This is a genomic window from Enterobacter sp. RHBSTW-00901, from assembly GCF_014103115.1.
Lineage (GTDB): Bacteria > Pseudomonadota > Gammaproteobacteria > Enterobacterales > Enterobacteriaceae > Enterobacter > Enterobacter cloacae_P.
Genome location: NZ_JABXPB010000001.1, coordinates 455,812 through 571,154, shown reverse-complemented (window position 1 = coordinate 571,154; position 115,343 = coordinate 455,812). Strand labels below are relative to the sequence as shown.

Here is a 115,343-nt window from a genome sequence, read left to right as displayed (position 1 = left end):
TAAAAGCGGGCAAGATTGGCGATTTCTTCAGCCGTCCGGAGTTGCGCCTGTTCGCCACCTGGATGGACTGGAGCAGCAAACTGGATAACTACGCCAGCAGTGATGCCTTTGGCAGCAGCGGTTTCAACGCTGGCGGGGAATGGAACTTTGGGGTTCAGATGGAAACCTGGTTTTAACCCTTCACGCTCCCGCACTGCGGGAGCGTTTCATACATCATAAAAATGAAGTCAGGCAGAGGTATCTATGGATTTTGACAATATCGCCCGTGAGCTTATTCCGCTGCTCGGCGGCAAAGAGAACATCGCCAGTGCGGCGCACTGCGCTACGCGTCTGCGTCTGGTGCTGGTCGACGATGCACTTGCCGATCAGCAGGCTATCGGTAAGGTTGAAGGGGTTAAGGGTTGTTTTCGTAACGCCGGTCAGATGCAGGTCATATTTGGCACCGGGGTGGTCAACAAGGTTTACGCGGCCTTTATTCAGGCGGCAGGGATCGGCGAGTCCAGCAAGTCCGAAGCGGCAGATTTGGCCGCGCGTAAGCTGAATCCGTTCCAGCGCGTTGCGCGTTTGCTCTCTAACATCTTTGTGCCGATCATTCCTGCGATTGTGGCGTCCGGTTTGCTGATGGGCCTGCTCGGGATGGTGAAAACCTACGGCTGGGTCAATGCGGATAACGCGATCTACATCATGCTGGATATGTGTAGCTCTGCGGCGTTTATCATTCTGCCAATCCTGATTGGTTTTACCGCCGCGCGTGAATTTGGGGGTAACCCCTATTTAGGAGCCACGCTGGGCGGTATTTTGACCCACCCGGCGCTGACGAATGCCTGGGGTGTGGCGTCTGGCTTCCATACCATGAACTTCTTCGGCCTTGAGATCGCCATGATTGGCTACCAGGGCACGGTATTCCCGGTGCTGCTGGCCGTCTGGTTTATGAGTATTGTTGAGAAACAGCTGCGCCGCGTGATCCCGGATGCATTAGACCTGATCCTGACGCCGTTCCTCACCGTCATTATCTCCGGCTTTATTGCCTTGCTGATTATCGGCCCGGCAGGGCGTGCGTTGGGTGACGGGATCTCCTTTATCCTGAGTACCTTAATTTCCCATGCGGGCTGGCTGGCAGGGTTGTTATTTGGTGGGCTCTACTCAGTGATTGTGATCACCGGTATTCACCACAGCTTCCACGCCATCGAAGCCGGTTTGCTGGGTAATCCGTCAATTGGTGTCAACTTCCTGCTGCCAATCTGGGCAATGGCGAACGTGGCGCAGGGCGGTGCGTGCCTGGCGGTGTGGTTCAAAACCAAAGATGCAAAAATCAAAGCCATTACCTTACCGTCGGCGTTCTCTGCCATGCTGGGGATTACTGAAGCAGCCATATTCGGTATCAACCTGCGTTTTGTGAAGCCGTTTATTGCGGCGTTGATTGGCGGTGCAGTGGGCGGTGCCTGGGTGGTATCGGTGCATGTTTATATGACGGCCGTTGGGTTGACCGCGATCCCGGGAATGGCGATAGTGCAGGCAAGCTCGCTGCTTAACTATATCATCGGCATGGTTATTGCCTTTGGCGTAGCGTTTACCGTCTCCCTGCTGCTGAAATATAAAACGGACTCTGAATAATGACGTTACCTTCTCGCTGGCCTGCCGTGCTGCAGGCCGTCATGAAAGGCCTGCCGCGCGCACTGGCTGACCGCCATTATCCCCAGTGGCACCCGGCACCCGTGACAGGGTTGATGAACGATCCGAACGGTTTTATCTGGTTTGCCGGGCGTTATCACCTGTTTTACCAGTGGAACCCGCTGAATTGCGATCACCGCTATAAATGCTGGGGACACTGGAGTTCTGAGGATCTGGTGCGCTGGCAGCATGAGCCGATGGCGCTAATGCCCGATGAAGAATATGACCGCAACGGGTGTTACTCCGGCAGCGCCGTGGATAACAACGGTGTGCTGACGCTGTGCTATACCGGCAACGTCAAATTTGATGACGGAAGCCGCACCGCCTGGCAGTGTCTGGCTGAACCAAATGAAGACGGAAGTTTTACCAAACGAGGCCCGGTGCTGCCGTTGCCGGAAGGCTATACCGGACACGTACGCGACCCGAAAGTCTGGCAACATGACGGGCAGTGGTACATGGTGCTCGGCGCACAGGATCTGGAAAAACGCGGCAAAGTGTTGCTGTTTACCTCTGCCGATTTGCACAACTGGCAGCCCTGCGGAGAGATCGCCGGTCATGGCATCAACGGTCTCGCTGATGCCGGATACATGTGGGAATGCCCGGATCTGTTTGCCCTCGACGGGACTCACGTTCTGATCTGCTGCCCGCAAGGGCTGACTCGTGAATCGCATCGCTATCTCAACACCTATCCGGCAACCTGGATGAGCGGGGCGTTTGACTATGAACGCGCCGCGTTTGAGCACGGTGACTTACACGAGCTGGATGCCGGTTTTGAGTTTTATGCCCCACAAACGACGCTTGCCGCAGACGGACGGCGGGTGCTGATTGGCTGGATGGGCGTACCGGACGGCGAAGAGATGTTGCAACCAACGCGCGCCCACGGCTGGATCCACCAGATGACCTGTCCACGTGAGCTGCGCTACCAGGATGGCAAACTGTGGCAAACCCCGGTTCGCGAACTGGAACAACTGCGTGAGGATGAGCATCACTGGCAGGGTGTTGCCAGCAATGCGCCGGTACTGGATGCAACACGTCTTGAATTCTGGCTAACCGCGTCATGCGTTGATGTGGATTTTGCCGGGGCGTTGCGGCTTAGGGTTGATGACAACGGGTTACGCCTGGAACGTACCAGCCTGCAAAACGGTGAAATATTGACCCGCTACTGGCGGGGTGAGGTTCGCCATTTGCGCGTTCTGTGCGATCGCTCCAGCGTCGAAATTTTCATCAATCACGGTGAAGGCGTGATGAGCAGCCGCTATTTTCCTGACCATCCGGCGCAGGTGCGCTTCGAAGGTGCGTCCGACATCACATTACGGTACTGGTCGCTGCGCAGCTGCATGATAGAATAGTGGTTTTGGCAGCCGGATCTAAGTCGTTGTGAGAAAAACAAAACGTGTCACCATAAAAGACATCGCGGAGCTGGCGGGGGTATCAAAAGCCACCGCCAGTCTGGTACTGAATGGTCGCAGCAAAGAGCTTCGCGTGGCTGAAGAGACGCGTGAACGCGTGCTGGCGATTGCAAAAGAGCATCACTATCAGCCCAGCATTCACGCCCGTTCGCTGCGTGATAACCGCAGTCATACCATTGGTCTGGTGGTTCCGGAGATCACCAACTACGGTTTTGCCGTGTTTTCTCACGAACTGGAGACGCTGTGCCGCGAGGCTGGCGTCCAGTTGCTGATCTCCTGTAGTGATGAAAACCCAGGGCAGGAGACGGTGGTGGTCAATAACATGGTGGCACGCCAGGTCGACGGGTTGATTGTCGCCTCCAGCATGCTCAGTGATGCGGACTACCAGAAACTGAGCGAGCAGTTACCCGTCGTTCTCTTTGACCGCCATATGAACGACAGTTCGCTACCGCTGGTGATCACCGATTCCATTCCCCCAACGGCCGAACTGGTGGCCGACCTTGCGCGGCAGCATCCTGATGAGATCTATTTCCTCGGTGGGCAGCCACGGCTTTCCCCCACGCGCGACCGTCTTGAAGGGTTTAAGCAAGGGCTGCGTGATGCCAACGTCGAGCTTCGCCCGGAGTGGATCATTCACGGTAATTACCACCCCAGTTCCGGCTACGAAATGTTCGCCGAACTGTGCGCGCGCTTGGGTCGTCCGCCAAAAGCGCTGTTCACTGCCGCCTGTGGTTTGCTTGAAGGTGTGCTTCGCTACATGGGCCAGCACAACCTGCTGCAAAGTGATATGCGGCTGGCCAGCTTTGACGATCACTATCTCTATGATTCCCTCACCATTCCTATCGACACTGTCCGTCAGGACAACCGTCAACTGGCCTGGCACTGCTTTGATTTGATTGGCAAACTGATCGAAGGAGAAACGCCGGAACCACTGCAGCGGAAGTTGAGCGCGACGCTACAGCGACGTTACAAAACGACAGCGTAAAAGATCACCGGCTGGCTGGATACTTCAATAACTTTAATTAATTAAAGCTCTGGATCAGCCGATAACCATAGGGAATATATTCCCTGAGGTACTGTCTATGTCGTTGAAAAAATCTTCCCTGATTATTTTGTTCTCCTTACTGTTCTTCTTTGTTGCGAGCACCATCACCAGCGTTGGGCTCATCATTAAAAGTAATAATTCACTGGATAATGTGAATAAAGAAATTCAGGTTGTCCTGTCTATTATTGACCCCATCAACCATAGCCGTACGCTGCGCGTCCGGGTGATGGAGTATGTGAAGATGGTGGAGGCGGGGGATTCAACGGATCAGCCCGCGAAACTGGCGGCGGTTAAAGAGGCACTGACAAAAGCGGATCACGCCTTTGCCGCCTTTATGGCCGCACCGCGCCTGGCGGATGAAGCACCGCTGGTAAGTGCCTATGAAGAGGCCTGGAAAACGTATCGCAATCAGGGTCTGGAGCCGTTAATCAACGCGGCGCAAGCCCATGATGTGGCGCAATTCAATACGCTCATTTCACAGGTTTCTCAGCTGGATCGGAAGTATGAAATTGTGCTCGACCAGGTGCTGACCGTTCATCAGAAATATGCCAAGAGCCTGAATGAAGATGCGAGCAGCAACTTCGTTTCGGGTCTGGCTATTATCGCGGGCTTTGCCTTCCTGTTTGTGGTGGTGATCATCGCGGTCAGCCTGCTGATGAAGCGCTTTGTTTTTGCCCCGGTGAACCTGGCACGCGAGCACTGTAGCCAGATAGCGGCGGGTAAACTGAACATTGCTGTACCCGTGAAGGGGAATTCCGGTAATGAAATTGATCACCTGATGGGGTCAATGGAGCAGATGCGCCTGGCACTGCTTTCTACCATTGCGCAGGTGCGTGACGCGAGCCACACGGTGACGCATGCCGCACAAGAGATTGCCTCCGGGAATATCGACCTGGCTTCACGTACGGAACAGCAGGCTTCTGCGTTAACCCAGACGGCGGCCAGTATGGAAGAGCTGAGCGCGACCGTTGCCAATAACACCGACAACGTACACCAGGCTGGAAAACTGGTTCAGGACGCGGTGAAAAATGCGCACACCGGAGAAGCCGTGACCCGCGAAGTCATTGAAACGATGAATACCATCGCGGGGAACTCGAAGCGCATTGAGGATATCACCAGCGTCATTAACAGCATTGCTTTCCAGACTAACATTCTGGCACTGAACGCCGCGGTTGAAGCGGCTCGCGCAGGTACGCAAGGGCGCGGATTTGCGGTCGTCGCCAGTGAAGTCCGTACGCTGGCACAGAAAAGTGCCGTTGCAGCGAAGGATATCGAAAATCTTATTGCCCAGTCGGTTGTCAGCGTGAAAAGCGGCACTGAGCTGGTCAATCGCTCCGGAGAGGTGATTGACGCGATTATTGCTTCAGTGAATAAAGTGAATACGCTGATGGAGCAAATTTCAGTGGCATCTGAAGAACAAAGCCGCGGGATTGGCCAGGTCGGACAGGCCGTCACGGAGATGGACGGGGTAACGCAACAGAACGCCGCACTGGTGCAGGAGTCTGCTGCGGCGGCGGCTTCGCTTGAGGAACAGGCTCAGCATCTGACGCAGAGTATTTCGAGCTTTAGCTTGCCTGCGCACGCGTGATCGGAGGGGGGGAGCGATCCCCCCATTTTTCCCACTCTTCATTATATTTTCATTTCCTCAGCAATATTTTCCCTGCTCATTCGTCTACCTCATCACAAGCCATAATCAGTTACTGTAAATGAGGAAAGACAATGAGAGATTTCGACATGCGTGGAAGAGGTCACGGACGGGGATTTGGCCGTCATCATATGGGCAAGGGCTTAGTGATTGGCGCGGTGATATTTGTGGCGCTGGGTTTGCTGGTCATGACCCTGTGGAACGCATTACTCCCGGCCATTCTGGGTGTGAAGGCCATTGGTTTCTGGCAGGCGCTGGGGATTCTGGTGCTGAGCCGAATTCTGTTCGGCGGTCTGGGTTTCCGCCCGGGGATGTTCGGTGCGCATCGCCGGATGCACGAACGCTGGATGAACATGACACCCGAACAGCGTGAAGCGTTTATCCAGCAACGCCGGGAAGGGTTTGGTCGCCACGGGCATTGCGGCTGGCGTGGCCACTGTGATGATAAACGGGATGAGCACGCCCCGAAAACGCCGGAAGCAGAGTGAGCGAGATGAAAGCCGGGGTGGCGGGTGAATCTTTGCTGATGTCGGCGCTTAATGCCTGCCGCTCCCGGCTGAAAGCCTTTATTCGCGGACGAACTTCCGTGCGCGATGATGCCGACGATATTCTGCAGGAAGTGACATATCAGCTCATGAAGGTGGAACAGCCGGTAGAGAACGTTGCTGCCTGGCTGTTTCGCGCGGCCCGTAATGAAATGACTGACCGGGCGCGGAAAAAGCATGAGGTCTCGCTCTCCGGCTACTTCACCGCGGATGGCGAAGCGGGAGCCCCGGAAGATGAGTTAGCGGAAACCCTGTTCGGTGTTCCGCAAACCCCGGAAGAGGAATACCTGAAAACGCTGCTATGGGAAGAGCTGGGGCAAGCACTGTCTGAGCTTCCAGCGCTTCAGCGTGAGGTCTTTGAGAAAACGGAACTTCAGGGCTACAGCATAAAAATGCTGGCAGACGAGACGGGGGCCAGCGAACAGGCACTGTTGTCACGTAAGCACAAGGCCGTGCTTTATCTCCGTGCCCGATTACGGGATGTCTATGAAGCATTGACCGGTGATTGATGCCAGACAATAAGCGGGCAGACAAAACCTTACAATGTCGAGCCTTGTAGATTCATTTCTATCGTTTATGATCGGGGCATCTCATTATTTTGGAATGTTATGCGCAACCGTCAGCTTCTGGGTAAATGGCTTTTGATAATCACGTGCCTGGCGATGGCAATCTGCCTGGTTCAGCGTGCGGTTTATCTTAACCACTTTTTACAGGGGCTGAACCCGCAGACGGTTCTGGTTGTCGATGCTCCGGCTCAAAGCGCTGATGCTGAGCAGTCAGGTCCATCCCCCTGCCAGTTAGGTGCGCATTCCCTTCTTTGTGCCCAGCCACTGTTCTTCGATGGCGCACTACCGGCCATCATTCTCTTCTTCGCATTGCTGCAACTGTTTTCCCAGGTGCGGGCATTTGTTGACAGAGCCCAGCCTGTTCAGGCTCCTCCACCACGAATACACCTCAAAAACTGCGTTTTCCGTGAATGAAAAACATCGTCATCACACGATAATTTTCACTATTCACGGAGTAAAACATGTTTAACATCTTCAGGGGATTTATCCTCCTGTTGCTGTCCTGCACTGGCATGGCCAACGCAGCAGACACAGGCTGGCTGACCTCCCCACAAAACGATCACGCCCGGATCCGCTTCCAGGCAGAAAAGGGCCAGGATCGTATCTTAGGCTTGCTCACCGTAGAGCTGCAGTCCGGCTGGAAAACCTACTGGCGCTCGCCGGGCGAGGGTGGCGTCGCCCCACAAATCCACTGGCCAAAAGAGGTGCGGGATACGTGGCACTGGCCTGTCCCTTCACGCTTTGATATCTCTGGTCTCACTACCCAGGGTTATCACGACAAGGTGATTATCCCGATGGTCATCACCGGGACAGATGCCGATACGCTGAATGGCACTCTCACGCTCTCAACGTGTAGTAATGTCTGCCTGTTAACGGACTACACGCTGCGTCTGGATTTCAACACCCCAGTAGATGAGGCTTTTCAACACGCTTTCGACAGTGCAATGCGCGCCATCCCGGGGGATTCGGGAATATCCTCAAACCTGTCTGCCTGGCTGTCTGACGGTAATCTGGTGATAACGGGAACCACGGACGGGGAGTGGAAAAAACCAGCGATCTACTTCGACCCGCTGGAGGGCGATATTCTTCCTGGCGATCCGGCTATCAGGCACGACGGTAATCAACTGCACGTGACGGTGCCGGTGACCGATGAATGGGGTGATAAGCCCGCCACGCTTAAGGGGAAAGCGCTCTCTTTTGTACTGACCAATGGCGATAACGCGCAACAAACCGTGATTACCGTCGGGGACGAGCCTCCGGGCCAGACGACAGCGGTTGGGATGAGTAAAATGCTGGCCTTCGCGCTGCTCGGCGGGCTGATACTAAACCTGATGCCCTGCGTACTACCGGTGATGGGCATGAAGCTCAGCAGTGTACTGAATGCCGGTTCGGATAAGCGGAAAATCAGATTACGCTTCCTGGCAACCAGTGCCGGTATCCTGACCTCCTTTGTGCTGCTGGCCGTGATGGTTTCCGCCCTTAAATTAACCGGAGCCTCGCTGGGATGGGGCATTCAGTTCCAGAGCCCGTGGTTTATCGGCCTGATGGTGGCGGTGACATTCCTTTTTGCGCTCAATCTGTTCGGGGTCTTTGAAATGTTGCTGCCTTCTGCGGCGATGGGGCGGCTGGCCACAACGGGGGGCGCGGGGCTTACCGGCAGTTTCTGTGAAGGTATGTTTGCCACTCTGCTCGCGACACCGTGTTCTGCACCGTTTCTCGGTACGGCAGTGGCGTTTGCGCTGGGCGCACCGTTACAGGAACTGTGGCTTATTTTTCTGACGCTCGGCCTGGGAATGAGTTTACCGTGGCTGTTTGTTGCGTTGATCCCTGAAACGGCCATGCTGCTTCCCAAACCGGGACGCTGGATGAATACGCTGAAGATCGTTCTCGGTCTTATGATGCTGGTATCCAGTCTCTGGCTGGTGACGCTACTCAATCTGCATCTGGGAGAAGCGCTCAGCCACATCATTATGTTGATACTGATTGTCATCGCGATCGTAGCGTACGCCATAGCAGGGCAAAGAACCTCGCCACTGTTCTGGTTCGTGGTGATCGCGTTGTCTGTTTTAGGGGGTTATCAGTTGCGCGGGTTGCTGACCACACCGGTACCCGGCACGCAAACTGAGGTTCAGGCGATCCCGTGGCAACCGTTAAGCGAGGAGGCTATCCAGAATGCTGTTGCGCAGGGGAAACGCGTCTTCGTGGATATCTCTGCCGACTGGTGTGTCACCTGTAAGGTCAATGAGCATCGGGTATTGAATCAGCCTGAAGTCATCGCGGCACTCAGCCAGCCGGATGTGGTTGCGCTACGTGGAGACTGGAGTAAGCCATCGACGGCGATCGCGGATTTCCTCGGAAAACGCAATCGCTACGCCATTCCGTTTAATGAGGTCTATGGCCCCGGCCTGGCTGATGGAGAAATTTTCTCTCCATTGCTTGATAAAAACACCGTTCTGACGACCCTGGACAACGCTAAAGGTTAAATGTGCTATGAAGAAAATCATGATTACGCTGATGTTACTCTTTGTGTCTACTCAGATGGTGGCCGCAGAGGTACAGACACCGGAACAGGAACAACGCGCTCAGAAGATCGTTTACGATTTCCTGTTTAACGATCCCAATTCACCGCGTATTGGGGCTAAAAATCCAAAGTTAACGCTGGTGGTGTTCACGGACTACAACTGCCCGTACTGTAAAAAATTCGATCCTTATCTTGAGAGGATCGTCGAGAAATATCCGGATGTGGCGGTGGTCTTTAAGTTTCTGCCTTACCGGTCAGAAAGTTCGGTGACCTCTGCACGTGACGCCCTGACCGTCTGGCGTTCACATCCTGAACAATTTATGAAATTTAACGATATCCTGATGGCAAAAAAGGGATACCACGATGATGCCAGTATTCAGGAGGCCAAAAAGCGGGCGGGGGTCAGTGTGACAACGCCTGATGCCGAGAGCCTGATGACGATCAAACGCAGCCTGCTCATTGCCGAAAAACTGGGTATTCAGGGAACGCCGGCAACGCTGATTGGCGAGGGGCTGCTTCCCGGCTGGGTTCCTTTTGAACAGTTCGATGAAATGGTCAGTGACGCGCTGAAAAAAAGTTGAATTGAGGGGGCGGCTAGCCCCCGATTATCCCGGAGAGGACAATGAAAAAATTACTGTTAATTTCGCTGCTGGTGACGTCAGGGCTGGCTCAAGCCGCTGAGGCCATTCCTGATGTTGTGAAGACGTTCAGTGAACAGCAAAACATTAAGATCATTAAGAAAATCGATGCGCCAGGTGGAGCGCCCGCCTGGCTTGGGCAATATCAGGACATGGGCGTTACGCTCTTTTTAACACCGGATGGAAAGCATGTGATTTCAGGCTATCTGTATGATGAAAAAGGTAAAAACCTTAGCGATGCGTATTTCCAGAAAGAGATCTACGCGCCGCTGGGGCGGGAAATGTGGAAACAGCTCAATGCAGCGCATCCGCTGAAAGAGGGGGCGGATACAGCACCGCGTAAAGTGTTCGTCTTTGCCGATCCATTCTGTCCGTATTGCAAGGCCTTTTGGGCCGAGGCGCAGCCGTGGGTGAAGGCGGGCAAGGTTCAGTTAAATACGCTGCTGGTGGCGTTTCTTAATCCCAACAGTGGCCGTAACGCCTCCGCGATCCTGAATACAAAAGATCCAGTTTCTGCCTGGAGAGAGTACGAGCTTTCTGGCGGGAAAACATTGCCTAAACCTGCGGGCGGAGCCTCACGTGAGAACGTGGCTGTGTTACAGCAGCACCAACAGTTAATGGACAGTCTGGGCGCAAATGCCACCCCGGCAATTTATTATCTGAATGCACAAAACGAGCTTCAGCAGGTGGTGGGCATGCCAGATGAGAAGCAACTCGAGGAAATGTTTGGGCCTAAACCATAATAAAATCAGGCAGAAGCAGGGCGCTTCTGCCTGATTTTTAATGCGTTAACTTCCCCAGCGATCTCTGAGATAGCTAACCGCGTCCTGAGTCTGGGGCTGGTTAAGATAATCTTCCCGGAACAGGATAGTACCGTTTACGCCGGGCAGGGAGTCATTCAGATCGAGCTGTTTTTTCAACTCCGGCACACCGCCATTCACCATCCAGTCCGGCTCATTTTTGGACGGTTCACCCACTTTATAGAACGCAATGCCGATATAAAGACGGGTATGGGTTGGTTTTACCACATCAGCCCACCATCTGGTCAGCACGTCATAACGCGCGGCGCTGCGGGAGAAAGGCCAGTAAATTTGTGGCGCAATGTAATCCAGCAGTCCCTGTTGTACCCACTGACGTGTATCGGCATAGGATTCATCATACGCAGCGGCTCCTCGCGTATCTGAGCCTGCCGGGTCAAAAGAGCGGTTACGCCATACGCCAGCCGGGCTGACACCAAACTCAACATCAGGCTTCAGCTGTTTGATAGCACTGGAAACCTGCACAATCAGCTGTTGTGTATTGTGCCGACGCCAGTCCGCTTTAGAGGCGAATCCCTGGCCATAGTGTTTAAACGTTTGAGTATCGTTCAGGGTTGAACCAGGCGTTTCGGAATAGAAATAGTCGTCAAACTGCACGCCGTCTATCGGGTATTGCTTAACAACCTCGCTGACAATCTGGGTTATCCAGTCACGCACTTCCGGAATGCCCGGGTCGAGGACAAAACGATCGCCAGAAATACGCACCCACTCCGGGTGCTGCACATAGACACTGGAAGGGTGCAATGACGATGTCCGGTTCAGCTCCGCAATGGTTGACGGCCGGGTGTTGGTCGATACCCGGTAGGGATTAAACCAGGCGTGCACTTTCATGCCGCGCTTGTGCGCTTCATCCAGCATAAACTGCAGTGGATCGTAACCCGGATATTCGCCGATGTTACCCGTCAGCATATCTGACCAGGGCAAAATTTTTGACGACCAGAGCGCTGTACTGTCAGGTTTCACCTGGAAAAACACGGTGTTGATACCGAGGCTTTTCAGTTTATCGAGTTTGTCTTTCAGCGCCTGTTTTTGCTGGCTGATACGGAGTTCAGCACTGCTGGCATTCACTGATGTGACCGGCGGCCAGTCAAGACGGGAGACGGTTGCCAGCCAGATCCCACGCATCGGTTCATTTGTCTGCCGGGAAGGTTGATTCACCGACGGGGGCGGAGTGACGAGAGACTTTGGTGGTTTTGAGGTGCAACTAGCAAGTAAAAGTGCGCAGCCAACAAACGCACCTATCCGTTTTACGTGTAGCGACATTTACGTATTAGCTCTTTGTGATTCGACTATGAGTCCAGGGATTAAAGTCGGGAACATCCGGTTCTTCGGTGGTGTTATCACTGAGAGAATCAAGATACAGCGCTTCAACTTCCGCACGCGCCCAGGGCGTTCGGCGCAGAAATTTTAAACTCGATTTAACGCTGGGATCGTTTCTGAAACAGTTAATTTTGATACGGTTGCCCAACTCGCTCCAGCCATATCGTGCAACCAGGGCATTTACCTGCATTTCCAGCGTTACGCCATGCAAAGGATCTTTAGAAATATGTGCAGTCATAGGCGTCCGGTTGTCTCATTTTTCGTGGGGTTAGGTTGAACGATGAAAGGGTACAAGAAAGGTGGAAAAGGGGCAATCATTGTCCTGACTGGCGGGTAATTGCCGCACAGTGACTCAGCTCCGTTTGTGAGTGATATTGCAGAAGTAAAAGGCTGGTCTATTCTAAATAACAGAACTTCGCTTATCTCGTGATCGTTGAAAAGTCACAATAATTTTGCGTTTCAGGCGGTGGAAATGAACAAAATCCAGCTCGCTTTATTGTCGTGTTTGCTGTCAGTATTATCATTTATCACGGTTGCCGCAGAACCACGTCTGGAGCCGACTGAACAGGAGCGGGCCCGAACGGTTTATATCTTCCACCAACCTGTTGTTATGCTTCAGGCGAAATTTGGCCTCACAACGCCAGAAGAACGCGTATTACGCATTCGCAATACGCTGCGACATTTCACTGAGCAGGATGTACGCGAACCGCTGAAAATTATACCGGTCACTCGTTACAACCAGCCGGGTCGCTTGATTGTCATGAACGGCAAGCCTGTTATGTTGCTTACACAAGCAGACCTTGATGAAGGTGACGATCTTACGCTTGATCAGGCCGCCCAGCGTGTGTTGACGCGTCTGGAGGCTCAACGAACGGCACTTCACGAGCAATATAATAGCGGCTGGATTGCGTTATCCGCCGTGAAAACTATCGCGGGTTTTCTGGCACTGGTTCTTTTCTGGTACGGTGCCTGGCGTTCCTGGCGCTGGGTGCGACGTTTTTACCGTCACCGCATTCTGGAAAGCCGCAGCATAATTCCTCAACGTTGGCGTAAGTTTGTTGGCGCGATTGAGACCCGGTTGTATGCCCTGTTAATGTTTTTGTCCGGTGCCCTGGGGTTATATCTCTGGTTGCGCTGGGCATTCAGTTTGTTCCCCTGGACGCGCGTCTGGGGGACATCATTGGGCGACTGGGCAGTGCGCGTTTTACGAGATATTGCGTTTTCTATTGCCTCTGCGCTGCCGGGGCTCATGATTGTTTTGATTATTTTCCTTATTACCGCGTTTATACTTAAACTCCTTAAAATCTTGTTAAATCAAGTAGAAGTAGGGGGATTGCAGCTTCCAGGTATCCATCCCGAAACCGTAGGTGCCACTCGCAAGCTGATTTCTGTCGGCGTGTGGTTGTTTGCCTTATCTGCGGCATATCCGTTTTTGCCGGGTGCAAATTCACTGGCTTTTAAAGGTATCAGCGTATTCTTTGGCCTGATGCTGACGTTGGGGTCAGCAGGGGTGATGAACCATGCCATGAGCGGGCTGGTGTTAATCTACTCCCGCGCGTTACGAAAAGGGGATGTAATACGGGTCGCGGATAATGAAGGTCTGGTCACGGAGATTGGCATGCTTGCGACCAAAATTCTCACACGGGAAAACTATATTGTTACGGTACCCAATGCTGTCGTCGTCAGCGGCAAAATAACCAACCTTAGCGCACAGGAACCTGATGCGGGGATCAATCTGACAGTTGGTGTGACTATTGGCTATGACACGCCCTGGCGGCAAGTTCACGCGATGCTGGAAATGGCCGCCAGACGGGCAAAATGCATCGACCATTCCCAACCACCTCTGGTGCGGCAGCTGGAGTTGATGGACTGGTACATCGCTTATGAACTTCAGGTTAAGCTGATACCCGGGCAAGCGCTCGCCGAGGCTCGTAATGAATTGCACGGCCTTATTCAGGACGTCTTTAACGAGTTTAATGTGCAAATTATGTCACCAAACTTTGTGATGCAGCCTGAAGGGACGGTAATCGTGGCTGAAGAAAACTGGTACGCAGCACCGGCTGAACAACCAGAACAGAAGTGATATCCGTTGCGTCCAAAAAATCAGGACAACTGACCTAACTTAGGTTGTATTAAAATTGAGTTTACTAATCAGATTGATATTATCCATCTGTTTTGAATAAATTTTCTTAGTCTAAATATAATATATCTCCCAGAGCACTTTATGAACCAGCAATGGAAGCGTGAGCCTATCCAATATCCTTTTTTCATTTAATACATCGACTTACAGGTGTGACCAGAGTGTATTGCAATTGGAAGTTGCTATAAAATTAGCAAACAACGTATTGAATATGCTGAATTTATTTAACTCGCTGTCAAAATATTGAACTATTGATAAGCACCATCTACACTGTAATTTCAGTTGCCGCCCTACAGTATGAACTATTGCCTAATTGCGGAATATACCATTTCGCGATCAGGTGATGACGTGGTGACCGATATGCTAATTATTAAAATTTTTATGATTACATCAGTGATATTTATCCTCATGAAACCTGAACACCTTTCCAGGAATATTGTCATATGGATAACAATGTTGCAGATAAAAACAGCGATGCTGGCAATCAAATAAACACGGCAAGTCTCTCGCTCCCGAAAGGGGGCGGCGCAATAAAAGGATTGGGTGAAACCTTTCAGGCAAATGCATTTACCGGTAGCGGCAGTTACGCCATTCCACTGCCGTTGACGCCTGCCCGTGGTTTTGAACCCGCGTTGAGTCTTAACTACCAGTCCGGCGCGGGTAACGATGCTTTTGGGCCAGGTTTTTCTGTAACCCTTTCCAGCATCTCACGGAAAACCAGTAACGGCATTCCGCAATATAATTCTGATGACATATTTATTACGAGTGATGATGGTGAGTTAATTCCGTCCATGACAGAGCAGGGCGGTCACTGGCAACCGGTGGTCACGACCAGAATTCTGGATGATATTAACTGGCGGGTGCAGGCATTCCAGCCAATTAAAGAGAGTGGTTTCTCTTTGATTGAGCAATGGATTGATCCATTATCCTCCAGTTGCTGGTGGAAAATAACCGATAAAAATAACACTGTTTTTAATTATGGGCGTAGCGATAACAGCCGGATCACCGATCCAAAAGATGCCTGTAGAATATATCAATGGTTAATTGATGAAGCGATTGATAGCAAAGGCAATCGGATTGTATACACCTACAAGGCTGAAGATGGCGAAAATGTCGATGATAAAATCAATGAAATAAATCGATCATTATCAGCAAGAAAATATATTCACAGCGTGCAATACGGTAATTATTTTACTGTAGCCAGCACCGGGATGGAAGCGTTCGCATTCGAGGTTGTTTTTGATTATGGCGAGTATGACTTAACCCAACTGTCGCAGGCCGGAAGCACCCCTTACCATCCGGTGCGCAGCTGGCCAGTACGCAGCGATCCGTTTTCCCGTTACCTCAGTGGTTTTGAGATCCGCACACTCAGGCTATGTCACGGGATTATGCTGTTCCATAAGTTTGCGCAACTCGGTGACAAACCTTGCCTTGTGAAGGCGCTGCAGCTGGCGTACGACGAAACCGCGGATTTCTCTTTTTTGCAGGCCATAACCCAGCGCGGATACCGCATCAACGCCGACGGTAGCTATGATCAGCAGGCTCTGCCCCCCCTGACGTTGAGCTGGTCACGCTTCGCGCCACCGCCGGTACCGCAGTTCAGGATCTTAACCGTCAATGACCAGTTGGCGTTTCCTGGCATGCTCGATAATGCAGCTTTTCAGCCGGTTGATCTGCAAGGTGAAGGCCTTCCTGGCATGCTACTCAGTGATGCAAACACCACGCTTTACTATGCCCCATTGGGCAACGGCCGCTACCAGCCACCCGTGTCGCCGCGTGCATTCCCTGACACCCGTAATTTCAGCGATCCTTCACTCAGTTTGCAGAGTCTGAATGCCAACGGACAACTGGATCTGGTGGTCAGTACCGCGCAGGGGACGGGCTATTTCAGTCAGCAGAATGAGGGGGGCTGGTCACCGTTTTACCGTTTTTCCTCGCAGCCGACCGATCTCGCCAACCCAGAGCGGGAGACCGCCGATCTGGTTGGCGATGGCAAACCCGATCTGCTGCTCTTTCATCCGTGCGATCTGCTGTTTTATGCCTCAATGGGGCGATCCGGTTATTCGACTGCCGATAGCGTACGCCTGCCGGTGGGGTTTCCCACGACGGTGAACAACGGTGAAACGGAACTTGTCACTTTTGCCGATATGTTTGGCGACGGGCTTTCACACCGGGTCAGGATCCGCAGTGGCTCGGTAGAAGTCTGGCCCTGTCTGGGGTATGGCCGTTTCGGCGAGAAAGTGTATTTCGCTAATGCGCCACGTTTTGATGCGACGCTCAGCGCATCGCGTATTTTTCTTGCGGACATCGATGGTTCCGGTACTGCCGATCTGGTGTTTGCATTTCCCTGTCGCGTGGAAATCTATCGCAACCAATCCGGAAATGCATTCGCATCAACACCCGTGGTCATCGCCTTGCCCGCACCATTCACGGCTCTCAGTCAGTTGCGTTTTATTGACCTGCTAGGCGAAGGAACCTCGGCGCTGGTGTTTACCAGCGCAGGCCCGCAGATGACGCATTACTATTTCAATTTTTGCGGTGAACGCGAGGCAGGCACACCCGCGCTGAAGCCCTATTTATTGACCCGGATTGACAACAATCTTGGTGCCACCACCGAGATTTTCTACACCAGCTCCACCCAGTTTTACCTGGAAGACAAACTCCGTGGCACACCATGGGCTACGCGTCTGCCTTTTCCGGTGCAGGTTGTTGCTAAAACCATTGTCACCGACGCGATAACGGCTTCGCAGATGACGCAGATCTATCGCTACCATGAGGGGTATTTTGATGCAGATGCCCGCGAGTTTAACGGCTTTGGCTTTGTTGAAAGCTGGGACAGTGAACAGCTTGCGGTTAATCGCGAAGGGGAGAGTCGCGATCGTGATGTTCCCCCGGTCTATACCCGCAGCTGGTATCACACTGGATCCTGTCTCGAAAATGCCGCCATTACTCGCCAGTATCAACAGGCGTATTTCAAGGGAGATGCAGCTGCTTATGATTTTCCCGATAGCCTGTTTGATCCTGCCGTCTATCGAGGCGGCAGCGAGACAGTATTGCAGGCCTATGCGGCGCTGAAAGGTTCACTGCTGCGCACGGAAGTCTATGGGCAGGATGGCAGCGCCCTACAGGATGTACCCTATACGGTAAACGAGTCGAACTTTACCGTCACACTGCGACAACCCGCCATTGCCGGGATCAATGCCGCTTTTCTGGTCAGCCCGCGTGAAAGCATCGTTTACCATTATGAGCGCAATGCCAGCGATCCCCGTGTTCAGCAGAATTTTACGCTGGAAGTGGATCCACTCAGTGGCGAAATCAGCAAATCATGCACCCTCTTTTTACCCCGTCGTCAGGCCAGCACTCCACCGGTTGCGGGGCAGCAGCAGTTAAAGGCCACCGCGTCTAATCGGCACTTTATCAACACGTCGGAGAGTACCGGTTATCACTACCGTGGTGTGCTGTATGACAGCCAGTTGTGTGAGATCTATAACCTTACTTTAAACGGTGGCGACTACTGTACCTTTGCTGATTTACAGCAACTTCCGGCGGCGCTGGCGACCCCTTTGCCTTACCAGGTTGCGCCAGTGACCGACACACTCCAGGCAGGGCTGTTGATGTGGGACCGCCGTCTCTTCTGGAATGATGATCAAAGCGCGGCGCTGCCGCCGGGCGAAGTGGCCCGCGTGGCGTTATTGCATCATAGCGCCAGTGCCGTATTCACTGCGCAGTTTGCCACTGCGGCGTTCGGCACCGTGCTGAGCGACGAAACGCTGCAAACTGCCGGGGGCTATGTTTATGAAGCAGACAATGGCTACTGGTGGAACCGGGGACTGGTGCAGTTTTATAGCCAGCCGCCGTGTTACTACCAGCCGGACAGAGCAGAAAATGCCTTTGTTGATGCGCAATCGTCGCTTTTTGTGAAGAGCACCGTCAGTTATGACCAACCTTATTGCCTCACCGTAACCAGTACGACCCAGTATCTCGATGAACAAAATGTGGATCCTGATCAGCGTGCCAACACGCAGACGGCGGTGATCGATTATATGACCCTGCAACCCTGCCAGTTGATTGACAGCAATGGCAATGTCGCACAGGTCATTTTTGATCCGCTGGGGCAGGTGGTGGTGACCACCCTGTTTGGCTGGCAGGACGGTACGCCGGTGGGAGGGATGCGGTTATACGCCGTTGACGGGCAACCAGCGGAGTATCAGTTGCCACCTGCGGCGTCGTTTGCGGACATCACCCAGGATCCGTCCCGCTATCTACAGGGCGCGACAAGTTATTTTTATTACGACCTGACAGCATGGCAACGGAGCCAGCAACCACCGTGTTCCGTGGTGCTGCTGCGCGATGATTACTATCGGACCTGCACTGGCGTATCGCCGTTTTCCTGCAAGCTGGCGGTGAACTATAGCGATGGTTTTGCGCGTGAACTGGAAAGCAAAACCAAAGATAACGATCGCTGGATCGTCGGCGGTCGAACGGTTTACAACAACAAAGGCAAGGTGTGCGAGAAGTATTTCCCCTGGCTGAGTGATACCCCGCGCTATGAATCACAGCAAACCTTGATTGACGCCGGGATAATGCCACCGCCGACGGTGACCCACTATGATCCGCTGTTGCGGGTGATCCGTATTGATACTCCGAAAGGGTTCTTCTCGCGGGTGCAATTTACGCCCTGGGACGAGTCACACTACGACGAAGACGATACAGTACTGGAGGCACCGTATTATCTGGCTTTTATGGCCAATTACCCGGCGGAGCCGACGCAGCAACAAAAAGACGAGAAAGATGCGCTGCTTAAAGCCGCGCGGTTCTATAACACACCAGCCATTAAGGTGATAGACAGTGTGGGGAACACCTGTCTTGAGATCCAGACCGATGCCGACCAGCGTCAACTCGTCTCCTTCATGCAGACGGACATCCAGAACCGCGTGCTGCTTTCGATTGATCCGCGCCTTTATCAGACCAATCAAACCCAGGGCACCAATTACTATAATTTCCGCTACCGCTATGCGATGGGGCAACAAAAACCTGCCTGCGTCGACAGTGCAGATGCCGGCCTGCAACGCCATCTGGACGATATCTTTGATAACCAAATGTGGTCACTGAGCGCCCGCAACTACTGCCAGTTCATTTCCTACGACCGGTTAAAAAGACGCGCGGCTTTGCGCATCTGTAAATTGGTCGACGATCAGCCCATCACGTCGTATGCCGATTTTAATCTGGTGGAAATTTTCACCTACGGCGAAACCCAGCCGCGGCTTCCACAACGCAATTTACGCGGCCAGCTGTACCAGCTCTGCGATCTGTCGGGCATCGTCGTTAATCATCAGTATGATTTGCAGGGAGAAGTACTGCAAAACTCCCGCCAGATGGTCACGGATTACAAAACCCCGGCTAACTGGAACACGACGCCAGTGCTGGAGAGTGAGATCTATACCAGTGGCTATCGCTACAATGCGCTGCAACTGTTACTGAGTGAAAGCACACCCGATGGCAGCACCGTCACCCATCGCTATAACGACAGCGGATTACTGGAACAGACGGAGCTGACGCTGAGTGACGGCTCATCGCAGCCAGTTGTGCAACAGATCGACTACGATGCCAATGGTCAGCGTACCCGCGTCGCCTTCGGTAATGGCGTGGTCACGGATTACACCTACGAGACCACCACCTTGCGCTTAGTCGGGTTGTACAGCACCCGCCCGGGCACGCAGGTACAGACCCTCCAGGATGTAAATTACAGCTATGATCCGGTGGGTAACATTACCCGCAGTCGCAACAACACCTGCGCCACGATTTTCAATAATAACCAGCAGGTGGATCCGCTGGCGGACTACACCTATGACGCGATCTACCGGCTGATCTCGGCAAACGGCAGGCAACATCCTGCTATTACGGGTAATACCTGGAAAAACAACAGTAGCGCCGGGGATTTCAAGCAGTCCCGTTTCAGCCAGCTACCCGCGGTAAACGATGCCGACAAGCTGGAAAATTACCAGGTGACCTATCAGTACGATGATGCCGGCAACCTGATCGGCAAACAGCATGTTGCAGCTTCTGCGACGTGGCATCGGGAGATGCCGGTGGAAGATAACAGCAATCGGCTGAAAAATGTCGTGGTCGATGCGGCAGGTAACCTGCGTGAACTGGCGATCAATAACACCGTCACGCTGGACTGGAACTGCTGTAACAACCTGGTTAGCGCCTGCATTATTGAACGTCCGGATGAGCTGAATGACTGCGATTACTATCTCTATGACAGCCATGAACAGCGCACAAGAAAGGTGAGCGAGCGGATGGCCGCAGGGGGCGCAGTCACGCTGATCGAAGAGAGTGTTTACCTGGGTAATTATCAGATCAGGCGTAATATCAGCGTCGATGCACAGGGTAAGCAAACCATCACGCAGGCCCGGCAAATGCTGCGCGTTATGGATGGTGCGGTTTGCGTGCTGATTATGCAGTATTGCGCGATCGGCGCAGAAGCGGGCACACGGCTGATGCGTTTTCAGATGACAGACAATCTGAGCTCCGTGGCCTGCGAATATGATCAAGCGGCCCGGCTTATCAGCTACGAAGAGTATTTTCCCTATGGCGGTACGGCAATTATTGCCGGAGCGAATCAGGCTGAGGTGCAGCGTAAGGTGTACCGCTACTGCGGCAAGGAGCGTGATGACAGTTCCGGTCTCTACTACTACGGTGCCCGCTACTACGCGCCCTGGCTAGGGCGCTGGCTGAATCCCGATCCGGCAGGTACCGTCGATGGCCTGAACCTGTATGCCTTTGTTCTCGGCAATCCGGTTACCCATATGGACGCCGATGGCAGGGTGATGACGCGCGCGCAAAAAGCCAAAAGCGCGAAGGTCGTGGTCGTCAGTAACGCTTTCGAGTGGGATGTGAAACATATCGCCAGCTATTCAACGACCGATACAGACTTAGCCAGTATCCTCGATCACTTCGGGGAGCCCACGACCAGTGTGGTGAAAACCTATACCGACCTTGCCGATCGCATCGCCTATGACGTGAAGGGAGGCAGTAGCAGTAAGCTCAGTGCCAGCACTATCACGGATATCCATCTGGCGCTGGAGGCGAGCAAACCGCTGCATTTTCAGTTCAACGATCTGCTGGGTGAGCAGTGGCGCGAAAACATGGATGAATACACCGGGGGAAAACGGCAGATCCCGTTGTACTCGGTGATGCGCAGTAAGACGACATCGTTCTTTCAGGAGCTTGATGTCGATACAGTGTCCAGCCTGAATGACCATTTAAAAGCCATCAGCGGCCGCCCCGCTGAAGTCCATCACATTCTGTATAAAGCCGTCCGGCCGCAATACGCCAACCAGACCCCTAACCTGATGTTGACCCAACGTAGCGCCAAAGAAAGCGTCTATGGACCGGGTCAGCATGAATTGATGCATATGCTGGCGTCGGGCAATGACAGCGACAAGTTCCGGGTGCTGTTACCCCAGTTCGAGGCCGAATATCTCAAGTGGTACAACGGCAAAATGATCGTCTCGTCTATCCAATAATTACCATTGATGCAATGGGTTAATTGAATGTTTCCCCGAATCACATAACGGGAGTGTTACATGACACACACAACAATCCGGATTCAGGACCACGCACTTAAGGCCCTGTATGAAACGAACCCAGAGTTTGATGTCCGGCAGGTGAAATTCCACCATCCGGATGATATGTCGGCGCTGCGGGAGCAACTGGCTGCCACGGGGCTTGATGACGACGGGATTGCCACGAAAGTCACCGAGCTGAAAACCTGGCAACGTTTACTCAACCTGCATCCGGATGTCAATGTTGCACAGGGGCTGATAAGTCGTGGCATAGTCTGTGCAAACCAGCTGGCACGCATACCGCTGCAGACATTTGTGCAGACGCATGCGCAATCACTGGGCATGAGCGCCGCAGAGGCCACGGATATGCACCAGCGCGCGGTGGGTGTACGTAACAGCGCCATGCACTTATGGGCCTCGGTGAGCGGCACGGTGGCTTCCCCGTTTTACCGTTATTCCGCGATGGACACCGTGAGCCCCGAGCTGAAGGAAACCTTCCAGAATCTGCCCAGCTACCAGGATATATTCGGCTCACTTGACTATTGCAACTGTCCGGAGTGTCGCTCGATCTTTGGCCCGGCGGCGTATCTGGTCGATCTGCTGCGTATCATCGACCAGTACGTTACCACGCCGAACCGCGCCACGATTGATGACGCTTTTCTCTTTACAGCGCGTCGCCCGGATATCTGGACTATCCCGCTCGACTGTGGCGCGGCCAATGATGCCGTACCTTATCTGCAAATCGTTAACGAGCGCCTGACCGCCCGCGCCGAATTGGTCACTGGTCAGGGTGTGCTGGAACAACTGGCCACCACACTGGTGTACCCACAGGCGCTGCCTTTTAACGCCCCACTGGATCAGATCCGGGTGTTGCTCGATAAACTGGGTTGCAGTTACGGTCAGGTCTTGTCGGCATGGAGTGCGGCAGCCAGCACCGTTGCCGCTCAAACGCTGGGGTTGTCTGCCGATCAGCAGCGCATTGTGACGACCGCGCTGACGGTAGCCGCCGAGATCGCGCCTTACTACAATGTCAGTGATATCAGCACGCTCAGCGTGGCCGACACGTTTATGGCCAGCTCCTGGATGAACTATGCGCAGATGCTGACACTGTTGGAGCAGGACTTATCCGCGACGGAACAGCAGGCGGGCTTGCAGGTTAACTTTTTCCTTAACCAGGGGCTGGGCGGCAAATGGGTCGCGCTGAGTCAGCCAGCGGGTAAGCCCGCGCAGCTGGATAATCTGACGGCCACGGCGCTGGATAGCATCAACCGTTTGCAGCATCTGGCAACGCAACTGGGTAACCCAGCAGCCGAGGTCGACTGGGCGCTACGTTGTGTGCAGGGCGGTAATATGCCTGTCATCAGCGATGATAGCCTGATCGCGCTGCAACAACTGTTGGCGATCGCCGATCGGTTAGGGCTGGATCTGCCCACGGCCTGTTCACTGGCCGGGCCGATTAAAACCTACGGGCAGGGCGCTGACGAGGCGGGCCCGCAGTTCGACCGGTTGTTCAACTCCCCGGCGATCCTCGCCAGCAACGCGCCGTATCATCCCTCCGGCAACCCACTGAATACAGGGTATACCGATACGCCACTGACCTGGACGCCGGGTTCATCCGCGGCAGAAGATATCCATGCCATCAACCGTGTCCTGCCGGGGCTGGGAATTAGCCTGAGTGATGCCAATGCGCTGGGTCTTGCACTGATGGGTGAGAACGCGCAACAAACACTGACCGTACAAACGCTGTCGGACTTATATCGCCATGCGCTACTCAGCCGTACGCTGCAACTGCCCATGAGTCGTTATCTGCTATTGCTGAAACTGGCTGGCGTGGCAACACCTGCCACGCCGGGCGTGCAGGAGATTGCCGCGCTGGTCGGGAAAGTCCAGTGGCTGAACCTGGCCGGTTTGTCGGTGTACCAGCTTGATTACTTTATTAATGGTGTTGCCAGTGTGTACGTCAATCCGCTGTATCAGCCGGATAACACCACGGTGTGGCAGCAGGGGCTGTGGGTAACGGTACCGGCAGGTACGGCTTCAACCGGCAGCGATATCACTGCGCAGGTGGCGGTGCTGTTTGGTGTCAACAATCCTCTGGCCACTACCGCGATGTCGATGGCGGTGGCGGCGGTGGCGTTGCCTGCGGGGGCCACCGACTGGGAAACGGCATTTCTGGCGGCACAGAGTGATGGCAAAACGCCGGAATATGCCAGCTATGTGCAGACGGTGCTGAAATGGGTTTCACGCTGGCTGGTACTGGCGCAGAGCCTGAATCTTGCCGATACGACGCTGGCGAATGTGGCGGTTTGCCCGGCGGCTTATCAATTACCGACAAATTTCGCGGTACTGAGCTGGGAGGCCATCAGCAATATCTGGCAGGTGCAGCAGATGATGCAAAGTCACGGGGACTTGCAGCAAAACCTGTTGCTGTATATCCAGTTGGTGTCGACGGGGGCAGCCAGTGACACGAGTTTACTGGTGCTGCAAAAAGCGACCGGATGGGATCCCGTCGTGGTGGCGGCGCTGTTGAGCGGGCCGCTGCAGGCGGTGACGGTGGTCACGTTGCAACTGAACCGCCTACAAACCAGCATCGATGTGATGAGCCGTCTTGGCGCGAATCCCGGATTTATGCAGTCGATGGTGGATGTGGCGGCATTACCGGCGAAGGGGAACTGGGCGACGTGGAGCCAGAGTGCCGCCGCCGTGCTGGCCAAAACCGCCAGTATCTATGGTACCCAGTGGGAGAGCGTCTGGACGCCGCTGTCCGGTGATTTGGCGGTGCATCTGCGTGATGCCCTGCTGTCGTTGGTGCTGTCGCAGCTTAATAGCGATGATCCGACCATCAAAACCGCCCGCAATGTCTATGAGTTCTTGCTGACCGATGTCGAAATGGGGGCGGCCACCACCATTTCCTACATTGTGGAAGCGTTGAATGCCGCCCAACTCTATTTGCAGCGTTGCCGTTTACAGCTGGAACCGGGGGTGCTGGATCTGACACAGATCCAGGATCCGTGGTGGGAATGGATGATGAACTACCGTGTCTGGCAGGCGAACCGTGAGATTTTTGTCTATCCGGAAAATTATCTGATCCCCAGCTTGCGCAAAAACACGACGCCACAGTTCACGGCGCTGGTGCAAAGCCTGCAACAGTCGGATGTTAACAAGGCGTATGTGGGCGCGGCGTTCACCACCTATATCAACAGTTTTTCCGAGGTGGCCGAGTTAAAACCGGTCGATGCCTACCGAACCAAAATTAATGACAGCAACAGGATCTATCTGTTGTCACGCAGCAAAACTGCGCCTTACACCTTCTATTACTGCCAGCAAACGGAAAATATGCCGTGGACGCCGTGGGAGAAAATCGATCTGACGATCAATTCGGCGAACTGTACGCTGGTATATGCCTTCAGCCGTCCTTTCCTGTTCTGGAATGAGATCAAGAAAAACAATACCTCTTCGGTTTCCGGTTCACCCAGCGAAGTCACCACCACCAACAGCGTTACCTATACCGCGTCGGTGATGTATTCCTTTCTGAATCAGGAGGGAAAATGGGTACAACCGCAGACGCTGGTTGATCAGGATGTGGTGCTGTTCCGTTCGGATGATACCCGCAATATTGCGCTGATGAATAACGCCATGTTTGATGGCCTGTTTGATATGGCGGCGACCTGCTGGAACAAGGTCTTTGCCTTTAATGTGGATGCGACAAACTACGTGGAACCGCCTCCGTTTAAGGCCGAGGCCGAGCGGCTGGTGGTGATGTATGGCCCCAATGTGCTGGATACAGGGGATATTTGGGTGACGAAAAACCCCTCGTCACCGACCAGCGATCCCAGTGCGAGCAGTTTCTGGCTCAACCTGCGCGACCGCGCAGAAGATCACAATCGAATGGTCATGGGGCAACTGTCCGGCAATATGAATCTGCGCCCGGTTGCCGTGCTGAACCTCAGTCTGGAAGGTGATGTGCTGGTCCAGCGCCAGGAGTTGCTGCTGGCCGATCCCTATATCGCTAAAACGCCATTATCGCTGATTCATGCCGAGATTCAGAGCTCAGGCGATGTGCTGCAGGTCACCCATCGCAGCCAACCCATTACCGACAATCGCAATGTACCAGGTACCGTTGGCCTGACCGTTGGCAGTAAGGCCAGCGCAGTCAATGGTAATTCGTTTATTGGCAGCGGAATTTCTGCCACGCAGAGCCTGCAAATATACCAGGCGTTACAGGCGGCGAAGGTGATTGATGCGACCGGCAATGTGTTACCACAGGCGATGGCGACGCTGGATCTGTATAGCGTACTGTCGGGGATCACGGCGTATGGCGTGTTCAGCCCACTGCAATTTTCGGCGGTGCAGCAGGTGTTGTTCGACCATCTGGAAGGGAGCGAACTGTTCGGAACCATTGCCGGAAACTGCACGAAAGTCGTGCCAGTAGGTACCCAACCCGGTTGGTTCCTGTTCTTTGTGCAGGATGAGATCTTCCTGCTATCACCGGAAAACGGCGACAAGGGGCAGCCAGCATTTTCCAGCTTTGCCGAAGGGCTGACGGTGGGGGATCCGCTGATTGAGCCGACGTTTGCGATTATGACCTATCAGGGCACTTCGCCCGGTAGCATCAACGCGGTCTTATCACGGCAAATTTACACCATTCTGACGCAGTACAACCTGGTGAAAGACGGTCGGCTGGCTGCCGGTGTGACGGTGGCTTATCTACAGGCCATATTACTCAACATGGGGCTGACGGATGCCCAGTATCAATACATTCTGAATGCGCTACGAAACTATCCGGTGATTTTCGACGATGCGTTTATCAGCGATAAAATCACTTACGCAGTATCGCAACAAATTTATGTCGCGCTGCAAACCATGCCGCCACTGATTGACCCTAACGGGCGCATCGATATGGAGCATTTGACCGGTGCCAACGTGCAGCTTTGTCTGGGTAACTTGCTGCTGTCGGGAACGATTACTCAGAGCCAGATTGCCGGTATTTACCGGACCCTTGCGCAGGCACCGAAAGCGATTGTGCTGACTTACCAGAATCACGGTGCAGCCGTGGGCTACACCACTACCGGTGACTTCCATTTTAACGTGACCCGATTGTCGACCAGTGCGATCAGCAAAATCAGCCGCGCGCTGTTTGTGGGCGGCGTGGATAGCTTGCTGAATTTAAAAATTCAGCAGATCCCGGTGCTACCGGTGCTGCCGTTTGAACGATTTACCCCGTCGACGACCGGCCTGAACTGGCCCAGTGCGCTGGATGCCACACAGGTCGATTTTGACGGCCTGTATGGCCAGTATTTCTGGGAAATTTTTTACCATATCCCCATGCTGGTGGCCGCCGGTCTGAATACTAACCAGCAATTCCAGGAAGCGCAGACGTGGCTACAATATGTCTTCAACCCGACAGAGGCGGAACAGTTTGTGACCGCCGCCACGATCGTGGACGAGACGGAGCAGGCGATTGCGTTACCGCAAGCCGACACCATTATTACGCAACTCAAACAAAACCCACGCCCACCCGCGTCGCCAATCCTCAATGCTTCAGGGGAAGTCAATCCGACATTTACGGCCACCACCAGTCTGAGTTTCCTGCAAAGTGCCGATCCCACATTGACGACAGACCAGTTACTGATGGTGCGCAATATCCTGCTCAATTACCAGCTGAGTGCCCCGGCCAGCCATTTCTGGAACTTCCGCCCGTTCCGTAACCATACCCTGCAAAGCCTGCAGGAGATGCTGTCGGACAGTAATCCGGCGGTCAAAGTGTATAACGACGATCCCTTTGATCCGTTTGCCATTGCGCGCTTACGCATCGGTGCCTTTGAAAAATCGACCCTGATGCAGTACATCGACAACCTGCTGGCGTGGGGCGACCAGTTGTTTATCCAGGATTCGTGGGAATCGATCACCGGTGCCTATATGTTGTATGTCTATGCCTACGATCTGCTGGGCCCCCGCCCACAGCTGGTGGGCGAGTGTGCGGGTGATGGCATCGTGTTGAATTTCGAAGAAATAAAAGCGAAATATCCTGATGGTATCCCGCAGTTTTTGATCGACCTGGAGAACTTCATTCCAGGCGGTTCCGGTTCGACGACGCCGATGCTGGGACACGCCTTTAACGACCTGTATGTCTACTTCTGTGTCCCGGAAAACAGTGACCTGATGCAACGCTGGGATACCGCAGAAGACCGGATGTACAAGATCAACCACTCGCTGAACATTGATGGTGTTTACCGCTCACTGGCGCTGTTCCAGCCACCGCTCAATCCGCTGGATCTGGTACGAGCGGCAGCGGCGGGGAACAACGTGATGACGGGGGCGTCATCCAGTGTGCAGTTGACACCGTATCGCTTTACTTCAGCGATTGGCGCGGCACAGAACCTGTGCAATATCCTGATTGAACTGGGTAGTGCGTTGTTATCCGTACTGGAAAAAAATGATGCCGAAGCACTGGCAGCGCTGCGTAATAACCAGGAAGGCCAAATTCTGGAGATGAATATCAGCATTAAAACGGAACGCATCAGTGAGATTCAGGCGAACATCCTGTCGCTGACGGCGTCGCAAACGGGCGCGGCCAGTCGTCTGACGTACTATACCGATATGCTCAACAACGGGTTAAGTGGCTATGAGCAGACCAGCCTGGATGCCACCGCCGCCGCACTGGCGGCCAACATCCTGGGCAGCATTAGCAAGACGGCGGCGACCATCGCCTATGCCGTGCCGCAAGTCGGCTCGCCGTTTGCCATGACCTATGGCGGCGTGCAACTGGGTTCGGCGGTGAACGCCTCGTCGGGAGTGTTCGAGATCGGCGCGGAGATCAGTAGCTTTATTTCGCAGCGGGCTGCCACGATGGGCGGGTACGAACGCCGCAGCCAGGAGTGGAGTTTGCAGAAACAAATCGCGCAGGCGGACAGTGACAGCATTGCCCAGCAACTTGTTGCCGCGAATCTGCAACTACAGTCGGCGCAGCAAGATCTGGCGGTGCAGCAGAAAAGCATTGCGCAGAACCAGGTTATTGAGCGCTATTTGCAGGATAAATTCTCTAACCAGGATCTCTACCAGTGGATGGCAGGCCGCCTGAGCGCGGTCTACTTCCAGACCTGGGCACTGGGTCTGCAAGCGGCGCAGCAGGCACAGGCCTCGTATCAGTTTGAAACGGACAGCAACCAGAGTTTCCTGTCGTTTGATTACTGGGACAGTTTGCACAAAGGGTTGACGGCGGGCGAAGGCTTACGGCTGGCACTTAATCGCATGGAAGCCGCCTGGCGTACCGGCGATAAGCGCAGCCTGGAAATTGAGAAAACCATCTCGCTGGCGATGATTGCGCCGGAGCAATTACTGAAGCTCAAGAGCGATGGGGCGTGCTCTTTCTCGCTGAGCGAAGCGCTGTTTGATTATGATTATCCGGGCCATTACTCGCGAAAAATCACCACGATTTCGCTGTCGATCCCGGCGGTAATTGGGCCGTATCAGAATATCAAAGCGGTTTTGACGCAGACGAAAAACAGTATTGCGACCACCGCCAACATTGATGAAGTGAAGTATTTGCTGTCGCCCGTTGGCGAAGTGCCGCAGGGCATACGGCAAGACTGGGCGCACGGGCAGAGCATTGCCGTTTCACGTGGTGTCGATGATTCAGGGCTGTTTACGCTGGATTTCCAGGATCCCCGTTACCTGCCTTTTGAGAATACCGGCGCGGTTTCTGACTGGACGCTGAGTATGCCGCTCGATACCAACCGTTTTGATTTTGGCCAACTCTCGGATGTGATCATTACTCTACGTTATACCGCTCTGTCCGACGATGAGCTGGCGCGCCAGGTGCGCGGCGTGCTGGCGCAGACACCGCTGCTGAATGGCATCTATGTCGATGGCGGCATGCAAAGCACCGCGTGGCAGACCTTCATGCTCGATCACAGCGACGCCAAAACACAGACGCTGACGCTGGATATCAATCCTGCCCAGTTGGGTTACTTCAAAAGTCTGACCTACAACGAACTGGTTCTGCAACTGACGACCGCGACCGGGATCACCCTTGCCACTAACGCCACGTTTATGACTATCGCGTCGGGGAATAACACCACCACACCGTCCTTTACTGACGGGAAAGCGGTCGTCGATGCACTCAACTGGAATGGCAAAACCGCGCCGACGACGTGGACGTTCAAGTTTGATCTGACCAACCCGTCAATTGCGCCTCTGCTGAGCGATGGCTTTATCGACGGCAGCAAACTGCTGGATCTGCAAGTTGTCGCCCTGTATGCGGCCAAAATCTTTTAAGGAATAAATGGAGGAGTGAGATGCAAACCAACACCTTAAGCAGCGAATTAGCAATGAGCGCTGATGGCTCTCTGCAGCAACAGTGCGCAGAGATGGGAGCCCTTCTGGGGCTGGATGCGCCGGTCAGTGAGGCCGTGCTGAAGGCGGCGCTGGCGGATACCACCTATGCACATCATCTGCTGGTCAGCCGCGGTTCGCCGTTTATGGCGCACTTGCTTGACCACCCACCAGTCGTCATTGCGAATGAGGCAGAAGAATTTACTACCTCGGCGCTGCTGATGCGCGCCGGGTCAGCGCTGGCGCGTTGGGGAAAGACCGGTTTCTCTACCGTGTCGGATGAGCAGTATCGCGACAGGCTCGCGCTGTGTCAAAACTGCCCGCACCTGAAGGTGCCCCCCGAACATCAGCACACCTTGTACGCCTTTGCCGGTGCCAGCAATGGGGAAAAATCGGTGTGCGGGAAGTGTGGATGCGTGGTGGCGGCCAAAGCCCGCAGGCCGAACGAGACATGCCCGGATGCGCATCCCGAACGTCCCGGATTGAATCGCTGGAATGAACCTGTCGCTCAGGTCAATTGACTGCGCGGCCATCGCCCGAGCGGCGCTTTGTTTATCCGCATCCTGAAGGAGGTGTCATCAGCATAAAAAGCCGTAGCAGATTACGTCATATGTCATCAGAACGTTCAAAAACTCAGTTTAAGGAGAGAGTTATGGCTGGCTATGATCCAACGGTGTGTAATCAGAAATTGACCCAACAAGGTATGCTGCCGCTGTGCGGCGGTGACTACCATTGTCAGGATGTTGTTAACCAAAGTTCCTCTTACCATTCGTTGTGCGGTGATGGTGGTGATCCCACCAAAATCTACACACCAGTGCAATGTACCGCCTGTACGAATGGTACAAGTTATTTGTATTTCCCCTCAGCGACATTTTTTGCACAGTGTGCGGCAAAAGGGGCGGGCTGGGGGCCAGCATTTTGTTACTGTTGTTGTAGCTGTTTTGCTAATGACACGATTGTGGCTGTCCCTGAGGGTGACAAAGCGATCTATCTGTTTACGGTGGGTGATTCCGTGCTGGCAGGTACGGTGGCTGAGAATAACGGCAAGGTTCAGATCGGCTGGGATACGGCGGTGGTGAACTTCAGCTCGGGAACGGGCAGCACCGGGTATCAACCGATGATGGTCTATATCGCGATGCAAAGCGCAGGGGCCAAAGAGATCAAAGAAATCATCTGTACCATGGATCAGATATTCCTGCTGGCGGATGGCAAATACACGAAAGCGGCGAATTTGCGTCCTGGGCAGCATCTGGTTAACAAGGATGGTGAACCCGTTGCCATTGACATGGTGAGTATTGGTTCCTATGAAGGCGGTGTACACCATATTTCGACTAACCAGCCGTGGCACAAAGTTCCCGATGGCCATCTGTTGTTAACGGGCGGCGTGGTGTCGGGCGACTACACCCTACAACTCTATTTCGACGAACTTCCTGCACAGTTGAAAGAAGAGGGGCTGGAGAGTAAACCGATGCTGGGCACCGCTGCCTACGATAGGGCTTACGCAAATGATGTAAAACGCAGTGAAGCCCTGTTTGAATTTGTTGGCTCTGGCTCCAACACCCAGCCGGGGGTTGTGCAACGTAAAATGGCAATGGGGTTGTTCACAACCTACAGTGTGGGTACCGCGTATATTCCCTATGGCGCGCAGGCACTGTTTACACCGGCGCAGGCTGCGGACATTGCGGAAAACGGAGCACAGGCACCAATCAGCAATACGATTTCAATCGGTACGTTTAACACCATCGCAAAACAGTTTGCCGGTTTTTACCCGGATATTGATTTCTATTTTGATCAACTGGATACCGTGCCCAATCTGTATGCCTTTAAATACCTTGGCCGCAAAACGGTGGTCGTCAGCGGTGGGCTGGGCAGGATGAAAGGTTTCAATTACGAAGGGATGTTCATCGCCATGGCGCATGGTATTGCCTGCTTTTTTGGCGGCGAACCGGAAAATAGCTTTGGTTATTCTGCCGTCGGGCAGGCGGACTGGTATGCCTTTGGTGTGATCTCGAAAGTGTGCTGGTCCAGCGCACCATCGATGACGTACCTGCTGGAGGCGCGCAGACAATGGAATGACTTGTTTGCCTTGATCAGCCCGGAGAACGGGAAGGGTAACCCGCTGGATCCGCTTAACGATCCGTCCATTGCCTGCCGCTCGCAAACGATTGATGTGGCGATTGCTGGCGGTAACTTGCCGGAATGCGCCGGTGGCGTACCGTTGCCAACAATTGAGTTGCAGCAGGTGGGGGCGCGATCGCCTACGGATGTGGTGCTGAGCTTGAGTCTGGCGGTGGATGAAACCAGCGGTAGCAATGTGGCTAATTACCTTCTCGAACCGGATAGCATCATCACCCAGGCCGTAGTGGATCGCACGACGGGATTTATCGTGCACCTGACGGCTCCTTTAATGCCCCGTACGGAGTACAAAATTACCATCCAGAACCTGGTTTCAATTCTTGGCACGGGCATTGACCCTGCACACAGCAGCATGACATTTACCACACCGCCAGAATAAATAATAACGTCGCACAAGTAGGCCAATAGACACTCCGGTTTGGTGGAGTGTCTATTGCAGAGGGGATCCCACGTTTTTGATCCTACCAGTGTTTGCAGAAGTGTCTTAATCATTACAGGTAATTTAACTTAAGTTGTGCGAGATCCTGGTTCATAAGACAAGTTCACCATATCTAATTGCTTTAAATGAATATTTTTAATATAAATATCAACTCACCTCGAGATAACTTCATGAACTAACGGGAAATGTGCCTCTCGTCAGCATACGCTCGTTCGGTGCATGGAACATTAGCCATTTTAGCCGTAAAACCTCACACATTATTTATAGGTAAATAGCGCCATCAGTAATTTGTGAAATATTGAATAAAATACAATCCTTGGTCAGGGGGAGTTAAAGCCGAAACCGAGGATAAAACGGAGTTAAGCAATGAAGGATCAAAATAACTACCTGGCGTCGCTCGAGACCTGCAGACGGATCGCCAAAGAAGAGTACACGACTATTCAGCGCTACTTCGAACAATGCGACGCCATTATCGATGAACTGAGTAAAAAATTGCAACGCGTGATTGAACATGGCAGCCGAACGCTTTCCAGGGACAAGATGGTTGCGGATGGTCTTACCGACATGATGCATAGCCTTCAGAGAGACTACGGAAAGCTACTCTCGAAACGAAACGCCAATCTCGAAAAACAGCAAAGAAGTCTTGATTGCTTTAACGTCATGCTTTTTGGCCGCACGATGGCGGGCAAAAGTACGGTTCGCGAGGCGATTACCCGAGGAGATGGTCAGACCATTGGTAAAGGAGCACAAAGAACAACACGCGACGTTCAAGAGTATGAATGGAACAACTTAAGGATAATCGACACCCCTGGTTTCGGAGCCTATAACGGCCAGGAGGACACGCAGGTTGCCCACGAGATCCTTGAGCAGTCTGACGTCGTGCTGTTTATGCTTAATAGTGACAGTATTCAGGAATCAACCTTTGTTGAGCTTGAACATGTTCATAAGCTCAACAAACCCTTGATCTTTGTATTGAACATGAAAAAAGATCTGGAGAATGAGGGCAATCGGCGACGGGCGCTGAAAAATCCGGAAAAATATATTTTTAAAGAAGACGAAATTCAAGGACATACTGAACGCTTAAAAAACCTCGCCAGCCGTGTAGGCATCAATCCCGGCGCGGTTCGAATCATCCCCATTCATGCCCAGGCTGCATTCCTGGCAACGACTGTACCGGGTGAAGAAGGTTCTCAATTACATGAGCTGAGCCGAATCGATCGCGTTCTTAATGCGCTCATTAAAGAAGTCGAAGGCAATGGACCGATCCGCAGAGTCCAGACGTTTCTCGATTCAAGCCTCCATCATGTTGATGAACAGAGTTTACTGATCCTAAGACAAAGGGATCAACTTTCTATGCTTTTGCCACAGTATGAAAGTGGCCTCACGCGTATTTCCCAGTGGAAGATGAAGACACTTCGCGATGCGCCACGGCTCCTCTCAAGGGCAGTCGATCTCGCTTTTAAACCGCTCATTGACTCTGTGGCTGATTTTGTTGACGACCATATTGAGACTGACAATGCGGCAAGCGCATGGGATCGTCATTATAAAAGCCTAAATATCACAAAAAACATTGAGAAATCGGTGCAGGATTTGGCTGAACAGGTGATGGAAGAGCTTCAGGATTTCAATCGAGAAATGAATGAGGGACTTGATATTACCCTGTCTTTTGAAGTTTCCCACAATGGGAAGAGCTTCAGCGAGTCCGACTTCAAGCGAATAAACGGCTGGGGCTCGGCGATAGCCGGGGTTGTAAGTGCTATTGCTTTCTTTAATTCCTGGAATCCTGTCGGTTGGGTGGCGGTTGGTGTCAGTATAGTGTTCACCGTATTCTCGCTCTTCTCAGACAATCGTGCTAAAAAACTTAAAGAGGCCAAATCTGAAAAGCGTCAGGCTTTGCTTGAGGATATCGAGGAAAGTAAGAAAAAAATAAAGTCTAATTTAGTCGATTGGTTCGAAATGAATATCCATCGCGCCTATATTATTCCTGCGGAAAATAACCTATCTCATCTTTGTCAAGCACTTAATAAATTTATAAACGAAATGGATGGAGCCGAAAGTCAACTCGGTACACTGAAGCATGAAATTAACTTTAGGCTACTGAACAGAGTCGCTCATATCATCACTAAGCAACATTTTGTTCTGCCGAAATTTATCAAGGTAGTGCGAATTCCTGGGTACGCGTGTTATTTTCTTATTTCGGATTATTTCAGGAATACTGACCTTCTTATGGCTATGAGTCAGTCCATGAGGGAAAAGATACTGACAGTATATAACACCAGCCTGGATAAAAAAATTTTACATCTTTATAAAGGACTCGTAGAAAGGGTCGAACTGACCGGGGATAATAAGGTTTCCGTGTTCGCCCCGAAGAAAAACTTAAGTAAAATTATTGGGAAAGACCACCGTCGCATAAAAATGGTGGCTTCGCTTTGCTCCTGTGAAATAGACCTCATCACTGTTTAAGGAAGAGTCATGACCGAAATTGGTTACAACACGCTCAAAGAAAAGGTGGAAAGCCTTTACCAACGTTCTCATGAGCTATGGTGCGCCGGTAACGTCAACGCATCGGAAGCAAATTTCGATATTGATTTAGCGCCTTTAAATCTTGTTTTTGCCGGACAGTATAGTGCTGGCAAGTCCTCTCTCATTAAGATGCTGACGGGTATTGAGAATATTAAAATTGGGTCCGGTGTTACGACAGATGCGGTTACCCAATATCAACATAAGTCGTTAAACATCTGGGATACGCCTGGGATACTTGCGGGTGAATGCGAACAACATGATGCCAAAGCGCTTGAGGCGATATCGAAAGCAGATCTTCTGGTCTATGTCATTACCAATGAACTGTTTGATGATGTCGTGGGCGCGGCCTTCCGGGACCTGTGCTTTAAGCAAGGACGCGCCGGGGAGATAATGATCGTTATCAATAAGTTCGAAAGCGACTCGGCCGATAAAGAGACTAAGATTTCGGGTATCACGCAGGTGCTTGAGCCCAAAATTCCTGAGGACTTTCCCATCGTCTTTACTGATGCGCAGTCATTCTTCGACGCGCTGGATGAGGACGATGAGCAAGAGCGTCAAGAGCTGTTGGCGCTTTCCAACGCCGAAGGGCTCACCAAAGCCATTGATAGTTTTGTGGCGCAACGTGGTCTGTACGCCAGGCTGACAACGCCTCTCCAGCAGCTTCAAGTCAGGCTGGAATCAAAAATAGATGAGCTGACCATTTCTGACCCACTACAAAAAGGCCTGGTGAGCTTGCTCACTCAAAACAAGCGCGTATTTCTGGCTAACAGACGTGATCTGACTAAAAAAGTCGGAGCGCATCTGGACACGCTGAATAGTCAGATCGTTGAGCAAGGCAACCAACTGGCCGATGCTTTGGGTGGAGAACAGGAAGTATTCGAAAAGATGCAGGACAGCGCGATTTACGAATGTGAGCGACTAATTAATTCGACTCTGGAAGCGCTGCGGGGCACTGTAGACGAGTGTCTGTCAGATCTGGAGGCTGAGTTAGTCGAATTGGCGAATACCCCTGCCAGCGCGAAGATCAACGAAGCGCTGTTGACTGCAAAGAATTTCAATCCCGAAGCCGAACAAGGGAAAGTCGGCAGCGTCTCAAAAGACGATCCCTTCAAGCTTAATAGTGCAATTAATCAGGGGATAGTGAAGTCCGCAGAGAAAGGGTTTTCCTTCCTGGCGAAAAGCGCTATAGGTGATGCCTCTAAAACAGGGCTGAAATCCATTTCTGGTAGTGGCCTGCACAATGCTATTAAAGAGATTGGAGGCTTCTTTGGCTACAAGTTCAAGGCCTGGGAGGCGGTTAAAATAACGGAAAAAATAGGGAAGGGCGCAAAATTTCTGGGTCCCGCCATGGCGATTTTTGGGGTGGGTATGCAGATTTATGATGACTATCAACAGTCTGAGCATGCAAAAAAGATCCTTCAAATTAAGCGGGACATTCGCAAAAACTTTAAAGAATACAGCGAAGCCGTGCGTGAGAGCATGGATACTCAGCTCAAGAAGGTACATGAAATGGGCTTTGATCTGCCTATCACGAATATCGATGAGGCTCTGCATGAAATACGCTCACAGGTTGAGGGTAAATCCGATAGCGCTAATGCGCTGCAGGCTCAACTGGATGAAGTCAAAAATTTACGCGAAGAGATTCAAGGTGCCTTTTAATATTTCAAGACGTAATTATTTTGTGTCTAGTGTTCTGCGCTAAATAGGTGTTCCAAAACTATACACTCTTGCCAGCCCGATTTTACCCATTAAGAGATGGGCTGGCCCTCATCAATCTTTTCTGATACCCATGGCAGTATAATCGCCACTGAAGAAAATCGTTTTTCTGCAAGTTGTTGTAAGGGAGGGATTGTGTTTATGGAGTTACCAATCTGAATAAGCTATTTAACTATTCTGGGTTTGAGGAATATACATAATCTGAAGCATCACAAGATTTAGCGTAACCAGTTGTTTTAAAATTATATTTTTAAAAGTTAAATCCTAATTTACAGTTATGAACTAAGTTTCGGTTCATAACTGTGTTGAAAAGTGTCCATAAATCACCCTCAGTTGCGTCCATTAGTTCATGAACTAAACATTTTAATTTTGTGAGTTAGATCAGATTTTAGGGTTCAGTAATATTAATTTATATTCGATGTGCGATTGCATAGTACCTTTCCGACAACAGGTGCAGCGGTAAATGCATTTGGCTAGCCCCGCACAATACGGCCACAAAACCCGTTTCAAGCTGATTGACCGTCACTGAGTCAGGCATAGTGATTGATACGATTCGCCGTTTTTTAAGCGTTCCCAGCGATAACTACGATCTTCACTGAGACGGTTGCTTATCTAGCAATTGTGAAATAAATCATCTGAATGTTCAGTTGTTCCGTAGCGTTCCAGGTAGTCGGGAGATGAGGCGATAACTCAGCGTAAATCTGGAGATAATCGCCAGGCAACTACATCTTCCTTGACGGCGGATATCGCTCACATCGGACCTTCAACTTTGTTGGCTCTTCCGCTTTGTGCCATGAATCGACTGCAAAGGTACATGTTTCTTATCCTTTCGGTGTTTCGATATTTTAATGGTGGCAATTTGTATTTTTTAGAGAACACCCGAGTGAAAGTCTGTTGTGAATCAAATCCATATTTAAAGGCTATGTTTATCACTGGTTCATTAGTTTCAATAAGATCTTTCGCCGCAAGTCTGAGCTTTTTATCTTTAATATACTTCCCAAGGCTAACTTCTTTTACCTGCACAAAAATCCGCTGAAGATGCCACTTGGAGTAACCTGCCCGCGCAGCAACATCCTCTATCTTCAGCGGCTTGTGTAAGTTTGAATCAATCCATTGTGTTATCTCATCGATGATGCCTTCTGTTCTGAACATAAATCGACGCTCACTTTAAGAGGGCTGTGACACATCCTGTTCGGGATGCTTATGATTTATTTATAGATTTCAGCAACCCCGTGTAGTCTATTATCCCCCGTTGTCGACAGGATTTTGAATGACGTTGCCCCTTGCTCGTCAGCCTTGCGAGAAAGAACATCCGATAACTCATCAAGCGTATAGGCATTGCTGGTTGAGACGACACCGATCTTTTCTTTCCCATCTGCATGATTAATTTCTTGGGCAGCAGAGGCAGTATTCACTGAAATAAATCCAATGACCAATGTAGTAATAAGTAGTGCTTTCATATTTAATACCTCTTTTAAAATCTATGTTTAAAACTGGATTCGTATCAGGGGAACTATCCCCGTCTGTATATGTAAATATACAGACCTAAGCTGTCATGAGGCTGACCGCTATATGACAAAATTGTCAGGGTTGTAGATTGGTTAATTTTTTTGAATACAAATTCAGCTCGTTAATAATGCAGTCAGGTTCTTCACGCAGAGGCATATTGTCTATGTCCAGAACCCCATCAATTTTTTGTGGATCATCAGCCAGCAGATCTGCAAACAGTGGGGTAAGATCATGCTGTGCTTCACCTCGTTCAGCCACCAGTTCGAACGTTTTATTTTTTGCCTCGTCGTGGGTCAGGGCACTGACCAGAACCTGGGCGATTTGCTCCCGGGATATCACACCATCTTCCGGTGTTCCTGCATGGCGACGATCCCCCTGAAGCATAACGATCCTGTGTTCATCATCATTGTTGTAATCAAACCAGCCGGGCCTGACGATGGTATAGGGGTGACCAGTGGTCCTGACCAGACGCTCGGCACGTCTTTTCCAGTCATGAACCTCAGTGCGTTGATTCCAGGTGCTGAGTCGTTCAGTCACGCCAATCGTGGTCATCAGGCTGATACGAACAGATACATCCCTGAATATTCGTAAAATATTGCGCACTCCGCCATAATCTATCGCCCTGGCACCAATACGACCCTGACCATCGGAACCGAGAGTGAAAATGATGGCATCAATATCTTTCGGCAAATCAGTGAGGGTTTCAGGCAATGAAACATCGCCGTAAAAAATATCTGTTCCCCGAGGAAGCGATTTCACTTTGCGCTTATTTCGGATCAGCGCTACAGGCTGATGGCCCATTTTGATAGCGGTATTGACGACATGAAGGCCAATACTTCCTGTCGCCCCTGCAACGAGTATTTTCATGATAAACCTTCTGATAATTCAGACTTATTTTCGATACGGTCAGCATATCAATTATCATTATTGTCAGTAATAGGGCTAAAATGATTGTGTCTATGAACACCCTTCATGAGTGTGTGATGAAGGGAATGCCGCCATAAGGAAATCGCCGATGCTCAAAGAAAACTTCAATGAACTGCAAATCTTTCTTGTGGTCGCGAGGGAGAGAAGTTTTACCAAAGCAGCGGGTAAACTGGGGGTTTCTCAGTCTGCACTCAGCCACGCGATGAAGGCCCTAGAGGAAAGGCTGAATATCCGCCTTCTGACCCGTACGACCCGAAGTGTAGCCCCTACAGAGGCCGGTGAGAGAATTATTGCCTGCCTTGAGCCACGTATTGCCGATCTCGAGCAGGAACTGGAATCGCTGGTTCAGCTGAACGGCACTGCCTCCGGTAATATCCGTTTATCTGCCGGGGAGCATGCCGTGCGAAGTCTGGTATGGCCGAAGCTAAAACCCTTCCTCAGGGAATACCCGGAAATCAATGTTGAACTGGTCGTTGATAACGGCTTTGTCGATATTGTTGAGGGGCGTTTTGATGCCGGGATCCGTCTGGGCGAAAGCGTGGATAAGGACATGATTGCGGTAAGAATTGGGCCGGACATGAGAATGGCTGTGGTAGGAGCGCCGTCTTATTTCGCTGCAAATCCTGCACCTGAAACGCCGCACGAGCTACAAAATCATCGGTGTATCAATATGCGCCTGCCGACAGCCGGTGGGCTTTACCACTGGGAGTTTGAGAAGGATGGGAAACCGTTACGGGTCAGAGTGGAAGGGCAGGTCACGTTTAATCTGCAGGCAGAAAGGATTGATGCGGCGTTATCCGGTTTTGGCATTGCCTGTATACCTGAAGACAGGGTGCAGGATTATATAAAGTCAGGAGAGCTTATTCAGGTTCTGCAGGACTGGTGTCCGTCTTTCCCCGGATATTATCTTTACTACCCGAGCCGTAAGCAGCATCCGCCCGCTTTTGCGCTGATGATCGATGCACTTCGCTACCAGGAATAAAGGGTCCGCCAATCTCAGCGGACCCGCCCGGGTATTAACGGCCTACGCGGGCCTGGTGCTCAGGAGAGTAACGTTCGCCGACGACTTTAATCGTCTCAAGCGCCTGGGTTATCTGCCGTGAGTCATCCTGCGACAGAATGATATCGGCGGCCTCCAGGTTTTCTTCCAGCCGGTGCAGTTTGGTGGTTCCAGGGATAGGCACAATCCACGGCTTTTGTGCCAGCAGCCATGCCAGCGCGATTTGTGCAGACGTCACGCCTTTTTCTGCCGCCAGTTCACCCAGCAATGAGACCAGCTTTGCATTGGCTTCAATCGCCTGCTCTGCGAAACGCGGCACCGTGCTGCGGTAATCATCCTTCCCAAAAGTGGTTCCTGGCTTAATCGAGCCCGTCAGGAAGCCCTTGCCTAATGGGCTGAAGGGCACAAAACCAATGCCCAGTTCTTCCAGCAACGGCAGGATCTCCCGCTCAGGCTCGCGCCACCACATGGAGTATTCGCTTTGAAGCGCAGTGACCGGTTGTACGGCATGCGCACGACGAATAGTTTGCGCACCCGCTTCGGACAGACCGAAATGTTTAACTTTGCCTTCAGCTATCAGGTCTTTTACCGTACCCGCAACATCTTCAATCGGGACATCCGGATCGACACGGTGTTGATACAGCAGGTCAATGACATCAGTCTTAAGACGGCGTAATGATCCTTCCACAGCTTCACGGATATGCTCCGGACGGCTGTTTAAAATCTGCTGCTTGTTGTCGTCGCCAAATGTAAAACCAAACTTGGTGGCGATGACCACGCGGTCACGAAACGGTTTTAAGGCTTCGCCGACAACCTCTTCATTAAGGAAGGGGCCATATACTTCGGCGGTATCGAAGAAGGTGACGCCACGTTCAACCGCAGTGCGAATGAGCTCGATAGCCTGTCGGGTATCGGTCGCCGGGCCGTAGCCGTGGCTTAAGCCCATGCAACCGAGCCCAAGCGCGGAGACTTCGAGTCGGGATTTACCCAGATAACGTTTTTGCATTGAATGAATACCTCTTTTATCGCGACTTAAACATCAAGTTTGCGGCCAGTCAGCCATTCCACCATCGCCGGATCGCGGTGAGAGAAGAAGGCGCTGGTTGCGGTGTCGAGGGCGGAAATCTGCAGCATATCTTCAGAGCTGAGTTCAAAATCGAGAATGTTGATGTTCTCTTCCATGCGTTCTTTGCGCACCGATTTCGCCAGCGAAACGATACCTCGCTGGAAGATCCAACGCAGTACAACCTGGCCCACGCTCTTGCCGTACTTCTGGCCAATTGCCGTTAACACGGGATGCTGGAACAGGCCATTTTTACCCTCAGCAAACGGTGCCCAGGCTTCCGGCTGAATGCCATGGCTTTGATTCCATGGAACCGCATGCAGCTGCTGGTTGAAGGGGTTAACTTCAATCTGGTTCACCGCAGGGGAAACTTTGTTGAAGGCGATAAGGTCGGCCAGACGGTCAGGATGGAAATTGCTGACACCAATGGCGCGAATTTTGCCTGCCTGTTGCAGTTCTTCCATGGCACGCCATGCCCCATGGACATCGCCATAAGGCTGGTGAATCAGATACAGGTCGACGTAATCAAGTTGCAGCCGGTTCAGGGAGCGTTCGAACTGTGCTTTAGCGCCTTCGTAATTGGTATCCTGTAGCCACAGTTTGGTCGTTACAAAAAGTTCGTTACGTGCGATACCGGTCTGTTTCAGTGCGTTCCCCACTTGTGTTTCATTCTGGTAAGACGCGGCGGTATCGATCAGGCGGTATCCCGTATCGATGGCATCAATAACGGCTCTTTCGCATTCAACGGCATCAGACATCTGAAACACACCAAAGCCCAGCAGGGGCATTTCAATCCCGTTGTTCAGTTTTACAGTTTGCATGACGTTATCCTCCAGCTATTGTGTTGGAAAAGCATAACGCAAACTGATTTATTCGATTAGATGGGGTAATTAGCTAGGGTTTATTAGATGTGTTCATTAATTTAGAGGGGAGGTGGTCGGCTTTGTACCCGAAGCCAAAAGTTACGAGCGGCACAAAGTAAACAGCGTTTAGGTAGATGATGTCAAATAAAGGAAAAATTGATGCAAAAGTGCCCTGTAGAACGTTAAAATGACCATATTGAGATTAATCCTAATACTTTATGGGCGCATCAGATGGCAGTTAAGCGAGCGTATTACGGCAACGAAGGTGACAAAGACTACTTTGAGCGAGTGTTTCAATCGGCCAATATCAACTTTCTTATCGGGTCTGGCGCATCGCTTCCCGCGATCAGAGTGCTAGGAACAATCGAAAGTGATCTTCAGCAGCTCATTAATGATGAAATGGAAGAGGAATACTTTGACCTAGCAGCTAGCTTTTTAACTGCTGTCTGGCTTCCGCATGAATATATGCTAAATCGTGATAATGGACTCCCATTTGTTCCCCTTGTTATCACGAACATTAATGCCACCAGGGAAAATTATGATGCCTTTATCTCTTCGCTAGAAAAAATACTTACACGCCGCCGTACTGGTCTGCTTCCTCGACGTATAAATGTATTTACGACTAATTATGATTTGTTTATTGAAGATGCATCAACACGCAATAATAATGTAATTTTTAATGATGGGTTCAGCAAGCGAACAAATCTCTTTGGAGATAAGGAATTTGACGCAAGCAGCTTTAATTATTCAGTTAGTGCCACTGGTAATCTATATAATTACAAAGTCGAACTTCCTACTATTAATCTTATAAAACTTCATGGTTCTCTTTCATGGAAAAACTTGATGGATAAGATTATTTACAAGATTTCCGATGTGAAACCACTGCGGTTTAACTCTCAGCTAGAAAGGAAAGAGTGGGTTCTTGCTCATACCCTTATTCTTCCGAGAAAGGAAAAATTTAAAGAAACTCTTCTGCAAAATGTTTATTATGATTTGCTGAGAACCTATTCAAATGAGCTGGATAAAGAGGCCACCCTGCTCGTTGTATTTGGTTTTTCATTTGCTGATGAACATCTTGAAACGCTAACAAAGAAAGCACTTCGTAATGCTACTCTCAAGCTACTAATATTTGCTTTTGACGAGGCAAGTGTTAATGGGTTTATGGATAAATTTCGTGATTATTCCAACGTGGAAGTAATCTTTCGGCCGGGAGGGAATATAGATTTCCCGGTAATGAATAACATTATCACAAGTTATCTTGGAGGGGCGAGGTGAACGGGCATTTTACGGATGAGGAAGCGGTATTACGGGTAGGCGAAGTCTGCGAAGTAGCTGGGCGAGCAGTAATTATCCTCGTAGATAAAAACAAAAATCTTAGCGATTTATTTTATCAAGGAAAAGTTCTGAGAAATGTTTCCGTAGGAAGTTTTATTGAAATCAAGAAAGGATTTATGAGCCTGATTGGCAAAGTGGAATCAGAGAGACTCATTGAAGAAAAACATCCTTCTGGCAGTGGCAGCGATGCTTGGCGTTATCGTCGCTACTTGACGGCCACGTTAACGGGATACATCGACCGAACGAGAGGTTTCGTTAGCGGATCGCGTGAGCTACCCCTCATAGGTAATGAGGCCTTTGTTGTTACTGAAGAGATGGTACAGACGGTACACCAGATCGCGAAAGAGGGCGAAACGGTAATGTCTTTCACTCGAACAGATCTTGAAGATATAGAAATCTCGTTACCAGTCAATGGTCTCATAAATTCTCATATTGCAATTTTTGGCAACACCGGCAGTGGGAAATCCAATACACTTGCAGCACTTTATAAAGCTGGAATTGCTCAGATAAAACCGATGCTGGGTGACAGTTTTAATGAAAAGTGCCGATTTATTCTCTTCGACTTTAATGGCGAATATACAACGCAAAATTGTATTACTGATGAGAAAACGGTTTATAACCTGAACACACACCATGCTAATGGCAATAAGCTTCCACTTCCTAAAGAAGTACTACTTGAACATGACATGCTTTCTGTTCTGACAGATGCGACGGATAAGACCCAAAAACCTTTTTTAAAACGTGTTTTGGAATTCCAGTCCGAAGTTATGGGGTCTGATAATGCTCTTGAATACATGAGGAATGTGCTAAAGAAAAAAATAAAGCAGAACTTGTTTAGTGGTGATAAGATAAAAAGTGAAGCAATAAATGCAATGTTTAGTCCGATCTTCTGTGACGATCCAGATCTTTTATCTGATCTTGAGTTTCACTCAGGAGGCTCAAAATGGAAAATAAGAAACGAACGGCACTATTTCAACTCTGAAGTCGATGTGGAAAGATCTTATATCTACGCTAAAGCTTGCTCTTTTAATTTTAAAGAAGATATGATAGAAAGTCTCTTGGATTTTATGTGGCTTAAGCTTATCTATGAATTTTTCTCCAATAAATCGAATCCGGAACATGTCTCGCCTGTAATAAATAGAATGAATGCAAACCGGAAAGATATAGCTAAAATATTTGATACATCTGGAGATAGAGACTTCTGGAATGGAGGTAATTTCATCGTTATCAACCTCAATATGGTTAATATTACAATGAAGAAAACACTCCCTCTTTTGATTGCAAAATGGGCTTATAACTTGAAAAAAATGTCTACCGAGCCTTCAACGCTTCATATCATTATTGATGAAGCTCATAACATCCTCTCAAACACATCATTTAGAGAAAGTGAAAGCTGGAAAGATTATAGGCTCGAAACTTTTGAAGAGATTATCAAAGAGGGACGTAAATTTGGCGTGTTTGTAACAATTTCCAGCCAGCGCCCGAACGATATATCATCAACTATCATTTCTCAAGCGCACAACTATTTTATTCATCGTCTTATTAATCAAAATGATCTTTATGCAATTGAAAAGTCTGTTTCTTATATTGATCGGTTGACAGAGGAGTCCATTCCGACACTTTCCACAGGAACCTGCATATTCAGTGGTATTGTTAGCCCAATGCCGCTGAAACTGAGAGTGGCGGAACTTCCCAATAACCAGAAACCTCGAAGTAAAACAATAACATTCGGCGAGTTGATCGACAGAGAGCAAGGGAATGATATAGAAGGTAACTTATTATAATTATGCAATTATATGCATTTTCAGATTTTCGCAATAAGTTTGGCGTGACTGGGTTATATGATGCCTTGAACTGATCTTGAACGTAGCTCGGTACGTCCAACATGGTGCCGCAGTTCGCTCAAAGCAGGCAGTCACGTTCAACAGCTTTGCGCCAACATTAGACCATTCATTTTTATAAAGCAGATGCTAGTATTGAGTCCTGTATAATGAGGACTCAATACTATTCCGTTCTACTGCAAATTTTTCTCTTTCAAGAATTTACTCACCAAATCAGCAATCTGCACATTATTTAAATCAGAGAACGGGAAGTGGGTATTCCCTTTGATTCCCACTTCAGGCAGATGAGTCACCGTCACATCCCCGCCATGCTTATTCACCACGTCGCGCCACTCCCGAGCCATTGCAAGGCGTACGCGCCAGCTGTCCTGCGCGGGCATGGCTACAGGTTTATCCGGTATGTTATCGCCGTAAATAATCAGAATCGGGATTTTGGTCAGAGCCATAAACTGCTCCATCGGCACTGGCTCACCCTTCAGCGTGTCGAACGCGCTTGGCATAGGGGCTGGGAGTTCTTTTTCCGGGAAGACAAAGCTGCTGCCAGGCTCAAAGGCGACAATGGCTTTGACCTTGTCATTTTTCATCGCCGTGTACCAGCCTGGTCCGCCACCCTGAGAGTGGGTGAAGAGGATAGCGGGGCCGGATTTATCCACGACGGCCGACATCGCATCAGAGATAACATTGACATCAAACGGCCCCGTATTTGGGGTCATCTGACGGAAATACTGATTCAGTGCTTCTTTGTCGTGAGAGAACTGAACGCCCTTAAAATACTCTGGCCACACGCCAACGCGGAACTGATTGAACCACATCTGTTCATCCGGCTTAGGCGTAACAGTACCTTCTACAGTCGTGCGTCCGGCGCTGCCCCGACGCGGCTGATCGACAAGATAAGTTGAGAACCCGCGACGCAGGAAGATGTTCTGGAACCCTTCGCGACCATCCGGGGTACTTTCCCAGGTACGGGAGAACTGACCTGCGCCGTGCAGCATGACGATAGGGTATTTATGCGGATTCTCCGGGATTTGGTAGAACACTGAGGCATGATCGCCATGACAGGTTTGGCCAGCTGAATCCAGCGGCTTTTTTGCATCAAATGTTCCTGGTGCGGTGATGATAGTGCCACCAGCAGAAAAGCTTCCCTGTTCCTGAATGACCAGCGGCTCGGCGTATACCGACTGAGCCATCAGGCCACCCGCCATCACGCAGATGGCCAGCGTTTTTAAGATTGTCTTCAAGGTTACATCCTCTGTTATGTTTGCCGTTCAATCATATCTGAGTAGTCAGCGTTAATTATTTAGCACCCCTGATTGCCCTTATTTGGCAGACTCATGAATGCGGACGATTAACTGCGTATTGTCTCTAACCAACTTGTTACCGTTTCAGTGGTTCTTCGCTCCTGGTCGCATTCAATGACCAGCGGTTTTTCCCGACGCGCAGTTGGGGCGAGACTGGCAAGGATGTCGTCGCTGTCTCCTTTACCGTAGCCACCGTGAGTAATGAACGGGATGAGTAATTTGCCCGCAAGGTTGTGGCTGCTGAGAAAGGTTTGCACTACAGGCGGCACGCTGGTCCCCCAGATCGGAAAGCCTAAATACACGGTTTCGTAGCGTGAGATATCTGCAACGCTATTTTTTAATGCCGGTTTTACTCCCCGCTCGCGCTCATTTTTTGCCTGATCAACGGTCTGGAAATAGTCTTCCGGATAAGGCGTAGCCGGTTCTATTTCAAACAGATCGGTATTCAGGCTGCGGTGAATGACGCCCGCAACGACTCGTGTATTTCCGCTGCGGGAAAAGTACGCCACCAGAACACGGCTTTTACCCTGTACATTTGCGGTTCCGTTGGCTGCCGATGCCAGGGAGACGTTCGCGAGTGTTAGCCCGGCAAACGCGGCGATTAACCTTCTGCGGTGGGGATCATGCTCCATAGCCAGCTCCTGTTAGTTTGCGAGGGCCTGTTGCAGCGCCTTTTCAGCTCGTGTTGCTGCATCATTTTCGCCATGTTCACGCAGAACCTGTGCCAGCTGGCGCAGTTGCGCAGCTGTCAGGCCGACCCGCATGCTGGCTCGTGTATGTGATAACAACTGGGCTTCAACGCCTGGTGTGGCCGCTAATGCGCCAACTGTTGCCAGCTCGCGGCTTTGCCAGTCGAGGTTATCACGGGCGAAAATGTCGCCGAAAAGGTGCGTTTGCAGGAACTGGTTAATCACCGGGGCAAAATCAAACAGTGGGCCCTGGACGGGCGCGCCTGAGATTTTTGTCTGGTTTGCGGTACCGACACGGCGAAGCTCATCCCCGACAGGGATCGGGGCAACCGGTTCTTTACCCTCAACGTCTTTGATACCACGTTGTTTACGTGCTTCGACGACCTTCATCAGTTCACTAAGCGCATTCAGGCTACGAGGGAAGCCCGTATAGGCATAAAGCTGGACGAGGATCTCTTTGGCTTCGTTTATCGTAAGTCCGGCGTCGAGTCCCTGATTCAGGGCGGCATTCAGCTTATCCATCTGACTGCTGGCCATCGATGCCGCAATCAACGGGATAGCCTGCTGGCTGGCTGAAAGCGTATCTGAAACGGTTTGTTCGTGGTTCATTTCTGAGACTCCTTTATTGACGGGGGCAGCATGTGCGGCGAGACCAAAACCAAAGGTCAGCAGTACCGCTGCCGCTAATGCCTTAATGAGCGTGGTATTGTTCATCTGTCACTAACTCCTTCCAGTTAACGCTTTTGCCATCCACAATCCCGGTTATCGCCAGATGCGTCATTGCGCTGCCGGGCGCCGCGCCGTGCCAGTGTTTGATGCCCGCCGGGCAAGAGACAACGTCGCCCGCGCGGATGACCTGTACCGGCTGGCCTTCCTGCTGGGTGAGCCCAACACCCGAGGTCACAATCAGCCGCTGACCTGCCGGATGCGTATGCCAGGCGGAGCGAGCGCCGGGTTCAAAGGTGACATAAGCGCCGGAAACGCTGATGTCGTTATCCGGTTTGAAGAGAGGATCAACCCTGACGCGACCGATAAAATTCTCCGCTGACCCATACACCGCATTCTGACTTCCTGCGGGGGCGATATGGACAACGGGATTTTGCTCTGCAGCCCAGGATGAAAAGGTGAAGAAGGGCAGTAACAGCCCGAGGTAACGTAAATGTCCGATCATGCAAAGCGTCCTTATCATTGAAGAGGCGGATTGCCTGCGATGATTTTATCGAGAGGGTAATGACGTCAGGCTGACGCCTCCCTGACAATTCTGTCAGTTAATCCCTATTGTGGTGACATCGCTTTGCATTTTCTAAATATAAAAAACCAAAGCAAAAAACGCGTCATTAATGCAAATAAAACAATAATGGCCAGGTAGCGTAGATAAAAAAGAAGGGCAGATTCTTCGTAATCGAAAAAGGAGAAATCGACCTTCATCAGCAAATAATCGAAATAGTCCTGGTTCAGTGACCCGTACAATCCCAGTAGTGCGATGAGCGAAAAAACACATGGCATAATGATATTTGCAACGTGTGAGTCGCCGGAGATGTTCAGGACCCGGCAGAAAAACGTTGCCAGCATTTTCCAGTGCAACCCGATATGCAGCGCCAGAATGAGCATTCCCCAGTGGACTGATGTCATGTGCACTTTTCTGCCCCAGTTCGCCGGGTTGTGGAACGGCAGCGCCAGAAGGATATGTCGGGACAGCATCATGCCAGAGACAATAGCGGTCAGAATGACAACGAACGTCACTGCATTAATGACTCTATTAACTATCTGCATCGTTAACGGAATATTCGGCGACTGTAACCATAATCGATGGCGGTTAAGGTATAAATGCAACATGATGAGCAACGTAAAAATAATACCCGCCCATTCATGTACGATTTCTCCGTGAAGATGAAACCCCATCAGTACCAGCAGAAGTAACGTCATGAGCGTATCCTGCATGACCTGGAAAATATAAATTTTCTTCATGTCGATGGATTAACGCTGTGGCTGAACTTGTTTTACCCATTGCTCAACTTGCGTGGGAACATTTGGATCTGAAATATCATTGCGCGAGATCGAGAGTGCACGAGTGACTAACCTGGCCTGCGGCTGCATGCGGGCAATTTCTCGCAGGGAGTCTGCTAAACGGCTGCCTCCATGGGTGGTAAAGAGAATGACTGTTTTGCCGGCAAAATCATTTTGCTCAAAGAGGCTGTATATCACCATTGGCATGGTATACCACCAGATGGGATAGCCAACGTAAATGGTGTCGTAATTGCTGAGATCGTGGAGCGGCGTTTTGAGTGATGGCCTGGCGTTAGTTTGCTGTTCCTTTTCGGCAACGCGTAACAGTGCATCATGCTGGCGAGGGTAAGGGGTGACGGTTTCAATACGAAACAGCTCGCCGTGAGTCTGCTTCTGAATCAGTTGCGCAACAAACTGCGTGCTGCCGGTCTCTGGCGTATTTTTTTGTAATACGCTGGCCCCGGAAAAACCATCGACAGCACCAGGTTTCATTTCTTCGGGCTGGGAAAAATAGATAATCAGCGTGCGGGATTGTGCCGAAGAATCCTCTGATGCGAACGCGGGTTGTCCCAGAAACCCCATGACCATCATCGCCAGAAACCCGCTAACTACCTTTTTTATTTTCACTGTTTCCTTCCTTCATCAGCAGTGGTGAGTCTTAGCAGTGATTCTGGCGCAGGTAACCTGACATCAGACTGACAGTTCTCTGACAATTTCGTCAGCAGGCTTAGATGATAGTGGGCGTCCAATCAGTCTCTCTGTTCGGATAGCATCAGGCTGTTTAGCAAACGTAATTCCAAAGGTATTGATACCGTTTTCGCTCCGCGCAAAGACATCTCCCCGGTGCATAATGGCGACGGCACGCACGATCGACAGGCCCAGTCCATGATGGGTATCACTCCTGGCCCGGGAGGTGTCAACGCGATAGAACCGCTCGAAAAGCCGGTGTAAGTGCTCTGGTGATATCGGATCGCCCGGGTTTGAAACTTCAACACAGGCTTGATGACCGGTTTCGTTTAACCGCACCGTAACCGTGCTGTTGGAGGGGGAGTGTCTTGCGCTATTTTCCAGCAAATTAGCCAGTGAGCGGTGGAACAGTCGCCGGTCGATGTGCGCCGTGACGTCGCCCTGAACATCCAGAGAGAGCTGTTTTTCAGCAAAAGAGGGTTCCACATACTCGGCTGTTTTCAGGGTTTCTTCCCGCAGGGAAACCTGCGTAAGCTGGGACGCATGTTCACCCGCGTGGGCATGGGACAGGAACAGCATGTCGTTAACGATCGACGTCATGCGCTCAAGTTCTTCCAGATTGGAACCCAATAACTCTTCCAGTTCATCATGCGAACGTCGGCGCGAGAGGCCCAGTTGCGTCTGGCCGATCAGGTTAGTAAGCGGAGTCCGGAGTTCATGCGCAACATCGGCATTAAAGCTTTCGAGCTGCCTCCAGGCGACCTCTTGCCGTTCCAGCACGCCATTAAAAGATGATGCTAATTGCTGTAATTCGTCAGGTAATGCTTCGGTATTCAGGCGCTGACCATGGTCCCCGGGCGCGAGTTGCCGGGCCTGTTTACTGAGCGCCCCAACGGGACGAAGACCGATCCTTGACACAACGTATCCCAGTAAGGCGACAATCACGACGCCCAGTGCGGTAATGATCAGCAATGTATGCGTGAACGCATCGAGTGTGCCCATGTAAGGCGTGGAGTCGATGGCAACCACATAGCGCAACTCAGGTCTTTCACCGTTGGCGGGGATCGTTTTCACCAACAGAAACAACGAGCATGCCCCTTCCGATGCGCCGGGCACTTTATTAAAGCCTTCCTGTAAAGAAGACCACTGAACACCCACCGGTGGCGTTCCCCCCATGCTAAAGCGCGGGTTATCGCTCACTATCCAGTAGCGAACGCGTTCACCTTCAGAATTGGTTAACACGGTGAATTTATTGGCAAGCAGTGACCAGCCGTCAGCCGAGGTTCGTGCGGTGATCCACGGGCTCATTAATGATTCCCGGAACAGCAGCTCGTTATGCATCTGCTTTTGCAAAGAATCATGCAGAGAACTTCTTAACAAGATGCCAATAACGGACACAATCAGCAGCGCGGACAGGGCAAACATCAGCGCCAGGTGAACGGAGATAGAGCGCTTAAGCATACATATCCCCTTCATTATTCTGACCGGACTTCGAGGACATACCCCATGCCACGAACGGTATGTAATAGCTTGACGTCGAATGGCGCATCCACTTTCGCGCGAAGTCGTTTAATGGCTACTTCAACCACGTTGGCGTCGCTGTCAAAATTCATGTCCCATACCTGCTCGGCAATCATCATCTTTGACAGAATCTCCCCCTGATGGCGGGCCAAAAGGCTCAGCAGGGAAAACTCTTTCGCGGTCAGCTCCAGTCGCGTTCCGGCACGAAATACGCGGCGAGCAAGCAGGTCGAGATGCAGATCGTGAATTTGCAGCTGTGTGATGTCTGCGCCATCCGTAGCGCGGCGACGCACCAGGGCCTGAATACGCGCCACCAGTTCGATAAGAGAGAAGGGCTTGGGGAGATAATCATCCGCGCCAAGACGCAGCCCTTTAACGCGCTCATCGACCGATCCCCGTGCAGAGAGCATCAGCACCGGCGTCTGTTTGGCGGCTCGCACACCCTCGAGTACCCGGTATCCGTCCAACCCCGGCAGCATCACATCAAGGATTATCGCGTCGTAGTCGAACTCCAGCGCGTAATGAAGACCTTCAGCGCCATCTGCAGAGACATCTACCGTAAATCCGGACTCACTCAACGCACGGTTGAGATAGGTTGACGTTTTTTCTTCATCTTCGACTAACAACAGGCGCATAACGGGACTTCCTCTTAACTTTTCATCGGTGCTTCAACATCGGAATAAACCTGCACAGCATCCGGCAGACGTTGACCCTGGATAGTGATGGCGTCCAGTGAGCGGGTGAGCTCGGTCATCTCGGCGAGAGTCAGCGGCACGCCGGTAGCCGCTGTGTTTTGCAATATATGGTCTTTATTGGTGGTGCCAGGGATGGGAACAATCCAGGGTTTACGCGCCAGCAGCCATGCCAGTGCAATCTGCCCCGGCGCGGCATTTTTTCTTATTGCCCAGGATTTCAGTAGTTCAACCAGTTGTAAGTTGTGTGAAAGGTTATCAGGCGAGAAACGTGTTTCCGTCGCGCGGAAATCACCGGCAGCGAACCGGGTATTCTCATCAATCCAGCCCGTTAAAAACTGCACGCCGAGTGGACTCCATGGCACGAACCCAATGCCCAGCTCTTCACACACCGGAAGCACCTGCTTTTCAGGGCCACGCCAGAGCATGGAGTATTCACTTTGTACGGCAGTAACGGGTAATGCTGCATGGGCGCGCCTCAATGTGTTGATGCCCATTTCAGACAGACCCCAGTGCAGGACTTTCCCTTGATCCATTAAATCTTTCACCACACCGGCGACATCTTCGATCGGGATCTGCGGATCAACCCGGTGTTGATACAGTAAATCGATGCGATCGGTGCGCAGGCGTTTGAGCATATTGTCGACGACCTGTCTGATATGCTCCGGTCTGCTGTTAAGGCCCGGCAGACGCTTACCCGTCTGTTGGTCAATGTTCCAGCCAAACTTAGTGGCGATAACGATTTTATCCCTGAACGGGGCGACGCCTTCCCCAAGAATTTTTTCGACTTCAAACGGGCCGTAGGCTTCAGCAGCGTCGAAGAACGTTACCCCTTCATCAAATGCCCGGTGGATAACATTGATCATCTCGGGACGCCAGGGAACAGAGGTGTCGTATTTGCGACTCATGTTCTGCACGCCCAGACCGATGGCAGAAACTTCCAGCTTCCCGAGTTTACGCTTGCCAGGAGCAGCATTGCGTTGGATGGGTTGTCTGGATGAATCGACCTGAGAGGTTTGGCTCGTCGCTGATACGTGCGGAATCAGCGAGGCGGCGGCAATACCGGCCCCGGCGACTAATAGCTTGCGCCGCTCTGGCATTGTTGGGGCATTCTGGCTTTTCATTGATCGCTCCGTTTCTCAGAAAATTAAACATGACTCTCATTTAAGCGGGACCATTCTGCGTTGTGTTTGCCAACATAAAGCTGACGGCTACCTGACAGCGTTGTCAGAAACACCTACCTATCCAGTCTGTTTCCTGACAAAAATGTTATTTCCCTGTCACGATGCTGACAGCCCTCTCCGCCTAATCTGAGCCTGCAAATTTGATTCTGCGAGCCTGTATAACCAGGCCGACACTCATCGGGAGAGACCATGAAATTCACGCTTATCAGTGCAATGCTAATCACGGCTATGGCCGGAGTGACCTCAGTCAATGCGGCTGATTACAAAAAAAATCCATTCACTCTGGCCTATGACGGAGCCATCACCGAGAACGTCAAAGGCAAGGTCAACATTCATCCGGTGAAATACGATCTGCATGGCATCCAGATTGCGGCGAATGTCTATACCCCTGCTAACTACGATCCCGCCAAAAAATACCCTGCGGTGGTGGTCGCACATCCTAATGGTGGCGTAAAAGAACAGGTTGCCGGGTTGTATGCCCAGCGTCTCGCTGAGCAGGGCTACATCACAATTACCGCCGACGCGGCGTATCAGGGCGCTAGCGGTGGGATGCCGCGCAGCGTGGATAAACCTGCTAATCGTATCGAGGACATTCACGGCATGGCTGACTACATCAGCCAGTATCCTGGTGTCGATACCGCCCGCCTTGGTCTGCTGGGTATTTGCGGTGGCGGCGGTTATTCACTTGTTGCGGCTGAAACTGACAAGCGGTTTAAATCGATAGCAACCATCAGCATGTTTAATTCAGGCCTTGTGCGCCGTAACGGTATGCAGGATTCTCAGCTGGATACTCTCCAGCAGCGTCTTCAGCAGGCTTCTGATGCACGTGCTCAGGAAGCAGCCGGAGGCGAAGTGCTTTACTCCGGCGATGCCAACCTGACAGATGAACAGATTGCTAAATTACCTTTTGCCTTGTATCGCCAGGGTTACGAGTACTACTGGAAAACCCACGCGCACCGGAATTCCACGTTTAAATACACCACAAGCAGTCTTCTGGATTTGATGAGCTTTGACGTAACGGACCATATCAATCTCATCAATAAACCGTTGTTGATGATTGCCGGTACAAAAGCAGATACGCTCTATATGACTGAAGATGCGTTCGCGAAAGCCACCGGTACGAAGGACAAAGAACTCTTCCTGATCGATGGCGCTACCCATATCGAGACGTATTGGGTGCCTAAATACGTTGACCAGGCGATGCAAAAGTTAGACGTCTTCTTCGATAAAAATATTTAGTTAGCCTCCGATGACGCCCCAGCCGTGCAGGCTGGGGTATGTCCATCAGCTGTAGCCATTTTCCGCTTGCGTGTTCACGCGATAGACCCAGATTAACGAAGTTGCGGTTAAAGATAATTACGCTGCTTAAATAGACGCTATGAATGGAATTCATAGACCTAATCTGGAACCGGGAATGAAAACTATGAACCTGATGTGACAGGATTGTTCGGGAGAGAGTGAATCATTCACTTCAAATTACTTTCAGGCGGAGAAGCAAATGAGTACGCAAGAACCAACGTTTAGTGAGGTAGTAAAAAACAGATACTCGGCCAGAGCCTTTCTTCCATCTCCCATCCCCAGCGATATCCTCAAAGACATTTTGCTCGAAGCGCAATGCGCACCATCCAACTGCAATACTCAACCCTGGTCCCTGCATATCGTTGCAGGAGATAAACTTCGTGAATTAAGCCACGCACTGACGGAAGATCTGAGGGTTGGGAACTACAGTCTTGATTTTACGTTTGATAAAGAAGCTTATCCCAAGCCATTCAGGCAACGGGCTTCGGAGCAGGGGCGCTCGTACTATCAGGCACTGGGCGTTGCGCGGGGGGATAACTTAAGTCGCTCAGAAGTGGTCGAGCGTAATGTGAGATTTTTCGGCGCGCCTCATGTTGCTCTGCTGTTCATTCCTGCTGTAGGGGACAACGTTCGCGTAGCCTCTGACGCCGGTATGTATGCGCAGACATTCCTGCTTTCCCTGGCAGCTCGCGGTTACGCAGGCGTTCCACAGGCAGTGCTGAGTTATTTTGCCCAAACGGTGCGTCGAATATTAAATGTTCCTGAGGGTTTCAGGCTGCTTTACGGTATTTCTTTTGGGATCCCAGATAAAACGCATCCCTCCCTGAGTTACAGGGAAGGGCGGGTATCTCTGGACGAAAGTGTCGTCTGGCATCAATAACGACGTTTTATTTTTTTATCTGAACGGTCAGTGCCATCAGGGCGCTGGCTGCTGTAAACAACGCAATTATCCAGCCCATCGTCCAGGGTGTGCCATCACTGAACAAGGCAAGAAGCAGTGAAGAGATGATGCCGCTGCCGTATTGTAACGCGCCCATTAGCGCCGACGCGGAGCCAGCCACATTAGGCACTGCGTCCAGAGCGCAAGCCGTGGATGTCGCCGCGATGATGCCATTCATAGAGAAGAACACGAACACAGCGCCGACAATCACGGTAATTCCACCCACACCCAGGCCGGTGGTGACCGCCAGCACTATTGCGGCAATAGTGGCGATGAATACGGCATTCCTGAGCAACGCTTCCAGTGGATAGCGGTGAACCAGGCGTCTGTTGACCATGCTCACCGCCATTAGTCCAACAATGTTTACTGCAAACAACCAACCGTAATGCTGCGGGTCAACGCCGAAGTACGTGATGTACACAAACGGAGAGCCGGTGATAAAGGCGTAGGCTGCAACGTAGTAGAACGTCAGGCACAAAGTAAATCGCATGTATCTGGCGTTGGTGAGCAAGGCATAGTAGTTGTGAAAGGCTCTGGTTACGGAGGCTTGTGAGCGTTTTTCAGCAGGTAATGTTTCGGGTAACCAGAATAAAGACATCAGCATTAATGCTCCGATAATCGCCAGCAGCCAGAAGATGGCATGCCACGAGGTGACTTTAATCATCTGCCCGCCGATCAGGGGCCCGGCAATCGGCGCGATGGCCATGATTATCATCAGTGTCGAAAGCATTTGTGCAGCACGAGTACGGTTAAACAGGTCACGGATCATCGCTCGAGCCAGCATCGGCCCGGTACAGGCTCCTAACGCCTGAAAAACACGCCAGAAGACTATTTGCACGATATCTGTTGATAACGCGCAGCCCACCGAGCCGATGATGAATAGACCTAAACCGATAAACAGCGGCAGTCGACGCCCATAACGATCGCTAATCGGTCCCCAAATCAGTTGTGCAATGCAAAAGCCGATAAGAAACCCTGTGATTGTCAGCTCTGCGTCACCCTGTAAATCCTTTGCCATGACGGGCATAGCCGGAAGATAGATGTCGGTGGATAAAGAGGTGACAGCCATCAGGGCGCTGAGAATGAGCAAAAACGTTAGACCGTGTTTTGTAGCCGTGGGAGTTTGCTTTTGGAAATTAATAGTGGACATGTTAACCCTAAAAAGAGGCAGGAATCATCACATCTTAATGGATTTAGTAAGCTTGATAATGACTGTCTGTGGGATAGGCACTATGAATCATACTCATCAATCTATGAAATATGATGATTAGAGTAAGTAAAAGTGGGTTTTTATCTATCGGAAGACTCAATTCAAATTCGCTGGAAGTTTACCTTTTACATTAGATATTCAAGTGAATTAGTATAAAACATAGGGTCAATCCAATATTTCACCCTATGTTTTTTACAGATGCATTACTTTTTATACAATTTCAAATATAATATCTATATGAATCCTTATTTAGGGTGGTCAAATATTATTTGTCACCATTCTTCTCGCCTTGCCGGTAAGTTATTATCTTTTTGTACCACACTAGAATGATTTATATCAGGTGAATGGGGTCCAGAACTAAGCAAAACTTCCACCCCTAAAATATTAAACACTTTGTATAGACGCGCAATACTTGCACTTGAAGGATTTGCCTCAAATCGCGCATAAGTCTGCTGAGTCACACCCAATCTGGCAGATAATTCTCTTTGAGTTAATCCTTTTGATTTACGAAAACCAATTAAAAGGGGGCGTAGATGGCTAAGAAGTTTAACTGGAAAAACAGTACTCATAAGAAGGTGACCATGTTTATTATTTGAAGTACTTCAAGCAAGCTGTTCTTTTGTAAAGTGAAGGGGAGGGCTTTTAAATAAACCACCCCCGGTGATACCGCTCTCAGTTGAATAGATCTTTGAATGTGAAGTCTTCGTCATAAACATTATCTTCTAGCAAGTTGTAGGTTTTTCTTTGCGAAATGTTTGTTCCTGGGGAAGCTAAATGCATATCTGAATGTTTCGTACGCTTATAGTTGCTCTGGTTACTCACCACTTCTATAAACCGCTTGGCATATCTTAATGGAACTTTACTGGTCAGTGACCAGCCGCCTAAAGCACGAAGTTGCTCAATAGCTGGTTCAAGTACTCCATTCATCCTTGCTCGAATACCATAGTCTTGCGCCATTATTAGTGATTCACTCAGGAGACTATTGTAAATAAACTCAAGAGTGATATTAGCCCAAGTATGCCGCCCAACGTGTGGTGTTATATTAACCATATTATTAATAGTTTTATTATTTTCGCACGATAATGTGGGAATAGGGCAATGAATGCTGGATCAATTTTTTCCTTATAAAATGTTCGAATTGCATCGTAAGTTAATGGAGTTAACCTACCTGATCCTTTAATAAAAACAAATTCATGGTCATCAATTTTTTTCTCTTCAAATAATGGGGACCGATATTGCTCCATATAAATGGTAAACATAATGAAGTCATCTTCGGTCAGTTCGATTTGTCGCTGCGAATGCTCAGTCTTGAGTGAAGGTTGTTGTTTCCTTGGATCAACTACATCATCTGGTAGATTTTGTACAATCAGGATGAAACGAATGTTACCTCGTGCGTCTGGAAGGGTTGGCCCCACGCAATCCTTCAACAACAATTGAACTTCACCAACACGTAAGCCATAGTTAAACATTAACCGGTGGATAAGGTAGTTACGGTATTGTTGAAATCCTGAATCGAATGGGTTTTGGGGATTAACCACGGCCATGATTAATTCGCCGGTCTCGATATCTGTAAATTCAGGAGTGGAGGGGATTAACATGTTCGTTAGTTCGACACTTTGCTGACTGGTGATACTTTTGTATCGGTGTGCGGGTTCGTTCCTGGATACTTCAACTCTGTTGAAGACCTTAATTCTGTCAGCGAGATCTCTGTGGTTCGCCTGGTTAATCTGGTGAGCTTCAGTAGGTGACATATCTTGGTATGCCAGATTCATATATCTATAGTTGAGATACTTAAGGAATCGGCCAACGTTTCTGACGTGGTTACCATAGGTGGACTTGTTGGTTCTGGAGAGTGCCGAATGTAAAAACCCGTTAGAGATTATGTCGGTCTCGTCACTCAGGTGCTGCTTCCCGAGCAGGTAGGTAAAGAAGCCATCAAGCTCCCTGATATAACAGGAGATATTGTAGCCAGACCGATAGAAATCGTAGTCAAATGTTCGTTTGTGCTTCTTAAAGTAATAGACGTAAAAGAAACGCAGCGAACACAGAATGTTTTCTTGAGTCCCCAGATGTTTCTTGCTCAGTTCATTCATTCCATAAATTGTGGCGAACATGACCGGTAGGGTAGTCACATCATCAACTATGAGATGAGTTCTCTGGTTGTTCCTCGATAAATGTAAGATGGAATATGCCATGAACTTAGCGGATGCCCCGTAATTTTTGCGTTATGAAGTCATCGTAAGTCCACAACTAAACTTTGGCAACTGACTGATTCATCGGTAAGTTCCTGAAAAAGAGGAACTCATGAACTTAAGAACAAACCCACCATATTTAACATAATATACATTATGCGCACTAACATAGATTCAGGTGAAATCTGGTGTTTTGTGGTCATACTTGGTCTGGTCGTTGATGACCTCTGAAAGTCCTTTTCCAGCGCTGATACCATCACACTTGCCATCTGATAATCAGGCTGACCACCTGACAACTGTTTTTCCAGGCATCGCGTTCACGACGTGCATGCTCCAGTTACACAGGAAATTCACCTGCACTTTGCTGAGGCATGCCCACTCCTGGTTCATAGTGGATCTGATAACGTTGCTTTAGTCCGCACCGTGCCAGGAATTCCTCTTATTTTTGTGCGCACTCGGTTTCCGACGGATCTCTGTCATCCTGACAGGCATATCCCGAAATTCCTTATCCTGCTTTATTATCATTTCTCTGGGTAAAGATGCTCGCTCATTACTCCATTCATCAACGATATATAACAGGAAAAGCTCCGGCTTAACGGAACGGCTCTTCCCTACTATTATTTCTGAGAATTAAAACGGCATTTTAAAGCAGCGCTTGTCCGGCAAGATGGCCAACCCCCATCGACAAAGCCATTGCCATAGTACTCCAGAACGTAATTCTGACGATCGCCCTTACAGGAGAGGCTTTGCTTACAACCGAAGATATATAACCAAGTGCAGCCAGCGAACAAAGAGTGGACAGAATAATAAACAAAGAAACCAGCGTTGGTGGTGATAACCAGGCAACGAATAAAGGCAACACCGCGCCGGCAGAAAAACTCAGTGCTGAAAAGAGAGCTGCCTGTAGAGGCCGCGCAGAATTCGTACCTGTCAACCCGAGCTCTTCCCGGGCATGAGCATCCAGTGCATCCTTCACCATTAACTGCTCTGCAACCTGGTGAGCAAGTACCGGCTCCACTCCACGTTGTATATACAATGACGTAAGCTCCCGCACCTCTCCCTGATAATCTGCTTCCAGTTCCTTTTGTTCCTGTGCCAGAGCTGCGTTTTCTGTATCCGCCTGTGATGAAACTGAAACATATTCCCCTGTCGCCATCGACATCGCTCCCGCAACCAGGCCGGCAACCCCCGCCAGTAAAACACCTGAGGGACCGGTATTTGCCGACGCGACGCCAAGGACAAGGCTCGCTGTCGACACAATACCGTCATTTGCCCCCAGCACGGCAGCCCTTAACCATCCAACGCTTTCAATACTGTGTCGTTCAAGATGCATGTTCCTGTTTTCCTGTTACGTTCGCTTTGTTGGTAGATATGTGAATAAGATAACGTTCATCGTTTAAATTAAAAGATACATGTCTGTTTATTCAGGAGACAATACCAAACCAGATAACGGTTAATGGTTCATATGATCCACTTTTAACCGCCCCAGGCGCATAATACTGGAGGAAAAAACCATGAAAAACAGCCGGTTCTTACTCGATATTATGCTGCTAATTTTCCCCCTACTGGCGTTGACGCTATACATCGTCAATCAGGATACTACGTGGGGACAGAATACCTCCGTTATATTAATCATTTCGACTATCCCTTCTTTACTTTTGTTAACTTATGAAGTGGTTAAGTCATTATTAAGTCATAAGTTTGGGGTAGATTTACTCGCCATTCTTTCAATGTCCGGGGCTCTGTGGATGGATGAACCGGCCACTGCGGCCGTGATTGCCGCCATGACGGCTTCAGGCCGATTTTTAGAAAACTACGCCCGGGGTCGCGCAGAACGTGAAATGGTCGCGCTACTTTCCAGGGTACCCCGTTTTGCCAACCGACTGACTGAGAATGGCATCCAGGTTATTCCCGTTGAATCCATTCAACCTGGTTACTTGCTTCTGGTTAAGCTGGGGGAAACCATTCCAGTAGATGGCCCGTTGGTGAGTGTGAGCGCAGTGCTGAACGAATCCTCTATTACCGGGGAATCGTTGCCGGTCACCAGACAAACCGGTGAATTACTGTTAAGTGGTACAATTAATGCTGGTGACGCACTGAAAATGCACGCTGCCCGTGCCGCTAAAGACAGCACACTTCAGGGTATCATCAGTGTGGTTGAACAAGCAGGCCAGGCACGTGCGCCCGCGGTCAGACTCGCTGATCGTTATGCTGCCTGGTTCATCCCTTTCACCCTTGGCGTTGCCTGGCTGGCCGGGATGGTGAGCCATGATCCATTACGCGCACTGGCCGTTCTGGTTGTTGCAACGCCTTGTCCCCTCCTCCTGGCGGTGCCGGTGGCACTGGTATCCGGTATTTCTCGTTGCGCAAAGCGGGGAATTTTGATCAAAGGCAGCTCTGCGCTGGAACAACTTGCCCGGGCTGATTATTTGTTTTTTGACAAGACCGGCACTCTGACTGGCGGTATGGCAAAACTGATGTCGATTCACAGTTTCTCCCCCCAGTTCACACAACCTGATTTGCTCAAACTGGCAGCCAGCATGGACCAACTTTCCTGCCATGTTATTGCCAGTGCTATTTTGCAGGCTGCACAAGAGCAAGGACTTGGATCATTACCGATGCCAGAGTCAGTACAGGAAGTGGCTGGGGCCGGGTTAACGGGAAAGGTGAACGGACAACAGGTATGTATTGGGACACTGGATTTTGTCCTGAGCCAGTCACACGCGGGCAACTGGCTGGAGTCTGCCCGCCAGCGCCTGTTAATTGAGAACTCGACGGTAGTTGCGATTGCAGTTAATTCGGAACTGGTCGGCTGGTTGTTATTTTCTGATCAGTTGCGACTTGAAACCCCCCGGGCTTTGCGCATGTTGCGCAAATCAGGCGTTCACGAGATCGTCATGCTGACAGGTGACAAGCAGGAGGTGGCGGAAAGTATTGGCACCGGCCTCGGTGTAGATCAGGTACTGGCAGAATTGACTCCTGAAATGAAACTGAAGTACGTCTCAAAAGCGTCATCCGCTCACTGCACGATGATGGTTGGTGATGGGGTGAATGATGCCCCTGCTCTGGCGGCTGCGGATGTCGGTGTTGCAATGGGGGCAAGAGGTACGGCTGCCGCAGCAGAAAGTGCAGATGTTGTGCTACTGACAGACCGTTTAGACCGGCTGGCTGAGGCCAAAGTCATCGCCAGGCTGTCAATTCGTATTGCCAGACAAAGTGTCTGGCTCGGTATGGGGCTGTGCTGTGTTGCTATGGTCTTTGCCGCGCTGGGTCTGCTTCTCCCCTTTGAAGGTGCCCTCTTGCAGGAGTTCATTGATCTGCTTGCCATTATGTCGGCATTACGGGTTCTTGCGAGTGGGATAACTCGCCCGGCGGACAGGACAATGAGTGCAGAGCAGGTTGCTGCATTGCGCAATGAACACCACCGGTTGCAGCCATTACTCCAGCGTTTGACTGAGGTTGCAACACTGTTACCCCAGGCAAGTCCGGAAGAACGACGAACGCTCATGAAGACACTCCATGATCAACTGACCCAGGATATACTTGCTCATGAGCAGCAGGATGAACAGGGACTGTACCCCACCATGACATTGATGCTGGCCGGTGATGACCCGCTGGCTGCGATGAGCAGAAGTCACCAGGAGATTTATCTGCTTGTCAGAAAACTGGGCCAGTTGAGCATCCTTCTACAAAGCACAGACGGCTCTCCAGGTACTGTTCAGGATATTCAGCAGTGTCTTTATGGCCTTGAAGCAATTCTGAGATTGCATTTTGCTCAGGAAGAAGAATTATTTAGCGGTCTTCAGAATTAGCCTCCCCACTTCCGATGCGGTACAACGCTGACCGAAAGGCATGGAATTGTCGGTAATGCCCACTATATTTATATATTCGAATTATCGTATGTGTTATTGATTTTATGATGCTGACGTGTACCATGGGCCTAAATAAGAAGGAGGAATAATGTCTCTGACAGCCCTGCAGCTTTTCAAAAACTTGTCCGATGAAACTCGTTTGAGTATCGTCCTACTACTCAGAGAAATGGGAGAGCTGTGCGTGTGCGATCTCTGCACGGCGCTGGATCAGTCACAACCCAAGATCTCCCGCCACCTGGCAATGCTGCGTGAAAGCGGTTTATTACTGGATCGTAAACAGGGCAAATGGGTTCACTACCGCCTATCCCCGCATATTCCTTCCTGGGCTGCTCAGGTGATTGAGCAAGCCTGGTTAAGCCAACAGGACGACGTACAGGCCATCGCCCGTAAGCTGGCATCGGCAAACTGCTCTGGTAGCGGTAAAGCTATTTGTATCTAAAAAAATTTGCCTGAACATATGTGATTTTTCGAATGTGAGGTATTCAGAATGAAAATGTTAACGGTGTTTGACCCGGCAATGTGCTGCAGTACCGGTGTATGTGGTTCCGATGTCGATCAGGTTCTGGTGGATTTCTCTGCTGATGTCCAGTGGCTGAAAGAACGCGGCGTGCAGGTTGAACGATACAACCTGGCACAGCAACCTATGAGCTTCGTTCAGAACGAGAAAGCGAAAGCATTCCTCGAAGCATCTGGTGCAGAAGGTCTTCCGCTGCTGTTGCTGGACGGTGAAACGGTGATGGCTGGGCGATACCCAAAACGTGCTGAGCTGGCTCGCTGGTTTGGCATTCCGCTGGAGAAAGTAGGTCTGGCTCCCACCCGTTGCTGTGGTGGTAATACTTCCTGTTGTTGAGTATGTCAGGAGGACATATGAAATTCTTACAGAATATCCCACCTTACCTGTTTTTTACCGGTAAGGGAGGAGTGGGCAAAACCTCCATTTCGTGTGCGACGGCTATCCGCCTGGCAGAACAAGGTCAGCGTGTGTTGTTGGTCAGTACCGATCCTGCCTCCAATGTCGGCCAGGTATTCGATCAGACTATCGGTAATACTATTCACCCTGTGACTGCAGTTCCCGGACTTTCCGCACTGGAGATCGACCCGCAGGAAGCCGCCCAGCAATATCGGGCCAGAATCGTTGATCCTGTCAAGGGTCTTCTGCCCGAGGATGTTGTTAACAGTATCAGCGAGCAGCTTTCGGGAGCATGCACCACTGAGATTGCGGCGTTCGATGAATTCACTGGCTTATTGACGGACGCTTCTCTGCTGACGCGTTTTGATCACATCATTTTTGATACTGCACCAACGGGCCACACTATCCGCCTCCTCCAGCTTCCCGGAGCCTGGAGTAACTTTATTGAAAGTAACCCGGACGGTGCTTCCTGCCTCGGCCCGATGGCTGGGCTGGAAAAGCAACGTGAGCAGTACGCTCATGCGGTTGAGGCGTTATCAGATCCTGAACGTACCCGGCTTGTTTTGGTTGCACGGCTGCAAAAATCAACGCTGCAGGAAGTCGCCCGCACCCATGAAGAGCTGGCTACGATTGGCCTGAAAAACCAGTATCTGATTATTAATGGTGTTTTACCTGCAGCCGAAGCAGAACATGACGTATTAGCGGCTGCGATATGGCAACGGGAACAGGAGGCGCTGGCAAATCTTCCCGCTGGTGTATCAGAATTGCCGACAGATACTCTGTTCCTGCAGCCGGTGAACATGGTTGGCGTGTCCGCATTAAAAGGACTGCTTGATGTCCGTTCTGAGGCTTATTCACGCCCTGAACAAAACATAGCTTACCGACCTGAAAATCCGTCACTCTCTGACCTGGTTGATGAAATCGCCCGCGATGGACACGGCCTGATTATGCTGATGGGCAAAGGTGGCGTCGGTAAAACCACGATGGCTGCTGCTATCGCCGTCAGGCTGGCGGATATGGGGTTCGATGTGCATCTCACAACCTCAGATCCTGCCGCGCATCTCAGTACCACGCTAAACGGCTGCCTGAATAACCTGCAGGTCAGCAGGATCAACCCCCACGATGAAACCGAACGCTATCGCCAGCATGTTCTTGAGACGAAGGGGAAAGACCTGGACGACGCGGGGAAACGCCTGCTGGAAGAAGATTTACGTTCCCCCTGCACCGAAGAAATTGCCGTGTTCCAGGCCTTCTCCCGCGTGATCCGCGAAGCCGGTAAGCGGTTTGTGGTGATGGATACGGCTCCCACGGGGCACACGTTGTTGTTGCTGGACGCAACCGGGGCCTATCACCGCGAGATTGCTAAAAAAATGGGGAATAAAGGTCATTTTACTACCCCAATGATGCAGCTTCAGGACCCGGACAGAACCAAAGTGCTACTGGTTACGCTGCCAGAAACCACACCGGTGCTGGAAGCGGCGAACCTGCAGGCCGATCTCGAAAGAGCGGGGATCCATCCGTGGGGCTGGATTATCAATAACTGCCTTTCCATTGCGGATACGCGTTCTCCGTTGCTTTGCCTGCGCGCCCGGCAGGAACAGCCTCAGATTGAGGCCGTTAAGCAACAGCACGCTGACCGTATAGCGCTCGTTCCGGTACTGGCGTCTGAGCCTGCCGGTATCAAAAAACTCAGAGAGCTGACGAGTTAATTTTTTGTATATACAGGGCGGCTCTGCCGCCCTGTCAGGAGGATGTATGTTACTGGCAGGTGCTATTTTTGTCCTGACCATTGTGTTGGTTATCTGGCAACCGAAGGGATTAGGGATCGGCTGGAGTGCAATGTTGGGTGCGGGACTGGCGTTGATTTCTGGCGTTGTACATTTAAGTGATATCCCGGTGGTGTGGAATATCGTCTGGAACGCGACGGCAACGTTTATTGCCGTGATTATTATCAGCCTGCTGCTCGATGAATCCGGCTTTTTCGAATGGGCTGCATTGCACGTTTCCCGTTGGGGAAATGGTCGTGGCCGCCTGCTGTTTACCTATATTGTTTTGCTCGGTGCTGCGGTGGCTGCATTATTTGCCAACGATGGCGCGGCGTTAATTCTGACACCCATCGTTATTGCCATGCTGCTGGCATTAGGCTTCAGTAAAAGCACGACACTGGCATTCGTTATGGCTGCCGGGTTTATTGCCGATACTGCCAGCCTGCCGCTTATCGTGTCGAACCTGGTGAATATCGTTTCAGCGGATTTCTTTGGTCTGGGATTCACCAAATATGCGTCGGTAATGGTTCCGGTTGATATTGCCGCCATTGTTGCCACGCTTGCTATGCTGCATCTGTTCTTCCGCAAGGATATCCCACAGGCTTACGATCTGGCGCTCCTTAAGACACCGGCAAAAGCAATTAAAGATCCGGCTACATTCCGCACTGGCTGGATTGTTTTGATTCTTCTGCTGGTTGGTTTCTTCGTCCTCGAGCCGCTCGGTATTCCCGTTAGCGCAATTGCGGCAGTTGGGGCGGTAATTCTGTTTGCCGTGGCGAAACGAGGTCATGCCATTAACACCGGCAAAGTGCTGCATGGTGCCCCCTGGCAGATCGTTATCTTCTCACTGGGGATGTATCTGGTGGTTTATGGGCTGCGGAACGCCGGGCTAACCGAATCCCTCTCAGGTGTGCTGAACATGTTGGCGGATAAAGGGCTTTGGACCGCGACGTTGGGTACTGGCTTCCTGACGGCGTTCCTGTCTTCCATCATGAACAACATGCCTACCGTGCTGGTTGGCGCGCTCTCGATTGATGGCAGCACGGCAACTGGCGTTATCAAAGAAGCGATGGTTTATGCCAACGTGATTGGCTGCGACCTGGGCCCGAAAATCACCCCTATTGGTAGCCTGGCAACACTGCTCTGGCTGCATGTACTTTCACAGAAGAATATGACGATCACCTGGGGCTATTATTTCCGCACCGGAATTATCATGACTCTGCCTGTGCTGTTTGTAACGCTGGTCGCACTGGCGCTACGTCTCTCTTTCACTTTGTAATGAGATACAGATATGAGCAACATCACTATTTATCACAACCCGGCCTGCGGTACGTCGCGTAACACACTGGAGATGATCCGCAACAGTGGTACTGAACCAACGGTAATTCATTACCTTGAGAACCCACCGTCACGCGATGAACTGGTTAAACTCATTGCCGATATGGGGATCACTGTACGGGCACTGCTACGTAAAAATGTTGAGCCCTATGAAGAGCTGGGACTCGCGGAAGATAAATTTACTGACGATCAGCTAATCGACTTTATGCTGCAGCATCCGATCCTGATTAACCGTCCGATTGTGGTGACACCGTTGGGCTCGCGTCTGTGCCGCCCTTCCGAAGTGGTGCTGGATATCCTCCCAGATGCACAGAAAGGGGCTTTCGCAAAGGAAGATGGCGAGAAAGTTGTTGATGATACCGGCAAGAGACTGAAATAAAAATGAAGGGGGCGATTGCCCCCTTATTGATCGTCGGCCGTTCTGCAAAAAATATGCTGACGCCTCACTCCTGATGTGCCAGCCACTCATTAAACTGTTCCATCTCTTCCAGCACACGTTCGACCAGCGGCTCAATCGTGTCCCAGCCCTGCGCATTGTTGCAGGCAACTTCCAGCGCCTCACATGTCTCTTTCAGCGACATAAAACGGCTGCGTCGCCACACCTGATATTCCCCTTCTCTCTTACTCTGGGTAATTTTAGTGACGCTTAAAATAACGTCATGCTCAAAGCATAAAAAGGGAGCAGCGTTTACTGTTCCCTTTATTTTCTTCGTGAAATGATTAAAAGCCGACGATGAATTGATTATTTCAGAGAGCTGACCGCCTGTAGAATTACGTTTGCTACCGCATCTGGCTGAGAAATATGTGGGGCATGACTGGCGTTCAGGGAAGTCACCGTTGCATGAATTTTCTTCGCCATCGCCTTCTGTAAATCAGTATCGAGCATGTGATCCTGCTCGCTGACGATATACCAGGAAGGTTTATTTTCCCAGGCTGCGACGTTAACTTTTTCTCCAAATACTGCGCCGTTAGTTGGGCCCTGAGTGGCATACATCAGGCTTGCCTGTTCAGCAGTAACATCCTGCGCCAGGTGCCTGGCAACACCTTCAGGGGTGAGCTTCAGATAACCCGCCTCATCAGCATCTATATGACTGAAACCTGATGGAACCGGATAATCTTTGGTTAAATCACTCACAGATTCTCCAGCCGACGGCGCGAATGCTGCAACATAGACCAGCGCCTTAACGTTCTCATTTTTTGCGCCAGCTTCCGTAATGACTGCACCACCATAGGAATGGCCGACCAGCACAACCGGCCCTTTAACTCGTGCGAGCGCGCGGCGGGTTGTGGCGGTATCTTCAGCAAAGGAAGTCAGTGGGTTTTGCACGGCTACAACATTCAGCCCTTCGGCCTCAAGCCGGGGAATGACCTTATTCCATGTTGAACCATCTGAAAATGCGCCATGTACAAGCACAACCGTTGGTTTCGGTGCTTTAACGTCAGCAGCAGATGCGAAAGCTGAACCGCTCATGGATGCAGCCATCAGTAAGGAAAGGGACAGATTTTTCATGTCAGGTACGCCTTTGTTAGTTATCGAATACTCACCGCTTCAGCGAGCTAAGTTAACAGGCAATGTACATTGAAAACGTAGTGCGATAAATTTACTAAAATAACCATAACCTGAAACATAAGGTTTCTAATGGATCGTTTAACCTGCATGCAGACATTCATAAGAGTGGTCGAATCAGGCTCCATTTCTGCCGCCGCGGAAGTACTGAACCAGTCGTCTCAGTTGACGGGTAAGCAGTTACGCACGCTTGAGCAAAATCTCGGTATTAAGCTCATCAGCCGTACGACCCGAACCCAGAGCCTGACGGACAGCGGCCTTCTCTTTTATGAAAGAGCGAAAATTATTCTGGCTGAAATGGAAGAAGCGGAAACCCTGATTTCTGAAACCCGGGCAATCCCCCGTGGCAATCTTAGGATCAGCGCGCCAATCACCTTTGGCAGCCAGCTGCTTGCCTCGAAGCTGCCGGAATATCTCAAACAAAACCCGGAAGTTTCACTCGAATTATGTTTGTCGAACCGGACTGTTGATCTGGTTGAAGAGCGCTTTGATGCCGTATTTCGTACAGGGGAACTGCCGGACAGCCAGCTGCTTGCAAGAGCTCTTGCACCCTATCAGATGGTTATTTGTGCTGCGCCAGCCTATCTCGAAGAGGCTGGAAGGCCCTCTGTGCCGCAGGATTTGATGCAGCACCAGTGCCTGATCTTTACCCACACGTCGATGCGGACGGAATGGACATTTGAAGGACCTGACGGACACGTCTCGGTACCCGTAACTGGCAGGTTTAAAACGGACAACAGCGAAGCCTTGCTTGCGGCCGCCCTCTCAGGACTGGGAATAATTATGCAGCCGTATCCGCTAATGAGTGCGGACATCGCCGCCGGGCGACTTGTACGGATACTACCGGATTATGAACTGCCAGGCCGGCCGGTCCATGTGCTTTATGCACAGGACAGGAGAATGACGCCGCGTTTGCGCAGTTTTATCGATTTCTGCATCACCCATTTTAGCCGTTAAATGTCAGGCAGGACGGCACGGTCTGAGCGGCTTCTTTCTCACTTCGGATAGCCGAGGACTTTCTCCAGCTCCTCGATATCCTCTTCAACAGCCGTTTTAAGACCGCGACGTTCAAGCCACTTTCTACCCCAGATACTCAGATCCAGAACCAGCTTGTTCAGTTCTCTGCCTTCGTCACTAAGTGAGTATTCAACCTTTGGCGGAACGACAGGGTAAACCTTGCGAATAATCAGACCATCCTCTTCCAGCTCGCGCAGCTGTTTTGTCAGTAGCCGCTGATTGATGCTGGTTAAAAACCGCTGGAGTTCACTAAAACGAAGCGTCCCATCCTTAAACAAGTGATAAAGGATCACCCCTTTCCATTTCCCGCCCATGATATGCAGTGCGGCTTCCATTGAACATCCAGGAGCCGAATCGTAGTTACGTAATTTTTTCATAAAAACATCATGGTTACCTTTTGGTAAGTATGTGCATTTTTTTAGTGTATAAACAAATTATCATCGTATGGTACTTTTAGCGGGCTAAATATCAACCACTTTCTGGAGTAGAAATGTCAGCTTTGCTTTTTGAACCTATCACTATCAATGGTGTTGAATTCCGCAACCGTATTGCCATGTCTCCGATGTGTATGCACTCGGCTTCTGATGACGGCCACGTTAATGATTTCCACGTTATTCACTACGGTGCGCGCGCCCTGGGTGGAGCTGGCCTGATCATGCTGGAAACCGCTTCTGTACTGCCAAACGGCCCAATTGGCCCTGGCGACATTGGTATCTGGGATGACAGCCACGTTGAAGGTTTGTCCCGCGTGACGAATGCCATTCACCGGTTTGGCGCAAAAGCCGGTGCACAAATCGGCCATGCTGGTCGCCAGTTGGGTATTGAGCTGCCATCCATTGCGCCATCTGCAATCCCATTTACACCTGAGTCCCGCGTGCCGCAGGCGATGAGTATTGATCAGATCAAAGAAGTCGTGGAGGCATTCCGTCAGGGGGCACGCCGTGCGCATGAAGCAGGTTTCGACGTGATTGAAATCCACGGTGCCCACGGCTATTTGCTGAATCAGTTCCTGTCGCCGCTGGCGAACAAGCGCACTGATGAGTACGGCGGCAGCCACGAAAACCGCTACCGCATTGTGCGTGAAGTCATCGATGTCGTGCGCAGCGAGTGGAAAGGTCCATTGTTCCTGCGTATCTCTTCAACCGACTATGTTGAAGGCGGAAACCGCCCGGAAGATTTCCTGATCTACGGCAAGTGGATGAAAGAACAGGGTATTGATCTGATTGACTGTTCGACCGGCGGTATTGCGATGGTACCGGTTAACACTTATCCAGGTTATCAGATCCCTGCTGCTGAGCTGCTGCGCCGGGAACTGGATATTAAAACCGGGGCTGTAGGTCTGATTGAAACGGGCCGGCAGGCAGAAGAAATTCTACAAAACGGCCGTGCTGATATCGTTCTGGTTGGGCGTGATATGCTGAAAGACCCTTTCTGGGCACGTACTGCAGCAGATAATTTGAACGTTGCCCTTCCGGTCCCGGCACAGTACACCCGCTATGGTTCAGGCTGGCAGCGTTCGCAGCCGCGACTGCCGGCAGCTGAACTGAACAGCACGGTAGAACAATAACCGGGGCTGCTCAGTCAGCCCATCTGTACCAGGAGACCCTTTGCTGTAGCCCTCATAATTAAAACGGAAGTGCTTCCCTGTTACCCCTGCATGATGACGCGGGGGTTTTCTTATATCTATGATGGAGTGGGGACATAAAAATATACTGCACGACACACCTCATATTGTTTTATCTGATAAAGAAAGTGGAGAAGTGCTGCGTAGCGCCTTTGTTACCGCATGCGGTAAGGTTGTTGATCCAAAAAACGTCCAGATATCAGTGTGTGACAGTCAATTCGGAAAGAAGCTTTGACCGGAAATTAGCATCCTCTGGATGTCTGTTTATGACATCACCCGATAGTGCGACTGCACCAGACCCGAAGGGAAGCTGCGGCTTGATAATAACGTCAAATCGACATCCTGGAGCAGATTTCCGAACAGCGGTTTTCCTGAACCGAGCAGGACAGGAACGGTAGTGATAACGATATCAGCGACCAGCCCCTCACGCAGGAACGACTGTATCAACTGGCCGCCATCGATATAGACGCGATGTACGTTCTGTGCCGCCAGATCCTCAATCACCTCCTTTGGTGCGCGGCGGGAGAACTGCACTTTTCCCTTAAGCGCCTCGGGCACGGGGGGATCGGTTAGCTGCCGGGAGAGCACCAGCACGGGCAGGTCATAAGGCCACTCAGCAAAGGTCAGCACCTTCTCATAGCTTCCCCGGCCCATAACGATCCAATCTTTGTCCGCGATGAACTCTGCGTAACCGTGATCTTCTGCCGGGTCATCGCGCTGCAACAGCCAGTCGATATCTCCATCCTGCCGGGCGATGTAGCCATCAAGACTGGCCGCGATAAAAACGTGTGTAGTGACCATCTGGTGCTCCGTATTCAGGTTGCATCTATCAAGTTGAGTCAGGTGATGTTGGTGAACCGCCCCACCCTCGCCGTACATACCGACATCCTGGCATCATACGTCACATCTCAACAGTGCGTGGAACTAAAACGGGTAGGCTTACATCACCACCGACACCCCCTTTCCCGTTATCGCGTTTATCCAGGCTTTATCAGTATCGTCTTCCACAACAATGGTATTAACCAGCGACAAATCACCAATCACAAACGATGATGCCGAATTAATTTTTTCCGGTGAAGCAAGAACTACGGTCTCTGCGGCTCTGCCGGAAAATGCGCGTTTGATGCACGCTTCTTCAAAATCACCGGTGGTAAGTCCGGTATCCGGGTGGATCCCTGTGACCCCCATGAAAAAGAGATCCGCATGAATATTACCAATGCCTTCAATGGCCGCCGCACCAACCGTCACAATCGAATGTTTGTATAAACGCCCACCAATGAGGATAACCTCAATGGCAGGATGATTAACCAACCCCAGCGCGATACCCGGGCTGTGCGTCACCACGGTAATATTCAGGTCAGAGGGTAAGAACGTAATCAGTTCCGATGTGGTTGTCCCTCCATCAATGATCACCACCTGGCCCGGAGAAATAAGCTGTGCGCCTTTACGAGCGACCCTTTTTTTCGCATCCATTTTCAGAGACTGCCGTTCTGCAAATGGTGCAATCGCCGAAGATGACGGCAGCGCGCCACCGTGTACACGTAGTAAACGCCCTTCTGCCGCCAGCTCACGTAAGTCACGACGGATCGTATCCTCAGAAACCGTGAAAAGCATGCTGAGCGCTTTCGACTGAACCTGACCTTCTGCCTGTAATTTTTCGAGGATTAACTGCTTTCGCTGGCTGGTGAGCATGATGTATTCCTGATATTGCATGTTTTATCTTGAATATGCACGATATTGCTGCTTATGATAGTTACTCTACGAAAGGAGGAACAAACGTGCAATCAAAACGTGCAGATATACGCATTATCGCGAATGAAACACTGTCTGATAACTGGTACATCCTCAAAAAATATACCTTCGACCAGCAACGCAGTGATGGTGAATGGCAGCGACAGAGCCGTGAAGTTTATGATCGGGGTAACGGGGCAACCATTCTGCTCTATAACCGCGACCAAAAAACGGTGATCCTCACTCGCCAGTTCCGCTTCCCTGTTTTTATCAATGGCCATGAAGACGATCTGATCGAAGCCGCAGCCGGACTGCTCGATAACATGGATCCGGAAAGCCGTATTAAAGCGGAAGCAGAAGAAGAAACCGGTTTTAAGGTCACCTGCGTTCAAAAGGTTTTTGAAGCCTATATGAGCCCTGGCTCCGTCACGGAAAAACTCTATTTTTATATCGCTGAGTACCATCCGCAGGATCGGTCGGGTAACGGAGGAGGCATCAAAGCCGAAGGTGAAGATATTCAGGTGCTGGAGTTACCGCTGGCAGAAGCATTACGGGGAATTGAAACCGGTAAGATAGTCGACGGTAAGACCATCATGCTGCTTTACCATATTGCTCTGAAAGGAATTCTGTAACCTTCACAACTTCAGATGCCTGCCACTGCGCAGGTGTCTGGCTGTGCTATTCTTGCTGAATAATGCAAAATGGAGAGGCAAAATGGCTGACTGGGATCCTTCTCTTTACCTTCAATATGCTGCCGAACGTACACGCCCTGCCGCTGAACTGCTCGCCCGGATTTCACTGGATGAGGTGTCATCTCTGGTTGATTTAGGTTGCGGGCCAGGAAACAGTACTGCACTGTTAAAGCATCGCTGGCCTTCGGCACACATTACTGGCGTGGATAACTCGCCGGCGATGCTCGAAGAAGCACGTCGCACCTTTCCAGACTGTCACTTTGTCGAGGCAGACATTCGGCGGTACAAACCTGCTCAACCGCTCAGCCTGATTTACGCCAATGCGTCGATACAATGGGTTCCTGACCATTACGATCTCCTGCCGCACCTCGTTTCTTTGCTCCACTTAAACGGCGTGCTGGCGATACAGATGCCCGATAACTGGCTCGAACCCACGCACATCGCCATGCGTGAAGTCGCCTATGAACAAGGTTATCCCGATCGCGGCCGCGAACCTCTGCCTGGGGTGCATGCGTATTACGATATTCTTACGGATGCGGGCTGCGATGTGGATATCTGGCGGACCACCTATTTTCACAAAATGAGTTCGCATCAGGCCATTATTGACTGGGTCAGTGCCACCGGTCTGCGTCCGTGGTTACAGGAACTCAACGAGAGCGAACAGAAACATTTTCTGAAGCGTTACCATGAACTGCTGGAAGAGCAGTATCCGCTCCAGGAAAACGGGCAGATACTGCTGGCTTTTCCACGGCTGTTTATCATTGCTAAACGTCAGCCATGAGGCGTTTTTAATCCTGTTGGATGACCTGCAACTGCTGGTCATCATTACCTTCGTCAGGCTACATACGCTGGAAAGCATTACAGCGAAATGCGGTAACGAACGTAATCGTCGGCTTCAGCAAATTTGTCATAGAGTTTACGTGCGGGATTGTTCTGCCGGGTCATCCAGTAGAGTATTGCCCACCCTTCTCGCTTGCCTTCTGCCATCAGGGCATCGATTAATGCCTGCCCGGCTCCAGCGCCGCGTACTGCGGCATCGACAAACAGATCTTCCAGATAGCAAACTGGCGCTGTCGACCAAGTACCTTCGTGCAGAATGCACATGGCGAAACCCACAACCTTGCCGTCCATTTCCGCAACCCGGCAAAACAGAGACGAATGAGTCGTCGCCAGCGCCCTTTCCCATGTCGATGCAGTGATGGACTCATCGAGTTCACAGTCATAAAAATGGGTGTAACCGTCCCAAAGCGGACGCCACTGTGAATAATCTTCTGCGCGTAAAGCTCTTACCGTTATCGCCATTGTTACCTCTGCAAATTTTAGTCGTGAAGGAATGACAGCACACCGGAGACATTTGTGGTAATGATGAAAATAGCAGAAGGCAAACCAAAGCATAACGCTTAAAAAAGGAGAACCACGGATGACGATACCTGCACTAACGACAGAACGTTTATTGCTGCAACCGCTGGTTGCTGAAGATGCAGTCCAGATCCAGAAACTCTATCCACGCTGGGAAATCGTCCGCTATATGGTCTCCTCCGTGCCCTGGCCCTACCCGGAAAATGGCGCAGAGAATTACGTTAACAATGTTGCACTGCCGGATATGGCAAAAGGTATTGCCTGGTTCTGGAGCATCCGGCGGCGTGAAGCCCCGGAAGTGCTGATGGGGATTATCTGCCTGTACGATGTGGAAGATAACAACCGTGGATTCTGGCTGGCCCCCGAGTTTCAGGGGCAGGGATATATGCGTGAGGCCAGCATTGCGGCAACGGACTACTGGTTTAATACGCTGAATAAACCGGTGTTGCGCGCCCCGAAAGCGGTAGCCAACAGCCGCTCACAGCGTATTTCAGCCAGTAGCGGCATGCGGCTCATCAGGACGGAAAAGAAAGCGTACGTGAGCGGACTGCTGGATTCCGGGCTCTGGGAGATCACCCGTGAAGAGTGGAACGCCCGTTATGTCAGCTGATAATGCTTATCCGGCATAAGTCGCTCAGGTATCGCATCTTCATCGTTCATCTGTAACAGATCGCGTTCCATTGCGTTACAGATGGCGTCCAGCGGCAGGTCGTTATCTTCTGTACCAAACGGATCTTCCAGCTCTTCTGCCAGCGTATCGAGCGAAATAAAAGTATACGAAATCAACGCAGAGACGAACGGCGTCATGTAGTGCAGGTCAACAACCAGCGCAAACGGCAGCATGATGCAGAACAAATACACCGTGCGGTGCAGGATCAGCGTGTAGGCAAATGGTACCGGTGTTGTGGCGATACGCTCGCAGCCGGAAAGCACAGCTGACATGTCATTCAGACGATTATTCAGGCTGTGGAACAAAATATCGGACAGCTGGCCTTCGCGACGTCTTACCGCCAGCCACTCCCCCATGATCAGCAAAATGCGGTTTGCCGGAGAGTTGGCCTCCATTACCTTGCGTAACTGCGCGGCTGAAAGATAACCGGAAAGCCGGTCGGCCTGGGGCTGACGGCGAAGCGTCATGCGCAGACAGTGCGCAAAGGCAATTTGCAGACGGACAAACTCCCCCAGATGCGGATCGTCGGGTAACGTATTTTTTACCTCGCGAAACAGCGAACGCGCCGCTATCATCAGTTGCCCCCAAAGCTGGCGAGCCTCGACATAGCGCGAATAGCAGGCGTTGTTTTTGAAGCCAAGAAAAATCGCGATAGCCACGCCAAGAATACTAAACGGTGCGACGGTAAATTTGATACCTAACGAGGTATACCACGGCAACATCACGATCACGGCGATGGAAAGCAGGAAGTTAAGCAGTAGCCGGGTATAGATTTTGGGTAATACGGAACCGTGCCAGACAAAAATGAGTTGTAGCCAGTGCTGTTGAGGACGAACGATCATAGTCAGCTTCAGGAAAGTAAAGATCGCGGCTATTAAACGTGATCCCCTTCACGGTTGCAAGCATGTTAATAGGATATTGCATTTCCTGACCTGACTGGCGTAACGCGCACGGTGTTGCAGGTTGTTTTTAAAAACGCAGTAGTTAGTATGTTGTAACTAATCACTGCGCAAACAGATTAATGCAGAGGGGAAATCCGGCACAGGTTTCCCCCTCACTCTCAAATGAACGTTAGCAGAGCGGTTTAACCGCTTCACGCATGCCCTGATGCAGAATGGCATCAAGATCCAGCGTAACGTGTTCTACCAATCCGTTAACCTGGGTTAGATCGTGTTCCCAGTGCTCGCTCACGCTCAGTACCGACCTCACCAGTTCACTGGTGCTGATCTGCTTATCATGATGTTGCGTCCACAGCTGTTGATAACGCTCCAGCCAGTGCGCGTCATCCTGCACCGGATAGCTTTCACCGTTGCGCTCACCGCGATAAAACGCGATTAGCGCAGCCAGAGCAAACGTCAGGCGTGCCGGCAATTTACCGGTCGCCTTCTGCCCAGCCAGCAACTGCGGCAGAATACGTGTGCGGTATTTGGTCATCCCGTTCAGGGCAATCGACAGCAACTGGTGCTTGATGTACGGATTACAGAAACGACCGGTTACCGCGCTGGCAAAAGACTCCAGCTCGTCACGCGGCAGATCCAGTACCGGAATAATTTCCTGGTAAATGGCTTTTTCCACAAATGCGCAAACGTCTGCATCGTTCATTGCTTCCCCCACCGTATCCAGACCCGCCTGGAATGCCACGGGTACCAGCGCCGTGTGCGCCCCGTTCAGAATGGCCACTTTGCGTTCTTTATAGGGTTTGATGTCATCGACAATCAGCACGTTCAGCGGGTATTTATCCAGACGCAGTTCACTGGCAAGGGATTTTGGGCCCTGAATAACAAACAGGTAGAAGTGCTCGGCGGTATCAAGGAACCCATCGTGATAACCCAATGCGGTTTCCAGTTCAGCCACTTCATCACGCGGATAACCGGTCACAATACGGTCAACCAGCGTCGAACAGAAGCTGTTGGCGTCGTTCAGCCACCGGGTAAATGCCGCGGGTAACGCCCACTCCTGCGCATAACGTAGCACCAGCTCGCGCAGTGCATCACCGTTGTAGTCAATCAGTTCACACGGAATGATTATCCAGCCTTTATCCGTTGCACCGTTGAAATGACTGAAGCGCTCAAACAGCAGTCGCGTCAGTTTCGCCGGGTAGCTTACCGCGGGTGCATCATCAAAAGCGTCATCTGCATGATAGCTAATACCCGCTTCCGTGGTGTTCGAGAAGACAAAGCGCATATCCGGGTTGTGAGCCAGTTTCAGGAACTCGTCGTATTGGCTGTAGACGCTGATTTCACGGTTAACGGAGCGGATAAGACGCGCATCGCTGACCGCTTCACCCTTCTCGTTCAGGCCACGGATGATGGTGGTGTAGAGCCCGTCCTGCGCGTTCAGCGACGGCGGAAAGTCGCTCTGAATGGGGCGCACAACCACCACACCGGCGTTAAGATCGGTATGTTGGTTTAACAGGTCGATTTGCCAGTCTATAAACGCTCGCAGGAAATTGCCCTCACCAAACTGAATGATACGTTCAGGGTAGAGAGCACCGGGGAAATCACGACGGTTAAGAGTGTTCACAATGAGATCCTTTATTATTGGTCATACAGCTTGATGGTATTGGTGTAATAACTTATCAAAACTGTACGACCAGAACCCCTGTTTTGATCAACTCATGACATCATTGTGAAAAATAATCATAAGAGCTTGTAGAACACAGACGTTGCTGTCATCTCGCCATCTGGCATCAGTGCGTAACAGGGGATCTCCCCCACTTTTTGCCAGCCGGCACGCTGGTAGAACCCCTCCGCACCACTTCCGGTAGAGGTATCCAGCACCAGCACAGAGATACCCTGGGCTCTGGCCAGGGCTTCTAGCGCTTTCATAAGCGCCATTGCCACGCCTTTGCGTCGTGCTTTTTCATGCACCAGCAGTTTTGCCACATCCGCACGGTGCGGCTGGTTTTCCGGCTGTTCGGTGATCAACTGCACTGTGCCAATAACGCCGTCCTGCGGATCGATGCAGGCCAGCACGGAGCGCTCATGACTCCCTACACTCTCGGCAATGCCGCGCCAGAACGTACGGGCTTTCTCCGGGCTAAAGGGCAACATAAAACTGACAGATGCACCGCCGTTTACACAGTTTTCGAGAATGGCGGCGAGTGCATCAATGTGAGTGAGAATATCTTCCCGGGTGAGGTTTTTGATTTGCAGTGAGGTATTCATTGATGTTCCTTACGTTGAATTCCCTCACTTTGCATTTAACATTTTTGTAACGCAATCATATCTGCCATAGGCTTTTACTATGTCACCCTGCAGGGTGGTGCTGGCGTTTCATATCATGCATTTTTTCTTCGGCATCTTTTAGCCACTGTGACAGGTCATTGTCGTTATGATTGAATTCACTCAATCCCCATGAAAACCGTAACGACCACGGATGCAGCTTTTGCGCGTTGTATGCTTCTACCTGTTCAATCAGATACTGCATGGCAATCCAGGCTCCCTGCTCATCCGTATCGGCAAACAGCACGGCAAATGTATCGCCACCGAAGCGCACCAGCAGGTCAGCCTCACGGAAGGAGGAACGCATCAGCTGGGCCATCGCTTTCAGGGCGTTGTCGCCTTCTTCCTGCCCGTAGCGGTCGTTAATTTCTTTGAAGCGGTCCAGATCCAGCCAGCACAGGGTTAGAGGCTCGGCCCGGCGTTTGGCCACGGAGAGGGTAAACCGGGCAAACTGGTTAAAGCCGCGACGATTAGACAACCCGGTCAGTTCATCCGTTGTAACCGCACTGATTGCAGCAAATGCATCTTCAGCCAGCGCACCAAGGTCAGCCAGCACCGACAAATCGGCCGCAGAAAATTCACGAGGGGCATAATCAATGAGACACATTGACCCCACACGCATGCCATCGCGCAAACGCAGCGGAATACCGGCATAAAATTTGACGCCCGGTTTTCCAGCCACCAGCGGGTTATCAGAAAAACGGGCATCCTGTTGCATATCGCCCACTACCAGCGGCGCATCGCTCAGGATCGTATGCCCACAAAATGAGATGTTGCGGGGAATGACATCGGGGGTTTCACCGTCAGCTGACTTTACGATCAGCGCATGTTCATCAATAACATTGATCATGACCAGCGGAACCTGAAAGAAGCGTTTTGCCAGACGCGTCAGCCTGTCTAACGTCGGGGAAACGTCAATATCCAACAGCCCGGATTCGCGTAGCGCGAGCAGGCGTTTCGCTTCGTTCACAGGAATTACAGGTGATTTCATAACGCCTCCAGACGCATAGCTTTCTTAAAAGCGTAGCTTAAACAGAGACATTGTCAGTGTGCGAATATTCTGTTCTTGCCATCCCGCTTGGCGCGGTACAGGGCGTTGTCAGCCGCCTGCAGCCAGTCAGTTACGCTTCCCATTTCACGCGTGGCACAGGCAATACCAATACTGAGCGTACAATGCACAGTCTCCTGCGCCACATCTTCCATCACCGCAGCCGCGTCCATAATGCGCGTTGCGACGACATGAGCCTCTTCAATCGTGGTATTGGGTAACAGGATCACAAACTCATCGCCTCCCAGACGCGCAGGTGTATCCGTCGGGCGCGTTGCCAGATGCAAAATTTGCGACACGGCCGCCAGCATTGTATCCCCCACTTTATGACCAAAACGATCGTTAACGTATTTGAAGTTGTCGATATCGATAAACATTAAGGCCGATTCACGGCACGTCTGGCGAAGTTTCTTGAGTTCATGGTCAATACGCTTTTCCAGCAGACGACGGTTAGCGATATCCAGCAGCGGATCCATCATCGCGATCCGTTCAAGCTCGCGGCTCTTGACCCGCAGACGCAGCGCAATGCTGTCCGTTAACACGCTCAGAGCAATAAGATAAATGGTGATCAGGGGTAGCGTGGCGAACATCGTACGTTGAGAGACAATCATATCCACCGCCATTCCCTGCGTCAGCCAGCTGGCAAGAAAGGTGACAAGCATCGTGACAGCCGCCTTTTTCATCAACGTAAAACCCCCTGCGGAAAGGCGGTCGGCAAGCAGTATTGTGGCAATCACCACCGACGGCAGAGGATCCACCGCCATCATGGCGATCCAGAAACCACCGGCCCCGGCGTCCAGCACCAGGTTTTGATGTTCTGTCACCAGCGGAAGCGCTGAATTTCGCGAACGATACCAGGCCAGGGTCGGCCAGATAAACGCATTCATACCCAGCAGAATCATTAACCAGACTGAACGCTGATGTTCAATTAACACGGAAAGGATGGGGATAAAGCAAAGAAACGTACCAAGAATACGCATCAGATACATACGTTTGACAAACCGGCTTCCTGGTACGCGAGGGGTTTTACAGAGTTTGTCAGTTCCATTCATGCTGCGATTTTTCCGATATATTTCTTCCGGTATCTTATTGAGCTTAAAAATACGTAGCAAGGAATTTATTTGCTGATTTTTAACAGCCATACCGCGCCCAGCCTGAAGTGGTTACGTTTACACCGCTACGTTTCAGTTTCGGTAGTCACAACAATTTGTTCGTCAGGCAAACGGGCACGGGTACAATTCCGCCCTGCTTTTTTCGAACGGTAGAGGTAATCATCCGCTTCCGCCATCAGCCTGTTAAAGACTTCCGTCAGTTGCCAGAATTCCGACTTCCCGCTCCCCAGACCAATACTGACCGTCAGAAACAGCGTTTGCTGCCGCCAGATAAACGGATGATTTGCTATTGTGACTCTGATGCGTTCAGCCAGTTCAAAGCCGTGCTGCGCATCTCCGGTGTTCACGACTACGGCAAACTCTTCGCCCCCCATTCGTGCCACCAGCCCGTCCTCACCGACAACCTGCTGAACCTGTTGGGCAAAAACCGCCAGCACGCGATCGCCACACTCATGCCCGTAGTTATCGTTGATACTTTTAAAATAGTCGATATCCAGCAACATTACGGTCAAAAAACGGGAAAACCTGTGTGATTCTTCCTGTTTCAGCGCTTCATAAAGCCCTGAGCGCGAATAGACATGGGTCAGAAAGTCATAATCCGCCCGCAATGAAACCTGGCGGATCAGCGAATTTATTGCCGCCACACTCACGGACACCATCACCGGGCAAATGGCCATTGTGGCGATCCCAAGACGCGCAGAGAACATCATCGGTGTCGACAAAGGCGTGGCCACGGCAATATTAATAATAGAATTAGCAACCAGGATGATCTCCGCGGCCCCGGTGACAAACGTCAACAGGCAGGTCGCAGGCAAGGAATAACGCACCGCACACCAGATGAGCGCGGGCAGAGGGAATGCCAGGCTCCCCGCCCCGCCAATCACGACTGATGCCGCCACCGAAATAATCAGCGCCACAATCGGCAAGAGGCGCTCCAGGTGTAGCGTAATTTGCCGCACGGGCATCCTCACCGTCAGCATACACGGCACAATCAGTACCCCGGTCGAGAACTGCTCGCCAAACCAGTCGGCAAACAGGGGCCAGAAGGTGTGGTTATCAATACCCACCGAGCCCAGCGCCCCCAGCAATGCACACAGCAATGCCGCCATCAGGCAGTAATTAAACAGACGCAGCGCGTTAAGGGGATCGGGCTTTTCCATTCGCCGCTTGTCACGCAAAACCAGTAGCGCGACAGTGACGATGAAGACCATATTTGACAGATTAATGACCAGCGAGGCTATTCCCCAACTGGTGGTGACCGCGTCGTACATCAGCATGGCGACATACGACGTGGCATAGTAATGCAGACGATTCAGATAAGCATAACGGGCAAATACCCCGGCCATCACGCCATTCAGCGGCCAGAAGAGAGACAGAGCTTCCACCAGCCGTAATTCAGCACCGACAAAATAAAACAAGGTGGTGAGGAGAAAGATACCCGCCGCATTCCGTAGCGGACTTTCTGGCTGGAAAAGCTTGATGGCAGAGATAGCAGAACGCATTAAATATCAATCCATATAATTACTTATGGTAATTATTTGCGGTCATCAGCGTGAATGTACGTAATTTAGCATGCATATATAACACATTGACAACAGGATCATAACTCATCAATTTTGGGTGTTCATTTGCAGCACCAGCCAGTGATGGATCACCCCAACGATGTAATGCTGTTGCTGCGCACTGAGCGGGACGCCCTGCGGGATATTGTGCCATTTAGCCAGACAGCCACGACAGCAGGTGGCGGTGGCATGCTGGGCGATAAATACCGGGTGACCGCGCATCGGTGTCTGTTTCCCGTCATTCACCGGATGCGCAGGAGCAAGACGCTGAGCAATAAAATCGGCGGCGTGCTGGTCAATGGTTTCCGCCCCTTTATCCCAGCAGTATTGCCGTTCCTTGTGCCCTAAGCGAAACCGCGAGCGAAAGGTCGAGCGTGCCAGGCGGGAAAATAGCGCTTCCAGAGCCGACATCAGTAGACGGAGCGTCCCAGACGCTGGGTCAGTTGCTCCAGCACCGTCACACCGGCCAGCGAATTTCCCGTTTCATCCAGCTCCGGGCTCCAGACGGCAATCGCCATTTCATGCGGCACAATCGCCACCACTCCACCACCGACGCCCGATTTGGCGGGCAGGCCAACGCGCCAGGCAAACTCCCCGGCGTTCTGATACATCCCGCTGGTTGCCATCAGGGCATTCACCTGGCGAGCCTGCAGGGGAGAGACGACTTCCTGACCGAGATGCGGAGCATACCCCTGATGCGCCAGGAACAAAAAGGTCTGCGCCAGTTCAACACAGCTCATTTTCAGCGCGCAGTAATGGAAGTAGTTTTGCAACACGGTCGCGACATCGTTATGGAAATTGCCAAAAGATTTCATCAGCCACGCGATGGCCGCATTGCGGGCAGAATGTTCAAATTCCGAGCGAGCCACAACGGTATCGTAAGCAATATCCGCAACGCCCGAAAGCTGGCGCACAATTTCGAGCATTCTCTGACGAGGAGCGCTGAGACGGCTTTGCAGCATATCGCACACCACCAGCGCCCCGGCATTGATAAAGGGGTTACGCGGTTTACCCTGCTCCATTTCGAGCTGAAGCAGCGAGTTAAATGGCTGACCTGAGGGATCTTTGCCCACGCGCAGCCAGATCTCGTCTTCCTGATACTGGCGCATCGCCGCAACCAGACTCAGCACTTTCGAAATGGACTGAATAGAAAAACGTTCGGTCGCGTCACCGGCCTGGTAACGCTGCCCGTCTACCGTACAGATGGCAATGCCCAGCTTATTACCGCTGACAGAGGCCAGGGCCGGAATATAGTCGGCAACCTTCCCTTTTCCGAGTAATGGACGAACCTGCGCCAGAATCTCGTCCAGCATCTCATTATGGATGACCGCAGCCACACTTTGCTCCTTGCCCTCAGGCTAAAACGGGCTGCGAGTATAACAGACGCTTATATGTTGCGTCAGGCGGTAAGGCGAAAACGCGAAACGGCCTGCAACAAAAGATCGGACTCTTTATGCAGACGTTCAGACGCATCCGACGCGTCAGAAACCAGCGCATCGGTCTGACGGGACACCTGATTTAACGCCTGGAGCTGGCGTGTCATCTGATGAATGCTCTCGCCCTGGCTCAGGGTGGCCGTTGAGATATCATTCAGCAAACTGCTTAAATTACCCACCAGCCCGGTCACCTGTTGCAGGTTATCCTCCAGGCGATTAACCGCTTTTGAACCGTCTTCAATACCCTGCAGGGAATGGTTAATCAGCTCCTGAATGGTCTGTGTCGAATGACTGCTCTTTCTGGCAAGCAGACCGACTTCCCGGGCGACGACGGCAAACCCGCGCCCCTGGCTCCCCGCGTGTGCCGCTTCAATTGCCGCATTCAGCGCCAGAATGTTGGTCTGAAATGCCACGCTGTCGATCATCGCCACGATCCCACGCATCTCTGAGGATCGGTCAACGATCGCCTGCATGGAGGCATTCACGGTAGACATCATCTGGTCACCGCCCGCCGCAGCCTGGCGGGCTTCATCTGCGCGCGAACTGGCAAGCTTCGCATAACCGGTATTGCCCTCAACGTGGGTTTCCAGCGACGCAATATGTGCCGTGACCTCTTCCAGCTCTTTCGCCTGCCGTGCCGACTGCTGATACAGTTTTTGATTACCCTGCGCGAGAGAACCAATATTCTCGACCATCGAGGTCGTGGCATCGCTGACCTGCGTCACCAGCTGCTGTAACCCGTGCTGCATGGTGGTAATACTGGCGCTGAGCTGCCCAATTTCCCGGTTAAAGCGCATCACCCCTGGCGGCGTAGCGGAGAGATCGCCTGCAGCCAGCAGGTTAATATGTGCAATCAACCGACGCAGCGGTGTAATCACCCATTTTGCCATCCCGAACCAGACCATAATGGCAATTGCCAGCAGCACAACCGGTGCAAACAGGAATAACGTTTGCAGACCTGAAAGCTGTTCCAGTAACGACTGTCGCCCTTTTATTGCCTGCTTCTCGCTGAGCTGCTGATACCGCGCATAGTTGTCGTTAAAGTCAGTCTGAAAGGCCTGAGCAGGTACGGCAAAAAAGGCGTCAATGGAGTTGTTTTTGGTAAGCCCTTCCGCCTGCTCTTTAATGGCATCGTAGAAAAGCTGATAACTATTTACCAGCGCATCGTCTTTCGGTGGATGGAGAGCCAGCCAGGCATTCCACGCTTGCTGAGAGGCATCCAGGGCTTTTTGCGCCTCGTCCATCAGGCTATGCCAGCTCCCCTCAGAGCCGGTCTCTTTATCCTGCATAAAATAAACACCGGAGCGGTTTAGCAAATCGCTGGCCGCCAGCAGGGAAACACGCGCCAAATCCAGCTTGCCCTGCTGCTGATAGGCCAGTTGATTATGTTGTTCATTGCGTTGAGCTTCTTTCAGGGAGCCGGTCAGCAAAAATGAGGAGGAAAGTTGCAGTGCGGAGAAAAGTCCAATAATACAAAAAATACCGACCAGCAGACCAAACTGACGTGGGATGATACGCTGCGCAATACGGCAAAAAATTTGCGTTAGGTTCATAATTTTCTTCTGTAACAATACTTTAGACGCGAGCGAGTCTACGAAACGAAAATGACAGAACCATTGCATAAAAATGACAAAGGCCTTCGTGTTGAAGGCCTTCTTTACCGGGTGGTGACTTCATTTTACCCGGCCGACAAAACCGTCGGCCCGTGTAAGTGCAGCACCGCCAGGCGGGGAATTACACCCGGTCTTTCCACACCGTCTGCACATTACAGAATTCGTGCAAACCGAAGTGAGAAAGTTCACGACCAAAGCCGCTCTTCTTCACGCCACCAAAAGCCACCCGCGCATCGCTGGCGCTATAGCCATTGATAAACACCCCGCCGCACTCCAGTTCGCGGGAGAATTTCTCCGCAAGCGTTGTATCCGCAGTAAAGACCGTGGCAGAAAGGCCAAAGTCACTATCATTAGCCAGCTGCAACGCATGCTCTGCATCTCTGGCAACCGTAATGGCCGCCACCGGGCCAAACAGCTCCTGACGAAATGCCGTCATATCAGGGGTGACATTACCCAGCACGGTTGGTGCGTAATAGTTACCGTCACCGGCAATTTTCTCTCCACCCAACAGCAACGTCGCCCCTTCCGCCAGCGTGGCCTGCACCTGCTGATGCAGCTCATCACGCAGGTCAAAACGTGCCATAGGGCCAATATAGTTCTCTTCCCGATCGGGTTCGCCCATTTTCAGCGCCGCAACCGCCGCGACAAAACGCTGGGTGAAGGCATCAGCAATCCCCTCTTCTACGATGAAACGTTTTGCTGCCGCGCACACTTGCCCGGTGTTCTGGTAACGCCCGGCCACTGCCGCTTTCACGGCCAGCTCCAGAGAGGCATCGTTCAGAACGATAAAGGGATCGGAACCGCCCAGTTCCAGCACGCATTTTTTCAGCGCTGCGCCCGCCTGCGCACCAATTGCCGCCCCGGCACGCACGCTGCCGGTCACGGTAACCGCAGCAATACGGCGATCGTTAATCGCCTGACTGACCCCCTCGTTTGTCGCATTAACCCAGCCAAAGACGCCTTGCGGGAAACCCGCATCCGCAAAAACCTGCGCGATAAGTTCCGCCGAGCCGAGAACGTTTGGTGCATGCTTGAGCAGATAGCTGTTCCCGGCCAGTAGAATGGGTACTGCACCACGCAGCACCTGCCAGAGCGGGAAGTTCCACGGCATGACCGCCAGAATTGGCCCCAGCGGTCGGTACTCGATGACCGCATTGTGGTTTTCCACCAGGGTTGCTTCTGCGTGCAGCATCGCCGGGCCGTGTTCGGCATACCAGTCGCACAGGCTGGCAGATTTCGTCACTTCCGCACGCGCCTGCAGAACAGGTTTGCCCATCTCACGGGACATCTCCTGCGCCATCTCTTCTGCGCGGTTACGTAGCGCTGCACCGAGATCGCGCAGTTTCTGCGCCCGGTACGAAACGCTTTCATTTCGCCACTGACGAAAACCAGCATCGGCCTGCGCAACCGCGCGTTCAACTTCTTCGGCAGTCGCCCACGGATAAGCGGCCAGCGTAACGCCCGTCGCCGGGTTAACAGACAGAGCATGTGTAACAGAGGAATATGTCATGGTTATCTCCACGCAATAACAGTTGATTCATTGTGGCGCACTCTGCTATTTCTTAAAAATGAATAATACTAACCACCTTATTCACGAATCGAGAATGCTATGGACTTAACTCAACTTGAAATGTTTAACGCCGTTGCGCTCACCGGCAGCATCACCCAGGCCGCGCAAAAAGTGCATCGTGTTCCGTCAAACCTGACGACCCGCATCCGCCAGCTTGAAGCCGATCTCGGCGTGGAGCTGTTTATTCGCGAGAACCAGCGCCTGCGTTTATCGCCAGCCGGGCACAACTTCCTGCGCTACAGCAAGCAGATCCTGGCGCTGGTTGACGAGGCGCGGATGGTCGTTGCCGGAGATGAACCTCAGGGGTTATTCGCCCTCGGCGCACTGGAGAGTACCGCCGCCGTGCGCATTCCTGAAAGTCTGGCGCAGTTTAACCAGCGCTATCCGCGTATTCAGTTCGCCCTCTCAACCGGCCCATCCGGGACGATGATCGACGGCGTACTGGAGGGAACCTTAAGCGCTGCATTTGTCGACGGACCGCTGTCGCACCCGGAACTGGAAGGAATGCCGGTCTACCGGGAAGAGATGATGCTGGTCACACCCGCCGGGCACGCGAACGTGACGCGGGCCATGCAGGTGAGCGGCAGCGATGTGTATGCCTTTCGCGCCAACTGTTCTTATCGCCGACATCTGGAGAGCTGGTTTCATGCAGACCGGGCAACGCCCGGGCGCATTCACGAAATGGAGTCGTATCACGGGATGCTGGCCTGCGTCATTGCTGGCGCAGGCATTGCGCTGATGCCACGTTCCATGCTGGAAAGTATGCCCGGTCATCACCAGGTTGAAGCCTGGCCCCTGGCAGAAAACTGGCGCTGGCTGACCACCTGGCTGGTATGGCGTCGCGGGGCAATGACCCGTCAACTTGAAGCTTTTATCGCGCTGCTAAACGAACGTCTTCACCCGGTGCCTTCTCCATAAACAGGCTTAACGGGTCGTCAACATCGTGCAGCCATGTCACAGCGCTTCATAGTATTAACTTATGCTTTCCGTCATCTGTTGCACGCAACCGCGCCCGGCAGTAATTTTGTTGGCGTTGGCCGTAAACCTCATGGAATAACGATGAATACCAAAGCCCGTAAAGTGATGATCATTGGCGCAGGCAACGTTGGCGCATCTGCGGCTTACGCCCTGCTGAATCAAAATATTTGTGAAGAGATCCTCCTTGTCGATCTCAACCGCGAACGCGCAGAAGGCCATGCGCAGGATCTCAGCGACGCAGCCGCGTATATGCCGGGCATGATGACCATTTCAACCCGCGAGGTCAGTGAGTGTGCCGATGTGGATATCGCGGTCATTACCGTATCAGGCGGTGCGCTAAAACCCGGGCAAACCCGACTGGATGAACTGACCAACACGGCGCGTATTGTCAAAAGCATTGTGCCACAAATGATGGAGAACGGATTTAAGGGCATTTTTCTGATAGCCACCAACCCGTGCGACATCATCACCTGGCAGGTGTGGAAACTCTCTGGTCTGCCACGTCACCAGGTCATTGGTACCGGCGTCTGGCTGGACACCACCCGTCTGCGCCGCACGCTGGCACAGGTGCTGGACATCGGTGCGCAGAGCATCGATGCCTTTATCCTCGGTGAACATGGTGATACCCAGTTCCCGGTGTGGTCGCATTCGTCGGTGTACGGTTCACCCATTGGTGAAGTGTACCTGCGGCATACCGGGCAGGCGCTGGATCGGGAAGCGCTGGCTGAGAAAGTGCGCAAGCTGGGGTTTGAAATCTACAACCGTAAAGGCTGCACCGAATACGGCATCGCCGGAACCATCGCGGAGATTTGCCGTAATATCTTTACCGGCAGCCACCGTGCGCTGGCCATTTCCTGCATCCTGGACGGTGAATACGGCGTTGATGGCGTGGCCATCGGCGTGCCCGCCGTGCTGGCACAAGGCGGGGTTCAGCAAATTATCGAATTGCAACTGGCGGAAGAGGAACGGGTCAAATTCCGCCACTCGGTTGACGTGATTAAAAATCACATTGCCCGCCTGCCGTGACGGGCCTGAGCATGGCATCACGGCGAATGTGTGGGAGCACCTGGAGCCTCCCACACGCCGATATCCGTTAGCGCAGAAAGATACGCCCTTTCAGATACAACGTAGCCTGTCCGCCAATCAGCACGCGGTCGCCCTTCAGCTCACAGCGTAAATCCCCGCCACGGGCTGATACCTGGCGGGCATTCATCTGCGTTTTGCCCAGTTTTTCACCCCAGTAGGGAATCAACATGCTGTGTGCCGACCCCGTCACCGGATCTTCCGGTACCCCTTCACCCGGGCAGAAGAAACGGCTGACAAAATCGTGCTGTTCACCCGGTGCCGTGATGCAGACCATTTTATCCAGCGGCAGCATCGCCGCGATATCCGGGGTTAACGCTTCCACCTGCTGCTGACTTTCCAGCACCACCATGTAATCCCGCCCGACGCGAACCTCTTTGGCTTCACTGATCCCCAGCGCGCTAAACAGCAACGCCGGTGGATTGTCGACCGCCTCCGTCGACCACGCCGGGAAATTCAGCGTCAGCCAGTCGCCACTGCGTTTTACCGTCAAATCGCCCACGAAGCGTGTTGAAAAAGTGATTTCGGTATGCGGGTAATCAAGATATTCGAAGATGACATGGGACGTTGCCAGCGTTGCATGGCCGCACAGATTAATTTCACCCAGAGTGGTGAACCAGCGCAGCTCAAACCCGCTGTCCGTACGAACAAAAAACGCCGTTTCCGACTGGTTATGCTGTTGCGCCATTTTGAGCAATGTTTCATCCGGCAGCCACTCTTCCAGCGGACACACCGCCGCAGCGTTACCGCCAAACGCTCTGTCGCTGAAGGCATCTACCAGATAAAAGTCAATTTCCTGCATAGTCTCTTCCTCTGTTGTTATAAGTATTTAGCGCAGAAATACTGTGCCTTTCAAATAAAGTGATGCCAGCCCACTCATCAGAACGCGGCTCCCCTTCAGCTCGCAACGCACGTCTCCCCCACGGGCTGACACCTGACGGGCAAACATCGCCGTTTTCCCCAGTATTTCACTCCAGTAAGGGATCAACATCGTGTGCGCGGAGCCGGTGACCGGATCTTCCCAGACGGCAACACCCGGTGAGAAAAAGCGACTGACAAAATCATAGTCCCCGTCTCCACGCGCCGTAACGGCAACCTTATGTTCACCGGGCGTCATCGCCGAAATGTTCGGCGTGATGGCCTCAACCTGCTGGCGGTTTTCCAGTACCACTACCCAGGCACGCCCTTTACGGGCTTCAACATAGTGACGGATACCCAGTGCAGAAAGCATCTCCGGTGGCGGGATTTGTTCCTGCGTCGGACAGGCCGGGAAATCCAGCGTCATCCAGTCCCCCTCACGACTGACGGTAAGCCTGCCGGAAGCGGTATCAAAGTGGATCCGGGGATCCGGGTAATTCAGTTCATTGAACAGGACATATGCGGCAGCAAGCGTGGCGTGGCCGCAGAGATTGACTTCGGTGAGCGTGGTAAACCAGCGTAATTCAATGCCGCCGTGGCTGCAGACAAAAAACGCGGTTTCCGACTGATTATGCTGTTGCGCCATCCTGAGTAATGTCTCATCCGGCAACCACGCCTTCAGCGGGCAAACTGCCGCCGGGTTTCCGCCAAACGAGATTGAGCTAAACGCATCAACCAGATAAAAATCAATCTCCTGCATTGTCTGACCACCTGTTCTTCCGTCAATAGCCCGTACACGCATCGCGCCGCCGGGCACTGTTTTAGTGGTAGGTTTTAATAATTTCCAGCACACCGTTAATAATAAACTGCACGCCCATACAGACCAGCAGGAAGCCCATCAGACGAGAGATGGCTTCAATCCCACCTTTGCCTACCCAGCGCATAATGGCCTCTGAACTGCGCAATGATGCCCACACGATAATACCGATCAGGGCGAAGATGATCGGCGGTGCCACGGTCACAACCCAGTCCGGGAACGTCGAGCCATCGCGTACCGTTGACGCGGAACTGATAATCATCGCGATCGTCCCTGGCCCCGCCGTGCTCGGCATGGCTAGCGGTACAAAGGCAATATTCGCAGTCGGTTCACTTTCCAGCTCTTCGGATTTACTTTTCGCTTCCGGCGATTCATGGGCCTTTTGCGCAGGGAACAGCATGCGAAAACCGATAAAGGCGACAATCAGCCCCCCGGCGATACGCAGGCCAGGAATCGAAATTCCGAAGGTATTCATCACCAGCTGCCCGGCGTAATACGCCACCATCATGATGGCAAAAACATACACGGAGGCCATCATCGACTGATGATTACGCTCCGCGCTGTTCATATTCCCTGCCAGCCCCAGAAAGAGCGCAACCGTCGTTAATGGGTTAGCCAACGGCAACAGCACCACCAGCCCAAGACCTATTGCTTTAATCAATTCCAACATAATGCGTCGTCGTCCTTATCCGTATTCAACACCGCAATTATAGGGGTAAACCGTACATTTCAGCCATCGGTACAAAACAATGATTATTTCACGCCTAAACGATAACGCTTCGTTATCTTTATGATTTGAAAGCAACAAAATGAAGTGCATGAAACGTTTTAGCAATTCGTGGCATCGGCCAATTCATTCAGTTGACTTATACTTGCCTGAGCAATAATATCTGCCGTAACTAAACTACTTGCCAGGGCAATCATCGTGAAAAGCACCAGTGATCTCTTTAACGACATAATTCCACTGGGTCGTCTTATTCACATGGTCAATCAAAAAAAAGATCGCCTGCTCAATGACTACCTGTCACCGCTGGATATCACCGCAACACAGTTCAAAGTGCTGTGTTCCATCCGCTGCGAAGCGTGTATCACACCGGTTGAGCTGAAAAAGGTGCTCTCTGTCGATCTCGGTGCGTTAACCCGCATGCTGGATCGTCTCGTCTGTAAAGGATGGATTGAACGAAGCCCTAACCCGAATGACAAACGCGGTGTTCTGGTGAAACTGACCCGCGACGGCGCAGCCATGTGTGAGCAATGTCATCAATTAGTAGGACAAACACTGCACCAGGAACTCACAAAAAACTTAACGGCAGATGAAGTGGCAACGCTTGAGCTTTTGCTTAAGAAAATACTGCCGTAAACAGAAAAAGAGGTATGACGATGTCCAGACGCAATACTGACGCTATCACCATTCATAGCATTTTGGACTGGATCGAAGATAACCTGGAATCGCCGCTCTCCCTTGAAAAAGTATCAGAGCGTTCAGGTTACTCAAAATGGCACCTGCAACGGATGTTCAAAAAAGAGACCGGCCATTCATTAGGTCAATATATTCGCAGCCGTAAGCTGACGGAAATTGCCCAGAAACTGAAAGAAAGCAATGAACCGATCCTTTATCTGGCGGAGCGGTACGGGTTTGAGTCGCAACAAACCCTGACGCGTACGTTCAAGAACTATTTCGATGTGCCGCCTCATAAGTACCGTATCACCAGCATGCCGGGCGAATCCCGTTATCTGTATCCGTTAAAACACTGTAGCTAAACAACGCCTTTAAAGACGTACCGAGGAACTCATGAACGTTACCGCCTCCGCCGCCCTCGCCTTGCTGGTGCTATTTTCCAGCCAGGCCTTCGCGGAGCAAACACCCAGTGCAACGCAGCAAAACAATCGTGACGCGATGATCCTGCCGTCTGCACATGACCAGTCGCCGTTTGATTTCAACCACATGGGTTCAGGCAGCGACAAATCCGACGAATTGGGCGTGCCGTATTATAATCAACACAGCCTCTGATTCACTTTTTGCCCCGCCGATGTGGGGCTTTTTTCTGCCTTATCCTTTCACCCGCATCGCCCGACGCACGCGCAAACCAAAAACGTTGATATACAGCCCGGCCATGATCAGTACCGCCCCCAGCAACTGCAGTACACTCAGTTTTTCATCCAGCAGAACGGCCGCACTCGCCAGCCCGACGACCGGTACCAGCAGGGAGAGCGGCGCAACGCGCCAGGTTTCATAGCGCCCCAGCAGCGAACCCCAAATTCCATAACCAATAATGGTAGCCACAAACGCCAGATAGATAAGCGACAAAATGGTGGTAAGGTCGATGTTAACCAGGCTATTCAGCATGACATCTGGCCCATCCAGGATAAGCGATGCAGCCATAAACGGCACGATGGGGATTAACGCACTCCAGACCACCAGCGACATCACCGCCGGACGCGCCTCATGCTGCATAATCAGTTTGTTGAAGATGTTCCCACATGCCCAGCTCAGCCCTGCCGCCAGCGTCAGCATAAAGCCCAGCAACGCCACATGCTGCCCATTCAGGCTGGCTTCAACCAGCACCAGCACGCCAAACACCGCAAGCGTAATCCCGGCCAGCTGTTTGCCCTGCAACCGCTCACCAAAGACAAATGCCCCGAGAATAATGGTAAAGAACGCCTGCGCCTGTAACACCAGCGAGGCCAGACCGGCAGGCATACCGAACTTGATGGCGCAAAACAGAAACGCAAACTGACCGAAACTGATGGTCAGGCCGTAGCCAAGCAACCATTTAAACGGGATATTCGGGCGGGAGACAAAAAAGAGTGCCGGGAACGCCACCAGCAAGAACCGTAAACCGGCCAACATCAGCGGAGGCATATTGTGCAACCCCACCTTGATGACCACAAAATTCAGTCCCCATACCACGACCACCAGCAGCGCCAGCAGCCCGTCTTTACGCGTCATATCCAGCCCCTGAATTATTAACATTTTGTAAACACTTCAAGGTAACAGAAAAAATAGCGCCACGAGAAGATCATTAATTATGGCAGTCAGGCGAAGCACTTACGGATAAATCAGGCGCTATACAAGCCCCTTATGTCGTGATACTTCTGAAAGAACACCATTAAAAATGCATAAGCCATCGTCGGGCAGGAATATGAAACCATCTATCAGGCGCTCCACTGCGGCGCTGCTGGCATCGTCATTGTTGTTAACCATTGGTCGCGGGGCAACGCTGCCGTTTATGACCATCTATCTCACGCGCGTTTACGACATGAGCGTAGAGAATATTGGTTACGCCCTGACCGTGGCACTGACCATTGGCGTGGTGTTCAGTCTGGGGTTCGGGATCCTGGCCGATAAGTTCGATAAGAAGCGCTACATGCTGATCGCGATTCTGGCTTTTATCGCTGGTTTTGTCGCCATCCCGCTGGTGAACAACGTGACGCTGGTGGTGCTGTTCTTTGCCCTGATCAACTGCGCCTATTCCGTTTTTTCGACGGTACTGAAGGCCTGGTTTGCTGACGTCTTAACCCCCACTGAAAAAGCGCGCGTCTTTTCGCTGAACTACAGTTTTTTGAACATTGGCTGGACGGTCGGGCCTCCCATCGGCACGCTGCTGGTGATGTACAGCCTGCAACTGCCGTTCTGGCTGGCGGCCTTCTGTGCCGCGCTGCCGCTGGGGTTTATCCATTTCTTCGTCCAGAAAAGCGTGGCGCTGGACACCGCAGAGGGAAAATCGACGTGGCAACCTTCGGTCTTGCTCAAAGACCGCGCACTGTTCTGGTACACCCTGTCTGGCCTGCTTGCGTCATACGTGGGGGGGTCGTTCGCCAGCTGTATTTCGCAATATGTCCTGGCGGCGAATGCGGGTAGCGATTTTGCCGAAAAAGTCGTGGCCGTGGTGCTGCCCGTCAACGCCGCTGTGGTGGTGACGCTGCAATACGCAATCGGACGCAGGATCTCCGCTGCCAACATCCGTCCGTTAATGACCGTTGCGACCCTCTTCTTCATACTGGGGTTGGGTGGTTTTATGATCTCCGGGGAGAACCTGATTTACTGGGGGATCGCGGCAGCCGTGTTTACGCTGGGGGAGATTATCTATGCGCCCGGCGAATATATGCTGATTGACAACATCGCCCCACCGGGAATGAAAGCAAGCTATTTCTCGGCACAGGCGCTGGGCTGGCTGGGGGCTGCGGCCAACCCGATGATCACCGGTATCATTCTGACCAACTTACCGCACTGGTCGCTGTTTGTGATCATGATGGTCGCCATTGTGATCGCCTGGCTGATGATTTTGCGTGGAATGAGCGTGAAAGCGTGGTGTGAGGAACCGAAAGTGGCGTAAGCGTTGCGTGCCGGGTGGCGGTTACGCCTGACCCGGCAAAAGCAAGCCTGTCAATGGTGCAACATCTCTTCCACCACCTGCTCTTTGTACATCTCGTTCGGATAATACGTCGGCCAGTTATTCATCTCTTTCAGCAACACCTCCTGGGAGGTATTGCCCATAAAGATATGGAAGTGCGAGGAGGCTTTCGGCCCGATGATATGGTCGCTGAACTGGACAAACTTCGGCGCTTTACTGCCAGCATCCTTACACTCGAACAGGTAGCGAACACCTTTTTTGCCTGAGGCATAGGTCAGGATTTTGTAGCCGCTATAGCTGTAGTGGCAGCGGCTGGTCACGTTGCCTTTATGGAACTCCATGACGTTATTTTCAATGCCGACAGAATCGACATCCGTCGCATAGCCCGTGCGGTAATAGGCTTTCACCTGATCAAAAGATTGATGTTCATCCTTCTCCGCTTTCTTTTTAAAGACCGGATCCAGGGAACCATCAAGCAAAAACGGATAAACGGATTGCCAGACACCATCCCAGTCAGACAACGCCCGGTCCTCCACGTCTTTATCCTCAAACACACCGTTTGCTGCCTGCTGCTCCGCAGCCGTCATCTGATGTCCGTGCGAATGGGCGAACAGCTGACCGCTGGCCAGCAGCGCCCCCAGAGTCATGGCAAATTTTCCAATATGTGCAACCAAAACAAAACCCTCACTCCGTTTTATAAGAGTGATAGATGTTATAATATAACATTTCAAATCGCAACCAGCCCGCGTACCCCCTCCTGCGCCATATTTTCACCACGGCCTCGCTGAATAATGGTGCCACGTGACATCAGCAGATAACTGTCAGCCAGCTCCGCCGCAAAATCGTAAAACTGCTCAACCAGCAGTATGGCCATATCACCCCGGTCTGCCAGCTTGCGGATCACCTGTCCAATTTCTTTAATGACCGAGGGCTGAATACCTTCCGTCGGCTCATCGAGGATCAGAAGCTGAGGGCGACTCGCCAGCGCGCGCCCAATCGCCAGCTGTTGCTGTTGCCCGCCGGAGAGATCGCCTCCGCGACGATGTTTCATCTCCTGTAATACCGGGAAAAGCTGCCAGATCTCCTCCGGGACACTCTTTGCCTCGCGGGCGGAAAACCGTGACAGCCCCAGCAACACATTTTCTTCGACGGTTAAACGCGGGAAAATTTCACGCCCCTGCGGGACATACGCTACCCCCGACTGCACCCGCTGGTGCGGTTTACTGTGGGTAATTTTTTTCCCCTGCCATATTACCTCGCCCGTTTTCGCCGGAATTAACCCCATCAGGCACTTCAGCAAGGTGGTTTTCCCCACACCGTTGCGCCCCAACAGGCAGGTGACTTCTCCGGCGATCGCCTCAAAGCTCACGCCGCGCAGAATATGGCTTCCGCCGTAATACTGATTCAGTTCGTTAACCTGTAACATCACCGCTCCTTAGCGTCCGAGATAGACTTCAATCACCTGCTCGTTGGCCTGCACCTCGCGCAATGAACCCTCGGCCAGCACACGCCCCTGGTGCAGCACGGTAACGTGATCGGCAATGGTTTCGACAAACCCCATATCGTGCTCCACCACCATCAGTGAATGCTTGCCTGCCAGCGTTCTGAAGAGTTCCGCCGTATATTCGGTTTCCGCATCGGTCATCCCGGCGGCGGGTTCATCCAGCAGAAGCAAATGCGGATCCTGTACCAGCAGCATACCGATCTCCAGAAACTGCTTTTGCCCGTGCGAGAGCAGTCCTGCACGGCGGTCGCGTTCGCTGCTGAGCCGCAGCAACACCAGCATTTCATCAATACGATCGCGTTGCTCGCCACTGAGTTTTGCCCGCAGGCTCGCCCAGACGGACTTGTCCGTTTTCATCGCAATTTCAAGGTTTTCCCACACCGTCAAGGCTTCAAAAACCGTGGGTTTCTGGAATTTTCGCCCGATCCCGTTTCGGGCAATGGCTGCAGGCTCCAGCGTGGTCAGGTCGATGGACTGGTCGTAAATCGCGCTTCCGCTTTTTGGCCGCGTTTTACCGGTAATGACATCCATCAGTGTGGTTTTACCTGCACCGTTTGGCCCAATAACGCAGCGCAACTCGCCTACACCGATGTTTAACGAGAGATCCGTCAGTGCCTGAAAACCGTCAAAATTCACGTTGATGGCCTCAAGCTGCAGCACCGGGTCAGTCTGTTCACGGTAACGATCGCCGGGAAGTTGGCGGGTAAAAAGTCCTTCGGCTGGCTGCATCATTTCTCTCCCTTACGAAACAGACCGTAGACGCCATTCGGCAAAAACAGCGTAACAGCGATAAAAATCAGCCCCAGAAACAGCTGCCAGTATTCCGGCATTGCAACGGTAAAGATGCTTTTCGCGCCATTCACCAGCGCTGCACCAATCACCGGGCCGACCAGCGTTCCACGTCCTCCCAGCGCCACCCAGATGGCGGCTTCTATCGAGTTGGTGGGTGACATTTCTCCTGGGTTGATAATGCCCACCTGTGGAACATACAGCGCCCCCGCCAGGCCACACAGCACGGCGGAGAGCGTCCACACCAGCAGTTTGAATCCGCGGGGATCGTAACCGCAAAACGTCAGGCGGTTTTCGGCGTCGCGTACGGCGGTCAGAATGCGGCCAACCTTACTCTTTGCCAGCGCATAACCTGTCCCCAGCGCCAGGATCAGCAGCATAACGGTCGCCAGAAACAGCGCGATACGCGTGGTGGTGGCCGTGACGGAAAACCCGAGCAGCGTTGTGAAGCCGGTAAAACCGTTGTTGCCGCCAAAACCGGTTTCGTTACGAAAGAACAGCAGCATGCCCGCATAGGTCAGCGCCTGGGTCATAATGGAGAAATAGACCCCTTTAATTTTTGAGCGAAAGGCAAACCAGCCAAACACCAGCGCCAGCAGCCCTGGAATTGCGACAATTAACACCATCGCCCAGGCGAAGTGCTGCGTCCCCCACCAGAACCACGGCAGGTCACTCCAGGAGAGAAACGACATAAACGCAGGCAGACCATCGCCCGCCGCCTGGCGCATCAGGTACATACCCATCGCATAACCGCCCAGCGCGAAGAAAATGCCGTGTCCCAGCGAGAGCATCCCGGCATACCCCCACACCAGGTCGAGCGCCACGGCAACGATGGCGTAGCAGAGGATTTTGCCTGTCAGCGTCAGCATCCAGGTCGACAGTGCCAGCGGATGGGTAGCGGGCAACAGAGCAAAAAACGGCAATATCAACAGACACGCCACCAGCAGGCTGCCTGCAATTTGAGTGGTACGTGGCGCTTTACGCGCCAGCGTTAAGGTCAGTGGCTGGCTCATCAGTCAATAACCCTCCCTTTCAGTGCAAACAACCCCTGTGGACGCTTCTGAATAAACAGAATGATCGCCACCAGGATCAGGATTTTGCCAAGCACGGCCCCCAGCTGCGGCTCAAGAATTTTATTGAAAATCCCCAGACCAAACGCGGCAACCACGCTGCCCGCCAGTTGACCAACGCCGCCCAACACCACCACCAGGAAAGAGTCGATGATGTAGCCCTGGCCCAGTTCCGGCCCCACGTTGCCTAGCTGAGATAACGCCACGCCGCCTAAACCGGCAATCCCGGAACCCAGCCCAAAGGCCAGCATATCGACACGCCCGGTCGGAACCCCGCAGCAGGCCGCCATGCTGCGGTTTTGCGTCACCGCGCGCACGTTCAGACCAAGGCGGGTTTTATTCAGAATGAGCCAGGTGAAGAACAGCACCAGCAGCACAAAACCCAGCACCACAATGCGGTTCCACGGTAGCGTCAGGTTGGCAAAAACCTGCACGCCACCGGAAAGCCAGGCCGGGTTGGCCACCTCCAGGTTTTGAGCACCAAAGGTCATGCGCACCAGCTGAATAATCATCAGGCTGATCCCCCATGTCGCCAGCAGCGTTTCCAGCGGTCGACCATACAGATGACGAATAATCGTACGCTCCAGAACCATCCCGACACTGGCCGTCAGCATAAACGCGACCGGCAGCGCGACAATGGGATACAGCGCCAGCCACTGGGGAGTCAGTTGCGCCATCGCCTGTTGCACCATCCAGGTCGCATAGGCTCCCAGCATCAGCATCTCGCCGTGAGCCATATTGATGACGCCCAGTAAGCCATACGTGATTGCCAGCCCCAGAGCAGCCAGCAGCAGCACCGACCCCAATGAAAGCCCCATAAACGCTTGCCCCAGCAAGTCACCCCACATCAGACGGTGCTGAATATGGCTCAGGCTCTCCTGAGCGGCAGCGCGAACACTTGCATCTGGCTCCATCGGCGGCCGGGTGAACGGCGTCAGTTTTGCCTGAACGTCCGGGTCATCAGACTGCCCCAACAACTCGATGGCCTTACGCCGAACATCGGCCTGTGGGCTTGCCAGCTGAAGATTAGCCAGCACCACCAACAGCGACTGACGGGCCACATCATCCGTTTCGCCGCTCACCCGTTTTTGCAGAAAATCGAGCATATCAGGCTGAACATCACGCTGTAGCTGACGGGCAGCGGCACGTCTTTCGGTGACGTTGTCACTTATCAGTTGATGCATAGCCAGCGCCGAGCCTGCCAGAACGCGCAGACGGTTAGTCAGACGCACGGCTTTGGTTGGCCCTGTTGCCACTGTTGACGCACCCAGCGCGACCATCTCGCCATTACTTCGCACGAAGGCGTGTTTTTGACTGTCGATAAAGAGGTTTTCGTTCTGTAATGCCTGGAGCAACGGCAGCCGGGCCACCTCCGGCGAAGTCGCCCACTGCGTCAGCATTGCCGCCTGCTGGCTGCGATTCGCAGCAACAAAATTATCGGCATCCGATGCCTGCGCCATCCCTGGCAGCAGTCCGGTAAGCCACACAATAGCGATGATCATGCGCATGGCGTTCATGACTTTTCTCCCTGCGGTAATGACTTAGTTACTGGCGGTTTTCATCGGCTGGTCAGGTTTTTTGTCATTCCCTGCGATGAATGGGCTCCAGGGCTGAGCACGTACTGGCTGTTCAGTCTGCCAGACGACGTTAAACTGGCCGTTACCTTCGATTTCGCCAATCATGACCGGCTTATGCAGGTGGTGGTTGGTCTCATCCATCGTGAGCGTGAAGCCTGACGGTGCTTTAAAAGACTGGCCAGCCATTGCCGCGCGAACTTTATCTACATCAGTCGAGCCCGCTTTTTCGACTGCCTGCGCCCACATGTGAATGCCAACGTAAGTGGCCTCCATCGGGTCATTAGTCACCACGGTATCGGCATTCGGCAGCTTATGTGCCTTCGCGTACGCTTTATAATCCGCCACAAAGGCCTGGTTGGTTGGGTTATCAACGGATTCAAAGTAGTTCCATGCTGCCAGATTGCCGACCAACGGTTTGGTGTCTATCCCGCGCAGTTCTTCTTCTCCCACGGAGAAGGCTACCACCGGCACATCGGTCGCTTTCAGACCCTGGTTAGCCAGCTCTTTATAGAACGGGACGTTGGAATCCCCGTTGATGGTCGACACCACCGCCGTTTTCCCGCCTGCGGAGAATTTCTTGATACTGGCAACGATGGTCTGGTAGTCGCTGTGACCAAACGGGGTGTAGACCTCTTCGATATCCTGGTCTTTAACCCCTTTCGAATGCAGGAAGGCGCGCAGGATCTTGTTGGTGGTTCGTGGGTAAACGTAATCGGTACCCAACAGGAAGAAACGTTTTGCGCTGCCACCATCTTCACTCATCAGGTATTCCACCGCCGGAATAGCCTGCTGGTTTGGCGCTGCACCGGTATAAAAGACGTTAGGTGACATCTCTTCACCTTCATATTGCACCGGGTAGAACAACAGACCGTTCAGCTCTTCAAATACCGGCAATACCGATTTACGCGATACTGACGTCCAGCAACCGAATACCACCGCCACGTTGTCCTTGCTCAACAGCTGGCGGGCTTTCTCGGCAAACAGCGGCCAGTTTGAGGCCGGGTCAACCACCACCGGTTCCAGTTTTTTACCCAGCACACCCCCTTTGGCATTGATCTCGTCAATGGTCATCAGGGCGACATCTTTCAGGGGCGTTTCGGAGATTGCCATCGTGCCGGACAACGAATGCATGATCCCCACTTTAATGGTATCGGCAGCCTGCACGCCAAAACTCATTCCCATCGCGACCACGGAGGCCGACAGTGCAAAAGCTTTTAACAAGGTACGACGGTGCATATTTTCACTCCTGAAAAAAAAGCTGTGCTAAACGTCCGTTACCGCGTGGACGCAGAAAATAAAACGTCAGCTTCAGGAGAGCAAAAAGGATGCCAGAATGGAGGAGGCCTGTTTTCAGGGGGAGAAAGAGATAACCTGACGGGAACGACTCAGGATGGCACAGCGTTGCACTTTTATAATGCAGCGCTGTGCCGCAGCGTCACGATGCGGAAACCAGCGTATGGCTGGCAAATTCAAACTGTTCATCTTCCCAGCCAGTAATACCGCCCGTCATGATTTTGACCGGTAATCCCAGACGCGCCAGCTTTAGCGCGGCTCTGTCTGCACCGTTACAGTGTGGCCCTGCGCAGTAAACCACAAACAGCGTGTCGGCAGGCCAGTGTGCCATGCGCTCTGCCGTTATCTGTCTCCAGGGCAAGTGCAGGGCACCGGGTACATGGCGGCGGGCAAATTGTTCCGGGTTACCTACCACGTGCAGCAGAACAAAGTCCTGCTCATGGTTCACCAGAGCATGGTGAACATCGGCACAATCTGTCTCAACACTCAGCCGACACAGAAAATGCGCGACGGCTTCCTGCGGCTCTGCAGCCGGAAATTCAGTAACATAGCTCATGATCCTTCCTCATCTTTGGCATTTGTGTTAACACTACTCTACCCACAAATTCAGCCCATGAATGCGCCCGTGTATGCCAGAAAACAGCAAAAAGATGACAAACTTAAGACAGGTTTCCCGCCCGCTGGTGGTTGTGTTGGCGTATGACGGTTTGTGTACCTTTGAGTTTGGTGTGGCCGTTGAAATCTTTGGCCTGTCGCGCCCTGAACTGGGTGACGCGTGGTATCGTTTTGCCGTGGCAGGCATCGATGCCGGTGAACTTCGGGCGACGGGCGGGATCCGCATCATGACCGATGGCGATATCAGTCTGTTAGCGTCTGCGGATCGGATCATCATTCCGGGCTGGCGGGGTCTGGACTCCCCGGTTCCCGATGCGCTCTGCGACGCATTACGCCAGGCCAGCGCGCGAGGGTGTCAGTTGCTGTCCATCTGCTCAGGTGTCTTTGTGCTGGCCGCTTCCGGCCTGCTTAACGGGCGCAAAGCCACGACACACTGGCGCTATATTGAAGCACTTAAGACCCGGTTCCCGGCCATCAGCGTGGTTGAAGATGTACTTTATCAGGACGAAGGTGACATCCTGACTTCCGCAGGCAGCGCGGCAGGCATAGATTTATGTTTGCATGTTGTGCGGCGGGATTTTGGGATGGAAACCGCCAACAGCGTTGCGCGCCGTCTGGTCATCCCTCCACACCGTGATGGCTCACAGCCGCAGCAACTCAGCCGCCCGGTGGCACAACTACGAGAGAGCCAGCGATTAGGGAAGTTGTTTGATTTTCTGCATAATCATCTGGCCGAATCCCACAGCATCGATTCACTGGCGTGCCGGGTCGGCATGAGCCAGCGCACCTTTCTTCGCCGTTTCCAGGATGCGACAGGAACAACCCCTGCCCGCTGGCTGCTCACTGAACGTCTGCTGCGGGCAAAAGATTACCTGGAAAGTAGCCGTTTAAGTATCGACAGCATTGCGGAACAAACCGGCTTTGGCCAGGCTGCAACCTTACGCCACCATTTCCGCCAGCATTTTGCGCTATCTCCGGCTCAGTATCGCAAGCAGTTTGTACGTTCTGACCAATAACGTTCTGAATACAGGCCAAAAAAAACCGCCACATCGGGCGGTAAATGCTTGCATGGATAGATTTGTATTTTGGTCTCTACGTCCCGACATTCAAGGCCGGGCAGCGGATCGAGAACACCCTACCATCCACAGTTTCAACGAAGAGTAAACAACACCTTAACCCGCCGCTTTGGTATTAATTTGCAGGTAGCGCATCAGCCCCTGTTCCGCACTCTGTTTGGCATTATCATTGATAGCTTCAAGATAGAACGGGCGGGATACCGCATACGGTGCCTGGCTGGCAGAATAAACGGCATACTGGAAGGTTTTTCCCTTCACCTTGTTAACACAACCCAACTCCCTGTGCTGTTCGTTAATTTTGGTGCTATTACAGGCAGTTTTCCCGTAATCGCTGGTTAAATATGACGTTACACGGACTTCAGCGGATTGAATGTAATCCGGTTTATCATTCCAGGCATAGCTCACACACGCTGTTACCCCTACAGCGGCCATCAGAAGCGCGGCTGTGTATATTTTTTTCATTCAATTATGACCTATTCCTTAGCCTGAAAAGTCCATTATATAGGAATTTTCTCGATTATTAAGCGTTATTTCTACACCATAAATGGCAGCTATACGGCTTTGAGTCATTATCCTTGTCACATTCAGATAATGTCCGAATTCCTACTTTTCCCATTTTTTGCCATTTATATCTGACAGTTATTAACTGAGCAGAAAAGACTCAGAATGAATATGTTTCACTTTTATTATGGTTATTATTCCTGCAACAGAAACTGACATTCACTTTGCGCTAATTTGAATATCCGAATCATAACTCTATGAAAATATCATCATGATAGCCGTGCGTTGTCATCAAATGGTGAAATAATGTTTAGAAAAGGGTTAACACTGATCGTGCTGGTCTGCGCACTATTTTCAGGTCAGCTCATGGCGGGGCACAAAGGACATGAATATCTGTGGGTGAAGAATGTTGAACATCAGCTTCGTCATGAAGCCGACAGCGATGAATTACGCAGCGTGGCAGAAGAGTCAGCGGAAGGTTTGCGCGAACACCACCAGTGGCAAAAATCGCGCAAACCAGACACTCACTTTCGCTAATTAGCTGCCTTTACGCTTTGGCAGGGTTTTCATCAGCTCTTCCGGGCTAACGGACGCCACAACGCTGCCGGGTTGTGGCATTTTGAAAATATGGTTCTTCATCTTGCCAATCACATGCATTTCACACGGACGGCAATCAAATTTAAGCGTCAGCACTTCGTCGCCATTGACCAGCTGCATTGGCGTGGCTTTCCAGCTCTTAATATTGCCTTTTGCCTGTTTTGGACACAGGTTAAATGCAAAACGCAGGCAGTGCTTGGTGATCATCACCGGCACATCGCCCTTCTCTTCATGCGCTTCATAAGCCGCATCAATCAGCTGAACACCGTGCCGATGATAAAATTCACGCGCTTTATGGTTATAGACGTTCGCCAGGAAAGATAAGTGCGTGTCAGGGTAAACCGGCGCGGGCACAGCTTCGGCCTTGCGACTGCCACGCGGATAGTTTGCCAGACGCGCATCATCCAGCATCTCTGCCGTTTCACGGCGGAACTGGTTTAACAGGCTGTTAGGGACAAACAGAGCATCCGGCAGAGTGACGTCGATATTGCGCGCGTAATAGAGCGTCTGTCCCAGTTTTGCCACGCCGTCTCTGAGGCTGTTGAGCGCTTTTTCCGCATTGTTCGCCACCTCAAACATGCCGTCGAGGGTATGCGTCACGCTGATGCCGTCTTCGCAGGTCATGGTCAGGATCAGCTGTTCTTCCCAGCCACCCAGCTCGATATCCACCGCAATGCGGCGTTCGCTGGACGTTTTCAGCAGCGCCTGCTGCCAGTTGTGGTCAAGGTTGCGGTTCAGCGCTGCGTTCGGACGTGCTTTGTAGAGATCGGCCGGCATTTCATTCGGCCACACGCGATAGCGATTTTCCCCGGTTTTTTCTACCGTATTGGCGCGGAAACCCACCACTTCACGCTTAATCATCACGTTCAGCCCGTCACCGTTCGCCAGGGGTTCAGTGACCTCAACGTCCAGGTGATCTTTCGCCACTTTCAGCACTTCACCTACCGGCAAACCGATAAACTTCGGTGAATCAAATGCACCGATGTCACCTTTACGGGCATTCACAAAGTAGTCGGTGCTGCCGCGATGGAAAGTCTTGTCCGTCGACGGAATAAAGAAATGCTCGGTGCGACCAGCAGAGGCACGCGCCAGATCACCGCGATCGTCAATGATGGCATCCAGCATCTGGCGATAATGTGCGGTAATGTTCTTCACATAGCTCATGTCTTTGTAACGCCCTTCAATCTTGAAGGAGCGTACGCCTGCGTCTATCAGCGCGCCCAGGTTGGCGGTCTGATCGTTATCCTTCATGGAAAGCAGGTGCTTTTCGAACGCCACAACGCGCCCCTGATCGTCTTTCAGGGTATACGGCAGGCGGCAAGCCTGCGAGCAGTCGCCCCGGTTAGCACTGCGGCCAGTCTGGGCATGGGAAATATTACACTGCCCGGAATAGGCCACGCAGAGCGCACCGTGGATAAAGAACTCAATGGTCGCGTCCGTCGTCTGGTGAATGTCGCGGATCTGGTTCAGGTTCAGCTCACGCGCCAGCACAATCTGAGAAAAACCGGCGTCGGAGAGAAACTTCGCCTTCTCTACCGTGCGGATATCACACTGGGTACTGGCGTGCAGCTCAATCGGCGGGATATCCAGCTCCAGCACGCCCATGTCCTGGACGATCAGGGCATCGACCCCGGCCTGATAGAGATCGGTTATCAGACGTTGTGCAGGCTCCAGTTCATCATCATGAAGAATGGTGTTCAGGGTCACGAACACCTTCGCCCCAAAGCGATGGGCGAACGGTACCAGCTCAGCAATGTCGCTCAGACTGTTGCTGGCGTTATGGCGGGCACCGAAGCCAGGGCCACCGATGTAGACCGCATCCGCGCCGTGAAGGATCGCTTCACGGGCAATGGCGGCGTCGCGGGCCGGGCTTAAAAGTTCAAGATGATGGGATTGCAGGCGCATACTTCGTCGTTATCCGTTATGGTCAAAATGGCGGCTATTGTAGTCAGAAGTATGCGACAGCGAAACAGTTTTGCGTTGCTTCAGCGGGGATAATGAATGAGGGAGTGAAAATGTACCGTCCGGGCGCTGCTGTTGCGGTACGCATGTGGTTTATCGCCGGCGAAACGTACACCTGAATCGGCATAAATTGTGCGCCATACACCCTCGATATTCATCTCCAGCTCGCCACTTATCACCACCACATGTTCAATCACGCCAGCCTCGTGCGGCGTGGACTCGCTCAGGGCACCCGGTGCCAGTGTGATCGAGAAATGATCGAATTTCAGCGTTTCATCCCACGGGAATAAGGGTTTCACCACCATCGCCTGCTGCTGCGGGTCAAAGATGGCCTGCCTGTCCGCCTCCGGCGTAATAAATGCGGAAAACGGGACATTCAACCCGGTGGCAATTTTCCATAGCGTGGATACCGTCGGGCTGGATTCATTGCGCTCAATTTGCCCCAGCATCGCTTTTGAAACGCCCGTCTCTTCCGACAGCTTCGACAGGCTCCAGCCCCTCGCCTGACGCTGTATTTTCAGTGTAGTAGCAAGATGTTGTGTAATTTCCATATTTCCCTCCCGGTGCGGGTCAGTATAGCACTTGTACGTTATAGCGCACAGTGTTATCTTCCGGTGGACGTTATAACGCACAACGGAGTTTTTATGCGCAGTTCGACTTCTCTCTTTCCGGCCGTTCTTGCCGGCTTTGTTGCGGTTCTGGTGGGATATGCCAGTTCTGCCGCCATCATCTGGCAAGCCGCCGTCGCGGCTGGGGCAAATGCCCACCAGGTCGCCGGGTGGATGACCGCGCTTGGGATCGGTATGGGAGTCAGTACGCTGGCACTGTCATGGTGGTATAAAGCGCCAGTCCTCACCGCCTGGTCAACGCCCGGCGCAGCGCTGTTAGCCACCAGCCTGCACGGAGTAACGCTTGCCGAAACCATCGGCGTGTTTATCTTTGCCAATGCGCTCATTCTGCTGTGTGGCGTCACCGGATTATTTGCGCGCCTGATGAAACTCATCCCACATTCACTGGCCGCCGCCATGCTGGCAGGCGTGTTGTTGCGCTTTGGGTTGCAGGCGTTTAGCCATCTTGAAGGACATTTTCTGCTGTGCGGCAGCATGCTGGCGGCATGGATAATTGCCAAAGCGCGTGCACCACGGTATGCCATTGTTGCGACTCTGCTGACAGGCGGGATCGTGGCATGGTCTGGAGGTGACGTTGTCACAAATAATGTGACATTATCTGTTGTGATGCCGCAGTTTATCGCCCCGACATTTACCCTCACCAGTCTGGTGAGCATTGGCTTACCCTTCTTTCTGGTGACGATGGCCTCGCAAAATGCCCCCGGATTCGCCACGATGAAGGCATCTGGCTATCCGCTGGCGGTATCGCCGCTGATGATCTTCACCGGCGGGCTGGCGTTGCTGCTGTCACCCTTTGGCGTCTATTCCATCTGTATTGCGGCCATTACCGCCGCGATTTGCCAGAGTCCGGATGCCCACCCGGATGCCGGAAAACGCTGGCTGGCGGCCATTGCGGCGGGCGTTTTTTACCTGCTGGCGGGTATTTTCGGGGGGTCCATTACCGGGTTGATGGCCGCCCTGCCGCTGAGCTGGATCCAGACGCTGGCTGGGCTGGCGCTGCTGGGCACCATCAGCGGGAGTTTATATCAGGCATTGCATAACGTTACTGAGCGTGACGCGGCGATTGTCACGTTTCTGATGACCGCCAGCGGTGTGACTATCCTGGGTATTGGCTCGGCATTCTGGGGGCTGGTACTCGGTGGGTTGTGCTATGCCGTGTTTTCACACGTTCGCCGTGCGTAATTGCGACGGGGTCATCCCCATCACGCTGCGAAAACGGTTACTGAAGTGGCTTGCAGAGTTAAATCCGCAGGCCAGCGCAATCTCTGTGAGTGGCTTCGCCGTGTGCTGCACCAGCACTTTGGCCTTCTCCATTCGCCGCAGCATCACGTACTGATGCGGTGCTTGCCCCATCGACTGGCGGAACATTCTGGCGAAGTGATATTCGCTCAGCGCAGCCTGATCGGCCAGTTCCGCAAGCGTCAGCGGCTCAGAAAGGTTCTCTTCAATAAACGCGAGCACATTTCGCAGCACAAACGGCGACAGCCCGCCGGTGACTACCGGCAACTTCCACTGCACGCTGGCGTAATTCTGCAACAGGTGGGTCAGTAACAGCGTAGATGCCGTGCTCAGCGTCAGCTGATTGGCCTTTTGCTGCCAGTCACAGCCAAGCAAAAACTGGCGGTAGAGCGCGGTGATTTTCGGGTCGCTGCCGAAGATCTTTTCATCCAGCGTCAACGACACTGGCCGCCGATCCCAGATTTTCTCGCCGACATCGCGCAGGTGCTCATCAGTACAGTAGAGATGGACGAACGACAAATCGTCGCGGATATCCCACGTGGATTCGCTTTCTTTCGGCATCAGACAAAAACGATCCGGGCCACCCCCATTCTTCCAGCCACCCGGCGTTTTTTGATAGCTTTCGTAGCCGTCTGCCACGTACAGGCTGAGCGTGTGATGATCGCTTTTGACCGTTATCGTATCGTGCTTGTTGTACCAGGCCGCCAGCTGAATGCCAGAGTTAAGCGCAACGGTTTCCCGCAGCACTGCATTCTGTTGGCGTAGCGTTTCAAAGGTGTCGTAAGCGCGAGACATAGCCGTTAACAAGTCATTAATCAGAACTCAAGTCTAAGAATTGTTGCTCCCCGTTGCCAGATCTGACGCGATAAAAAAGCGCAAGAATTTGCAAGTCCACCGCAAGCCGGTGAAAGCCACGCAGAGTCAATGTCGCCACACTGAGGGTTTCCGCGGTTTGAGAAGAGAGAAACAATGAACGCAATACTGTATGGGCTGGTGGTGGTTATCTGGGGAACAACCTGGATTGCCATTTTTCTGCAACAGGGCACGGTTGCTGCTCCTGTGTCGATATTCTGGCGCTTCGCCGTGGCCTGCGCCACGATGATGATCGTATTAACCGCCCTTCGCCGTTTACGCAAGCTGTCACTGCGGGATCACCTCTTTTGTGTTGTTCAGGGATGCTGCGTTTTCTGCTTCAATTTCTGGTGCTTTTACACCGCGGCTGCGCACATCAATACCGGGCTGGAGTCGGTGATTTTCTCTATGGCGGTACTCTATAACGCCATCAACAGCTTTATCTTCTTTGGACAACGTCCTCCTGCCCGCTTCTGGACGGCAGCAACGCTGGGTCTGGTGGGGATCATCACGCTCTTCTGGAACGACCTGCTGGCAAGCGGCTGGAGCGCCTCACTGCTTACCGGTATTGGTCTTTCTGCCCTCGGCACCTATGGATTCTCGCTGGGCAACATGATAAGCCTTCGCCACCAGCGAAACGGGCTTGAAACCATGACCACCAACGCCTGGGCAATGCTCTACGGCACACTGGTGATGGGGCTGATTGCACTCTTGCGCGGCGACAACTTTATGCCTGAGTGGAACGTGAGTTACATCGGTGCGCTGCTCTATCTGGCGATCTTTGGCTCGGTGATTGCGTTCGGGGCATACTTTACGCTGGTGGGGCGTATCGGCCCGGGCAAAGCGGCTTACAGCACCCTGCTGTTCCCGCTGGTCGCGCTGTCTATCTCAACGGTTTACGAGGGATACGAGTGGCACATCAATGGAATTATCGGCCTGCTGTTGATTCTTGGCGGGAATATGGTGATGTTCACGAAGCCGGAAACCTGGTTCCGCCGTCTGCGCACGGCGTAAAAAAATGGCCTGCTACATTGCAGGCCATTTTTATTATTTTGCCGTTTTATGCACATCAAACATGGTCGCATCCGTTGCCATGTCATCAACAACCTGTTTCAGCGTCGCAAAGCCCATTGGCGTATTTTCGTTAGCCAGTTCTTTACCCTCACCTTTACGAACGACCTTCATCACAGGCTTGTTGGTCGCTGCATCAATTAACTCACCTTCAAAGTAGAGGTGGGTATCCATCGTGCGGTGGCCGGTTGCCATCTGCGTACCCGCAACAACCAGCGCAACAGGTACGACTTCATAGAACTGCAGGCCTTCTTTCTGTGAACTCACCCCGGTGATTGCCCCACGGAAGATCAGGCTATGTTTGCCCGGCGTTGCCACAATCGGCTTACGTTGACCAATCGCCGTTTTCATTTTGGTATTGGTATATGTCAGCAGCTCATCCAGCGTTTTTTGACCAATCTGTGTTGTCGGTTTTGGTACCGGATAATAGGTAATCGGGTTCCAGACAATACTGTCATAATTCGCTTCCTTATAGGACGGATCAACCCAACGCAATGTTGGTTTACCCGTCGCGGAAGTGGTTTCCTTCAAGCCAGAATAGTCTTTTAAAAAGCCTGAGTATTGTTCGGGGGCTGCTACTTTTGAAGAACAACCCGCCAACGCCAACAGACCAGTAAGCACTGCAACTTTATAAAAAGTTTGAGTACGCATGATGGTATTCCATGTTATCTGCAAGTATGCACTTGAAGTTATAGCAAAAGATGTGTGGGTTTGTTGTGGCAAAAAATGATACTGATAGCACAAATAGCAAAAAGACTGCCCGAACATAAACCCGTTACGCGTTTTTGCGCGCCAGCATGGTGGCAAAACGCAGCTTGATGCGGTTTCCGTTTGCGTCAGTGCGGTGCAGCTCCCCGACTTCCTCGTTATATTTAAGCAACTCCCAGCCAGCATAGTAATTGCTCAATTCTCCGGTTTTAAAGGCAAACGGAAAACCGACGGTGCACGGATAATCCACCGTATCCATTGCAGCCACAATCAGGTTGTAACCGCCCGGTCTGGTGCAACGCTGCATATTGGTGATGAGACCAGGGATGGTTTTCGCTTCCAGGAACATCAGTACCACGGTGGAAAGAATAAAATCGTACTCTCCGTCAAAGCTCAGGCTGTTGAGATCTTTGATCGCCGTCTGCAGGTTTTCGATCCCTTCCGCCGCTTTAATACGCTCGATGGTATCAATGCTCATTGGGTTTTTATCCCACGCCGTCACATCGTAACCGTTGGCGGCAAGCCAGAGACTGTTACGCCCATTACCACACCCGAGATCGAGCGTATTACCCGGCTTAACGATTTTCGCGCTGTACAGCACCTCAGAGTGCGTACGGGTCAGACCATATTTTTCGGTGAAGATATTCTCAGCAACAGTCATTATTTTTCCTCAGATGGCATAAGCAGAGCCTTATCAGTGCGCACCAGAAGTTTGCCCTGCATCAGCAAGATAAATGTACGAACCAACAGCATCACAATGATGACGTTGGTGAAAATAAACAGGGGGAGCGCAATAACGTGGAAGAAACCCGACGGGCTGCTCTGTCCCAGATGTAACCCGGTGGTCGCCAGCGCTGAAACGCCGAACGAGAAGCTCCAGAAAGAGGCGTTAAAGGGCTGGGACAGATACCACGGCATCAGGCGCAGCATAAACAGCAGTTGCAACAGGCCGTAGCCGAACAGCATTTTGGCCAGGGTATCCGCCTCACCGCCGTTGACGCTAAACCAGGCACTACAGGCCACCAGCGCGGGAGCCAGTTGAATACCCAATGAGGTACGTAGCGCCGAAGGTAGCTCCCCGGCGCTGCGCAGGCGTTGTAAAATCACTGGTTCGAGGCTGAGCCAGGAAAAAATCCCCGCCCCCAGGAAGACTAATCCCGCATCATTGAACCCCAGCGCACCACAGGCCATCGCGCTAATAAAGTTGTTCGCGACCGTAGGCAGATATAACCCGGGCGTTGTGGCCTCTTCCGGGTGTTTACCGCGCCATAACCCGGCGCTTTGCCAGGCAGAATATGAGAGCTGAACCACCACCCCTACGCTGAACAATCCCAGCGAGACCGGGCGGAACCAGGGAACAAAACCGATAGCCACCAGCATGGTCGTGGCGGGAAAAAGGCTGACAAAACTGCTCATCACCGGATGACGCATTTCCGCCAGTACGCTGTGCGGAAAACGGATCGCGCGGGTGATAAATGCCACTGTCAGCAAAAACCAGATCCCCACTGCCAGGGCAACCAGACACTCTCCCGGCCAGCGCGTCACCGGCCAGATAGTACTGGCGTAACGCCAGGCGAAGCCCATACCAATGGTTCCCAGCACCATACCAAAGTAGCCCGCGGGTAAGTTAAGGACTTGTTGAGCTTTGTTACTTTTATGCATTTATTTTAAATTTTAAAATGTATTTTAAATGCCATTTTAAGGGGTTTCCGCAGCGGATGCCAGCACTTCGCAAAGCCGAAAGTTTGCTACGTTTAGTTAAGACGCTTATCAGAGATAACATCATGAAAAAGTACCGGCTTAGCGACGAAACCCGCCTCTGGCAATGGCAAAACGGTGAGACAAAACGCTCGACCACCCTGCGACAAATTATCGCCACCGCTGATTTTAACGACATTGTCAGCGGGACAAAAGGCGGCTGGATTGACGATGAGAGCGCCCTCGCACAAGAGGGGCACTGCTGGATCTACGACGAAAACAGCGTGGTGTTTGCCGGAGCCACTGTGTCTGATAATGCCCGTCTTACCCTGCCTTGCGTCGTTAGCCATCACGCCCGTATTGGCGGTAACAGCTGGCTGGATGGCGCTCAGGTCAGTCATGGGGCGCAAATAAGTGACAACGTCACCATTCAGCATTCCAGCGTGCGTGGCGAATGCCATATTTACGGCGATGCCCGCGTGCTTCACAACAGCATGGTTATTGCGGCCAAAGGGCTTACGCCTGACCACGAGCAGATCCTTAAAATCTACGATAAAGCCACCGTGAGCCGATCGCACGTTGTGCATCAGGCGCAAATCTACGGCGAGGCGCTGGTGAATTATGCGTTTATTGAGCACCGCGCCGAAGTGTTCGACAATGCCATTCTCGAGGGCAACGATCTCAATAACGTCTGGGTTTGCGACTGTGCGAAAGTGTATGGCAATGCGCGTCTGATTGCCGGTTTTGGCGAGGATGCCATTCCTACCGTGCGCTACAGCTCTCAGGTGGCGGAGAATGCGGTGGTCGAAGGCAACTGCATCATTAAGCACCATGTGCTGATCGGCGGCCAGGCGTGGTTACGCGGCGGGCCAATCATGCTTGACGACCGGGTTGTCATTCAGGGACGCGCACGGATCAGTGGTGATGTGTTAATTGAGCACCGGGTGGATGTTACCGACGATGTGGTCATTGAGGCTTTTGCGGGCGAAAATATTCACCTGCGCGGTGAAAAAGTGATTAACGGCAATCAGCGGATCACCCGCACGCCGTTACTGGGGGCTTTATAGCGAAGTTGTTGTATGCCGGGTTAGCATAGCGCCACCCGGCAGATTTCCACCCGATTAACGCATAACCCGGTCGTCAACGTAGTGACGTTTATCCGGCGCAGGCGGGAAGTACTGATACAACCAGGTTTCGCTGATAGCCTCCCCCTGGCAGCGCAGGAACAGACGCATATCCACCGGATCTGTTGAATCAGACGTTGGGTACCAGTCAAACAGAATGCGATACCCGTCAAACGGCTCGACGTAGAGGATCTCAATCTGCTTCGCTTCACCACTGGAAAGCGTGATCACCGGTTCAATCCCTTTCGGCGCGGCGGCCTTCAGATCGCCACCGACGAAGTCGATAGCAAAGCGACGGGCCCACACTTTCGGATAGTTTTCACCAGGTGCCCAGCCTTCCGGGAAACCGCCCATACCGGTACGGGTCGCGTAGACATTCGCCAGCGGGGAACGCACAGGTGGCTGCGCGCTCCAGTAAAGACGATATTTGAAGTCCAGCTCATCGCCTGCTTCCACTGGTTTCTCTGGCTGCCAGAAGCACACCACGTTATCCAGCGTTTCACCCGTGGTCGGGATCTCCATCAGGCCAACTGCGCCTTTGCCCCAGTTGTTGCGCGGTTCAACCCACAGGCTTGGGCGTTTGTTATACCAGCCCATGATGTCCTGATAGTGGGAGAAATCACGGTCAAGCTGCAGCAAACCAAACCCTTTCGGATTTTTGTCGACATAGGCATTGAACTGCAGTTTCTGCGGGTTGTTCAGCGGGCGGCAGATCCACTCGCCGTTACCACGCCACATCGCCAGACGGTCGGAGTCATGAATTTGTGGGTGAATGGTGTCGCACATGCGGCGTTCGTTATTACCGCAGCTGAACATACTGGTCATCGGCGCGATGCCCAGCTGTTTGATGTTCTTACGCGCATAGAGATGGTTTTCCACCTCCATGATCACCTGACTCTTCTCACAGTGGATCACGAACTTATAGGCACCGGTGATGCTTGGGCTATCCAGCAGCGTATAGACGGTAAAGGTGGTGTCGCCCGGTTTGACGGTTTCAAACCAGAACGCGGTGAAATCAGGAAACTCTTCCGGCGTATCGGTAAAGGTATCCACCGCCAGACCACGGGCAGAAAGACCGTACTGGTAGGTATCGTCAACCGCGCGGAAATAGCTTGCGCCCAGGAACGAGACAATATCGCGACGCGCCAGCTCAGGCGCTTTAAAGGCGCGAAAACCCGCAAAACCGAGATCGCTTTGCCCTTCCAGCTGTTTGGTATCCACACCCGTGTCACCGTAACTGAACAGTTCCGGTCGGAAGTGGATCTCACGCGCCTGGGACGTGGATTGATCCAGTGAGAACATGCGCACACGGCGGCGGAAACCCATCCCCATATGGAAGAACTGCACGTCAAGCTGACGGCCTTCAATATTATTCCACAGTGACTGCTTTTCATCGTATCGAATGGCGTTGTACGCCTGCGGCGTCATGGTTGCCAGCGTTTCCGGTAGCGGACGCGGTGCACCCCCCCACGGGGTTTTTGCCAGATCATGCGCCATAGATTGCAGTACGGAGAAATCAAAACGATGGCTCTGACCGTCAGC

Annotated in this window: 101 protein-coding genes and 1 pseudogene (2 of these 102 only partly in view); 45 read left to right on the top strand and 57 right to left on the bottom strand. The window is 52.0% G+C overall.

Annotated elements, in window-relative coordinates; genetic code table 11:
- From HV318_RS02850 to dsbG, 11 genes are all read left to right on the top strand, one after another.
- Window positions 1-176, top strand: the end of a protein-coding gene (locus tag HV318_RS02850) for a carbohydrate porin (RefSeq protein ID WP_182271463.1). Its footprint begins 1,342 nt before the window's first position; 176 of the gene's 1,518 nt are visible here — the last part of the coding sequence; its start codon lies beyond the left edge, outside the window; it ends in the stop codon at window positions 174-176.
- Window positions 177-243: 67 nt separating this feature from the next.
- Complete coding sequence (locus HV318_RS02845) at window positions 244-1,614, top strand: sucrose-specific PTS transporter subunit IIBC (RefSeq protein WP_182271462.1); 1,371 nt, start codon at window positions 244-246, stop codon at window positions 1,612-1,614.
- Entirely contained in the window at window positions 1,614-3,020 is a 1,407-nt protein-coding gene (locus HV318_RS02840; RefSeq protein ID WP_182271461.1) for a sucrose-6-phosphate hydrolase, read from the top strand. The genes HV318_RS02845 and HV318_RS02840 overlap by 1 nt, the downstream gene beginning before the upstream one ends.
- Before the next feature lie 28 nt (window positions 3,021-3,048).
- On the top strand, window positions 3,049-4,065 hold the full coding sequence (locus HV318_RS02835) for a LacI family DNA-binding transcriptional regulator (RefSeq protein ID WP_182271460.1): 1,017 nt from the start codon (window positions 3,049-3,051) through the stop codon (window positions 4,063-4,065).
- Between the two features lie 97 nt (window positions 4,066-4,162).
- Entirely contained in the window at window positions 4,163-5,713 is a 1,551-nt protein-coding gene (locus HV318_RS02830; RefSeq protein WP_182271459.1) for a methyl-accepting chemotaxis protein, read from the top strand.
- Between the two features lie 131 nt (window positions 5,714-5,844).
- Window positions 5,845-6,258, top strand: a complete 414-nt coding sequence (locus tag HV318_RS02825; RefSeq protein WP_182271458.1) for a hypothetical protein — start codon at window positions 5,845-5,847, stop codon at window positions 6,256-6,258.
- A 5-nt stretch (window positions 6,259-6,263) separates the two neighbouring features.
- A complete protein-coding gene (locus HV318_RS02820; RefSeq protein ID WP_182274514.1) occupies window positions 6,264-6,824 on the top strand; it encodes an RNA polymerase sigma factor in 561 nt (186 codons plus the stop codon).
- 99 nt (window positions 6,825-6,923) lie between these two features.
- Entirely contained in the window at window positions 6,924-7,295 is a 372-nt protein-coding gene (locus tag HV318_RS02815; protein WP_182271457.1) for a hypothetical protein, read from the top strand.
- Window positions 7,296-7,342: 47 nt separating this feature from the next.
- Window positions 7,343-9,364, top strand: a complete 2,022-nt coding sequence (locus HV318_RS02810) for a protein-disulfide reductase DsbD family protein (RefSeq protein WP_182271456.1) — start codon at window positions 7,343-7,345, stop codon at window positions 9,362-9,364.
- Window positions 9,365-9,371: 7 nt separating this feature from the next.
- Entirely contained in the window at window positions 9,372-9,983 is a 612-nt protein-coding gene (locus tag HV318_RS02805) for a DsbA family protein (protein ID WP_182271455.1), read from the top strand.
- Between the two features lie 41 nt (window positions 9,984-10,024).
- Window positions 10,025-10,783 (top strand): thiol:disulfide interchange protein DsbG, encoded by a 759-nt coding sequence (dsbG, locus tag HV318_RS02800; protein ID WP_182271454.1) that lies wholly within the window; start codon window positions 10,025-10,027, stop codon window positions 10,781-10,783.
- A gap of 45 nt (window positions 10,784-10,828) precedes the next feature.
- Here dsbG and HV318_RS02795 read toward each other — a convergent pair whose 3' ends face one another.
- Complete coding sequence (locus HV318_RS02795; RefSeq protein WP_182271453.1) at window positions 10,829-12,121, bottom strand: glycoside hydrolase family 10-like protein; 1,293 nt, start codon at window positions 12,119-12,121, stop codon at window positions 10,829-10,831.
- Window positions 12,122-12,128: 7 nt separating this feature from the next.
- Window positions 12,129-12,416, bottom strand: a complete 288-nt coding sequence (locus tag HV318_RS02790) for a VF530 family protein (protein ID WP_182271452.1) — start codon at window positions 12,414-12,416, stop codon at window positions 12,129-12,131.
- A 234-nt stretch (window positions 12,417-12,650) separates the two neighbouring features.
- On the opposite strand from HV318_RS02790, the gene HV318_RS02785 reads away from it, so the two are divergent.
- The 7 genes from HV318_RS02785 (at window position 12,651) to HV318_RS02755 (ending at window position 36,980) form a co-directional block, all read left to right on the top strand.
- Complete coding sequence (locus HV318_RS02785; RefSeq protein ID WP_182271451.1) at window positions 12,651-14,261, top strand: mechanosensitive ion channel family protein; 1,611 nt, start codon at window positions 12,651-12,653, stop codon at window positions 14,259-14,261.
- 500 nt (window positions 14,262-14,761) lie between these two features.
- Window positions 14,762-21,850 (top strand): SpvB/TcaC N-terminal domain-containing protein, encoded by a 7,089-nt coding sequence (locus HV318_RS02780; RefSeq protein ID WP_182271450.1) that lies wholly within the window; start codon window positions 14,762-14,764, stop codon window positions 21,848-21,850.
- A 60-nt stretch (window positions 21,851-21,910) separates the two neighbouring features.
- Window positions 21,911-30,166 (top strand): Tc toxin subunit A-related protein, encoded by an 8,256-nt coding sequence (locus HV318_RS02775; protein WP_182271449.1) that lies wholly within the window; start codon window positions 21,911-21,913, stop codon window positions 30,164-30,166.
- A 20-nt stretch (window positions 30,167-30,186) separates the two neighbouring features.
- Complete coding sequence (locus tag HV318_RS02770; protein WP_182271448.1) at window positions 30,187-30,744, top strand: hypothetical protein; 558 nt, start codon at window positions 30,187-30,189, stop codon at window positions 30,742-30,744.
- A 131-nt stretch (window positions 30,745-30,875) separates the two neighbouring features.
- A complete protein-coding gene (locus tag HV318_RS02765) occupies window positions 30,876-32,738 on the top strand; it encodes a hypothetical protein (RefSeq protein WP_182271447.1) in 1,863 nt (620 codons plus the stop codon).
- A 426-nt stretch (window positions 32,739-33,164) separates the two neighbouring features.
- Window positions 33,165-35,261 carry a GTPase gene (locus tag HV318_RS02760; RefSeq protein ID WP_182271446.1) on the top strand — a complete coding sequence of 699 codons (2,097 nt, stop codon included), beginning with the start codon at window positions 33,165-33,167 and terminating at the stop codon, window positions 35,259-35,261.
- Window positions 35,262-35,270: 9 nt separating this feature from the next.
- Window positions 35,271-36,980: a GTPase domain-containing protein gene (locus HV318_RS02755; RefSeq protein ID WP_182271445.1), complete on the top strand. Its 1,710-nt coding sequence runs from the start codon at window positions 35,271-35,273 to the stop codon at window positions 36,978-36,980.
- A gap of 514 nt (window positions 36,981-37,494) precedes the next feature.
- Here HV318_RS02755 and HV318_RS24365 read toward each other — a convergent pair.
- From HV318_RS24365 to HV318_RS02740, 4 genes and pseudogenes are all read right to left on the bottom strand, one after another.
- Window positions 37,495-37,775: pseudogene (locus tag HV318_RS24365) on the bottom strand (type 2 periplasmic-binding domain-containing protein); the annotation flags it as partial.
- 12 nt (window positions 37,776-37,787) lie between these two features.
- Complete coding sequence (locus HV318_RS02750) at window positions 37,788-38,189, bottom strand: helix-turn-helix domain-containing protein (protein WP_021571235.1); 402 nt, start codon at window positions 38,187-38,189, stop codon at window positions 37,788-37,790.
- Window positions 38,190-38,245: 56 nt separating this feature from the next.
- Window positions 38,246-38,497 carry a YdgH/BhsA/McbA family protein gene (locus HV318_RS02745; protein ID WP_182271444.1) on the bottom strand — a complete coding sequence of 84 codons (252 nt, stop codon included), beginning with the start codon at window positions 38,495-38,497 and terminating at the stop codon, window positions 38,246-38,248.
- Between the two features lie 124 nt (window positions 38,498-38,621).
- Window positions 38,622-39,413, bottom strand: a complete 792-nt coding sequence (locus tag HV318_RS02740) for an SDR family oxidoreductase (protein WP_182271443.1) — start codon at window positions 39,411-39,413, stop codon at window positions 38,622-38,624.
- Window positions 39,414-39,561: 148 nt separating this feature from the next.
- On the opposite strand from HV318_RS02740, the gene HV318_RS02735 reads away from it, so the two are divergent.
- Window positions 39,562-40,455, top strand: a complete 894-nt coding sequence (locus tag HV318_RS02735; protein ID WP_182271442.1) for a LysR family transcriptional regulator — start codon at window positions 39,562-39,564, stop codon at window positions 40,453-40,455.
- A gap of 34 nt (window positions 40,456-40,489) precedes the next feature.
- Here HV318_RS02735 and HV318_RS02730 read toward each other — a convergent pair whose 3' ends face one another.
- A complete protein-coding gene (locus HV318_RS02730) occupies window positions 40,490-41,479 on the bottom strand; it encodes an aldo/keto reductase (protein ID WP_182271441.1) in 990 nt (329 codons plus the stop codon).
- 26 nt (window positions 41,480-41,505) lie between these two features.
- On the bottom strand, window positions 41,506-42,357 hold the full coding sequence (locus HV318_RS02725; RefSeq protein WP_182271440.1) for an aldo/keto reductase: 852 nt from the start codon (window positions 42,355-42,357) through the stop codon (window positions 41,506-41,508).
- 273 nt (window positions 42,358-42,630) lie between these two features.
- Between HV318_RS02725 and HV318_RS02720 the strand changes: the two genes are divergently transcribed.
- Together HV318_RS02720 and HV318_RS02715 are read left to right on the top strand one after the other, a co-directional pair.
- Window positions 42,631-43,674 (top strand): SIR2 family protein, encoded by a 1,044-nt coding sequence (locus tag HV318_RS02720; protein ID WP_128771843.1) that lies wholly within the window; start codon window positions 42,631-42,633, stop codon window positions 43,672-43,674.
- Window positions 43,671-45,518: an ATP-binding protein gene (locus tag HV318_RS02715; RefSeq protein ID WP_182271439.1), complete on the top strand. Its 1,848-nt coding sequence runs from the start codon at window positions 43,671-43,673 to the stop codon at window positions 45,516-45,518. Before HV318_RS02720 ends, HV318_RS02715 begins: the two co-directional genes overlap by 4 nt.
- Before the next feature lie 230 nt (window positions 45,519-45,748).
- Here HV318_RS02715 and HV318_RS02710 read toward each other — a convergent pair whose 3' ends face one another.
- From HV318_RS02710 to HV318_RS02670, 9 genes are all read right to left on the bottom strand, one after another.
- The gene (locus HV318_RS02710) at window positions 45,749-46,813 is read right to left on the bottom strand and encodes an alpha/beta hydrolase (protein ID WP_182271438.1); all 1,065 of its coding nucleotides are present in this window, start codon (window positions 46,811-46,813) and stop codon (window positions 45,749-45,751) included.
- Window positions 46,814-46,920: 107 nt separating this feature from the next.
- Complete coding sequence (locus HV318_RS02705) at window positions 46,921-47,505, bottom strand: flavodoxin (protein ID WP_182271437.1); 585 nt, start codon at window positions 47,503-47,505, stop codon at window positions 46,921-46,923.
- Between the two features lie 12 nt (window positions 47,506-47,517).
- On the bottom strand, window positions 47,518-48,276 hold the full coding sequence (locus HV318_RS02700; protein ID WP_182271436.1) for a carboxymuconolactone decarboxylase family protein: 759 nt from the start codon (window positions 48,274-48,276) through the stop codon (window positions 47,518-47,520).
- Window positions 48,254-48,733 (bottom strand): (R)-mandelonitrile lyase, encoded by a 480-nt coding sequence (locus HV318_RS02695; protein ID WP_182271435.1) that lies wholly within the window; start codon window positions 48,731-48,733, stop codon window positions 48,254-48,256. The genes HV318_RS02700 and HV318_RS02695 overlap by 23 nt, the downstream gene beginning before the upstream one ends.
- A 104-nt stretch (window positions 48,734-48,837) precedes the next feature.
- Window positions 48,838-49,488, bottom strand: coding sequence for a DUF4405 domain-containing protein (locus tag HV318_RS02690; RefSeq protein ID WP_182271434.1), 651 nt, complete (start codon window positions 49,486-49,488; stop codon window positions 48,838-48,840).
- Between the two features lie 51 nt (window positions 49,489-49,539).
- Window positions 49,540-50,157: a flavodoxin gene (locus HV318_RS02685; RefSeq protein ID WP_524537208.1), complete on the bottom strand. Its 618-nt coding sequence runs from the start codon at window positions 50,155-50,157 to the stop codon at window positions 49,540-49,542.
- Between the two features lie 102 nt (window positions 50,158-50,259).
- Window positions 50,260-51,717: a heavy metal sensor histidine kinase gene (locus tag HV318_RS02680; protein WP_182271432.1), complete on the bottom strand. Its 1,458-nt coding sequence runs from the start codon at window positions 51,715-51,717 to the stop codon at window positions 50,260-50,262.
- Window positions 51,718-51,731: 14 nt separating this feature from the next.
- A complete protein-coding gene (locus HV318_RS02675) occupies window positions 51,732-52,412 on the bottom strand; it encodes a heavy metal response regulator transcription factor (RefSeq protein ID WP_182271431.1) in 681 nt (226 codons plus the stop codon).
- Window positions 52,413-52,426: 14 nt separating this feature from the next.
- Window positions 52,427-53,593, bottom strand: coding sequence for an aldo/keto reductase (locus HV318_RS02670; protein WP_182271430.1), 1,167 nt, complete (start codon window positions 53,591-53,593; stop codon window positions 52,427-52,429).
- Window positions 53,594-53,866: 273 nt separating this feature from the next.
- Here HV318_RS02670 and HV318_RS02665 point away from each other — a divergent pair, with 273 nt between their 5' ends.
- Both HV318_RS02665 and HV318_RS02660 read left to right on the top strand, forming a co-directional pair.
- Entirely contained in the window at window positions 53,867-54,892 is a 1,026-nt protein-coding gene (locus HV318_RS02665) for an alpha/beta hydrolase (RefSeq protein ID WP_249421819.1), read from the top strand.
- 259 nt (window positions 54,893-55,151) lie between these two features.
- Window positions 55,152-55,832, top strand: a complete 681-nt coding sequence (locus HV318_RS02660) for a nitroreductase (RefSeq protein ID WP_182271428.1) — start codon at window positions 55,152-55,154, stop codon at window positions 55,830-55,832.
- Between the two features lie 7 nt (window positions 55,833-55,839).
- Here the strand turns inward: HV318_RS02660 and HV318_RS02655 are convergent, their stop codons facing one another.
- The 5 genes from HV318_RS02655 to HV318_RS02640 all read right to left on the bottom strand — a co-directional run bounded on the left by HV318_RS02655 (window position 55,840) and on the right by HV318_RS02640 (window position 60,627).
- A complete protein-coding gene (locus HV318_RS02655; RefSeq protein WP_021571253.1) occupies window positions 55,840-57,042 on the bottom strand; it encodes a multidrug effflux MFS transporter in 1,203 nt (400 codons plus the stop codon).
- A gap of 332 nt (window positions 57,043-57,374) precedes the next feature.
- A complete protein-coding gene (gene relB, locus HV318_RS02650) occupies window positions 57,375-57,671 on the bottom strand; it encodes a type II toxin-antitoxin system RelB family anti-toxin (protein ID WP_182271427.1) in 297 nt (98 codons plus the stop codon).
- Between the two features lie 103 nt (window positions 57,672-57,774).
- Window positions 57,775-58,059, bottom strand: a complete 285-nt coding sequence (locus tag HV318_RS24145) for a hypothetical protein (protein WP_249421785.1) — start codon at window positions 58,057-58,059, stop codon at window positions 57,775-57,777.
- An 80-nt stretch (window positions 58,060-58,139) separates the two neighbouring features.
- Complete coding sequence (locus HV318_RS02645; protein ID WP_249421784.1) at window positions 58,140-59,195, bottom strand: site-specific integrase; 1,056 nt, start codon at window positions 59,193-59,195, stop codon at window positions 58,140-58,142.
- Window positions 59,196-59,937: 742 nt separating this feature from the next.
- Window positions 59,938-60,627: a VIT1/CCC1 transporter family protein gene (locus tag HV318_RS02640; protein ID WP_182271426.1), complete on the bottom strand. Its 690-nt coding sequence runs from the start codon at window positions 60,625-60,627 to the stop codon at window positions 59,938-59,940.
- A gap of 181 nt (window positions 60,628-60,808) precedes the next feature.
- Here HV318_RS02640 and HV318_RS02635 point away from each other — a divergent pair, with 181 nt between their 5' ends.
- The 6 genes from HV318_RS02635 (at window position 60,809) to arsC (ending at window position 67,559) form a co-directional block, all read left to right on the top strand.
- A complete protein-coding gene (locus tag HV318_RS02635; protein ID WP_182271425.1) occupies window positions 60,809-63,106 on the top strand; it encodes a heavy metal translocating P-type ATPase in 2,298 nt (765 codons plus the stop codon).
- A 148-nt stretch (window positions 63,107-63,254) separates the two neighbouring features.
- Window positions 63,255-63,605 (top strand): As(III)-sensing metalloregulatory transcriptional repressor ArsR, encoded by a 351-nt coding sequence (gene arsR, locus HV318_RS02630; protein ID WP_182271424.1) that lies wholly within the window; start codon window positions 63,255-63,257, stop codon window positions 63,603-63,605.
- 48 nt (window positions 63,606-63,653) lie between these two features.
- Window positions 63,654-64,016, top strand: coding sequence for an arsenite efflux transporter metallochaperone ArsD (arsD, locus tag HV318_RS02625; protein ID WP_182271423.1), 363 nt, complete (start codon window positions 63,654-63,656; stop codon window positions 64,014-64,016).
- A 17-nt stretch (window positions 64,017-64,033) separates the two neighbouring features.
- Window positions 64,034-65,785, top strand: a complete 1,752-nt coding sequence (gene arsA / locus HV318_RS02620; protein ID WP_182271422.1) for an arsenite efflux transporter ATPase subunit ArsA — start codon at window positions 64,034-64,036, stop codon at window positions 65,783-65,785.
- Between the two features lie 46 nt (window positions 65,786-65,831).
- Window positions 65,832-67,121, top strand: coding sequence for an arsenite efflux transporter membrane subunit ArsB (gene arsB, locus HV318_RS02615; protein WP_182271421.1), 1,290 nt, complete (start codon window positions 65,832-65,834; stop codon window positions 67,119-67,121).
- Between the two features lie 12 nt (window positions 67,122-67,133).
- On the top strand, window positions 67,134-67,559 hold the full coding sequence (gene arsC / locus HV318_RS02610; protein ID WP_182271420.1) for a glutaredoxin-dependent arsenate reductase: 426 nt from the start codon (window positions 67,134-67,136) through the stop codon (window positions 67,557-67,559).
- A gap of 64 nt (window positions 67,560-67,623) precedes the next feature.
- Here the strand turns inward: arsC and HV318_RS02605 are convergent, their stop codons facing one another.
- Together HV318_RS02605 and HV318_RS02600 are read right to left on the bottom strand one after the other, a co-directional pair.
- Complete coding sequence (locus HV318_RS02605; protein ID WP_182271419.1) at window positions 67,624-67,782, bottom strand: hypothetical protein; 159 nt, start codon at window positions 67,780-67,782, stop codon at window positions 67,624-67,626.
- A gap of 140 nt (window positions 67,783-67,922) precedes the next feature.
- Window positions 67,923-68,690, bottom strand: a complete 768-nt coding sequence (locus HV318_RS02600) for an alpha/beta fold hydrolase (protein ID WP_182271418.1) — start codon at window positions 68,688-68,690, stop codon at window positions 67,923-67,925.
- A 129-nt stretch (window positions 68,691-68,819) separates the two neighbouring features.
- On the opposite strand from HV318_RS02600, the gene HV318_RS02595 reads away from it, so the two are divergent.
- Entirely contained in the window at window positions 68,820-69,704 is an 885-nt protein-coding gene (locus HV318_RS02595) for a LysR substrate-binding domain-containing protein (RefSeq protein ID WP_182271417.1), read from the top strand.
- A 38-nt stretch (window positions 69,705-69,742) separates the two neighbouring features.
- On the opposite strand, the gene HV318_RS02590 is transcribed toward HV318_RS02595, so the two are convergent.
- Entirely contained in the window at window positions 69,743-70,141 is a 399-nt protein-coding gene (locus HV318_RS02590) for a winged helix-turn-helix transcriptional regulator (protein ID WP_182271416.1), read from the bottom strand.
- 113 nt (window positions 70,142-70,254) lie between these two features.
- On the opposite strand from HV318_RS02590, the gene namA reads away from it, so the two are divergent.
- Complete coding sequence (namA, locus tag HV318_RS02585; RefSeq protein ID WP_182271415.1) at window positions 70,255-71,331, top strand: NADPH dehydrogenase NamA; 1,077 nt, start codon at window positions 70,255-70,257, stop codon at window positions 71,329-71,331.
- A gap of 321 nt (window positions 71,332-71,652) precedes the next feature.
- Here the strand turns inward: namA and HV318_RS02580 are convergent, their stop codons facing one another.
- Window positions 71,653-72,189 carry a dihydrofolate reductase family protein gene (locus tag HV318_RS02580; RefSeq protein WP_182274513.1) on the bottom strand — a complete coding sequence of 179 codons (537 nt, stop codon included), beginning with the start codon at window positions 72,187-72,189 and terminating at the stop codon, window positions 71,653-71,655.
- A 138-nt stretch (window positions 72,190-72,327) separates the two neighbouring features.
- Window positions 72,328-73,080 carry a DeoR/GlpR family DNA-binding transcription regulator gene (locus HV318_RS02575; protein WP_182271414.1) on the bottom strand — a complete coding sequence of 251 codons (753 nt, stop codon included), beginning with the start codon at window positions 73,078-73,080 and terminating at the stop codon, window positions 72,328-72,330.
- Window positions 73,081-73,166: 86 nt separating this feature from the next.
- Here HV318_RS02575 and HV318_RS02570 point away from each other — a divergent pair, with 86 nt between their 5' ends.
- Together HV318_RS02570 and tam are read left to right on the top strand one after the other, a co-directional pair.
- A complete protein-coding gene (locus HV318_RS02570) occupies window positions 73,167-73,751 on the top strand; it encodes an NUDIX hydrolase (RefSeq protein ID WP_182271413.1) in 585 nt (194 codons plus the stop codon).
- An 82-nt stretch (window positions 73,752-73,833) separates the two neighbouring features.
- Window positions 73,834-74,592 (top strand): trans-aconitate 2-methyltransferase, encoded by a 759-nt coding sequence (tam, locus tag HV318_RS02565; RefSeq protein ID WP_182271412.1) that lies wholly within the window; start codon window positions 73,834-73,836, stop codon window positions 74,590-74,592.
- A gap of 77 nt (window positions 74,593-74,669) precedes the next feature.
- Here tam and HV318_RS02560 read toward each other — a convergent pair whose 3' ends face one another.
- Window positions 74,670-75,113, bottom strand: a complete 444-nt coding sequence (locus tag HV318_RS02560) for a GNAT family N-acetyltransferase (RefSeq protein ID WP_182271411.1) — start codon at window positions 75,111-75,113, stop codon at window positions 74,670-74,672.
- Window positions 75,114-75,231: 118 nt separating this feature from the next.
- Between HV318_RS02560 and HV318_RS02555 the strand changes: the two genes are divergently transcribed.
- The gene (locus HV318_RS02555; RefSeq protein WP_182271410.1) at window positions 75,232-75,780 is read left to right on the top strand and encodes a GNAT family N-acetyltransferase; all 549 of its coding nucleotides are present in this window, start codon (window positions 75,232-75,234) and stop codon (window positions 75,778-75,780) included.
- Here the strand turns inward: HV318_RS02555 and HV318_RS02550 are convergent.
- From HV318_RS02550 to sad, 10 genes are all read right to left on the bottom strand, one after another.
- Entirely contained in the window at window positions 75,768-76,682 is a 915-nt protein-coding gene (locus tag HV318_RS02550; RefSeq protein ID WP_182271409.1) for a bestrophin family protein, read from the bottom strand. The genes HV318_RS02555 and HV318_RS02550 overlap by 13 nt on opposite strands.
- A 229-nt stretch (window positions 76,683-76,911) precedes the next feature.
- A complete protein-coding gene (locus tag HV318_RS02545) occupies window positions 76,912-78,363 on the bottom strand; it encodes a tagaturonate reductase (protein ID WP_182271408.1) in 1,452 nt (483 codons plus the stop codon).
- 116 nt (window positions 78,364-78,479) lie between these two features.
- A complete protein-coding gene (locus HV318_RS02540) occupies window positions 78,480-79,007 on the bottom strand; it encodes a GNAT family N-acetyltransferase (RefSeq protein ID WP_182271407.1) in 528 nt (175 codons plus the stop codon).
- Window positions 79,008-79,089: 82 nt separating this feature from the next.
- A complete protein-coding gene (locus HV318_RS02535; protein WP_182271406.1) occupies window positions 79,090-80,055 on the bottom strand; it encodes a sensor domain-containing diguanylate cyclase in 966 nt (321 codons plus the stop codon).
- A gap of 53 nt (window positions 80,056-80,108) precedes the next feature.
- On the bottom strand, window positions 80,109-81,101 hold the full coding sequence (locus HV318_RS02530) for a sensor domain-containing diguanylate cyclase (RefSeq protein ID WP_182274512.1): 993 nt from the start codon (window positions 81,099-81,101) through the stop codon (window positions 80,109-80,111).
- A 188-nt stretch (window positions 81,102-81,289) separates the two neighbouring features.
- A complete protein-coding gene (locus tag HV318_RS02525) occupies window positions 81,290-82,726 on the bottom strand; it encodes a GGDEF domain-containing protein (RefSeq protein WP_182271405.1) in 1,437 nt (478 codons plus the stop codon).
- Window positions 82,727-82,834: 108 nt separating this feature from the next.
- The gene (locus HV318_RS02520; RefSeq protein WP_182271404.1) at window positions 82,835-83,197 is read right to left on the bottom strand and encodes a DUF4186 domain-containing protein; all 363 of its coding nucleotides are present in this window, start codon (window positions 83,195-83,197) and stop codon (window positions 82,835-82,837) included.
- Complete coding sequence (gene glsB / locus HV318_RS02515) at window positions 83,197-84,123, bottom strand: glutaminase B (RefSeq protein ID WP_182271403.1); 927 nt, start codon at window positions 84,121-84,123, stop codon at window positions 83,197-83,199. Before glsB ends, HV318_RS02520 begins: the two co-directional genes overlap by 1 nt.
- A gap of 62 nt (window positions 84,124-84,185) precedes the next feature.
- Window positions 84,186-85,775 carry a methyl-accepting chemotaxis protein gene (locus HV318_RS02510; RefSeq protein ID WP_182271402.1) on the bottom strand — a complete coding sequence of 530 codons (1,590 nt, stop codon included), beginning with the start codon at window positions 85,773-85,775 and terminating at the stop codon, window positions 84,186-84,188.
- 181 nt (window positions 85,776-85,956) lie between these two features.
- Window positions 85,957-87,345 carry a succinate-semialdehyde dehydrogenase gene (sad, locus tag HV318_RS02505; RefSeq protein WP_182271401.1) on the bottom strand — a complete coding sequence of 463 codons (1,389 nt, stop codon included), beginning with the start codon at window positions 87,343-87,345 and terminating at the stop codon, window positions 85,957-85,959.
- Window positions 87,346-87,444: 99 nt separating this feature from the next.
- Between sad and ptrR the strand changes: the two genes are divergently transcribed.
- Both ptrR and HV318_RS02495 read left to right on the top strand, forming a co-directional pair.
- A complete protein-coding gene (ptrR, locus tag HV318_RS02500) occupies window positions 87,445-88,323 on the top strand; it encodes a putrescine utilization regulator PtrR (protein WP_182271400.1) in 879 nt (292 codons plus the stop codon).
- A 141-nt stretch (window positions 88,324-88,464) separates the two neighbouring features.
- Complete coding sequence (locus HV318_RS02495; protein WP_182271399.1) at window positions 88,465-89,409, top strand: L-lactate dehydrogenase; 945 nt, start codon at window positions 88,465-88,467, stop codon at window positions 89,407-89,409.
- A gap of 67 nt (window positions 89,410-89,476) precedes the next feature.
- On the opposite strand, the gene HV318_RS02490 is transcribed toward HV318_RS02495, so the two are convergent.
- The 3 genes from HV318_RS02490 to HV318_RS02480 all read right to left on the bottom strand — a co-directional run bounded on the left by HV318_RS02490 (window position 89,477) and on the right by HV318_RS02480 (window position 91,811).
- Window positions 89,477-90,268 carry a PhzF family protein gene (locus HV318_RS02490; protein ID WP_182271398.1) on the bottom strand — a complete coding sequence of 264 codons (792 nt, stop codon included), beginning with the start codon at window positions 90,266-90,268 and terminating at the stop codon, window positions 89,477-89,479.
- A 27-nt stretch (window positions 90,269-90,295) separates the two neighbouring features.
- On the bottom strand, window positions 90,296-91,084 hold the full coding sequence (locus HV318_RS02485; RefSeq protein WP_182271397.1) for a PhzF family protein: 789 nt from the start codon (window positions 91,082-91,084) through the stop codon (window positions 90,296-90,298).
- A 61-nt stretch (window positions 91,085-91,145) separates the two neighbouring features.
- Window positions 91,146-91,811, bottom strand: a complete 666-nt coding sequence (locus tag HV318_RS02480; RefSeq protein WP_182271396.1) for a MarC family NAAT transporter — start codon at window positions 91,809-91,811, stop codon at window positions 91,146-91,148.
- A 255-nt stretch (window positions 91,812-92,066) separates the two neighbouring features.
- On the opposite strand from HV318_RS02480, the gene marR reads away from it, so the two are divergent.
- From marR to marB, 3 genes are read left to right on the top strand one after another with little or no spacing between them, the layout of a single operon-like run.
- Window positions 92,067-92,501 (top strand): multiple antibiotic resistance transcriptional regulator MarR, encoded by a 435-nt coding sequence (marR, locus tag HV318_RS02475; protein ID WP_182271395.1) that lies wholly within the window; start codon window positions 92,067-92,069, stop codon window positions 92,499-92,501.
- Between the two features lie 20 nt (window positions 92,502-92,521).
- The gene (gene marA, locus HV318_RS02470; protein ID WP_001303241.1) at window positions 92,522-92,902 is read left to right on the top strand and encodes an MDR efflux pump AcrAB transcriptional activator MarA; all 381 of its coding nucleotides are present in this window, start codon (window positions 92,522-92,524) and stop codon (window positions 92,900-92,902) included.
- 31 nt (window positions 92,903-92,933) lie between these two features.
- Window positions 92,934-93,152 (top strand): multiple antibiotic resistance protein MarB, encoded by a 219-nt coding sequence (gene marB / locus HV318_RS02465; protein ID WP_182271394.1) that lies wholly within the window; start codon window positions 92,934-92,936, stop codon window positions 93,150-93,152.
- Between the two features lie 39 nt (window positions 93,153-93,191).
- Here the strand turns inward: marB and eamA are convergent, their stop codons facing one another.
- Window positions 93,192-94,091, bottom strand: a complete 900-nt coding sequence (gene eamA / locus HV318_RS02460) for an O-acetylserine/cysteine exporter (protein WP_182271393.1) — start codon at window positions 94,089-94,091, stop codon at window positions 93,192-93,194.
- Window positions 94,092-94,284: 193 nt separating this feature from the next.
- On the opposite strand from eamA, the gene ydeE reads away from it, so the two are divergent.
- A complete protein-coding gene (ydeE, locus tag HV318_RS02455; RefSeq protein WP_249421783.1) occupies window positions 94,285-95,478 on the top strand; it encodes an efflux MFS transporter YdeE in 1,194 nt (397 codons plus the stop codon).
- A gap of 50 nt (window positions 95,479-95,528) precedes the next feature.
- Here ydeE and zinT read toward each other — a convergent pair whose 3' ends face one another.
- The 7 genes from zinT to HV318_RS02420 all read right to left on the bottom strand — a co-directional run bounded on the left by zinT (window position 95,529) and on the right by HV318_RS02420 (window position 102,285).
- The gene (gene zinT, locus HV318_RS02450) at window positions 95,529-96,170 is read right to left on the bottom strand and encodes a metal-binding protein ZinT (RefSeq protein WP_182271391.1); all 642 of its coding nucleotides are present in this window, start codon (window positions 96,168-96,170) and stop codon (window positions 95,529-95,531) included.
- A 53-nt stretch (window positions 96,171-96,223) separates the two neighbouring features.
- Window positions 96,224-96,922, bottom strand: coding sequence for an urea ABC transporter ATP-binding subunit UrtE (gene urtE, locus HV318_RS02445; protein WP_182271390.1), 699 nt, complete (start codon window positions 96,920-96,922; stop codon window positions 96,224-96,226).
- A 9-nt stretch (window positions 96,923-96,931) separates the two neighbouring features.
- Window positions 96,932-97,729, bottom strand: a complete 798-nt coding sequence (gene urtD, locus HV318_RS02440; RefSeq protein WP_182274511.1) for an urea ABC transporter ATP-binding protein UrtD — start codon at window positions 97,727-97,729, stop codon at window positions 96,932-96,934.
- On the bottom strand, window positions 97,729-98,802 hold the full coding sequence (gene urtC / locus HV318_RS02435; protein WP_182271389.1) for an urea ABC transporter permease subunit UrtC: 1,074 nt from the start codon (window positions 98,800-98,802) through the stop codon (window positions 97,729-97,731). Before urtC ends, urtD begins: the two co-directional genes overlap by 1 nt.
- Window positions 98,802-100,376: an urea ABC transporter permease subunit UrtB gene (gene urtB / locus HV318_RS02430; protein ID WP_182271388.1), complete on the bottom strand. Its 1,575-nt coding sequence runs from the start codon at window positions 100,374-100,376 to the stop codon at window positions 98,802-98,804. Before urtB ends, urtC begins: the two co-directional genes overlap by 1 nt.
- Before the next feature lie 24 nt (window positions 100,377-100,400).
- A complete protein-coding gene (urtA, locus tag HV318_RS02425) occupies window positions 100,401-101,672 on the bottom strand; it encodes an urea ABC transporter substrate-binding protein (protein WP_182271387.1) in 1,272 nt (423 codons plus the stop codon).
- Between the two features lie 199 nt (window positions 101,673-101,871).
- On the bottom strand, window positions 101,872-102,285 hold the full coding sequence (locus tag HV318_RS02420; protein ID WP_182271386.1) for a rhodanese-like domain-containing protein: 414 nt from the start codon (window positions 102,283-102,285) through the stop codon (window positions 101,872-101,874).
- A 73-nt stretch (window positions 102,286-102,358) separates the two neighbouring features.
- Between HV318_RS02420 and ftrA the strand changes: the two genes are divergently transcribed.
- Window positions 102,359-103,360: a transcriptional regulator FtrA gene (gene ftrA, locus HV318_RS02415; protein WP_182271385.1), complete on the top strand. Its 1,002-nt coding sequence runs from the start codon at window positions 102,359-102,361 to the stop codon at window positions 103,358-103,360.
- A gap of 156 nt (window positions 103,361-103,516) precedes the next feature.
- Here the strand turns inward: ftrA and HV318_RS02410 are convergent, their stop codons facing one another.
- Window positions 103,517-103,882 (bottom strand): hypothetical protein, encoded by a 366-nt coding sequence (locus HV318_RS02410; protein ID WP_182271384.1) that lies wholly within the window; start codon window positions 103,880-103,882, stop codon window positions 103,517-103,519.
- 345 nt (window positions 103,883-104,227) lie between these two features.
- Between HV318_RS02410 and HV318_RS02405 the strand changes: the two genes are divergently transcribed.
- Complete coding sequence (locus HV318_RS02405; RefSeq protein ID WP_182271383.1) at window positions 104,228-104,458, top strand: DUF2554 family protein; 231 nt, start codon at window positions 104,228-104,230, stop codon at window positions 104,456-104,458.
- Here the strand turns inward: HV318_RS02405 and HV318_RS02400 are convergent, their stop codons facing one another.
- Together HV318_RS02400 and HV318_RS02395 are read right to left on the bottom strand one after the other, a co-directional pair.
- On the bottom strand, window positions 104,459-106,423 hold the full coding sequence (locus tag HV318_RS02400) for a peptidase U32 family protein (protein ID WP_182271382.1): 1,965 nt from the start codon (window positions 106,421-106,423) through the stop codon (window positions 104,459-104,461). It lies immediately after the preceding gene.
- An 80-nt stretch (window positions 106,424-106,503) separates the two neighbouring features.
- Window positions 106,504-107,031: a helix-turn-helix domain-containing protein gene (locus HV318_RS02395; protein ID WP_182271381.1), complete on the bottom strand. Its 528-nt coding sequence runs from the start codon at window positions 107,029-107,031 to the stop codon at window positions 106,504-106,506.
- 93 nt (window positions 107,032-107,124) lie between these two features.
- On the opposite strand from HV318_RS02395, the gene HV318_RS02390 reads away from it, so the two are divergent.
- Window positions 107,125-108,291: a benzoate/H(+) symporter BenE family transporter gene (locus HV318_RS02390; protein ID WP_182271380.1), complete on the top strand. Its 1,167-nt coding sequence runs from the start codon at window positions 107,125-107,127 to the stop codon at window positions 108,289-108,291.
- On the opposite strand, the gene HV318_RS02385 is transcribed toward HV318_RS02390, so the two are convergent.
- On the bottom strand, window positions 108,271-109,143 hold the full coding sequence (locus HV318_RS02385) for an AraC family transcriptional regulator (RefSeq protein ID WP_182271379.1): 873 nt from the start codon (window positions 109,141-109,143) through the stop codon (window positions 108,271-108,273). The genes HV318_RS02390 and HV318_RS02385 overlap by 21 nt on opposite strands.
- 174 nt (window positions 109,144-109,317) lie before the next feature.
- Here HV318_RS02385 and HV318_RS02380 point away from each other — a divergent pair, with 174 nt between their 5' ends.
- Window positions 109,318-110,214 carry a DMT family transporter gene (locus tag HV318_RS02380; protein WP_182271378.1) on the top strand — a complete coding sequence of 299 codons (897 nt, stop codon included), beginning with the start codon at window positions 109,318-109,320 and terminating at the stop codon, window positions 110,212-110,214.
- 33 nt (window positions 110,215-110,247) lie between these two features.
- Here HV318_RS02380 and HV318_RS02375 read toward each other — a convergent pair whose 3' ends face one another.
- From HV318_RS02375 to tehA, 3 genes are all read right to left on the bottom strand, one after another.
- Window positions 110,248-110,922: a DUF3313 domain-containing protein gene (locus tag HV318_RS02375; RefSeq protein ID WP_182271377.1), complete on the bottom strand. Its 675-nt coding sequence runs from the start codon at window positions 110,920-110,922 to the stop codon at window positions 110,248-110,250.
- 124 nt (window positions 110,923-111,046) lie between these two features.
- On the bottom strand, window positions 111,047-111,640 hold the full coding sequence (gene tehB / locus HV318_RS02370; protein WP_182271376.1) for a tellurite resistance methyltransferase TehB: 594 nt from the start codon (window positions 111,638-111,640) through the stop codon (window positions 111,047-111,049).
- Window positions 111,640-112,641 carry a dicarboxylate transporter/tellurite-resistance protein TehA gene (gene tehA, locus HV318_RS02365; protein ID WP_182271375.1) on the bottom strand — a complete coding sequence of 334 codons (1,002 nt, stop codon included), beginning with the start codon at window positions 112,639-112,641 and terminating at the stop codon, window positions 111,640-111,642. Before tehA ends, tehB begins: the two co-directional genes overlap by 1 nt.
- Window positions 112,642-112,763: 122 nt before the next feature.
- Here tehA and ydcK point away from each other — a divergent pair, with 122 nt between their 5' ends.
- The gene (ydcK, locus tag HV318_RS02360) at window positions 112,764-113,744 is read left to right on the top strand and encodes a YdcK family protein (RefSeq protein WP_182271374.1); all 981 of its coding nucleotides are present in this window, start codon (window positions 112,764-112,766) and stop codon (window positions 113,742-113,744) included.
- Between the two features lie 54 nt (window positions 113,745-113,798).
- Here ydcK and HV318_RS02355 read toward each other — a convergent pair whose 3' ends face one another.
- Window positions 113,799-115,343, bottom strand: partial view of a glucan biosynthesis protein D gene (locus HV318_RS02355; protein ID WP_182271373.1) — the 3' portion only. It continues 111 nt past the right edge of the window; the window shows 1,545 of its 1,656 coding nt (coding positions 112-1,656); its start codon lies beyond the right edge, outside the window; the stop codon is at window positions 113,799-113,801.

Excerpts from the sequence above, each read along its gene's own strand:
- HV318_RS02845 (WP_182271462.1), top strand. The coding sequence starts at position 244 with ATGGATTTTGACAATATCGCCCGTGAGCTTATTCCGCTGCTCGGCGGC.
- HV318_RS02840 (WP_182271461.1), top strand. The coding sequence starts at position 1,614 with ATGACGTTACCTTCTCGCTGGCCTGCCGTGCTGCAGGCCGTCATGAAA.
- HV318_RS02830 (WP_182271459.1), top strand. The coding sequence starts at position 4,163 with ATGTCGTTGAAAAAATCTTCCCTGATTATTTTGTTCTCCTTACTGTTC.
- HV318_RS02825 (WP_182271458.1), top strand. The coding sequence starts at position 5,845 with ATGAGAGATTTCGACATGCGTGGAAGAGGTCACGGACGGGGATTTGGC.
- HV318_RS02820 (WP_182274514.1), top strand. The coding sequence starts at position 6,264 with ATGAAAGCCGGGGTGGCGGGTGAATCTTTGCTGATGTCGGCGCTTAAT.
- HV318_RS02815 (WP_182271457.1), top strand. The coding sequence starts at position 6,924 with ATGCGCAACCGTCAGCTTCTGGGTAAATGGCTTTTGATAATCACGTGC.
- HV318_RS02810 (WP_182271456.1), top strand. The coding sequence starts at position 7,343 with ATGTTTAACATCTTCAGGGGATTTATCCTCCTGTTGCTGTCCTGCACT.
- HV318_RS02805 (WP_182271455.1), top strand. The coding sequence starts at position 9,372 with ATGAAGAAAATCATGATTACGCTGATGTTACTCTTTGTGTCTACTCAG.
- dsbG (WP_182271454.1), top strand. The coding sequence starts at position 10,025 with ATGAAAAAATTACTGTTAATTTCGCTGCTGGTGACGTCAGGGCTGGCT.
- HV318_RS02795 (WP_182271453.1), bottom strand. The coding sequence starts at position 12,121 with ATGTCGCTACACGTAAAACGGATAGGTGCGTTTGTTGGCTGCGCACTT.
- HV318_RS02790 (WP_182271452.1), bottom strand. The coding sequence starts at position 12,416 with ATGACTGCACATATTTCTAAAGATCCTTTGCATGGCGTAACGCTGGAA.
- HV318_RS02785 (WP_182271451.1), top strand. The coding sequence starts at position 12,651 with ATGAACAAAATCCAGCTCGCTTTATTGTCGTGTTTGCTGTCAGTATTA.
- HV318_RS02780 (WP_182271450.1), top strand. The coding sequence starts at position 14,762 with ATGGATAACAATGTTGCAGATAAAAACAGCGATGCTGGCAATCAAATA.
- HV318_RS02775 (WP_182271449.1), top strand. The coding sequence starts at position 21,911 with ATGACACACACAACAATCCGGATTCAGGACCACGCACTTAAGGCCCTG.
- HV318_RS02770 (WP_182271448.1), top strand. The coding sequence starts at position 30,187 with ATGCAAACCAACACCTTAAGCAGCGAATTAGCAATGAGCGCTGATGGC.
- HV318_RS02765 (WP_182271447.1), top strand. The coding sequence starts at position 30,876 with ATGGCTGGCTATGATCCAACGGTGTGTAATCAGAAATTGACCCAACAA.
- HV318_RS02760 (WP_182271446.1), top strand. The coding sequence starts at position 33,165 with ATGAAGGATCAAAATAACTACCTGGCGTCGCTCGAGACCTGCAGACGG.
- HV318_RS02755 (WP_182271445.1), top strand. The coding sequence starts at position 35,271 with ATGACCGAAATTGGTTACAACACGCTCAAAGAAAAGGTGGAAAGCCTT.
- HV318_RS02750 (WP_021571235.1), bottom strand. The coding sequence starts at position 38,189 with ATGTTCAGAACAGAAGGCATCATCGATGAGATAACACAATGGATTGAT.
- HV318_RS02745 (WP_182271444.1), bottom strand. The coding sequence starts at position 38,497 with ATGAAAGCACTACTTATTACTACATTGGTCATTGGATTTATTTCAGTG.
- HV318_RS02740 (WP_182271443.1), bottom strand. The coding sequence starts at position 39,413 with ATGAAAATACTCGTTGCAGGGGCGACAGGAAGTATTGGCCTTCATGTC.
- HV318_RS02735 (WP_182271442.1), top strand. The coding sequence starts at position 39,562 with ATGCTCAAAGAAAACTTCAATGAACTGCAAATCTTTCTTGTGGTCGCG.
- HV318_RS02730 (WP_182271441.1), bottom strand. The coding sequence starts at position 41,479 with ATGCAAAAACGTTATCTGGGTAAATCCCGACTCGAAGTCTCCGCGCTT.
- HV318_RS02725 (WP_182271440.1), bottom strand. The coding sequence starts at position 42,357 with ATGCAAACTGTAAAACTGAACAACGGGATTGAAATGCCCCTGCTGGGC.
- HV318_RS02720 (WP_128771843.1), top strand. The coding sequence starts at position 42,631 with ATGGCAGTTAAGCGAGCGTATTACGGCAACGAAGGTGACAAAGACTAC.
- HV318_RS02705 (WP_182271437.1), bottom strand. The coding sequence starts at position 47,505 with ATGGAGCATGATCCCCACCGCAGAAGGTTAATCGCCGCGTTTGCCGGG.
- HV318_RS02700 (WP_182271436.1), bottom strand. The coding sequence starts at position 48,276 with ATGAACAATACCACGCTCATTAAGGCATTAGCGGCAGCGGTACTGCTG.
- HV318_RS02695 (WP_182271435.1), bottom strand. The coding sequence starts at position 48,733 with ATGATCGGACATTTACGTTACCTCGGGCTGTTACTGCCCTTCTTCACC.
- HV318_RS02690 (WP_182271434.1), bottom strand. The coding sequence starts at position 49,488 with ATGACGTTACTTCTGCTGGTACTGATGGGGTTTCATCTTCACGGAGAA.
- HV318_RS02685 (WP_524537208.1), bottom strand. The coding sequence starts at position 50,157 with ATGGTCATGGGGTTTCTGGGACAACCCGCGTTCGCATCAGAGGATTCT.
- HV318_RS02680 (WP_182271432.1), bottom strand. The coding sequence starts at position 51,717 with ATGCTTAAGCGCTCTATCTCCGTTCACCTGGCGCTGATGTTTGCCCTG.
- HV318_RS02675 (WP_182271431.1), bottom strand. The coding sequence starts at position 52,412 with ATGCGCCTGTTGTTAGTCGAAGATGAAGAAAAAACGTCAACCTATCTC.
- HV318_RS02670 (WP_182271430.1), bottom strand. The coding sequence starts at position 53,593 with ATGAAAAGCCAGAATGCCCCAACAATGCCAGAGCGGCGCAAGCTATTA.
- HV318_RS02665 (WP_249421819.1), top strand. The coding sequence starts at position 53,867 with ATGCTAATCACGGCTATGGCCGGAGTGACCTCAGTCAATGCGGCTGAT.
- HV318_RS02660 (WP_182271428.1), top strand. The coding sequence starts at position 55,152 with ATGAGTACGCAAGAACCAACGTTTAGTGAGGTAGTAAAAAACAGATAC.
- HV318_RS02655 (WP_021571253.1), bottom strand. The coding sequence starts at position 57,042 with ATGTCCACTATTAATTTCCAAAAGCAAACTCCCACGGCTACAAAACAC.
- relB (WP_182271427.1), bottom strand. The coding sequence starts at position 57,671 with ATGAGTACTGTTTTTCCAGTTAAACTTCTTAGCCATCTACGCCCCCTT.
- HV318_RS24145 (WP_249421785.1), bottom strand. The coding sequence starts at position 58,059 with ATGGCGCAAGACTATGGTATTCGAGCAAGGATGAATGGAGTACTTGAA.
- HV318_RS02645 (WP_249421784.1), bottom strand. The coding sequence starts at position 59,195 with ATGAATGAACTGAGCAAGAAACATCTGGGGACTCAAGAAAACATTCTG.
- HV318_RS02640 (WP_182271426.1), bottom strand. The coding sequence starts at position 60,627 with ATGCATCTTGAACGACACAGTATTGAAAGCGTTGGATGGTTAAGGGCT.
- HV318_RS02635 (WP_182271425.1), top strand. The coding sequence starts at position 60,809 with ATGAAAAACAGCCGGTTCTTACTCGATATTATGCTGCTAATTTTCCCC.
- arsR (WP_182271424.1), top strand. The coding sequence starts at position 63,255 with ATGTCTCTGACAGCCCTGCAGCTTTTCAAAAACTTGTCCGATGAAACT.
- arsD (WP_182271423.1), top strand. The coding sequence starts at position 63,654 with ATGAAAATGTTAACGGTGTTTGACCCGGCAATGTGCTGCAGTACCGGT.
- arsA (WP_182271422.1), top strand. The coding sequence starts at position 64,034 with ATGAAATTCTTACAGAATATCCCACCTTACCTGTTTTTTACCGGTAAG.
- arsB (WP_182271421.1), top strand. The coding sequence starts at position 65,832 with ATGTTACTGGCAGGTGCTATTTTTGTCCTGACCATTGTGTTGGTTATC.
- arsC (WP_182271420.1), top strand. The coding sequence starts at position 67,134 with ATGAGCAACATCACTATTTATCACAACCCGGCCTGCGGTACGTCGCGT.
- HV318_RS02600 (WP_182271418.1), bottom strand. The coding sequence starts at position 68,690 with ATGAAAAATCTGTCCCTTTCCTTACTGATGGCTGCATCCATGAGCGGT.
- HV318_RS02595 (WP_182271417.1), top strand. The coding sequence starts at position 68,820 with ATGGATCGTTTAACCTGCATGCAGACATTCATAAGAGTGGTCGAATCA.
- HV318_RS02590 (WP_182271416.1), bottom strand. The coding sequence starts at position 70,141 with ATGAAAAAATTACGTAACTACGATTCGGCTCCTGGATGTTCAATGGAA.
- namA (WP_182271415.1), top strand. The coding sequence starts at position 70,255 with ATGTCAGCTTTGCTTTTTGAACCTATCACTATCAATGGTGTTGAATTC.
- HV318_RS02580 (WP_182274513.1), bottom strand. The coding sequence starts at position 72,189 with ATGGTCACTACACACGTTTTTATCGCGGCCAGTCTTGATGGCTACATC.
- HV318_RS02575 (WP_182271414.1), bottom strand. The coding sequence starts at position 73,080 with ATGCTCACCAGCCAGCGAAAGCAGTTAATCCTCGAAAAATTACAGGCA.
- tam (WP_182271412.1), top strand. The coding sequence starts at position 73,834 with ATGGCTGACTGGGATCCTTCTCTTTACCTTCAATATGCTGCCGAACGT.
- HV318_RS02560 (WP_182271411.1), bottom strand. The coding sequence starts at position 75,113 with ATGGCGATAACGGTAAGAGCTTTACGCGCAGAAGATTATTCACAGTGG.
- HV318_RS02555 (WP_182271410.1), top strand. The coding sequence starts at position 75,232 with ATGACGATACCTGCACTAACGACAGAACGTTTATTGCTGCAACCGCTG.
- HV318_RS02550 (WP_182271409.1), bottom strand. The coding sequence starts at position 76,682 with ATGATCGTTCGTCCTCAACAGCACTGGCTACAACTCATTTTTGTCTGG.
- HV318_RS02540 (WP_182271407.1), bottom strand. The coding sequence starts at position 79,007 with ATGAATACCTCACTGCAAATCAAAAACCTCACCCGGGAAGATATTCTC.
- HV318_RS02535 (WP_182271406.1), bottom strand. The coding sequence starts at position 80,055 with ATGAAATCACCTGTAATTCCTGTGAACGAAGCGAAACGCCTGCTCGCG.
- HV318_RS02530 (WP_182274512.1), bottom strand. The coding sequence starts at position 81,101 with ATGTATCTGATGCGTATTCTTGGTACGTTTCTTTGCTTTATCCCCATC.
- HV318_RS02525 (WP_182271405.1), bottom strand. The coding sequence starts at position 82,726 with ATGCGTTCTGCTATCTCTGCCATCAAGCTTTTCCAGCCAGAAAGTCCG.
- HV318_RS02520 (WP_182271404.1), bottom strand. The coding sequence starts at position 83,197 with ATGTCGGCTCTGGAAGCGCTATTTTCCCGCCTGGCACGCTCGACCTTT.
- HV318_RS02510 (WP_182271402.1), bottom strand. The coding sequence starts at position 85,775 with ATGAACCTAACGCAAATTTTTTGCCGTATTGCGCAGCGTATCATCCCA.
- sad (WP_182271401.1), bottom strand. The coding sequence starts at position 87,345 with ATGACATATTCCTCTGTTACACATGCTCTGTCTGTTAACCCGGCGACG.
- ptrR (WP_182271400.1), top strand. The coding sequence starts at position 87,445 with ATGGACTTAACTCAACTTGAAATGTTTAACGCCGTTGCGCTCACCGGC.
- HV318_RS02495 (WP_182271399.1), top strand. The coding sequence starts at position 88,465 with ATGAATACCAAAGCCCGTAAAGTGATGATCATTGGCGCAGGCAACGTT.
- HV318_RS02490 (WP_182271398.1), bottom strand. The coding sequence starts at position 90,268 with ATGCAGGAAATTGACTTTTATCTGGTAGATGCCTTCAGCGACAGAGCG.
- HV318_RS02485 (WP_182271397.1), bottom strand. The coding sequence starts at position 91,084 with ATGCAGGAGATTGATTTTTATCTGGTTGATGCGTTTAGCTCAATCTCG.
- HV318_RS02480 (WP_182271396.1), bottom strand. The coding sequence starts at position 91,811 with ATGTTGGAATTGATTAAAGCAATAGGTCTTGGGCTGGTGGTGCTGTTG.
- marA (WP_001303241.1), top strand. The coding sequence starts at position 92,522 with ATGTCCAGACGCAATACTGACGCTATCACCATTCATAGCATTTTGGAC.
- marB (WP_182271394.1), top strand. The coding sequence starts at position 92,934 with ATGAACGTTACCGCCTCCGCCGCCCTCGCCTTGCTGGTGCTATTTTCC.
- eamA (WP_182271393.1), bottom strand. The coding sequence starts at position 94,091 with ATGACGCGTAAAGACGGGCTGCTGGCGCTGCTGGTGGTCGTGGTATGG.
- ydeE (WP_249421783.1), top strand. The coding sequence starts at position 94,285 with ATGAAACCATCTATCAGGCGCTCCACTGCGGCGCTGCTGGCATCGTCA.
- urtE (WP_182271390.1), bottom strand. The coding sequence starts at position 96,922 with ATGTTACAGGTTAACGAACTGAATCAGTATTACGGCGGAAGCCATATT.
- urtD (WP_182274511.1), bottom strand. The coding sequence starts at position 97,729 with ATGCAGCCAGCCGAAGGACTTTTTACCCGCCAACTTCCCGGCGATCGT.
- urtC (WP_182271389.1), bottom strand. The coding sequence starts at position 98,802 with ATGAGCCAGCCACTGACCTTAACGCTGGCGCGTAAAGCGCCACGTACC.
- urtB (WP_182271388.1), bottom strand. The coding sequence starts at position 100,376 with ATGAACGCCATGCGCATGATCATCGCTATTGTGTGGCTTACCGGACTG.
- urtA (WP_182271387.1), bottom strand. The coding sequence starts at position 101,672 with ATGCACCGTCGTACCTTGTTAAAAGCTTTTGCACTGTCGGCCTCCGTG.
- HV318_RS02420 (WP_182271386.1), bottom strand. The coding sequence starts at position 102,285 with ATGAGCTATGTTACTGAATTTCCGGCTGCAGAGCCGCAGGAAGCCGTC.
- ftrA (WP_182271385.1), top strand. The coding sequence starts at position 102,359 with ATGCCAGAAAACAGCAAAAAGATGACAAACTTAAGACAGGTTTCCCGC.
- HV318_RS02410 (WP_182271384.1), bottom strand. The coding sequence starts at position 103,882 with ATGAAAAAAATATACACAGCCGCGCTTCTGATGGCCGCTGTAGGGGTA.
- HV318_RS02405 (WP_182271383.1), top strand. The coding sequence starts at position 104,228 with ATGTTTAGAAAAGGGTTAACACTGATCGTGCTGGTCTGCGCACTATTT.
- HV318_RS02400 (WP_182271382.1), bottom strand. The coding sequence starts at position 106,423 with ATGCGCCTGCAATCCCATCATCTTGAACTTTTAAGCCCGGCCCGCGAC.
- HV318_RS02395 (WP_182271381.1), bottom strand. The coding sequence starts at position 107,031 with ATGGAAATTACACAACATCTTGCTACTACACTGAAAATACAGCGTCAG.
- HV318_RS02390 (WP_182271380.1), top strand. The coding sequence starts at position 107,125 with ATGCGCAGTTCGACTTCTCTCTTTCCGGCCGTTCTTGCCGGCTTTGTT.
- HV318_RS02385 (WP_182271379.1), bottom strand. The coding sequence starts at position 109,143 with ATGTCTCGCGCTTACGACACCTTTGAAACGCTACGCCAACAGAATGCA.
- HV318_RS02380 (WP_182271378.1), top strand. The coding sequence starts at position 109,318 with ATGAACGCAATACTGTATGGGCTGGTGGTGGTTATCTGGGGAACAACC.
- HV318_RS02375 (WP_182271377.1), bottom strand. The coding sequence starts at position 110,922 with ATGCGTACTCAAACTTTTTATAAAGTTGCAGTGCTTACTGGTCTGTTG.
- tehB (WP_182271376.1), bottom strand. The coding sequence starts at position 111,640 with ATGACTGTTGCTGAGAATATCTTCACCGAAAAATATGGTCTGACCCGT.
- tehA (WP_182271375.1), bottom strand. The coding sequence starts at position 112,641 with ATGCATAAAAGTAACAAAGCTCAACAAGTCCTTAACTTACCCGCGGGC.
- ydcK (WP_182271374.1), top strand. The coding sequence starts at position 112,764 with ATGAAAAAGTACCGGCTTAGCGACGAAACCCGCCTCTGGCAATGGCAA.